This window comes from Rhodococcus tibetensis (assembly GCF_024438035.1).
GTDB lineage: Bacteria > Actinomycetota > Actinomycetes > Mycobacteriales > Mycobacteriaceae > Rhodococcus_F > Rhodococcus_F tibetensis.
This window is the reverse complement of the sequence record NZ_JANFQF010000005.1, coordinates 173,015-287,942: the sequence shown is the minus strand read 5'-3', so window position 1 is coordinate 287,942 and position 114,928 is coordinate 173,015. Positions and strand designations below refer to the sequence as shown.

115 protein-coding genes, 1 tRNA gene and 1 pseudogene (3 of these 117 running past the window's edge) are annotated in these 114,928 nt (G+C 66.1%); 39 read left to right on the top strand and 78 right to left on the bottom strand.

The window, feature by feature from the left end; genetic code table 11:
- The 14 genes from NOF53_RS08380 to infC all read right to left on the bottom strand — a co-directional run.
- Window positions 1–1,145, bottom strand: the 5' portion of a protein-coding gene (locus tag NOF53_RS08380; protein ID WP_109329432.1) for an argininosuccinate synthase. The gene continues 55 nt to the left of window position 1, outside the view; the window shows 1,145 of its 1,200 coding nt (coding positions 1–1,145); it begins with the start codon at window positions 1,143–1,145; the stop codon falls past the left edge of the window.
- Between the two features lie 47 nt (window positions 1,146–1,192).
- Window positions 1,193–1,687: an arginine repressor gene (locus NOF53_RS08375; RefSeq protein WP_255967188.1), complete on the bottom strand. Its 495-nt coding sequence runs from the start codon at window positions 1,685–1,687 to the stop codon at window positions 1,193–1,195.
- Between the two features lie 20 nt (window positions 1,688–1,707).
- Window positions 1,708–2,655 carry an ornithine carbamoyltransferase gene (gene argF / locus NOF53_RS08370; RefSeq protein WP_255967186.1) on the bottom strand — a complete coding sequence of 316 codons (948 nt, stop codon included), beginning with the start codon at window positions 2,653–2,655 and terminating at the stop codon, window positions 1,708–1,710.
- Complete coding sequence (locus NOF53_RS08365; protein WP_255967184.1) at window positions 2,652–3,851, bottom strand: acetylornithine transaminase; 1,200 nt, start codon at window positions 3,849–3,851, stop codon at window positions 2,652–2,654. The genes argF and NOF53_RS08365 overlap by 4 nt, the downstream gene beginning before the upstream one ends.
- Entirely contained in the window at window positions 3,848–4,774 is a 927-nt protein-coding gene (argB, locus tag NOF53_RS08360; RefSeq protein WP_255967182.1) for an acetylglutamate kinase, read from the bottom strand. Before argB ends, NOF53_RS08365 begins: the two co-directional genes overlap by 4 nt.
- Window positions 4,771–6,015: a bifunctional glutamate N-acetyltransferase/amino-acid acetyltransferase ArgJ gene (argJ, locus tag NOF53_RS08355; protein ID WP_255967180.1), complete on the bottom strand. Its 1,245-nt coding sequence runs from the start codon at window positions 6,013–6,015 to the stop codon at window positions 4,771–4,773. Before argJ ends, argB begins: the two co-directional genes overlap by 4 nt.
- Window positions 6,012–7,067 (bottom strand): N-acetyl-gamma-glutamyl-phosphate reductase, encoded by a 1,056-nt coding sequence (gene argC / locus NOF53_RS08350; RefSeq protein ID WP_255967178.1) that lies wholly within the window; start codon window positions 7,065–7,067, stop codon window positions 6,012–6,014. The genes argJ and argC overlap by 4 nt, the downstream gene beginning before the upstream one ends.
- A gap of 67 nt (window positions 7,068–7,134) precedes the next feature.
- A complete protein-coding gene (locus tag NOF53_RS08345; RefSeq protein WP_255967176.1) occupies window positions 7,135–7,533 on the bottom strand; it encodes a hypothetical protein in 399 nt (132 codons plus the stop codon).
- Window positions 7,534–7,578: 45 nt separating this feature from the next.
- Window positions 7,579–10,065, bottom strand: coding sequence for a phenylalanine--tRNA ligase subunit beta (gene pheT / locus NOF53_RS08340; protein ID WP_255967174.1), 2,487 nt, complete (start codon window positions 10,063–10,065; stop codon window positions 7,579–7,581).
- A gap of 62 nt (window positions 10,066–10,127) precedes the next feature.
- Window positions 10,128–11,198: a phenylalanine--tRNA ligase subunit alpha gene (gene pheS, locus NOF53_RS08335; protein WP_255967172.1), complete on the bottom strand. Its 1,071-nt coding sequence runs from the start codon at window positions 11,196–11,198 to the stop codon at window positions 10,128–10,130.
- A 93-nt stretch (window positions 11,199–11,291) separates the two neighbouring features.
- Window positions 11,292–12,101 (bottom strand): TrmH family RNA methyltransferase, encoded by an 810-nt coding sequence (locus tag NOF53_RS08330; RefSeq protein ID WP_255967170.1) that lies wholly within the window; start codon window positions 12,099–12,101, stop codon window positions 11,292–11,294.
- Between the two features lie 38 nt (window positions 12,102–12,139).
- Window positions 12,140–12,529: a 50S ribosomal protein L20 gene (rplT, locus tag NOF53_RS08325; RefSeq protein WP_005247385.1), complete on the bottom strand. Its 390-nt coding sequence runs from the start codon at window positions 12,527–12,529 to the stop codon at window positions 12,140–12,142.
- A 64-nt stretch (window positions 12,530–12,593) separates the two neighbouring features.
- Window positions 12,594–12,788, bottom strand: a complete 195-nt coding sequence (gene rpmI / locus NOF53_RS08320; protein WP_109329424.1) for a 50S ribosomal protein L35 — start codon at window positions 12,786–12,788, stop codon at window positions 12,594–12,596.
- Between the two features lie 59 nt (window positions 12,789–12,847).
- Window positions 12,848–13,498 carry a translation initiation factor IF-3 gene (infC, locus tag NOF53_RS08315; RefSeq protein WP_255967247.1) on the bottom strand — a complete coding sequence of 217 codons (651 nt, stop codon included), beginning with the start codon at window positions 13,496–13,498 and terminating at the stop codon, window positions 12,848–12,850.
- Window positions 13,499–13,873: 375 nt separating this feature from the next.
- Between infC and NOF53_RS08310 the strand changes: the two genes are divergently transcribed.
- A complete protein-coding gene (locus NOF53_RS08310; protein WP_255967158.1) occupies window positions 13,874–14,254 on the top strand; it encodes a DUF1844 domain-containing protein in 381 nt (126 codons plus the stop codon).
- Between the two features lie 285 nt (window positions 14,255–14,539).
- On the top strand, window positions 14,540–15,274 hold the full coding sequence (locus NOF53_RS08305; protein WP_255967156.1) for an alpha/beta fold hydrolase: 735 nt from the start codon (window positions 14,540–14,542) through the stop codon (window positions 15,272–15,274).
- Between the two features lie 6 nt (window positions 15,275–15,280).
- On the opposite strand, the gene uvrA is transcribed toward NOF53_RS08305, so the two are convergent.
- Complete coding sequence (gene uvrA, locus NOF53_RS08300) at window positions 15,281–18,292, bottom strand: excinuclease ABC subunit UvrA (RefSeq protein WP_255967154.1); 3,012 nt, start codon at window positions 18,290–18,292, stop codon at window positions 15,281–15,283.
- A 151-nt stretch (window positions 18,293–18,443) separates the two neighbouring features.
- Between uvrA and NOF53_RS08295 the strand changes: the two genes are divergently transcribed.
- From NOF53_RS08295 to NOF53_RS08280, 4 genes are all read left to right on the top strand, one after another.
- A complete protein-coding gene (locus NOF53_RS08295) occupies window positions 18,444–19,133 on the top strand; it encodes an MBL fold metallo-hydrolase (protein ID WP_255967152.1) in 690 nt (229 codons plus the stop codon).
- 125 nt (window positions 19,134–19,258) lie between these two features.
- Window positions 19,259–20,164 (top strand): DoxX family protein, encoded by a 906-nt coding sequence (locus tag NOF53_RS08290; RefSeq protein WP_255967150.1) that lies wholly within the window; start codon window positions 19,259–19,261, stop codon window positions 20,162–20,164.
- Between the two features lie 159 nt (window positions 20,165–20,323).
- Window positions 20,324–22,606 carry a HelD family protein gene (locus NOF53_RS08285; RefSeq protein ID WP_255967148.1) on the top strand — a complete coding sequence of 761 codons (2,283 nt, stop codon included), beginning with the start codon at window positions 20,324–20,326 and terminating at the stop codon, window positions 22,604–22,606.
- A 50-nt stretch (window positions 22,607–22,656) separates the two neighbouring features.
- Window positions 22,657–22,989 carry a DUF732 domain-containing protein gene (locus NOF53_RS08280; RefSeq protein WP_255967147.1) on the top strand — a complete coding sequence of 111 codons (333 nt, stop codon included), beginning with the start codon at window positions 22,657–22,659 and terminating at the stop codon, window positions 22,987–22,989.
- Between the two features lie 15 nt (window positions 22,990–23,004).
- Here the strand turns inward: NOF53_RS08280 and NOF53_RS08275 are convergent, their stop codons facing one another.
- From NOF53_RS08275 to uvrB, 3 genes are all read right to left on the bottom strand, one after another.
- Window positions 23,005–23,457: a universal stress protein gene (locus tag NOF53_RS08275; RefSeq protein ID WP_255967146.1), complete on the bottom strand. Its 453-nt coding sequence runs from the start codon at window positions 23,455–23,457 to the stop codon at window positions 23,005–23,007.
- 198 nt (window positions 23,458–23,655) lie between these two features.
- Entirely contained in the window at window positions 23,656–24,528 is an 873-nt protein-coding gene (locus NOF53_RS08270) for an SCO6745 family protein (protein ID WP_255967144.1), read from the bottom strand.
- 22 nt (window positions 24,529–24,550) lie between these two features.
- A complete protein-coding gene (gene uvrB / locus NOF53_RS08265; protein WP_255967142.1) occupies window positions 24,551–26,713 on the bottom strand; it encodes an excinuclease ABC subunit UvrB in 2,163 nt (720 codons plus the stop codon).
- Window positions 26,714–26,789: 76 nt separating this feature from the next.
- On the opposite strand from uvrB, the gene NOF53_RS08260 reads away from it, so the two are divergent.
- The gene (locus tag NOF53_RS08260; protein WP_255967140.1) at window positions 26,790–27,305 is read left to right on the top strand and encodes a ribonuclease FAU-1 family protein; all 516 of its coding nucleotides are present in this window, start codon (window positions 26,790–26,792) and stop codon (window positions 27,303–27,305) included.
- 2 nt (window positions 27,306–27,307) lie between these two features.
- Here NOF53_RS08260 and coaE read toward each other — a convergent pair whose 3' ends face one another.
- Entirely contained in the window at window positions 27,308–28,522 is a 1,215-nt protein-coding gene (gene coaE, locus NOF53_RS08255) for a dephospho-CoA kinase (RefSeq protein ID WP_255967244.1), read from the bottom strand.
- 168 nt (window positions 28,523–28,690) lie between these two features.
- Here coaE and NOF53_RS08250 point away from each other — a divergent pair, with 168 nt between their 5' ends.
- A complete protein-coding gene (locus tag NOF53_RS08250; protein ID WP_255967138.1) occupies window positions 28,691–28,909 on the top strand; it encodes a hypothetical protein in 219 nt (72 codons plus the stop codon).
- Between the two features lie 167 nt (window positions 28,910–29,076).
- On the opposite strand, the gene rpsA is transcribed toward NOF53_RS08250, so the two are convergent.
- A complete protein-coding gene (gene rpsA / locus NOF53_RS08245) occupies window positions 29,077–30,564 on the bottom strand; it encodes a 30S ribosomal protein S1 (RefSeq protein WP_109329412.1) in 1,488 nt (495 codons plus the stop codon).
- Between the two features lie 214 nt (window positions 30,565–30,778).
- Here rpsA and NOF53_RS08240 point away from each other — a divergent pair, with 214 nt between their 5' ends.
- Window positions 30,779–31,675, top strand: a complete 897-nt coding sequence (locus NOF53_RS08240; protein ID WP_255967134.1) for a class I SAM-dependent methyltransferase — start codon at window positions 30,779–30,781, stop codon at window positions 31,673–31,675.
- Between the two features lie 8 nt (window positions 31,676–31,683).
- Here the strand turns inward: NOF53_RS08240 and NOF53_RS08235 are convergent, their stop codons facing one another.
- From NOF53_RS08235 to NOF53_RS08200, 8 genes and pseudogenes are all read right to left on the bottom strand, one after another.
- Complete coding sequence (locus NOF53_RS08235) at window positions 31,684–31,827, bottom strand: hypothetical protein (protein WP_255967132.1); 144 nt, start codon at window positions 31,825–31,827, stop codon at window positions 31,684–31,686.
- Entirely contained in the window at window positions 31,797–32,060 is a 264-nt protein-coding gene (locus tag NOF53_RS08230; protein WP_255967131.1) for an ABC transporter permease, read from the bottom strand. Before NOF53_RS08230 ends, NOF53_RS08235 begins: the two co-directional genes overlap by 31 nt.
- A 14-nt stretch (window positions 32,061–32,074) precedes the next feature.
- Window positions 32,075–32,383: a P-loop NTPase family protein gene (locus NOF53_RS08225; protein WP_255967251.1), complete on the bottom strand. Its 309-nt coding sequence runs from the start codon at window positions 32,381–32,383 to the stop codon at window positions 32,075–32,077.
- 23 nt (window positions 32,384–32,406) lie between these two features.
- A pseudogene (locus NOF53_RS08220) lies at window positions 32,407–32,496 on the bottom strand (ABC transporter ATP-binding protein); the annotation flags it as partial.
- A 29-nt stretch (window positions 32,497–32,525) separates the two neighbouring features.
- Entirely contained in the window at window positions 32,526–33,287 is a 762-nt protein-coding gene (locus NOF53_RS08215; RefSeq protein WP_305086608.1) for an amino acid ABC transporter ATP-binding protein, read from the bottom strand.
- Window positions 33,284–34,267, bottom strand: coding sequence for an amino acid ABC transporter permease (locus tag NOF53_RS08210; RefSeq protein ID WP_255967241.1), 984 nt, complete (start codon window positions 34,265–34,267; stop codon window positions 33,284–33,286). Before NOF53_RS08210 ends, NOF53_RS08215 begins: the two co-directional genes overlap by 4 nt.
- Window positions 34,268–34,287: 20 nt before the next feature.
- Window positions 34,288–35,217, bottom strand: a complete 930-nt coding sequence (locus tag NOF53_RS08205) for an ABC transporter substrate-binding protein (protein WP_255967129.1) — start codon at window positions 35,215–35,217, stop codon at window positions 34,288–34,290.
- A 148-nt stretch (window positions 35,218–35,365) separates the two neighbouring features.
- Window positions 35,366–36,460: an isocitrate/isopropylmalate dehydrogenase family protein gene (locus NOF53_RS08200; protein WP_255967127.1), complete on the bottom strand. Its 1,095-nt coding sequence runs from the start codon at window positions 36,458–36,460 to the stop codon at window positions 35,366–35,368.
- Window positions 36,461–36,479: 19 nt separating this feature from the next.
- Here NOF53_RS08200 and NOF53_RS08195 point away from each other — a divergent pair, with 19 nt between their 5' ends.
- Window positions 36,480–37,001 carry a 2'-5' RNA ligase family protein gene (locus tag NOF53_RS08195; RefSeq protein ID WP_255967125.1) on the top strand — a complete coding sequence of 174 codons (522 nt, stop codon included), beginning with the start codon at window positions 36,480–36,482 and terminating at the stop codon, window positions 36,999–37,001.
- Here the strand turns inward: NOF53_RS08195 and NOF53_RS08190 are convergent, their stop codons facing one another.
- Window positions 37,002–37,907, bottom strand: coding sequence for a DMT family transporter (locus NOF53_RS08190; RefSeq protein ID WP_255967123.1), 906 nt, complete (start codon window positions 37,905–37,907; stop codon window positions 37,002–37,004).
- Between the two features lie 194 nt (window positions 37,908–38,101).
- Here NOF53_RS08190 and NOF53_RS08185 point away from each other — a divergent pair, with 194 nt between their 5' ends.
- Window positions 38,102–39,100 carry a helix-turn-helix domain-containing protein gene (locus tag NOF53_RS08185; protein ID WP_255967121.1) on the top strand — a complete coding sequence of 333 codons (999 nt, stop codon included), beginning with the start codon at window positions 38,102–38,104 and terminating at the stop codon, window positions 39,098–39,100.
- Between the two features lie 69 nt (window positions 39,101–39,169).
- Window positions 39,170–39,538: a thioredoxin gene (gene trxA / locus NOF53_RS08180; protein WP_255967119.1), complete on the top strand. Its 369-nt coding sequence runs from the start codon at window positions 39,170–39,172 to the stop codon at window positions 39,536–39,538.
- Window positions 39,539–39,573: 35 nt separating this feature from the next.
- On the opposite strand, the gene polA is transcribed toward trxA, so the two are convergent.
- Entirely contained in the window at window positions 39,574–42,318 is a 2,745-nt protein-coding gene (gene polA / locus NOF53_RS08175) for a DNA polymerase I (protein WP_255967117.1), read from the bottom strand.
- 223 nt (window positions 42,319–42,541) lie between these two features.
- On the opposite strand from polA, the gene NOF53_RS08170 reads away from it, so the two are divergent.
- Genes NOF53_RS08170 through NOF53_RS08155 form a run of 4 tightly spaced genes read left to right on the top strand, consistent with a single transcriptional unit; the run spans window position 42,542 to window position 46,706 of the window.
- On the top strand, window positions 42,542–43,912 hold the full coding sequence (locus NOF53_RS08170; protein WP_255967110.1) for a branched-chain amino acid ABC transporter permease: 1,371 nt from the start codon (window positions 42,542–42,544) through the stop codon (window positions 43,910–43,912).
- 4 nt (window positions 43,913–43,916) lie between these two features.
- A complete protein-coding gene (locus tag NOF53_RS08165; RefSeq protein WP_255967108.1) occupies window positions 43,917–44,906 on the top strand; it encodes a branched-chain amino acid ABC transporter permease in 990 nt (329 codons plus the stop codon).
- The gene (locus NOF53_RS08160; RefSeq protein ID WP_255967107.1) at window positions 44,899–45,918 is read left to right on the top strand and encodes an ABC transporter ATP-binding protein; all 1,020 of its coding nucleotides are present in this window, start codon (window positions 44,899–44,901) and stop codon (window positions 45,916–45,918) included. Before NOF53_RS08165 ends, NOF53_RS08160 begins: the two co-directional genes overlap by 8 nt.
- Window positions 45,915–46,706, top strand: a complete 792-nt coding sequence (locus NOF53_RS08155) for an ABC transporter ATP-binding protein (RefSeq protein ID WP_255967106.1) — start codon at window positions 45,915–45,917, stop codon at window positions 46,704–46,706. Before NOF53_RS08160 ends, NOF53_RS08155 begins: the two co-directional genes overlap by 4 nt.
- Before the next feature lie 62 nt (window positions 46,707–46,768).
- On the opposite strand, the gene NOF53_RS08150 is transcribed toward NOF53_RS08155, so the two are convergent.
- Window positions 46,769–48,094, bottom strand: a complete 1,326-nt coding sequence (locus NOF53_RS08150) for an ABC transporter substrate-binding protein (protein WP_255967105.1) — start codon at window positions 48,092–48,094, stop codon at window positions 46,769–46,771.
- 208 nt (window positions 48,095–48,302) lie between these two features.
- Window positions 48,303–48,929 carry an ANTAR domain-containing response regulator gene (locus tag NOF53_RS08145; RefSeq protein ID WP_255967104.1) on the bottom strand — a complete coding sequence of 209 codons (627 nt, stop codon included), beginning with the start codon at window positions 48,927–48,929 and terminating at the stop codon, window positions 48,303–48,305.
- A 100-nt stretch (window positions 48,930–49,029) separates the two neighbouring features.
- Here NOF53_RS08145 and NOF53_RS08140 point away from each other — a divergent pair.
- Window positions 49,030–49,103 (top strand) — tRNA-Leu (locus NOF53_RS08140).
- Here NOF53_RS08140 and NOF53_RS27920 read toward each other — a convergent pair.
- A complete protein-coding gene (locus NOF53_RS27920; RefSeq protein ID WP_374212586.1) occupies window positions 49,092–49,805 on the bottom strand; it encodes a DUF427 domain-containing protein in 714 nt (237 codons plus the stop codon). The two genes, NOF53_RS08140 and NOF53_RS27920, sit on opposite strands and share 12 nt — an antisense overlap.
- A gap of 37 nt (window positions 49,806–49,842) precedes the next feature.
- Between NOF53_RS27920 and NOF53_RS08135 the strand changes: the two genes are divergently transcribed.
- Window positions 49,843–50,346, top strand: a complete 504-nt coding sequence (locus tag NOF53_RS08135; protein WP_255967103.1) for an SRPBCC family protein — start codon at window positions 49,843–49,845, stop codon at window positions 50,344–50,346.
- A gap of 41 nt (window positions 50,347–50,387) precedes the next feature.
- On the opposite strand, the gene NOF53_RS08130 is transcribed toward NOF53_RS08135, so the two are convergent.
- The 13 genes from NOF53_RS08130 to NOF53_RS08070 form a co-directional block, all read right to left on the bottom strand.
- Complete coding sequence (locus NOF53_RS08130) at window positions 50,388–52,175, bottom strand: ABC transporter ATP-binding protein/permease (RefSeq protein WP_255967101.1); 1,788 nt, start codon at window positions 52,173–52,175, stop codon at window positions 50,388–50,390.
- 116 nt (window positions 52,176–52,291) lie between these two features.
- On the bottom strand, window positions 52,292–52,576 hold the full coding sequence (locus NOF53_RS08125) for a hypothetical protein (protein WP_255967099.1): 285 nt from the start codon (window positions 52,574–52,576) through the stop codon (window positions 52,292–52,294).
- A 52-nt stretch (window positions 52,577–52,628) separates the two neighbouring features.
- Window positions 52,629–53,507, bottom strand: coding sequence for an acyl-CoA thioesterase (locus NOF53_RS08120; RefSeq protein ID WP_255967097.1), 879 nt, complete (start codon window positions 53,505–53,507; stop codon window positions 52,629–52,631).
- Window positions 53,508–54,926, bottom strand: a complete 1,419-nt coding sequence (gene pyk / locus NOF53_RS08115) for a pyruvate kinase (RefSeq protein WP_255967095.1) — start codon at window positions 54,924–54,926, stop codon at window positions 53,508–53,510.
- A gap of 37 nt (window positions 54,927–54,963) precedes the next feature.
- Window positions 54,964–56,466: a glutamate synthase subunit beta gene (locus NOF53_RS08110; protein ID WP_255967093.1), complete on the bottom strand. Its 1,503-nt coding sequence runs from the start codon at window positions 56,464–56,466 to the stop codon at window positions 54,964–54,966.
- Entirely contained in the window at window positions 56,459–61,042 is a 4,584-nt protein-coding gene (gene gltB, locus NOF53_RS08105) for a glutamate synthase large subunit (RefSeq protein WP_255967091.1), read from the bottom strand. Before gltB ends, NOF53_RS08110 begins: the two co-directional genes overlap by 8 nt.
- Window positions 61,043–61,327: 285 nt before the next feature.
- Complete coding sequence (locus tag NOF53_RS08100) at window positions 61,328–62,224, bottom strand: TM2 domain-containing protein (RefSeq protein WP_255967089.1); 897 nt, start codon at window positions 62,222–62,224, stop codon at window positions 61,328–61,330.
- Entirely contained in the window at window positions 62,217–63,284 is a 1,068-nt protein-coding gene (gene lgt, locus NOF53_RS08095; RefSeq protein WP_255967083.1) for a prolipoprotein diacylglyceryl transferase, read from the bottom strand. Before lgt ends, NOF53_RS08100 begins: the two co-directional genes overlap by 8 nt.
- The gene (gene trpA, locus NOF53_RS08090; protein WP_255967081.1) at window positions 63,281–64,084 is read right to left on the bottom strand and encodes a tryptophan synthase subunit alpha; all 804 of its coding nucleotides are present in this window, start codon (window positions 64,082–64,084) and stop codon (window positions 63,281–63,283) included. Before trpA ends, lgt begins: the two co-directional genes overlap by 4 nt.
- Window positions 64,081–65,403 carry a tryptophan synthase subunit beta gene (trpB, locus tag NOF53_RS08085; RefSeq protein ID WP_255967079.1) on the bottom strand — a complete coding sequence of 441 codons (1,323 nt, stop codon included), beginning with the start codon at window positions 65,401–65,403 and terminating at the stop codon, window positions 64,081–64,083. The genes trpA and trpB overlap by 4 nt, the downstream gene beginning before the upstream one ends.
- A 62-nt stretch (window positions 65,404–65,465) precedes the next feature.
- The gene (trpC, locus tag NOF53_RS08080; protein ID WP_255967077.1) at window positions 65,466–66,275 is read right to left on the bottom strand and encodes an indole-3-glycerol phosphate synthase TrpC; all 810 of its coding nucleotides are present in this window, start codon (window positions 66,273–66,275) and stop codon (window positions 65,466–65,468) included.
- A gap of 86 nt (window positions 66,276–66,361) precedes the next feature.
- Window positions 66,362–67,072, bottom strand: coding sequence for a TIGR02234 family membrane protein (locus NOF53_RS08075; RefSeq protein WP_255967075.1), 711 nt, complete (start codon window positions 67,070–67,072; stop codon window positions 66,362–66,364).
- Window positions 67,069–68,655, bottom strand: a complete 1,587-nt coding sequence (locus tag NOF53_RS08070; RefSeq protein WP_255967073.1) for an anthranilate synthase component I — start codon at window positions 68,653–68,655, stop codon at window positions 67,069–67,071. Before NOF53_RS08070 ends, NOF53_RS08075 begins: the two co-directional genes overlap by 4 nt.
- A gap of 59 nt (window positions 68,656–68,714) precedes the next feature.
- On the opposite strand from NOF53_RS08070, the gene NOF53_RS08065 reads away from it, so the two are divergent.
- Window positions 68,715–69,179: a peroxiredoxin gene (locus NOF53_RS08065; protein WP_255967071.1), complete on the top strand. Its 465-nt coding sequence runs from the start codon at window positions 68,715–68,717 to the stop codon at window positions 69,177–69,179.
- Here NOF53_RS08065 and NOF53_RS08060 read toward each other — a convergent pair.
- On the bottom strand, window positions 69,167–69,946 hold the full coding sequence (locus tag NOF53_RS08060) for a dioxygenase family protein (protein ID WP_255967069.1): 780 nt from the start codon (window positions 69,944–69,946) through the stop codon (window positions 69,167–69,169). The genes NOF53_RS08065 and NOF53_RS08060 overlap by 13 nt on opposite strands.
- A 172-nt stretch (window positions 69,947–70,118) precedes the next feature.
- On the opposite strand from NOF53_RS08060, the gene NOF53_RS08055 reads away from it, so the two are divergent.
- The gene (locus NOF53_RS08055) at window positions 70,119–70,628 is read left to right on the top strand and encodes a MarR family winged helix-turn-helix transcriptional regulator (RefSeq protein ID WP_255967067.1); all 510 of its coding nucleotides are present in this window, start codon (window positions 70,119–70,121) and stop codon (window positions 70,626–70,628) included.
- 51 nt (window positions 70,629–70,679) lie between these two features.
- Here NOF53_RS08055 and NOF53_RS08050 read toward each other — a convergent pair whose 3' ends face one another.
- The 14 genes from NOF53_RS08050 to NOF53_RS07985 form a co-directional block, all read right to left on the bottom strand.
- Entirely contained in the window at window positions 70,680–70,859 is a 180-nt protein-coding gene (locus NOF53_RS08050; RefSeq protein ID WP_374212585.1) for a tautomerase family protein, read from the bottom strand.
- Window positions 70,860–70,890: 31 nt separating this feature from the next.
- On the bottom strand, window positions 70,891–71,235 hold the full coding sequence (hisI, locus tag NOF53_RS08045) for a phosphoribosyl-AMP cyclohydrolase (RefSeq protein ID WP_208961783.1): 345 nt from the start codon (window positions 71,233–71,235) through the stop codon (window positions 70,891–70,893).
- The gene (hisF, locus tag NOF53_RS08040) at window positions 71,232–72,005 is read right to left on the bottom strand and encodes an imidazole glycerol phosphate synthase subunit HisF (RefSeq protein ID WP_255967065.1); all 774 of its coding nucleotides are present in this window, start codon (window positions 72,003–72,005) and stop codon (window positions 71,232–71,234) included. Before hisF ends, hisI begins: the two co-directional genes overlap by 4 nt.
- Window positions 72,005–72,835, bottom strand: coding sequence for an inositol monophosphatase family protein (locus NOF53_RS08035; protein ID WP_255967063.1), 831 nt, complete (start codon window positions 72,833–72,835; stop codon window positions 72,005–72,007). Before NOF53_RS08035 ends, hisF begins: the two co-directional genes overlap by 1 nt.
- A gap of 8 nt (window positions 72,836–72,843) precedes the next feature.
- Window positions 72,844–73,578 carry a bifunctional 1-(5-phosphoribosyl)-5-((5-phosphoribosylamino)methylideneamino)imidazole-4-carboxamide isomerase/phosphoribosylanthranilate isomerase PriA gene (priA, locus tag NOF53_RS08030; protein WP_255967061.1) on the bottom strand — a complete coding sequence of 245 codons (735 nt, stop codon included), beginning with the start codon at window positions 73,576–73,578 and terminating at the stop codon, window positions 72,844–72,846.
- Window positions 73,579–73,597: 19 nt separating this feature from the next.
- Window positions 73,598–73,858 carry a hypothetical protein gene (locus NOF53_RS08025; protein ID WP_255967059.1) on the bottom strand — a complete coding sequence of 87 codons (261 nt, stop codon included), beginning with the start codon at window positions 73,856–73,858 and terminating at the stop codon, window positions 73,598–73,600.
- Window positions 73,855–74,490 (bottom strand): imidazole glycerol phosphate synthase subunit HisH, encoded by a 636-nt coding sequence (hisH, locus tag NOF53_RS08020; RefSeq protein WP_255967057.1) that lies wholly within the window; start codon window positions 74,488–74,490, stop codon window positions 73,855–73,857. Before hisH ends, NOF53_RS08025 begins: the two co-directional genes overlap by 4 nt.
- Complete coding sequence (locus tag NOF53_RS08015; protein WP_255967055.1) at window positions 74,487–75,680, bottom strand: MFS transporter; 1,194 nt, start codon at window positions 75,678–75,680, stop codon at window positions 74,487–74,489. The genes hisH and NOF53_RS08015 overlap by 4 nt, the downstream gene beginning before the upstream one ends.
- On the bottom strand, window positions 75,680–75,832 hold the full coding sequence (locus tag NOF53_RS08010) for a CG2302 family histidine operon protein (protein WP_255967054.1): 153 nt from the start codon (window positions 75,830–75,832) through the stop codon (window positions 75,680–75,682). Before NOF53_RS08010 ends, NOF53_RS08015 begins: the two co-directional genes overlap by 1 nt.
- A 13-nt stretch (window positions 75,833–75,845) precedes the next feature.
- Window positions 75,846–76,460, bottom strand: a complete 615-nt coding sequence (hisB, locus tag NOF53_RS08005; RefSeq protein WP_255967052.1) for an imidazoleglycerol-phosphate dehydratase HisB — start codon at window positions 76,458–76,460, stop codon at window positions 75,846–75,848.
- Entirely contained in the window at window positions 76,457–77,599 is a 1,143-nt protein-coding gene (locus NOF53_RS08000; RefSeq protein ID WP_255967045.1) for a histidinol-phosphate transaminase, read from the bottom strand. The genes hisB and NOF53_RS08000 overlap by 4 nt, the downstream gene beginning before the upstream one ends.
- On the bottom strand, window positions 77,596–78,918 hold the full coding sequence (gene hisD / locus NOF53_RS07995) for a histidinol dehydrogenase (RefSeq protein WP_255967043.1): 1,323 nt from the start codon (window positions 78,916–78,918) through the stop codon (window positions 77,596–77,598). The genes NOF53_RS08000 and hisD overlap by 4 nt, the downstream gene beginning before the upstream one ends.
- 140 nt (window positions 78,919–79,058) lie before the next feature.
- Window positions 79,059–80,135 carry a zinc-binding metallopeptidase family protein gene (locus NOF53_RS07990; protein WP_255967041.1) on the bottom strand — a complete coding sequence of 359 codons (1,077 nt, stop codon included), beginning with the start codon at window positions 80,133–80,135 and terminating at the stop codon, window positions 79,059–79,061.
- Window positions 80,136–80,289: 154 nt separating this feature from the next.
- Complete coding sequence (locus NOF53_RS07985; protein WP_255967039.1) at window positions 80,290–82,233, bottom strand: acyl-CoA dehydrogenase family protein; 1,944 nt, start codon at window positions 82,231–82,233, stop codon at window positions 80,290–80,292.
- Between the two features lie 88 nt (window positions 82,234–82,321).
- On the opposite strand from NOF53_RS07985, the gene NOF53_RS07980 reads away from it, so the two are divergent.
- Window positions 82,322–83,599 carry a glycoside hydrolase family 1 protein gene (locus NOF53_RS07980; RefSeq protein WP_255967037.1) on the top strand — a complete coding sequence of 426 codons (1,278 nt, stop codon included), beginning with the start codon at window positions 82,322–82,324 and terminating at the stop codon, window positions 83,597–83,599.
- 77 nt (window positions 83,600–83,676) lie between these two features.
- A complete protein-coding gene (locus NOF53_RS07975) occupies window positions 83,677–84,306 on the top strand; it encodes a LysE family transporter (protein ID WP_255967035.1) in 630 nt (209 codons plus the stop codon).
- A gap of 9 nt (window positions 84,307–84,315) precedes the next feature.
- Here NOF53_RS07975 and nadC read toward each other — a convergent pair whose 3' ends face one another.
- The 3 genes from nadC to nadA are packed head-to-tail and all read right to left on the bottom strand — an operon-like array spanning window position 84,316 to window position 87,787.
- Entirely contained in the window at window positions 84,316–85,185 is an 870-nt protein-coding gene (gene nadC, locus NOF53_RS07970) for a carboxylating nicotinate-nucleotide diphosphorylase (RefSeq protein WP_255967033.1), read from the bottom strand.
- The gene (locus NOF53_RS07965) at window positions 85,185–86,753 is read right to left on the bottom strand and encodes an L-aspartate oxidase (protein WP_255967031.1); all 1,569 of its coding nucleotides are present in this window, start codon (window positions 86,751–86,753) and stop codon (window positions 85,185–85,187) included. Before NOF53_RS07965 ends, nadC begins: the two co-directional genes overlap by 1 nt.
- A complete protein-coding gene (nadA, locus tag NOF53_RS07960; RefSeq protein WP_255967029.1) occupies window positions 86,750–87,787 on the bottom strand; it encodes a quinolinate synthase NadA in 1,038 nt (345 codons plus the stop codon). Before nadA ends, NOF53_RS07965 begins: the two co-directional genes overlap by 4 nt.
- A 76-nt stretch (window positions 87,788–87,863) precedes the next feature.
- On the opposite strand from nadA, the gene NOF53_RS07955 reads away from it, so the two are divergent.
- Complete coding sequence (locus tag NOF53_RS07955) at window positions 87,864–88,598, top strand: NUDIX hydrolase (RefSeq protein ID WP_255967027.1); 735 nt, start codon at window positions 87,864–87,866, stop codon at window positions 88,596–88,598.
- Between the two features lie 47 nt (window positions 88,599–88,645).
- Here the strand turns inward: NOF53_RS07955 and NOF53_RS07950 are convergent, their stop codons facing one another.
- On the bottom strand, window positions 88,646–89,245 hold the full coding sequence (locus NOF53_RS07950; RefSeq protein ID WP_255967026.1) for a TetR/AcrR family transcriptional regulator: 600 nt from the start codon (window positions 89,243–89,245) through the stop codon (window positions 88,646–88,648).
- Between the two features lie 83 nt (window positions 89,246–89,328).
- Between NOF53_RS07950 and NOF53_RS07945 the strand changes: the two genes are divergently transcribed.
- Window positions 89,329–90,141 (top strand): SDR family NAD(P)-dependent oxidoreductase, encoded by an 813-nt coding sequence (locus NOF53_RS07945; RefSeq protein ID WP_255967024.1) that lies wholly within the window; start codon window positions 89,329–89,331, stop codon window positions 90,139–90,141.
- On the opposite strand, the gene NOF53_RS07940 is transcribed toward NOF53_RS07945, so the two are convergent.
- From NOF53_RS07940 to bioB, 3 genes are read right to left on the bottom strand one after another with little or no spacing between them, the layout of a single operon-like run.
- Window positions 90,131–90,712, bottom strand: coding sequence for a DUF2567 domain-containing protein (locus NOF53_RS07940; protein ID WP_255967022.1), 582 nt, complete (start codon window positions 90,710–90,712; stop codon window positions 90,131–90,133). The genes NOF53_RS07945 and NOF53_RS07940 overlap by 11 nt on opposite strands.
- A 10-nt stretch (window positions 90,713–90,722) precedes the next feature.
- A complete protein-coding gene (gene bsaP / locus NOF53_RS07935; RefSeq protein WP_255967020.1) occupies window positions 90,723–90,980 on the bottom strand; it encodes a biotin synthase auxiliary protein BsaP in 258 nt (85 codons plus the stop codon).
- Window positions 90,980–91,993: a biotin synthase BioB gene (gene bioB / locus NOF53_RS07930; protein WP_255967018.1), complete on the bottom strand. Its 1,014-nt coding sequence runs from the start codon at window positions 91,991–91,993 to the stop codon at window positions 90,980–90,982. The genes bsaP and bioB overlap by 1 nt, the downstream gene beginning before the upstream one ends.
- Before the next feature lie 144 nt (window positions 91,994–92,137).
- Here bioB and NOF53_RS07925 point away from each other — a divergent pair, with 144 nt between their 5' ends.
- The 4 genes from NOF53_RS07925 (at window position 92,138) to NOF53_RS07910 (ending at window position 95,427) form a co-directional block, all read left to right on the top strand.
- Window positions 92,138–92,767: a TetR/AcrR family transcriptional regulator C-terminal domain-containing protein gene (locus NOF53_RS07925; RefSeq protein WP_255967016.1), complete on the top strand. Its 630-nt coding sequence runs from the start codon at window positions 92,138–92,140 to the stop codon at window positions 92,765–92,767.
- Window positions 92,768–92,840: 73 nt separating this feature from the next.
- A complete protein-coding gene (locus NOF53_RS07920; protein ID WP_255967014.1) occupies window positions 92,841–93,968 on the top strand; it encodes a lipase family protein in 1,128 nt (375 codons plus the stop codon).
- A gap of 59 nt (window positions 93,969–94,027) precedes the next feature.
- Entirely contained in the window at window positions 94,028–94,750 is a 723-nt protein-coding gene (locus NOF53_RS07915; protein ID WP_255967012.1) for a FadR/GntR family transcriptional regulator, read from the top strand.
- 5 nt (window positions 94,751–94,755) lie between these two features.
- Window positions 94,756–95,427 (top strand): sterol desaturase family protein, encoded by a 672-nt coding sequence (locus NOF53_RS07910; protein WP_255967010.1) that lies wholly within the window; start codon window positions 94,756–94,758, stop codon window positions 95,425–95,427.
- Between the two features lie 22 nt (window positions 95,428–95,449).
- On the opposite strand, the gene NOF53_RS07905 is transcribed toward NOF53_RS07910, so the two are convergent.
- The 4 genes from NOF53_RS07905 to NOF53_RS07890 are packed head-to-tail and all read right to left on the bottom strand — an operon-like array spanning window position 95,450 to window position 99,274.
- Entirely contained in the window at window positions 95,450–96,199 is a 750-nt protein-coding gene (locus NOF53_RS07905; protein ID WP_255967008.1) for a succinate dehydrogenase/fumarate reductase iron-sulfur subunit, read from the bottom strand.
- Between the two features lies 1 nt (window position 96,200).
- Window positions 96,201–98,132, bottom strand: coding sequence for a fumarate reductase/succinate dehydrogenase flavoprotein subunit (locus tag NOF53_RS07900; protein WP_255967006.1), 1,932 nt, complete (start codon window positions 98,130–98,132; stop codon window positions 96,201–96,203).
- 36 nt (window positions 98,133–98,168) lie between these two features.
- Window positions 98,169–98,993, bottom strand: coding sequence for a succinate dehydrogenase subunit SdhC (gene sdhC, locus NOF53_RS07895; protein WP_255967004.1), 825 nt, complete (start codon window positions 98,991–98,993; stop codon window positions 98,169–98,171).
- The gene (locus NOF53_RS07890) at window positions 98,990–99,274 is read right to left on the bottom strand and encodes an Rv0250c family protein (protein WP_255967002.1); all 285 of its coding nucleotides are present in this window, start codon (window positions 99,272–99,274) and stop codon (window positions 98,990–98,992) included. Before NOF53_RS07890 ends, sdhC begins: the two co-directional genes overlap by 4 nt.
- A gap of 172 nt (window positions 99,275–99,446) precedes the next feature.
- On the opposite strand from NOF53_RS07890, the gene NOF53_RS07885 reads away from it, so the two are divergent.
- Both NOF53_RS07885 and NOF53_RS07880 read left to right on the top strand, forming a co-directional pair.
- Window positions 99,447–99,833 (top strand): VOC family protein, encoded by a 387-nt coding sequence (locus tag NOF53_RS07885; RefSeq protein WP_255967000.1) that lies wholly within the window; start codon window positions 99,447–99,449, stop codon window positions 99,831–99,833.
- 29 nt (window positions 99,834–99,862) lie between these two features.
- The gene (locus NOF53_RS07880) at window positions 99,863–100,237 is read left to right on the top strand and encodes a VOC family protein (protein WP_255967237.1); all 375 of its coding nucleotides are present in this window, start codon (window positions 99,863–99,865) and stop codon (window positions 100,235–100,237) included.
- Between the two features lie 42 nt (window positions 100,238–100,279).
- On the opposite strand, the gene bioD is transcribed toward NOF53_RS07880, so the two are convergent.
- Window positions 100,280–100,975 carry a dethiobiotin synthase gene (bioD, locus tag NOF53_RS07875; RefSeq protein WP_255966998.1) on the bottom strand — a complete coding sequence of 232 codons (696 nt, stop codon included), beginning with the start codon at window positions 100,973–100,975 and terminating at the stop codon, window positions 100,280–100,282.
- A complete protein-coding gene (locus NOF53_RS07870) occupies window positions 100,972–102,114 on the bottom strand; it encodes an 8-amino-7-oxononanoate synthase (protein WP_255966996.1) in 1,143 nt (380 codons plus the stop codon). The genes bioD and NOF53_RS07870 overlap by 4 nt, the downstream gene beginning before the upstream one ends.
- 77 nt (window positions 102,115–102,191) lie before the next feature.
- Here NOF53_RS07870 and NOF53_RS07865 point away from each other — a divergent pair, with 77 nt between their 5' ends.
- Genes NOF53_RS07865 through NOF53_RS07850 form a run of 4 tightly spaced genes read left to right on the top strand, consistent with a single transcriptional unit; the run spans window position 102,192 to window position 109,152 of the window.
- Window positions 102,192–103,505, top strand: coding sequence for an adenosylmethionine--8-amino-7-oxononanoate transaminase (locus NOF53_RS07865; RefSeq protein ID WP_255966994.1), 1,314 nt, complete (start codon window positions 102,192–102,194; stop codon window positions 103,503–103,505).
- 32 nt (window positions 103,506–103,537) lie between these two features.
- Window positions 103,538–105,802 (top strand): glycogen debranching protein GlgX, encoded by a 2,265-nt coding sequence (gene glgX, locus NOF53_RS07860; protein ID WP_255966992.1) that lies wholly within the window; start codon window positions 103,538–103,540, stop codon window positions 105,800–105,802.
- Window positions 105,803–105,814: 12 nt separating this feature from the next.
- Complete coding sequence (treY, locus tag NOF53_RS07855; protein WP_255966990.1) at window positions 105,815–108,181, top strand: malto-oligosyltrehalose synthase; 2,367 nt, start codon at window positions 105,815–105,817, stop codon at window positions 108,179–108,181.
- A gap of 29 nt (window positions 108,182–108,210) precedes the next feature.
- Complete coding sequence (locus NOF53_RS07850) at window positions 108,211–109,152, top strand: NADP-dependent oxidoreductase (protein WP_255966988.1); 942 nt, start codon at window positions 108,211–108,213, stop codon at window positions 109,150–109,152.
- Window positions 109,153–109,165: 13 nt separating this feature from the next.
- Here NOF53_RS07850 and NOF53_RS07845 read toward each other — a convergent pair whose 3' ends face one another.
- The 3 genes from NOF53_RS07845 to NOF53_RS07835 all read right to left on the bottom strand — a co-directional run bounded on the left by NOF53_RS07845 (window position 109,166) and on the right by NOF53_RS07835 (window position 110,573).
- Entirely contained in the window at window positions 109,166–109,615 is a 450-nt protein-coding gene (locus tag NOF53_RS07845) for a PLDc N-terminal domain-containing protein (protein WP_374212584.1), read from the bottom strand.
- Between the two features lie 54 nt (window positions 109,616–109,669).
- On the bottom strand, window positions 109,670–110,305 hold the full coding sequence (locus tag NOF53_RS07840) for a TetR/AcrR family transcriptional regulator (RefSeq protein ID WP_255966986.1): 636 nt from the start codon (window positions 110,303–110,305) through the stop codon (window positions 109,670–109,672).
- A 79-nt stretch (window positions 110,306–110,384) separates the two neighbouring features.
- Window positions 110,385–110,573, bottom strand: a complete 189-nt coding sequence (locus tag NOF53_RS07835) for a DUF1918 domain-containing protein (RefSeq protein ID WP_255966984.1) — start codon at window positions 110,571–110,573, stop codon at window positions 110,385–110,387.
- A gap of 110 nt (window positions 110,574–110,683) precedes the next feature.
- Between NOF53_RS07835 and NOF53_RS07830 the strand changes: the two genes are divergently transcribed.
- From NOF53_RS07830 to treZ, 5 genes are all read left to right on the top strand, one after another.
- Window positions 110,684–110,827, top strand: coding sequence for a hypothetical protein (locus NOF53_RS07830; protein WP_255966982.1), 144 nt, complete (start codon window positions 110,684–110,686; stop codon window positions 110,825–110,827).
- Window positions 110,828–110,853: 26 nt separating this feature from the next.
- Window positions 110,854–111,294, top strand: coding sequence for an NYN domain-containing protein (locus tag NOF53_RS07825; protein ID WP_255966980.1), 441 nt, complete (start codon window positions 110,854–110,856; stop codon window positions 111,292–111,294).
- A gap of 103 nt (window positions 111,295–111,397) precedes the next feature.
- Window positions 111,398–111,760 (top strand): PadR family transcriptional regulator, encoded by a 363-nt coding sequence (locus NOF53_RS07820; protein ID WP_255966978.1) that lies wholly within the window; start codon window positions 111,398–111,400, stop codon window positions 111,758–111,760.
- A complete protein-coding gene (locus tag NOF53_RS07815) occupies window positions 111,760–113,106 on the top strand; it encodes a permease prefix domain 1-containing protein (RefSeq protein ID WP_255967233.1) in 1,347 nt (448 codons plus the stop codon). The genes NOF53_RS07820 and NOF53_RS07815 overlap by 1 nt, the downstream gene beginning before the upstream one ends.
- Window positions 113,107–113,217: 111 nt before the next feature.
- Window positions 113,218–114,928, top strand: partial view of a malto-oligosyltrehalose trehalohydrolase gene (gene treZ / locus NOF53_RS07810; RefSeq protein ID WP_255966971.1) — the 5' portion only. The gene runs 38 nt beyond the window's last position; the window shows 1,711 of its 1,749 coding nt (coding positions 1–1,711); the start codon lies at window positions 113,218–113,220; the stop codon falls past the right edge of the window.
- Window positions 114,918–114,928, bottom strand: partial view of an MFS transporter gene (locus tag NOF53_RS07805; protein ID WP_255966970.1) — the 3' portion only. It continues 1,570 nt past the right edge of the window; only the last 11 of its 1,581 coding nucleotides appear in the window; its start codon lies off the right edge, out of view — the gene reads right to left on this strand; its stop codon occupies window positions 114,918–114,920. The two genes, treZ and NOF53_RS07805, sit on opposite strands and share 49 nt — an antisense overlap.

The following is a 114,928-nucleotide window of genomic DNA, read 5'->3' as shown; positions in this document are numbered from 1 at the left end:
ACGAAACCCTTGGCGAACGACTGGTCGAAGGTGTCGCCCTCGTCGTAGGTGGCCAGGTTGAAGTCATAGAGCGACTGGTTGCTGCGACGCCCGTTGACGATGATCGCGCCGCCGTGCAGCACCAGACGGATGTCACCCGAGACACGTTCCTGCGTCTTCGCGATGAAAGTGTCCAGCGCCACCTTGAGCGGCGAGAACCACAGGCCGTCGTACACCAGCTCGCTCCAGCGCTGCTCGGTCTGCCGCTTGTAGCGGCCGAGCTCGCGTTCCTGCGTGACGTGCTCGAGTTCCTGGTGCGCGTTGATCAGCACCATGGCGCCCGGAGCCTCGTAGATCTCGCGACTCTTGATGCCGACCAGCCGATCTTCCACGACGTCGAGTCGCCCGACACCCTGAGCGCCTGCGCGACGGTTCAATTCCTGAATCGCCTCGAGGACCGACACCGGCTTGCCGTCGATTGCGACAGGGCGGCCTTCTTCGAAGCTGATGATCAGTTCGTCCGGGGCCTGCCAGTTGACGGTCGGGTCCTGGGTGTAGTCGTAGACGTCCTTGGTCGGCGCGTTCCACAGGTCCTCGAGGAAGCCGGTCTCGACGGCGCGACCCCACACGTTCTGGTCGATCGAGAACGGGGACTTCTTCGAGACGTTGATCGGGATCTCGTTTTCTTCCGCGAACGCGATGGCCTTCTCCCGGGTCCATGCGTAGTCGCGAACCGGAGCGATGACGTCGAGATCCGGAGCCAGCGAACCGAAACCGACCTCGAAACGGACCTGGTCGTTGCCCTTGCCGGTGCAACCGTGCGCGACGGTGGTGCCGCCGTAGGCGCGGGCTGCATCGACGAGGTGCTTGACGATCAACGGGCGGCTGATCGCCGACACCAGCGGGTAACGGTCCATGTACAGGGCGTTGGCCTGGATGGTCGGCAGGCAGTACTCGTCGGCGAACTCGTCACGTGCATCCACCACGACCGACTCGACCGCACCGCAGTCGAGCGCACGCTGGCGCACGACCTCCATGTCCTCGCCGCCCTGGCCGAGATCGATGGCGACAGCAACAACTTCCTTGCCGGTCTCCTTGCCGATCCAGCTGATGGCGACTGAGGTGTCCAGCCCGCCCGAGTAGGCGAGTACGACGCGATCGGCCATGGTCCTTGTGCTCCTTAGGTTGAAGATCTGTAGAGATGATTCAGTTGTCAGGCGAGGGATTCGATCCGGGCCGCGAGTTCTGCCCCGGTCAGCGGCTCGCGGGCCACCACGAGAAGCGTGTCGTCGCCGGCTACGGTTCCCACGACGTCAGGTAATGATGCCCGATCGAGTGCACTCGCCAGATAGTGCGCCGCCCCGGGGGGTGTTCGCAGCACCGCCAGGTTGCCACTCGAGTCCGTGGACACCAGCAACTCCCCCAGCAAGCGCGCCAATCTGTCCGTTCCGCCGGAGACTCCGCGTACCGGATTCCCGTCCTCCGGCACCACGTACACCCCGGCACCACCGTCGGCGGCGCGCAGCTTGACGGCCCCGAGTTCTTCGAGGTCACGGGAAAGCGTGGCCTGGGTCGCGTCGATCCCTTCAGCGGCCAGCAGGGACGCGAGTTCCGTCTGACTGCGGACGGGGTTGGTCGACAGAATCGCCACGATCCGCGCCTGACGCCCTGCCCGCGTCGGCGCGGTCGCCGCGTTGGCGGTACCCACTCGGTGTGGTGGAACCGGAGTCACGGACGGTTCCCGGATCGTTGGGCGAGAAGCCACACCAGGAGCGCCTTCTGCGCGTGCAGCCGGTTCTCGGCCTCGTCCCACACCACACTCTGCGGTCCGTCGAGCACCGCGTCGGTGATCTCCTCACCGCGGTGCGCGGGCAGGCAGTGCAGAACCACAGCTTCGGAATCGGCCCTCGCGAGCAGTGCGTCGTCGACCTGGAACGGACGGAACGGCCCGACGCGGTCGAGGCCGTCGTTCTCCTGTCCCATCGACGTCCACGTGTCGGTCACGAGTGCGTCCGCGCCTGCGACCGCCGAGTGCGCATCACCGGTCAGCGTGATCGTGGCACCGGTCTCGGCCGCGCGGGCTCGTGCCACCTCGACCACCCACGGCAACGGCGAAAACCCGTCCGGGCTGGCGATCGTGACGTCGACGCCTGCGGTGACTCCGCCCAGCATCAGGGAATGGGCCATGTTGTTGGCGCCGTCCCCGAGGTACGTCAGTTTCAGCCCCTTCAGCGATCCCTTGCGCTCGGCAAGTGTCTGGAGGTCGGCCAGGACCTGGCAGGGATGGAACTCGTCGGACAGGGCGTTGACGATCGGAACGCTCGCCCCGGAGGCCATGGATTCGAGGCGCTTCTGCCCGAACGTCCGCCAGACGACTGCGTCGACATACCTCGACAGCACCCGCCCAGTGTCCTGGAGCGTCTCCTCGCGGCCGAGCTGGGTGCTTCGTCCGTCGACCACCACGGCGTGGCCACCCAGTTGCGCGATGCCCATCTCGAACGAGAACCGTGTGCGGGTCGAGTTCTTCTCGAAGATGACGCCGACACCGCGCGGGCCTTCGAGCGGACGCTCCGCGAACGGATCCTTCTTGAGCCGGGCCGCGAGGTCGAGGACCTCGGCCTGCTGGGCAGGGGTCAGGTCGTCGTCACGCAGGAAATGTTTCACCACGATCGTCACTGCTTTCCCGGCTGAGCGGCCGATTGCGCGTTGTCGAGAATCGCGGGCAGCGCCGCGACGAAACCTTCGGCCTGGTCTTCGGTCAGAATCAGGGGTGGAGCCATCCGGATGACACCGGGCTGCGCCGCATTGAGCAGGTAACCGGCCTCGCGCGCCGCGTTCTCCACTGCGGGTGCGATGTCCTGGGTGAGGACGATACCGAGCAGCAACCCGGCGCCGCGGACGTGGTCGATCAAAGGATGTCCGAGCCCCTCGATACCCGCGGACAGCGACTTTCCGAGTGCGTCGGCGCGGGAGAGAAGATCTTCCTCGGCGATCGTGCGAAGCACGGCGAGCGCAGCCGACGCGCACACAGGGTTGCCGCCGAAGGTGGTGCCGTGTTTACCCGGCCCGAACAGATCGGCGGTCGCGCCCGTGGCGATGCAGGCGCCGATCGGCATTCCACCGCCGAGACCCTTTGCCAGCGTCATGACGTCGGGAACGATGCCGACGGCCTGATGGGCAAAGAACCACCCGGTCCGGCCGATCCCGGTCTGCACCTCGTCGAGCACCAGCAGCGCACCGCGATCCGCGGTGATCTTCCGTGCACCGACCAGGTATCCCTCTGGAGGAACGACGACGCCGCCCTCACCCATCATGGGTTCGAGGAACACCGCGGCGGTGTCGGTGTCGACTGCCCGGTCCAGCGCATCGAGATCGCCGTACGGCACGTGCTCGACACCGGGCGGCATCGGTTCGAACGGGGCACGCTTCGCTGCCTGTCCGGTGAGCGCGAGCGCGCCCATCGTGCGGCCATGGAAGGAGTTCTCCGCCGCGATGATCTTGGAGCGCCCCGTCGCGCGGGCGAGCTTGAATGCCGCCTCGTTCGCCTCGGTGCCCGAGTTGCACAGAAAGACCCGGCCGGGTGCGCCGAGATGGGACAGCAACTCTTCCGCCAGAGCAATCGCGGGTTCACTCGCATAGAGGTTGGACACATGTCCCAGCGTCGACAGCTGGTGGGTGACCGCCTCGATGATCGCCGGATGCCCGTGCCCGAGGATGTTGACGGCAATGCCGGCGAGAAGGTCCACATACTCTTTGCCGTCCGCGTCCGTCAGCACCGCGCCACGGCCACCCGTCAGCGCGACCCGTGGGACGCCGTACGTATTCATCAGCGCGCCCGACCACCGCTGCTGAAGTTCCGGAGTTCCGGTCATGAGACAACTCCCTCGGTAGATGTAGCCGGTGTCGGGGTCACCATGGTTCCGATGCCCTCACCGGTGAAGAGTTCGAGCAGCACAGAGTGCGGGACACGCCCGTCGATCACGTGGGCGGTGGGGACCCCGCCGCGGACGGCTCGCAAGCAGGCCTCCATCTTCGGCACCATGCCGGCGTCGAGACTCGGCAGAAGCTGCGCCAGTGCCGCGGTGTCGATCTCCGTCGCCAGCGAACCCCGATCCGGCCAGTTGGTGTACAGCCCCTCGACATCGGTCAGGACCACGAGCTTTTCGGCACCGATCGCCTCCGCGAGCGCCGCAGCCGCCGTGTCGGCGTTGATGTTGTGCACCACGCCGTCCGAGTCGGGCGCAATGGTAGAGACGACGGGTATCCGGCCAGCATGGATCAGGTCGAGCACGGCTTCCGGACTGACGGTCGTGACGTCGCCGACCAAACCGATATCGGTGGGACGCCCGTCGACCATCACGGTGCGCTTGGTGGCCGTGAACAGGTGGGCGTCCTCGCCGGAGATACCGACGGCATAGGGGCCGTGCGCATTGATCAGGCCCACGAGTTCGCGGCCGACCTGACCGAACAACACCATCCGCACCACGTCCATGACCTCGGGGGTGGTGACCCGAAATCCGCCCTTGAATTCGCCGGTCATCCCCAGTTTGGCGAGCATGGCATTGATCTGAGGTCCCCCGCCGTGCACCACTACCGGGTGTATCCCCACCGTGCGGAGGAACGCCATGTCGGCGGCGAACGCCGTCTTCAGTGCGTCGTCGATCATGGCGTTGCCGCCGTACTTCACGACCACGACCTTGCCCCGGAACTGCTGCAGCCACGGCAAAGCCTCGGCGAGCACGTGTGCCTTCTGGTGATCGGTGATACCGACCAGCGTTTCGCTGCCCGATGTCATGACGAGTACGCCGAGTTCTCTTCGACATAGGCGTGCGAGAGGTCGGTCGTCCGGATGGTGACGGCATGCTCGCCGACACCCAGATCGATGTCGAGGGCGATGTCGACGCCGCTCAGGTCCACCTCGCGGGCACCGGGCGCACCGATCCCGTCGATGCAGACGGGGGAACCGTTGAACGACACGGCGATCTTGTCCGGGTCCAGCTCTATCGGTGCGATTCCGATTGCCGCGAGCACGCGTCCCCAGTTGGGATCTGAACCGAAGATCGCAGTCTTGACCAGGCTGTCGCGTGCCACTGTCCGGGCACCGATCAAGGCGTCATTCTCACTCGCGGCACCACTGACAGTGACGCGCACCCGCTTGGTGACTCCCTCCGCGTCGGCCATCATCTGGTCGGCGAGGTCGTCACACACGGCGGTGACCGCAGCATCGAGTTCTGCCTGGCTGGGAGCGAAGTTACTGGCCCCGGACGCCAGAAGCAGCACGGTGTCGTTGGTCGACGTCGCACCGTCGACATCGAGGCGGTCGAAGGTCACGCGGGTGGCCGCACGCAGAGCCGCATCGAGCTGGGCGGCGGTGGCCACCGCATCGGTCGTAATGACGCAGAGCATGGTGGCCAGCGCGGGGGCAAGCATGCCGGCGCCCTTCGCCATCCCGCCGACGTTCCATTTGTCTGCGTGGTGCAGTGCGGACTGCTTCGGGACAGTGTCGGTGGTCATGATCGCGTAGGCGGCGTCGGTGCCTCCCGAGATACCACCGGCCAGTTCGTGCACGGCCTCGGTGACACCGGGGATGAGCTTGTCCATGGGCAGCCGATCACCGATCAGACCGGTCGAGCACACCGCGACTTCCACCGCGCCGGTCTCGGTCCCCCAGTTGCTCAGCGCCGACGCGACCTCCTCGGCCGTCCGGTGCGTGTCCTGGAATCCGCCCGCACCGGTACACGCGTTCGCCCCACCGGAATTGAGCACGACTGCGCGCAGCCGCCCCGTGCTCAGAACCTGCTGTGACCACAACACCGGAGCGGCCTTGACCTTGTTGGTGGTAAACACCCCCGCAGCTGCGAGCTCGGGGCCCTCGTTGAGCACGAGCGCCAGATCGGCATTTCCGTTGGCCTTGATGCCCGCCTTGATCCCGGACGCCCGGAACCCCGCCGGACCGGACACTCCCTGGGTGCGGACGAGCTTGCCGCCCGCGATATCGCGGGTGTAGGCGGTGTCGATTCTGCTGTCGTTGCTCACGGTGCGACTCCCACTGTCGAAAGCCCGGCGGTCTCTGGTAGCCCGAGCGCGAGATTCATAGATTGCACGGCCCCTCCGGCGGTGCCCTTGGTCAGATTGTCGATCACGGCGACGACGACGAGCTGACCGGCGTCCGCATCGACCGCGACAGCGATCTGAACGGCGTTGGACCCGGTGACCGCGCCCGTCTGCGGCAACGCTCCGGCCGGCAGCACGTGCACGAAAGGTTCTTCGGCGTACGCCTTTTCGTAGATCGCCCGAATCTCGCCCTCTGACGCGGTGGTCGCCGCGGTGCAGGTGGCGAGGATGCCCCGGGGCATTGGTGCCAAGACCGGGGTGAACGACACGGTGACCCGTTCACCGGCGAGTGCGGACAGGTTCTGAATGATTTCCGGGGTGTGCCGGTGTACGCCGCCGACTCCATAGGCGCGCACCGAACCCATTACCTCCGAGCCCAGCAGATCGGCCTTGGGCGCACGACCCGCGCCGGAAGCCCCGGTGACAGCGACGATGGTGACACGTGGTTCCACGACTCCGGCCGCGACGGCGGGAGCAAGCGCCAGGCTCGAGACCGTCGGGAAGCAGCCGGGCACGGCGATACGCGTCGCACCGGTGAGCTTCTCGCGCGCACCGGGTAGCTCGGGAAGTCCGTACGGCCAGCTACCGGCGTGTGGGCTCTTGTAGTAGCGCTCCCAGTCGTCGGCGTTGGAGAGCCGGAAGTCTGCGCCGCAGTCGATGATCACGGTGGAATCGGGCAGCGCCTTCGCGTACTGCGCCGAATTGCCGTGCGGCAGACCGAGGAACACCACATCGTGGCCACTGAGCGTCTCGACCGTGGTGTCCTCGAGAATGCGGTCGGCGAGCGGGAGGAGATGCGGGTGATGTGAGCCGAGACTCGATCCGGCGCTACCACCGGCGGTGAGCGCGCCGATGACGAGTGATCCGTCGGCGTAGGACGGGTGCCCCAGCAGCAGACGCAACACCTCGCCTCCGGCGTATCCACTCGCGCCGGCGACGGCAATCCTGATCGGTTTTCCCGCGTGCTCAGTCATACGATTTATTATGCATCATCATGCAAGCTAATTCACGCACGGGTGGCCGGAGCCACCGGATCGGCGGTCATTGCTTGCCGAGCGACCGCCGGATCTCATCCAGTTTGGCCTTGCCCGCCTTCTTCCGCGCTTCCCACTGTTCGTCCACCGATCGGCCGGACGAGCTCTCGTGCGCCAGTTCCGCCGACCCGATCGACGTGCCGAAACGCTCCTCGATCCGATCCCGCACACGATCGAACGTCGGGACGCCTCCCGTGGTGTAGTCGGGCTCGGGTATCCGCGCAGTGGCGTCCGGGACGATCTCCGCGGTAACCGGTTCCTCCGTCGGGACTGCGCTACCGACGTCGACGGCGGCGAGGAGTGCCCCGAGACCGGGACGACCGGCAGCAACTGCGCGCACCACCTCGAGGAACTCGGCGTCGGTCAGCTCACTCGCCGCCGATACGACGTCGCGCACTTCGGCCATCGTCCCGCTCCTCACGCTCCCCTGGTCTGCACCCCAGGCTACGGGTCAGCTGCGCAATTCGGCACCCACCGACGCAGCGGCGGCAGCGACCGCGGCGTCGCGGGCTGCACTCGCCTCGTCCTCGGTCAGTGTGCGGTCCACTCCGCGGAACCGGAGCGCGAACGCCAGCGACTTCCGGCCTGGTCCGACCTGCTCACCCTCGAAGACATCGAACAGACGGATATCCTCGAGAAGCTCACCACCGCCCGACCGCAGCGCCTCTTGCACGGTGCCGGCCGGCACAGTTGCGTCGACAACGACCGCGACGTCCTGCAGCACCGCCGGGAAGGGCGACACCTTCGGGGCGGGGAGGTTCTCCACAAGTGGAAGAGCGTCGAGGTCGATCTCGACAGCGCACGTCCGCGGCGGCAGACCTGCCCGCTCGAGGACAGCGGGATGGAGCTCACCGGCATGCCCGACGACCACGCCGTCCCGCAACAATTCCGCGCCACGGCCCGGGTGCCACGGCAGATGCTGCGTCGCCCGGAAGTCGAGTTCGACTCCTGCAGCAGAGGCGACTGCGCGGGCGGCCGAAAATGCATCGCTCGCCTCGGCGGCGCGACCAGGCCCCCAGGGGCCGCTCGGCTCGCGCATCCCCGTCAGCACGGCGGCCACGTGCACCGGCTGAGCCGGCAGCGACTGCAACAACTCGGCGATCTCGTCTTCGGTCGGCCGCCGGTCGACCGGGAGGGCGCCGACCGGCTTCGTGTCGGGACCGGGCAGCACGACCTGTGCGATGCCGAACAGCGACAGGTCGCGCTGACCGCGGGAGACGTTGCGAGCAAGCACCTCGAGCAGCCCCGGTAGCAGTGTCGTCGCCAACTCCGGGCGATCCGACTCGAGCGGATTGAGCACCTTGACGGTGTTCCTGCGCGGATCTTCCGGGTCCAGCCCCCAGGCGTCGAAGACGGCAGCGGGAAGGAACACCGGCGGAAGAACCTCGACGTATCCCGAGAAGGCGAGCGCCCGGCCGACAGCACGCTTGCGGCGCTGGGCAGGCGTCAGGCCACGGCCCGCAGGCGCCGCGGGAAGCACCGACGGAATCTGCTCGAGTCCCTCGAGACGCAGCACCTCCTCGACGAGATCGGCAGGCTGGACGAGATCGGGACGCCACGACGGCGGGGTGGCAACGAGCTGCCCGTGCCCACTGTCGCTGACGCCGACCTCGACGTCGCACCCGATCTGCGTCAACCGGCGGGCCGCCGTGCCGTTCGGGTAACACACCCCGGCCACGCGGTCCGGCAGGTCGATATCCATCCGAATGGGGGCGGGACCGGTGACCCCACCGACATCGGTGAGCACAGGCTCGATACGTCCACCGGCAATCTCGACCAGTAACGACGCCGCCCGGTCCAGGGCGGCGACGGCGATCTCCGGATCGACCACGCGCTCGAAACGCTTACTGGCCTCGCTCGACAACTTGTGTCGACGTGCCGTTCTGAACACCGCGAGCGGATTCCACGTCGCCGATTCGAGGAGGATGTCGGTGCTCGCGGCATTGACCTCGGTGGTTGCCCCACCCATGACGCCGGCCAGAGAGATGACGCCGGAGTCGTCGGCGATGACGACGTCCTCGGGGTCGAGGATCCGCTCCACCTCGTCGAGGGTGGTTAGTTTCTCGCCGTCCACTGCCCGGCGGACCACGAGGTCGCCACTGATCTTGGCCGCGTCGAACGCATGCAGGGGCTGACCCAACTCGAGCAACACGTAATTGGTGACGTCGACGGCCGGCGAGATCGGCCGGACACCCGACAACAACAGTCGCCGCTGCAGCCACCAGGGGCTGGCCGCCGTCGGATCGATACCCGTGACACGGCGTGCGGTGAAGCGGGTCGCCTGAGTGTCGGGGTCGACCCGCACAGGCCATGCCTCGCCCTCGGCGGGATGAGCCGGCACCACGGCCGGGTCGAGGTACTCGAGATCGAACCCACACGCGAGCTCGCGGGTCAGCCCGCGCACCGAGAAGCAGTAACCACGGTCCGGCGTGATATTCAGTTCGATGACGGTGTCGTCCAGACCCAGCAACACATTCGCGTCGGTACCGGGCGCCGCGGCCCCGGGCTCGAGCACCAGAATTCCGGAGTGATCCTTGCCGATACCGAGTTCGGCCACCGAACAGATCATCCCGTCCGAGACCTGGCCGTACGTCTTGCGGGACGCAATCGCGAAGCCTCCCGGAAGCACCGCGCCCGGGAGTGCCACGATCACCAGATCGCCTTCCGCGAAGTTGCGGGCACCGCACACGATGCCCTGCGGTTCCGGCGCGCCGACATCAACCTTGCAGAAGCGGATAGGCTTCTTGAACTCGGTGAGCTCGGTGATCTCGACGACCTTGCCGACGACGAGCGGACCGTCGACGGCCTCGAGGCGATCGACTTCCTCCACTTCGAGCCCCACGCGGACGAAGCCCGCGTCCAACTCCTCCGCGGTGACGCCCCACTCCGGGGTGGCACGCTGCAGGATCTCGGTCAGCCAGGATTGCGCTACTCGCACGTCTGCTCAGCTCTCTCGTTCGTGAAATGTCGTGACTGTGGACGGATGCGGGAGTATCGCGCTCAGCCCTGGACACCGAAGGGCAGCGTGAACCGCACGTCACCCTCGATGATGTCGCGCATGTCCGGGATGCCGTTCCGGAATTGCAGCGTGCGCTCGAGACCCATACCGAACGCGAAGCCGCTGTACACCTCGGGGTCGATTCCGCAGGCACGCAGCACGTTCGGGTTGACCATCCCGCAGCCACCCCACTCGACCCAACCGGCGCCGCCCTTCTTGTTCGGGAACCAGACGTCCACCTCCGCGGAGGGCTCCGTGAAGGGAAAATAGTTGGGACGCATCCGCGTTCGGGTGTCCGCACCGAACAACGCTCTAGCGAAGGCATCGAGCGTGCCCCTCAGATGCGCCATCGTGAGGCCTTTGTCCACGGCGAGACCTTCCACCTGATTGAAGACAGGTGTGTGGGTGGCGTCGAGTTCATCGGTGCGGAAAGTGCGCCCGGGGCACACCACGTAGATCGGGAGTTCCCGTGAGAGCATCGTGCGCACCTGAACCGGCGACGTGTGGGTGCGCAGCACCTGACGCGAACCCTCGGGAGCGATGTGGAACGTGTCCTGCATCGTCCGCGCGGGGTGGTCGGGCAGGAAGTTGAGCGCGTCGAAGTTGAAGTGCTCGGTCTCGACTTCCGGACCTTCGGCGACCTCCCAGCCCATGCCCACGAACACATCTGCGACCTGCTCCGAGATGATGCTGATCGGGTGCCTGGCCCCGACCGGCTGGCGCTGCGGCGGCAGTGTGACATCGATCGCTTCGGCGACCAGCACGGCGGCATCGCGTTCGGCAAGCAGAACAGCTCGCCGATCGTCGAATGCCGCGCTGATCCGGGTTCGCGCGACGTTGACGCGCTTACCCGCGTCGGCCTTCTCCTTGCCCGGGAGGGCTCCGAGTCCACGGCGAGCGAGGGCGATGGGCGACCTGTCACCCATGTGGTCGACTTTCGCTTTGGCGAGGTCGTCCAGGTTCGCCACCGCGGAGAAAGCCTTCTCGGCGTCCTCCGCCGCCGCCGTCAAGGCCTCTTCGGTGAGCGCACTCGCATCGACCTCTGGTGACGCAGCGCCCTCTTTTTTAGCCACGACCGGTGCCACTCCTTCAGTTCTTCTCGGGCAAACTCGAGACGAGACGAAACGCTCGTCGAAAGAATCCTATGCGATCGGAATATCTCGATTTCAGCTGTCGGTGCGCGTGTGGTTCTGGATCCGCGCGCTCGAGTACAGGCAGATGGCCGCCGCGGTCGCCAGATTCAGGCTCTCGGCACGGCCGTGAATCGGGATCCGTACCCGATGATCCGCCCTCGCGGCCACGGACGCATCGAGCCCGTGGGCCTCGTTCCCGAACAACCACGCCGTCGGACGCGACAGCATGTCGTCGGCGTCGTCGAGGTCTACTTCACCGTCCGCTGCGGTGGCGAGCAATTGGATTCCCGCCGCGCTGATGCTGTCGAGTACCGCGGCGGTGTCCCGCTCACGCACCACCGGTAGGTGGAAGAGGCTTCCCGCGGACGCCCGGACGCACTTCCCGTTGTGCGGGTCGACGCTGTCGCCCGCCAGAATGGCAGCGTCTGCACCCACTGCGTCCGCCACCCGGATGACGGTTCCTGCGTTGCCGGGTTCGGACACCGACACCGGGACCGCGAGAAGCCTGGTACCTGGTCCCACCGCGTCCGACAGCGGCACGTCCAGGAGGTCACACACGGCGACCAGGCCGGGTGGGGTGACTGTGTCGCTGAGACCACGCACCGCCCGGTCCGTCACCAGCGACGTTCGAACGCCGACAGCCTCCGCCCGCCCGATCAACTCGGCGTACCGCTGCCGCGCATCTTCCGTGTAGAAGAGATCGTGCACGGCGCGGGTGGCCAACGCCTCCCCGACCGAGTTCTCCCCCTCCACGAGGAACCGCCCTGCCTTGCGACGTTCCGCCGTACGCAGGAGCTTCACAGCAGAAACGACCCGCGGGGTGCGCTCGGTGAGCGGGTCCACGGGTCGTTTCCGGACTTCGGAACTGCGGGGTGCGAGACTCAGGCTGCTTCCCCGGCAGGAGCGTTCACATCAGCCGGGAGCGCCGCCTTGGCGAGAGCCACGAGGCCGGCGAACGCCGCGGCGTCCGACACGGCGAGCTCGGCCAGGTTCTTGCGGTCCACCTCGATCTCCGCGAGACGCAGGCCCTGGATCAGACGGTTGTACGTGATGTCGTTCGCACGTGCTGCAGCGTTGATACGCGTGATCCACAGCTTGCGGAAATCACCCTTGCGCGCACGGCGGTCACGGTAGGCGTAGGTCAGCGAGTGGAGCTGCTGTTCCTTGGCCTTGCGGTACAGACGCGAGCGCTGTCCGCGGTAGCCGCTGGAGGCTTCGAGAATCGAACGACGCTTCTTCTGGGCGTTTACCGCCCTCTTTACGCGTGCCACTGAAAAATCCTGTCAATCTTGGGGCGGGTAAACGCCCCGGGTGGTCAGTAAAAGGAGTGTCGACTCAGATGTCGAGCAGGCGCTTGATGCGCGGGGTGTCAGCCTTGCTGACGACAGCCGTGCCATCGAGGCGACGCGTCACCTTGGTGGGCTTGTGCTCGAGCAAGTGGCGGCGACCGGCCTTCTGGCGCAGGATCTTTCCGGTGCCGGACACCTTGAATCGCTTCGCAGTGCCGCTATGGGTCTTCGACTTGGGCATGGAGTCCTCAGTTCTGTGTTTCCGGATCTGAACATCCGGGTCGTGCTGGTGGAGTCGGACTAGCTGGTGGGCGCTTCGCCGGGCGCACTGCCGCCCGCCGGCTCCGAAGGCGCCGCGGGAGCCTGTTCGGCCGGCGCCGGAACTGCACGCTGAGCCGGAGGCGCTGCCGCGCTTTCCTGCGCCTTGACGCGCGTCTTCGCACCCTTGTGCGGAGCGAGCACCATCGTCATGTTCCGGCCGTCCTGCTTGGCGGACGTCTCGACGAAGCCGAGGTCGGCAACATCAGCACCGAGGCGCTGCAGCAACCTGAAGCCGAGTTCCGGCCGCGACTGCTCACGCCCGCGGAACATGATGGTGACCTTGACCTTGGACCCGGCCTCGAGGAAGCGAACAACATTCCGCTTCTTGGTCTCGTAGTCGTGATCGTCGATCTTCGGACGGAGCTTCTGCTCCTTGATGACCGTGAGCTGCTGGTTCTTACGCGACTCACGCGCCTTCTGCGCTGCCTCGTACTTGAACTTGCCGTAGTCCATGATCTTGCAGACCGGCGGGCGAGCGTCGGGGGCCACCTCGACCAGGTCGAGATCGGCCTCGAGGGCCAAGCGGAGTGCATCTTCAACACGCACGATGCCAACCTGTTCACCTCCGGGTCCGACGAGGCGGACCTCGGGAACTCGGATGCGATCGTTGATGCGGGTCTCAGTGCTGATGGGGCCTCCTAGGTTGAACGGTCTGGTCTCGAGACCGCCGGCAGCCCGTACGCCCGGATTCCCAACAAAAAAGCCCCGCTGCGGTGAAAACTCACCATGCGGGGCCCGATGTCGACCGATCAGACAATCTCACGGCTTACGCCATTCCACCATCTCCTCGCTTGAGGAACCCGACTCGAGGCAAGCCTCAAACCAGGTGACCGGACCACTGAACTGCAGTCTTACCTGCCGCGCAGAGGTGGGAGCCGGACTCCACTTGCTGCCCCCGACAAGATTCGAAGGCGGTCGTTGCGTCAAGGGTAACATTTGCGCACCTCGTCGGCTAATCGATACCGGCGCGTGGCGGGCGAGCGTCGAGATGGAAAGCTCTTCGGCATGACGCAGAACTCTGACGACGCCCTCACCGGAGGCACCGACAACGGTGACCAGAATACCGAAGTGCGAGAGCTGGCCGAAGTGCCCGCAGTCGAGGTGATCAGCCGCGCGGCGGTCATGCTGATGAGTTCGGCGGCCGAGAAGCTCGGCCTGTCGGATCCGGACCCCGAGTCCAGTCCGCACCTCGACCTCGACGAGGCGCGGCGCGTCATTACCGCACTCGCCGGCCTGGTCACTGCCTCGGTGGAATACCTCGGGCCGCACGCCGGACCCATTCGGGAGGGCCTGCAGGCATTACAGCGCGCGTTCCGTGAGGCATCGTCGCATCCCGACGAACCCGGCAAGGGACCTGGAGAGAAGTACACCGGCCCGGTCTACTGACGTTCGGCGAGCAGAACAAGACCGAACGAAACTCCGCCGAGGTCGGCAGCTTCCTTGCCGCGTCGCCGATCCCGTTCAGCGCGCAGACAGTGAGCACGAAGCCGAACTCGACGCTCTGGGCAAGCACAAGCGGGGTAAGGCTGCCTGTACGTTCTACGGTCCATGCACGACCGGCGCAGTCTGCCGAATAACGCGACCAGCAATTCCGGCAGTTCGGTGGATCCGTTACCCGACTGTGACAGAGATGGCGCCACGGGCTGCCACCGATGCAGGTTCACTCCGACCATGACACACACAGCCACCACACAGACCCATATCGTCTTGGTTCCCGGCTTCTGGCTCGGGGCGTGGGCCTGGGAGTCGGTCGCGGCCGACTTGCGAGGCCGCGGCCATCACGTCACGGCCGTGACGCTGCCGGGACTGGACTCGATCGATACGGATCGCAGCAGCGTCAGCCTCGACGATCACATCTCCGCGGTGGTGACCGCGGTCGCAGCCACACCGGTTTCGGAGCGTGCGGTGCTCGTCGGCCACAGCGGTGCGGGGCCGGTGGCGTACGCCGCGAGCGATCGCATCCCGGACGCGCTGGCGCGGGTGATCTATGTCGACTCGGGCCCTCTGCAAGACGGCGTAGCTCTGCGAGACGATCTCGGCGCGTCGGTCACTGAACTTCCGCTGCCCAGTTGGTCGGAGCTGGAAGCCGAAGGCAACAGCCTCGAGGGATTGGACGAGGTGATGCTCGAGACGTTCCGCAGCCGAGCAGTCCCCGAACCTGCAGGGCCGGCCCGAGACACATTCGCGCTCAGCGACACCCGCCGCCTGGAGGTGCCGACCACCGTGGTCTGCACCAGCTTCCCGTCCGAGGCTATCCGGCAACTAGCAGGCGTCGGCCACCCGATGGCCGTCGAACTGGGCCGGATCGCGAAGGTCGACTACGTCGATCTGCCTACCGGCCACTGGCCGATGTGGTCGCGGCCGGCCGACCTCGCCGAAGAAATCGACGCGGCCGCTGCTCGATAACCGAACTCAGCCCACTGCTGCGGTGTTCTTCGGGGCCCGCTTGCGCGAGGCCACCGACTTCACCGCAGTAGTGGCTTTCGCGGTTCCCGACTTCGGGGATGCCGGGGACTTTCCCGAACTGGATTTCGCCGATCTGGCCGACTTGGTCTTGCGGGCGGGTGCCGCTTCGAGAACGCTGTCGAGGAACTTTCCGGTGTAACTCTCGGGCACCTTGGCCACTTCTTCGGGGGTGCCCTGCGCCACCACGGTGCCACCGCCGGATCCACCTTCCGGCCCCATGTCGACCACCCAGTCCGAGGTCTTGATCACGTCGAGATTGTGCTCGATGACGATGACGGTGTTGCCCTTGTCGACCAACCCGTTGACGACCCCCAGCAGCTTGCGGATGTCCTCGAAGTGCAGACCCGTCGTGGGCTCGTCGAGGATGTACACCGTGCGCCCCGTCGACCGCTTCTGAAGTTCCGCAGCGAGCTTCACCCGCTGTGCCTCACCACCGGACAACGTCGGTGCCGGCTGGCCGAGGCGCACATATCCGAGGCCGACCTCCACCAGCGTCTTCAGGTAGCGGTGAATCGAGGTGATCGGCTGGAAGAACTCTGCAGCCTCCTCGATGGGCATGTCGAGTACCTCGGCGATGGTCTTGCCCTTGTAGTGCACTTCGAGGGTCTCCCGGTTGTACCGCGCGCCGTGGCATACCTCGCACGGGACGTAGACGTCGGGCAGGAAGTTCATCTCGATCTTCAGGGTGCCGTCACCGGAGCAGGCCTCGCACCGACCGCCCTTGACGTTGAACGAGAATCGGCCGGGTTGGTATCCGCGCACCTTCGCCTCCGTCGTGGACGCGAAGAGGGTGCGGATCTTGTCGAACACACCGGTATACGTGGCGGCGTTGGATCGCGGGGTGCGTCCGATCGGCGACTGGTCGACCTGCACCAGCTTGTCGAGTTGGTCGAGCCCGTTGATACGTGTGTGACGACCGGGCACCTGCCGCGCACCGTTGAGTTTGTTCGCCATGACGGTGGCAAGGATGTCGTTGACGAGCGTCGACTTGCCGGAGCCGGATACTCCGGTAACCGCCGTGAGCACACCCAGCGGGAAGCTCACATCGATGCCGCCCAGGTTGTGTTCGCGCGCGCCGACGACAGTGACCTGCCGCTTGCGGTCCACAGGACGCCGAATGGCGGGAACCTCGATGTGGCTGCGGCCCGACAGGTAGGCGCCGGTCAGCGACTCCGCACACTCGAGCAGCTCCTCGTAGGGACCACTGTGGACGACCTTTCCCCCGTGTTCACCGGCGAGCGGGCCGATGTCGACGACCCAGTCCGACGTGCGGATGGTGTCCTCGTCGTGCTCCACCACGATGAGAGTGTTTCCGAGGTCGCGCAGACGCGTGAGGGTCTCGATCAGACGCCGATTGTCGCGCTGATGCAAGCCGATGGACGGCTCGTCGAGTACGTACAGCACACCCACCAGGCCGGAGCCGATCTGGGTGGCGAGCCGGATGCGCTGCGCTTCCCCACCGGACAGCGTGCCGGCGGCACGCGCGAGGGAAAGGTATTCGAGCCCGACGTCGAGGAGGAATCCGAGACGAGCCTGAACTTCCTTCAGCACCTGACCGGCGATCGCTTCCTCACGGCTGCCCAGCGTGAGGCTGTTGAGGAAATCGGCACAATCGGAGATCGACAGCTCGCACACTTCGGCGATCGACTTCTGGCCGAACTTCTCGCTCGCGATCGTGACGGACAGAATTTCCGGACGCAAGCGTGCGCCGGCACACGCGGGACACGGTGTGTCGCGCATGTAGCCGTCGTACCGCTCCTTCATCTGATCCGACTCCGTCTGGTCGAGGCGCCGGTGCAGGAACGGCATGACGCCTTCGAACTCGGCGTAGTAGGAACGGGTACGCCCGTACCGGTTCTTGTACCGGACGTGCACCTGCTCCTCACTTCCCTCGAGGATGGCTCGCCGCGCTTTCGCCGGAAGCTTGTTCCACGGGGTCTTCATGTCGAAACCGAGGATGTCGCCCAAGCCGGACAGCAGCCGCCCGAAGTACTCGGAACTCTGCCCCATCGACCAGGGTGCGATGGCACCGTCCTGGAGCGACAACTCGGGATCCGGCACCACCAGGTCGGGATCGACTTCCTTGCGGATGCCGAGACCCGTGCATTCCGGGCAGGCACCGTACGGGGAATTGAACGAGAAGGAACGCGGCTCGAGGTCGTCGATGGACAGGGCATGTCCGTTGGGGCACGCGAGTTTCTCCGAGAAACGGCGTTCGCGGTCGGCGGCATTCTCTTCGCGATCGACGAAGTCGAGCACGACGATGCCCTCGGCAAGTCGCAGTGCCGTCTCAACGGAATCCGTGAGGCGCTGCTTGGAGCTGGCCTTGACGGTGAGACGGTCGACGACCACCTCGATGTCGTGCTTTTCCTGCTTCTTCAACTTGGGGGGATCCGTGAGCGGATACACCACGCCGTCCACCCGGACACGCGAGTAGCCCTGCACGTTCAGCTGGTCGAAGAGGTCGACGAACTCACCCTTGCGGGTGCGGATCACCGGAGCGAGTACCTGGAAGCGGATGCCCTCTTCCATGTCGAGCACCTGGTCCACGATCTGCTGCGGCGTCTGCCGGGCGATCTGCTCACCACACACCGGGCAGTGGGCCGTGCCTGCCCGCGCGTAGAGGAGGCGGAGGTAGTCGTAGACCTCGGTGATCGTGCCCACGGTGGAACGCGGGTTCCGGTTGGTCGACTTCTGGTCGATGGACACGGCGGGCGACAAGCCTTCGATGAAGTCGACATCCGGCTTGTCCATCTGACCGAGGAACTGGCGTGCGTACGCCGACAGCGACTCGACGTAGCGTCGCTGGCCCTCGGCGAAGATCGTGTCGAACGCCAAACTCGACTTACCCGAGCCCGACAATCCGGTGAACACGATCAGGCTGTCGCGGGGTAGATCGAGATCGACCCCTCGCAGATTGTGCTCACGGGCACCCCGCACGATAAGGCGATCCGCCACTCCAATTCCCTTCATTGTTCGACAGCCGAGGACGCTGCGCGTTCGTCGGGTCCTCCAGCCGTGCCATGGTAAGGCGGCCCACCGACACGTTCTGCCGGATGGATGGCCGCCTGCCACTCACCTGCCTCTATTCGACGGTAGCCTCCCCACCATGACCGAGCAGCCCATGGTGATAGAAGACTCGTATACCGGCCACGTCTCCCCCGGCTCGGCGCCTCGGCGCCGCACCGTTCCCGGCGCCACGATCACGAAAATGTCCGTCGGCCCCATGGACAACAACGTGTACCTCGTCGTCTGTTCCACAACGGGGAAGTCAGTCCTGATCGACGCCGCCAACGAGGCCGAACGCGTCGAGCAGTTGATCCGCGAACACGCACCGTCCCTGGAACTCATCGTGACGACTCACCAGCACGGCGACCATTGGCTCGCCCTCGACGCGGTCACTGCCGCGACCGGAGTGCCCACGGCCGCCCACCCCCTCGATGCGGAGGCACTTCCGGTCCCGCCCGATCGCCTCCTCGAGGACGGCGACACGGTGTCCGTCGGTGACGTCACCTTCGAAGTGATCCACCTGGCCGGCCACACCCCCGGTTCCATCGCACTGGCATTTGCCGAGGCCGGTGACGGACGCACCCACCTGTTCACCGGCGACTCCCTCTTTCCTGGCGGAGTGGGCAAAACCGCTGACGCGGACATGTTCGCGTCGTTGCTGAGCGATGTCGAGGAGAAGTTGTTCGCCCGCTACCCGGACGACACCGTCGTCTACCCCGGGCACGGCGACGACACCACGCTCGGCGCCGAGCGTCCGCACCTCGGCGAGTGGCGCGAACGCGGTTGGTGAGCCCCTCGACTGGGTACTGGGGAAGAGGCAGCCGGTCGGAACGACAAGACCGTCGTACCCAGTACGGCTGCCTCGAACTCTCGTTAGTGTGAAGCGGGAGAAACTCGATGATTGGGAGGCTAGGAATGCTTGTCCGTCGTATCGCTCGCCCACTGCTGTCGGCCGTGTTCATCAGCGGAGGGATCGATGCACTTCGAAATCCGGCACCTAGGGCCGAGGCCGCAGGACCGCTGATCGACAAGTCAACCGAAACCCTTCCTGAGTCCGTCACTCAGAAGATCCCATCCGATCCGGAGACGTTGATCAAGATCAACGCCGCCGTGCAGATCGGCGGTGGTGTTCTGCTCGCCACGGGCAAGGCGCCTCGTCTCGCATCGCTGGCGCTGGCCGGATCCCTGGTTCCCACGACGTTGGCGGGACACGCCTTCTGGAACGAAACCGACCCGGCGGCCAAGGCTGCCCAGCGCACCCAGTTCGTGAAGAACGTCAGTTTGCTCGGTGGTCTGCTGATCGCAGCCGTCGACACCGAGGGCAAGCCGTCGCTGGGGTGGCGTGGACGCCGCGCCGCGCGGGCCGCCCAGGCCAGTGTGGCGGCTGCGCTTCCACTCGGGTCGAGCGACGACCATCACGGACCTGAGATCGCCGAGGCTCTGTCCGCCGCGGCCGAGCGAGCCCGGGTGCTCTCCGAGGAAGCCGCAGAGCGTGGTTCCGGTCTGTTGGAGATCGCCAAGGAAAGAGTGACCCCCCTCGCGAAGGTCGCAGCCGAACGCGGCTCGGAGTGGGTCGACGTCGCGAAGGACCGCGGTTCGGAGTGGGTGGACGTCGCGAAAGACCGCGGCCCCGTCCTGGCCGAACTCGCTCGCGAAAAGGGTGCCGACTGGGCGACGGTGGCCGCGGAGCGCGGCGAGGTTGCCGGCAAGGCTGCCCGCAAGCAGGCAGAAATCGCGCGTAAGCAGGCGGAAATCGCCCGCGAGAAAGCGGAGATCGCTTTGGAGAAGGCGCGCGCCAAGAAGATCGACCTGGCGCACTGACTCACGCTGCGGCGTCGAAAGCCGTCGCAGACGATCGTGATCGGCCCCGGAGATTGCCCTGACCTGCGACATCGGCGGGAGCACTCCGGGGCCGACTAGACTGTCCAGGCACTTTTGCAGCCGCACAAAATCTGCAGCCGAACCAGTCAAGGAGACCTCTTGCCCGACGAGGACACGTCACACGACGAGCGCGAGCTCGAGCAGCAGTACGTGACGATGCTCTACCACCGACTGGACGCGCTTCGCGACTACGCGGCCACCCGGTTGAGCCGCGTTCTGCTCGAGACCGGCGGCACGCCGCAGGCGCGTAGTGAGCGGGAGTCGTTCAACCAGCTCTACACCGAGGACCTCGCCAAGTACGACGCCGCCGAAAACGGTCTCTGTTTCGGGAAAATCGACCTGGAGGATGAGCACCGATACATCGGACGTCTCGGCATCCTCGACGAGGAGAACGACTACGAGACCATGCTGCTCGACTGGCGTGCGCCGCTGGCGCGCCCGTTCTATCTCGCGACCCCCGCCGCACCTGATGGTGTGACGCGACGCCGCCACATCCGTACCCGAAGCCGCCGAGTGACGGCCGTCAACGACGAGTACCTGGACCTCGCGGCCGCGGAGGCCGCCGGGACCGTCACCGGTTCCGACGGGGTCGCAGGCGAGAGCGCCCTGCTCGCGGCGTTGAACGCGGCCCGCACCGGACAGATGAACGACATCGTCGAGACGATCCAGGGTGAGCAGGACGCCATCATCAGGTCCGAGCACAAGAGCGTGCTCGTGGTGCAGGGTGGTCCGGGTACAGGAAAGACCGCTGTGGCCCTGCACCGCGCCGCCTACCTCCTGTACACGTACCGTCAGCAGCTCGCAAAAGCCGGCGTCCTCATCATCGGCCCGAACGCCACGTTCCTGGACTACATCGGTCAGGTCCTGCCGTCGCTGGGTGAGACGGGTGTGCTGCTCTCCACTATCGGCGACCTCTATCCCGGTGTCCGCGCCACGCGCGAGGACAGCCTGGAGGCCGGCGCGATCAAGGGTTCCCTCGACATCCTCGACGTGTTGAAGAAGGCTGTACGCGACAGGCAAGAAGTGCCGGCGCGGCCGATCGAACTGAGCTTCGACAGCTATCGGATCACGTTGGATCGCAAGGTGGTGACGCGTGCCCGTGGCCGGGCGCGGTCGTCACGGCGTCCCCACAACCTGGCCAGGCCAATTTTCGTCGCGGCCGTGATCGAGGCCCTCGCCCAGCAACTCGCGGATACGCTCGGCGCCAACGTCGTCGACGGTGGCAACCTCCTCAGTCGGGAGGATATCGCCGACATGCGCGACGAGATGCGTGAAGACCCCGACATACTGGGGGCGATCGGCGCATTGTGGCCGGAGCTGACTCCGCAGCGGGTACTGGCCGAACTGTTCGCGTCGTCGAAACGCCTGGCCGACGCCGCGCCCCAGCTGACAGAGGGTCAACGAGCAGCGCTGCACCGCCCGGACGCCCGTGGATTCAGCGCCACCGACGCACCGCTGCTCGACGAACTCGCCGAACTCCTCGGAGTGGACGACGCCGCCGAACGTGAACGGGCACGCCGGCAGTGGCGGGCTCAGATCGCCGACGCGCAAGGAGCACTCGACATTCTCACCGGTTCGGCGCCGCAGGATCTCGAGGACGAGTTGGATCCCGAAATTCTGATGGCCTACGACCTGATCGATGCAAGCCAGCTCGCCGAGAGGCACGACGTGGGTGCCCATCAGACGACGGCCGAGCGTGCGGCCGGCGACCGTACCTGGACCTACGGGCATGTGATCGTCGACGAAGCACAGGAGCTCTCGGAGATGGCCTGGCGCATGCTGATGCGTCGTATCCCGAATCGATGGATGACCCTGGTCGGTGACACTGCCCAAACGGGTGACCCGGCCGGCACGTCGTCCTGGCAGCGGATATTGGAACCGTACGTGGCCCAACGCTGGAAGCTGACGGAGCTGACCGTCAACTACCGCACCCCGGCCGAGATCATGACAACGGCGCGGCGTGTGCTCGCCGAGATCGACGCCGAGCAGACGGTGCCGCGCTCCGTCCGGGAATCTGGATTCATGCCGTGGTCGATGAATGTTGCCGCCTCGGACGTGGCCGACACGGTCCGTGCCTGTGTTTCAGAGGAAACCGGTCCGGGCACCACCGCCGTGATCGGGAACCATGAGCTCGTGGCGGCCCTCGCGGATCTTCACTCCGACTCCGTCAGCGTCCTTACCGTGAAGGACGCCAAGGGACTGGAGTTCGACTCGGTACTGATCGTCGAGCCACAGAGCATCGTCGACGAGTCGCCGCGGGGTATGAACGACCTCTATGTCGCCCTCACCCGCGCCACTCAGCGTCTCGGGGTCGTCCACGCGCAGCCCCTGCCGGTGGCGCTGTCCGATCTGGCACCGGCAGTGGTGGCGAATCCGTCGTGATGTCGATCGGGCGCGCTCTGCTGATGGGGTGCGCACTCACCCTCGGATCGATGACACTCAGCGCGTGCTCGCAGGCCACCGCCGCCGACGACGCGTCGGCGAGCGCGGCAGCGACGACAGCCACGCCCAGCCACCTCGACGCCCGCGGATTGCGGTATCAGCAGACATTGATCGATGCCGGAATCCCAGCGATGCCGGCGGATACCGTCATTGCCATCGCCAACGGCATCTGTGGGCAACTGTCCCGAGGAACCGATGAGGCGACCATCATGACGCACTTGATGCCGATGGCGCAGTTCGCCTCGGCCGCAGCCGATACGCATTTGACCACCGAACAGGTGGCGCGGGTGTATCTCGGAGCAGCCGAGGCGAACTACTGCTGACTGATCAGGTGCCGCTCAGCGGACCGTGTGGACGATCAGAACGTCGGACGTGGACTTGCGGGCTGCATCCGAGGGAACGGAGCCGAGCAGTCGTCCGGTCAAAGTGTTGAGGCCACGGTTTCCGATCACGAGAAGACCGCCGTCGACCTCGTCGACCAACGCCAGCAGGGACTCCACGGGCGCACCCACGACTGCGCGTTCCACGACATCTTTGGCCCCGCCGGCGTGGGCGCGCTCCTTGGCGGTACGGAGAATGTCATATGTCGGCGCAGAGCCGGTGATCTGGTAGGCCTCGTCGCCCAGTGCGTCGGCCGCATGGCCGACTTCCTTGGGATCAGCCGGATAGTACGCACACGCGATGATCAGCTTGGCGCCGGCGTCGCCCGCAATGGCTGCGGCCTTCTCGACGGCCCGAAACGACGACTCGGAGCCATCGGTTCCGACGACAACGGTCCGGTAGGCGCTCATTCAATCCTCCATGTCTGCGGTGGTCATTTGGCCGGGGCCCGCACACTTCGTGTCCAGACCCAGCGGCCACTGCGCTGACCCTAGCGGTATCGGTGCTCGCATAGGGGTATTTGCAGCACAAGCCACAGCGCACCGACCCCATACATGATCAGTCACACTGCTCCGATCTCCACGTCTGTGACCTCCCCCGACGAGAAATCAGTTCGCGGTGCGGACTTTCGGTCCGAACACGCCCGGCGGAAACACTCCCGCCGCCACGACGGTGTCGCGCCACGGCGTCGCCAGCTCGACCACGCGTGCTGCACCGTCCTCACCGAGCGCCGCCCACGGGGCGAGCGCAACATCATCGGTGAGATCCTCGATCAGATTCCGCAAGTCTTCGCCGTTCGCGGTGAGTTCGCCACGGGCATCGAGGATTTCGCGATCACGCAGGCTGTCGCAGGCAGTGTTCCATTGCTCCTCGCTCCAGCCCCGACGGGTCAACGCGAACTTCTTCTGGAACCCGAAGCCCGTCGCGGTGTGGGTAATCAGTGACTCGAGTCCACTCAGAGCAGCAGTCTGCAACGCCGCGATGTGCCCGTCGCCGCGGTACTCACGCAGCAACGTCAGTGCGTGCCAGAAAATGAGATGAGGCGACGACGGCCAGTCCAGCGACGCATAGCCGGCGTACAGCGGCCTTCCCTCAACGCCTGGGATGCCCCGGGCCGCGGTCGAGAGCAGGTCGGCCGCCTCTGCCATCTCGGGTGATGTGATGACGGACTCGCCCAACAGACGAACGTACGCCTCGCCGACCCCACAGTATCGAGCCTCGATGATGGCCGACGGCGCAGCCATTGCCCACGCCCTCGGGATAGTCGCACCGACCGCGTCCGGGCTGAAATTGAAGAACGTGGCGGTGACGACACCGGCATTCACCGCACCCATGGGAGCCGCACGACCGGCGAAGTAGCCCATCCGGCCTCGCTCCAGACCCACCTCAACCAGTCGTTCTCCAACCTCGGGAACGAAGTAGCTCAGAGAATGAAGCGACTCCAAGGATCGAGCCGCTCGACCAGCGCTGTGTGCATCCATGGGTCAGACGGTACTGCCTCGACTACTTCAGGCCTGCGGCGTCCATCCCGCGCAGCTCCTTCTTCAAGTCGGCAATCTCGTCGCGTAATCGCCCTGCCAGCTCGAACTGGAGGTCGCGTGCCGCGTTCATCATTTGATCCGTCAATTCCTTGACGAGGTCGGCCAGCTCGGCCCTCGGCATCGACTTGGTGTCCCGGCCTTCGTAGACGCCCGCACTGACCGCGCGGCCGGCTTCACCCTGCGCGCGGCGACCACGCGAGGCGTTGCGGCCGGAACCACCGACGTCGACACCGGCAGCCGTGTCCTCGGCCTCCTCGTACACCTGATCGAGGATGTCTGCGATCTTCTTGCGCAGAGGTTGCGGGTCGACCCCCATCTTCTTGTTGTATGCGATCTGCTTTTCGCGGCGCCGCTCCGTCTCCTCGATCGCGTGCTGCATCGAGTCGGTGATCTTGTCGGCATACATGTGAACCTGGCCGGACACGTTACGAGCTGCGCGACCGATCGTCTGGATGAGACTCGTCGAGCTGCGCAGGAAGCCTTCCTTGTCGGCGTCGAGGATCGCTACCAAGGACACTTCCGGCAGGTCGAGCCCCTCACGGAGGAGGTTGATGCCTACGAGCACGTCGTACTCGCCGAGTCGCAACTGACGGAGCAGTTCGACACGACGCAGCGTGTCGATGTCCGAGTGCAGGTACCGGACACGGATGCCGAGTTCGAGAAGGTAGTCGGTGAGGTCCTCCGACATCTTCTTCGTCAACGTCGTGACGAGTACCCGCTCGTCCCGGTCGGCTCGCTCGCGGATCTCGTGGACCAGGTCGTCGATCTGCCCCTTGGTCGGCTTGACCACAACCTGCGGGTCGACCAGGCCGGTCGGACGGATCACCTGCTCGACGAACTCACCGCCCGCCTGGCCCAGCTCGTACTTGCCGGGTGTGGCCGACAGATACACCGTCTGCCCGATGCGCTGGGTGAATTCTTCCCAGGTGAGCGGTCTGTTGTCGGTGGCCGACGGTAGCCGGAATCCGAACTCGACGAGATTCCTCTTTCGGGACATGTCGCCCTCGTACATCGCACCGATCTGAGGCACGGTGACGTGCGACTCGTCGATGACGAGCAGGAAGTCCTCGGGGAAGTAATCGATGAGAGTGGCGGGTGCGGTACCCGCGCCGCGACCGTCGATGTGCCGCGAGTAGTTCTCGATACCGGAGCAGAAACCCACCTGCTTGATCATCTCGAGGTCGTACTGGGTGCGCATTCGCAGCCGCTGCGCCTCGAGCAGCTTTCCCCGATTCTCGAGGTCGGCGAGTCGTTCCTCGAGTTCGGCTTCGATGTCCTTGACCGCCCGCTCCATCCGCTCGGGACCCGCAACGTAGTGGGTGGCCGGGAAGATGCGCACCGAGTCGACCTGACGGACGACGTCGCCGGTGAGGGGATGCAGGTAGTACAGCGCCTCGATCTCGTCACCGAAGAACTCGATGCGGACGGCCAGTTCCTCGTACGAGGGAATGATCTCGACGGTGTCTCCCCTCACCCGGAAGGAACCGCGGGTGAAGGCCAGGTCGTTGCGCGTGTACTGGACATCGACGAGAAGTCGGAGGAGTGCGTCGCGCGGAACCTCGACACCGACTTCGAGTTGCACCGACCGGTCGAGATACGACTGGGGAGTTCCCAGGCCATAGATACAGGACACCGAGGCCACGACCACTACGTCACGGCGGGAGAGCAGGCTGGACGTCGCGGAATGGCGAAGCCGCTCGACGTCGTCGTTGACCGACGAGTCCTTCTCGATATAGGTGTCGGTCTGCGCGATGTACGCTTCGGGCTGGTAATAGTCGTAGTACGAAACGAAGTACTCGACAGCATTGTGGGGCAGCATGTCGCGCAGTTCGTTGGCGAGCTGAGCTGCGAGAGTCTTGTTGGGCGCCATGACCAGTGTGGGGCGCTGCACTTTCTCGATGAGCCACGCCGTGGTGGCGGACTTACCGGTACCGGTGGCGCCGAGCAGGACCACGTCCTTCTCGCCCGCGTTGATCCGCTTCTCGAGTTCTGCGATGGCCGCCGGCTGGTCACCCGCCGGTTTGTGATCGCTGACGACCTCGAACCGCGCCTCCGACCGTTCGATCTCACCGATGGGACGGAACTCGGAATGTGCTACCACCGGGTGCTCGGATGCAAACGCCATGTCACCAGGGTAAGCGCAGGGACCGACACGGTCCCGACGTGCTCCGGCGGCATCGAAGTGCCGTAGGTTTCCCCTCATGGAAGGCGCTGCTCACCCGCACCCACCCAAGATCGAGTATTTCGATCTTCGCAATCGCACCAACACCGACCCGAAAGGGTTCGTCCGTCCGGTCGAGCACTTCCGCGTCGAGCCGTGGGGGCTGTACATGGCGAGGACCGCCGACCACCGGCAGTTCGACTACCTCGAGTCCTGGCTCCTTCCCGACCTGGGACTCCGGGCGTCCATATTCCATTTCCGACCGGAGCATCGGCGGGACCAAGACCACTACGTCGACATCGGCGTGTTCACCCGCGGCGACGACGTCTGGACGTCGGAGGACCACTACCTCGATCTCGTGGTGCGCACCGGGCGCGACGCCGAACTACTCGATGTGGACGAGTTGATGGAGGCGCACAGCGCCGGCCTGCTCGACACGGCCACGGCCGAGGCGGCGATCAACACCGCCGTCGCCGCCATCGAGGGTTTGGCCACGCATGGATACGACCTCGGGCGGTGGCTGGCGTCGCTCGGAATGCCGATCGGCTGGCGGTGATCTCACGCCTTCCAGTCCGAACGCTCGGCCCACTGCCATGCCCGGGGGTAGGCCGTGTCGAACCACGGTGACTTGGCGTCGATGTAGGCGGTGATGGCGTCTGCGTAAGAGCTGTGGCCGGCAGCCTTGCCTGCCGCGCCCTCCTTGATTTCGGCGTACTCGGCGCGAACACCGGGCTCGGCTCGGAGCCAGTCCCGGAACACCAGCGCGAACTGCTGTCCGGGCCATCCGTCGACCCGAAGGTGAATGTTGACAGGCCGGCCCGGATCGGCACCGCCGTGAATCCGCTTGTCCCACAAGGCTGGATCCGTCTCGCCTCCGAGAGAGGACGGCTTGGGGTCGTCCGACGTGATGTGCTCGATCCGAGGGAATCCCGCCTCGGCAAGCGGCTCGGCGAGGTCGTCCGCCGTCGCGAGATCGGCAACGGTGACCTGCAGGTCGATGACGTCTTCCGCCGGCATACCGTCGACCGCCGTTGAACCGATGTGATCGATGCGCACGGCGCGCTCCCCGCACACCAGTCGCAGTCGGGCGATCAACCGGTCGGCCTCCCCCGCCCACCGCGGATTCGGTGCCACGAGTTCAGGCAATGGCCGCACCACCGTGCGGGTACGAATGTTGGCCGCGAAGGGGACGAGCCGCTCCGACCACAGGTCCCTGACCTCGGGTTCGAGCGCGCCTGGCTCCCCACTGTTGTCGAGCCACACATCCGCGGCCGCCCGCCGCTGCTCGTCGGTCGCCTGCGCCGCGATCCGCGCTCGTGCGTCGGCCTCCGGCATTCCCCGGGACCCCACGAGTCTCCGTACCCGTTCCTCCGCGTCGACGAACACGATGACGACCAGGTGGAATGCCGCTCCCATACCGCCCTCGACCAGCAGCGGAATGTCCTGCACCAGCACGGCGTCTTCAGCTGCCGCATCGATGAGTTCCGCGGTGCGCGCTCCGACGAGTGGATGCACGATGGAGTTCAGGGCCAACCTGGACTCCTCGTCGGCGAAAGCGCGTGCCGCCAGCGCGGGGCGGTCGAGCGCCCCGGCATCCGTGAGGATGTCGTTCCCGAAACGCTCCACCAGAGCAGCCAGGCCAGGCGTTCCCGGCTCGACGACCTCACGGGCAATCAGATCTGCATCGACGATTACTGCGCCCAGGTCCGCCATAATCTTCGACACGGTGGACTTGCCGGCTCCAATGCCTCCGGTGAGGCCGATTCTCAACACGTCCCCCAGTGTGGCATCCACCGTGCACTCATTTCACCGACCCCACAGACATCATCGCTCCCAGCGTCAACCCCAGACTCACCGAGCCCAAATACCACAGGACGGCGACGAGGTCGGTTATGTTCAAGCGGACGCCCGACCTGCACCTTCTCGAAGAAGAGGAACGCCATGCGCGAGCAACGCCTTCAGCCCGGTCGGCACCGCCTCGGTATTCCGGGTGGCGTGCATTGCCTCGAGATACCCGAGGTCGCGTTTGCACTCGCTGAGCATCGGCGAACCTGGCTCACCGCATTGATCAGCCAGGGCAAGCACAGCTTCGCGTCGATGCGTAAGCGCTCCGAGGCGCAGGCGACGTCGGGTTACTGGATTCCCGTCACCGCGAACTGAACGAAACAGCCGGCACAGCACGGCTTCCCCTCCACGGCACTGTGGCCCGGCCTTCCGAGAAGGCCGGGCCACAGTCGTATCCGCGGCAGGCACCAACGACGAAGACCCCGCTCCTGCGATCGCAGGAGCGGGGTCTCGTTCTGTGCCTGACGGGTCAGGCGGACCTACTAGGCGTTGCCCGACAGCTTCTCGCGCAGGGCGGCGAGCTGTGCATCGCTGGCGAGCGATCCACCAGCCGACTCGGATGCCGGAGCAGAAGCGGACGACGAAGCGGTGTCGGCGTCGCCTGCACCCGACTCCGAGGAGTAGCCGGCAGCAGCAGTGGCAGCCTCGGCGGCCTCGTCTGCAGCGGTCTTCTCCATCTGAGCTGTGTGCATCTTGTGGCGACGCTCAGCCTCGGCGTAGCGGTTCTCCCACTCTTCACGCTGCTTGTCGAAGCCCTCGAGCCATTCGTTGGTCTCGGGATCGAAGCCCTCGGGGAAGATGTAGTTGCCCTGCTCGTCGTAGCTGTCCGCCATGCCGTACTTCGACGGATCGAACTCGGCGTTGTAGTCCTCGTTGGCCTGCTTCAGCGACAGCGAGATACGACGACGCTCGAGGTCGATGTCGATGACCTTGACGAGCGCATCGTCGCCGACACCGACAACCTGGTCCGGGACCTCGACGTGGCGCTCGGCCAGCTCCGAGATGTGGACGAGGCCTTCGATTCCCTCTTCGACGCGCACGAAGGCACCGAACGGAACCAGCTTGGTGACCTTACCGGGCACGATCTGGCCGATGGCGTGCGTGCGGGCGAACTGACGCCACGGATCTTCCTGGGTGGCCTTGAGCGACAGGGAGACACGCTCGCGGTCGAGATCGACGTCGAGAACCTCGACGGTGACCTCGGTGCCGACCTCGACAACCTCGGAGGGGTGGTCGATGTGCTTCCAGGACAGCTCGGACACGTGCACGAGACCGTCGACGCCGCCCAGGTCCACGAAGGCACCGAAGTTGACGATGGAGGACACGACGCCCTTGCGGACCTGGCCCTTCTGGAGCTGGTGCAGGAACTCGCTGCGAACCTCGGACTGCGTCTGCTCGAGCCATGCGCGGCGCGAGAGGACGACGTTGTTGCGGTTCTTGTCGAGCTCGATGATCTTGGCCTCGATCTCCTTGCCGACGTACGGCTGGAGGTCGCGGACACGGCGCATCTCGACGAGCGAAGCGGGAAGGAAGCCACGCAGGCCGATGTCGAGGATCAAGCCGCCCTTGACGACCTCGATGACGGTGCCCTTGACGGCCTCGTCCTTCTCCTTGAGCTCCTCGATGGTGCCCCAGGCACGCTCGTACTGAGCGCGCTTCTTCGACAGGATCAGTCGGCCTTCCTTGTCCTCCTTGGTGAGGACGAGAGCTTCGACCTCATCGCCCACGGAGACGACCTCGTTGGGGTCGACATCGTGCTTGATGGAGAGCTCACGGGAAGGGATGACGCCTTCGGTCTTGTAACCGATGTCGAGCAGAACCTCGTCGCGGTCGACCTTGACGATGGTGCCTTCGACGATGTCGCCATCGTTGAAGTACTTGATCGTTGCGTCGATGGCGGCGAGGAAGTCCTCGGCGGAGCCGATATCGTTGACGGCTACCTGCGGCGAGGTGACGGTGGTGGAGGGCATATGTTGAGTTGCTCCGGACGGGTTGTGGTCGGTTGATGGTGTTCTGTCGGACAAAGCACGAGAACAGTGAAACGACACCTGACCGGAACCGAACAGAAACTCGAACCGTACCCAATCGGATGTCGCGCACGTAGACACTCGCGTGCAATAGGCTACGCGCCCCTGGGCAAGCTGGGCAAACCCGGGTCCGTTCCCACGCTCTAGTCTGTTGCGCATGCCCGAATCTCGTCCGACACATACCACCCACCCCCCCGAAGACGACCGCCACGGCACCGCCAACAGTGTCCTCGGAACCGCCGGGGTCAGCCGCGTCCGCGTCGATTCCGAGTCGAGCGAACGCGCAAGCCGGGCTTGGTGGGACGCCGACGCCGACGACTATCACCGCACCCACGGCGAGTTCCTCGGAGTGGACGCGACGGACGGTGAATTCGTGTGGTGTCCGGAGGGTCTGCACGAGGGCGATCACCGCCTGCTGGGCGACGTCGAGGGGAAGGACGTCCTCGAGGTCGGCTGCGGCTCGGCGCCCTGCGCGCGGTGGCTGGCCGGCCAAGGGGCGCGGGCCGTGGGGCTGGACATCTCCAGGGCGATGCTCGACCGCGGCGTCGAGGCCATGCGGGCGGGAGGACCGGTGGTGCCGCTGATTCATGCAGGTGCCGAACATCTCCCCTTTGCGGACTCGAGCTTCGACCTGGCATGTTCGGCTTTTGGTGCAGTTCCGTTCGTGGCCGATTCTGCAGCAGTGATGCGCGAGGTGGCCAGGATCCTCAGACCGGGCGGGCTGTGGGTGTTTGCCGTCAACCACCCGATTCGCTGGATATTCCCCGACGATCCGGGGCCGCGCGGTCTCACCGCGACGCTCCCCTACTTCGACCGCACGCCCTACGTGGAGGTGGACTCGGCGGGCGTGCCGACCTACGTGGAACACCACCGCACCATTGGTGACCGGGTTCGCGAGATCGTCGCGGCCGGGCTCGAGGTGCGCGACATCATCGAACCCGAATGGCCCGAGTGGCTCGACCGGGAGTGGGGCCAATGGAGCCCGCTGCGTGGCCAGCTCTTCCCTGGCACCGCCATCTTCAGTTGCCGTAAGCCTCTTGTCGACACGCGATAGTCGACAAGTCAGAGGGCGCGGGCAACCGGAACCACACGTTGATCGGCCGTGGTCAGCCGCCGCAGCGTGCCGAGACCCGTCACCACGACGGCGATCACGACGCCGGCCAGGATGACGTACATCAGGGCGAGCTGAGCGAACACCGCCTCCATGGGGTGTCCACGCCCGCAAGGATCAGACCGGTCATCGCACCGGGCAGGAACACGATGCCCAGAGCTGCCGTCTGCTCCACCTGGGAGGAAATCGCGGTTCGCGGCGCCGACCTCAGCTGCCGGTCGAACGCGCGCCGGGGCGTCATCCCGAGGGCAAGTCCGGCTTCGATCTCCGCCCGGTGGTCGGCCACCGCGATCACATCAACCCCGAGACCGCCAGGGCCCACCGACACGACGATCGGCGTTGTCAGCGAAAGACGTTGCTGCGCAGACAGTCCGATAGCGACGGCGACTCCGAGTAGTCGCCGGGAGCGCCGGCACAGTGGATCCTCCCCCGCTCGAGAGCCACGAGGTGACCGGCTAGGCGCCGCATCTGCGCGAGATCATGGGTGACCCAGAGAATCGGCATCCTGTCCTTCGCCAGTCGCAGCACCAGCGACTCGAGTTGCGCCGAAGACTCCGCGTCGAGGGCGGCCGTCGGTTCGTCCGCGAGCAGGGGGCGACTGTCCGCGAAACCGAGACCCCCGTATCTGGGGACTCCAGAATGTTGCAGCATCGCAGCAGCGTCGACTTCCCCGCTCCCGACCGCCCCACCACCACGGTGATTCCCGCATCCGGAATTGTCACGTCGATGTCGTGAAGCACTCGGGTACCGCCCCTGCTCGACATCGACACGAACTCGAAGAGGGCCCGCTCGCTCACAGCAACTTCGACAAGAACGCCTTGGTGCGGTCGTGCTGCGGATTGGCCAGCAGTTCGCGCGGCTCCCCCGACTCGACCACGACGCCGGCGTCCATGAACACCAGTTGATCGGCCACCTCACGGGCGAAACCCATCTCGTGGGTGACCACGACCATGGTCATGCCCCCTGCCGCAAGGTCTTTCATGACGGTGAGGACTTCACCGACCAGTTCCGGGTCGAGCGCCGACGTGGGCTCGTCGAACAACATCAGCTTCGGATCCATCGCGAGAGCCCGGGCGATGGCGACGCGTTGTTGCTGACCACCTGACAGTTGGGCGGGGTATGCGTCAGCCTTCTCGCTCAGCCCGACCTGGGCGAGCAGTTCACGTCCGCGCTCGACGGCCTTCTTCTTGTTCAGCCGCTTGACCTGCGTAGGCGCTTCGATGATGTTTTCGAGCGCTGTCCGGTGCGGGAAGAGATTGAAGTGCTGGAAGACCATGCCGATGTCGCGCCGCTGCCTCGCCGCCGCACGGGGATGCAGTTCGTACAGCTTGCCACCCCGCTCCGAGTATCCGACGAGTTCGCCGTCGACGTAGAGCCGCCCGGCGTTGACCTGCTCGAGGTGGTTGATGCAGCGCAGAAACGTCGACTTCCCGGACCCCGACGGACCGACCAGGCACAGCACCTGCCCGCGGCCGATCTCGAGTGAGATGCCCTTGAGTACTTTCAGCGCACCGAAGTTCTTGCAGACCTGATCCGCCTTGACCATCGGCGTCATTTTCGTTCCCCTCCGGGTGTATCGGGCAGCGTCTCGGGGGCGGGCTCGATCACCAGCGGCTTTCCCTGCGCGTCGGCGAGGGCCTGCAACTGCCGGGCGGTGAGCTTACGCGTGGCGCCCTTCGAGTAGTACCGCTCGAGATAGAACTGCCCGATCATCAGGAGACTCGTGATCGCGAGATACCAGGTGGCCGCAACCATCAGCAGCGGAATCGGCTGAAAGTTGGCACCCGAGATGTCTCTGGCACGGCCGTACAGTTCGAGGCTGTACGGGACCGCGGTGACCAGCGAAGTGGTTTTCAGCATGCTGATCAGTTCGTTGCCCGTGGGCGGGATGATGACCCGCATGGCCTGCGGCAGCACTGTCCGTCGCATCGTCTGCGACCACGTCATGCCCAGCGCCACCGACGCCTCGGTCTGCCCCTCGGCGACCGAGTTGACACCGGCCCGGACGATCTCGGCCATGTATGCGGCCTCGTTGAGGCCCAGGCCGATCACCGCGAACAGGAACGCCGCATTGATCCCCTGTAGGTCGATGTGCACGAACTGGTGCACGAAGGGGATGCCCAGGTCGAGTTGCTTGTAGATGGACGGGAACAGGCCCCAGAACACCAACTGGACGTACACCGGGGTGCCGCGGAATATCCACAGGTAACCCCACGACGACGCTTTGAGTACCGGGTTCGGCGACAACCTCATGACGGCGAGCAGGACGCCCAGGACGATGGCGATGGTCATCGACAGAATTGTCAGCTGAATCGTGTTCCACGCCGCGGCGGAAATCCGCGCGTCGAACAGGTAGCGAACATAGATGTCCCAGCGGTACGCCTCGTTGGTGCGGGCACCGTTGACGAACAGCGCGAGCAGCAATCCGACGACGAGCGCGGCAATCCAGCGCCCGGGACGTCGCAGCGGAATCGCTTTGATCGGCTCGGGGTCCGAACCCGTCGCGGTCGTGGATCCGCCCGGCACCTTTTCCAGATCAGACACTCGTCAACCGCTCAGCTCGTGGCGCCGTTGATCTGCGACGTCGTGATGACGCCTGCCTCGACACCCCAGTTCTCCGCGATCTTCTGATATGTGCCGTCGTCGATCAGGTGCTGCATCGCCTTCTGGAGCACCGGTCCGAGGGGTGATCCCTTGGCGACGGGCCAGCCGTAGGGCGCAGCGTCGAAGACCTCGCCTGCCGCCTCGATCTTGCCGTCGCTCTGCTTGATCGCGTAGGCGGTGACGGGCGAGTCCGCGGACATGGCGTCGACCTTGCCGAGGGCAACCGCGTTGGCGGCGTCGTCCTGACTGTCGAACTTCACGATCTCGATTGCCGGCTTACCGGCCGCTACGCACGCTGCACTCTTTGCGGGTACTTCCTCGAGATCTTCGATGGTGGTGGTTTGCACCCCGACCCGCAGACCGCACGCATTGTTGGGGTCGACACTCTTGCCGACTGGCTGCGCCCACTGCACACCCGCGCTGAAGTAGGTGACGAAATCAACGGACTGCTCGCGTTCCTTGGTGTCCGTGAACGACGACATGCCCATGTCGTAGCTGCCGGCCTGGATCGACGGAATGATCTTGTCGAAGTCTGCCTCGGTGTATTCCGGGGTGACCCCGAGCACCTTGCCGACGGCGTCGACCAGGTCGACGTCGAAGCCGACGATCTTGCCGCTCGGGTCCTTGAACTCGTTGGGCGAGTACGGAATGTTGACGCCGACGACGATCTTGCCCGACGACGCGATCTTCTCCGGCACCTCGGCCGCAATGGCATCCACCTTCTCGACTTCCACAGTGGTCGCAGCGGCGCCCGAAGGGGAACCGCCACCTTCTGTGTTGCTGGCACAGCCGGCGAGGAGCAGCGCGCTGCTTCCCGCCAGTGCACAGATGGTTCGGGCCACGCGCCGACGCGTGAAGACGGATCGACCAGACACTGGCATGTCCTCCAAGAAAATCGTATTGCACCGAGCGAGCTACGGCGACGGAGAACTCGCGAACTCCGAATAGTCGAACGGTAGGTTACGGCACCCGCATCTGCAGGCGTCGTTACCGAACATTAACGGCCCGCCCCCTGCCGTGACGGCGCTTTCACCGACGCAAGGTGCGGGCGAGGACGGTCTCCGTGAATTCGCTGGTCGACGCGAGTCCACCCAGGTCAGCGGTGGCGACTCCGGACGCGATCGTCGATCGGACCGCTTCCCGGAGCCGGGTCGCGGCACCGATGAGGTGCCGGTCCGCTCGGCGCTCACCGAGTAGGTCGAGCATCATCGCGGCCGACAGCATCAGCGCGGTGGGATTCGCCCGGTTGCGGCCTGCGATGTCGGGCGCCGCACCGTGGGCGGCCTGCGCCATGACCTGCGTGTCGGAACTGTTGATCGACGGCGCGGTGCCGAGCGAGCCGGACAGCTCGCCCGTGAGATCCGACAGGATGTCCCCGAACATGTTCTCCGCCACCACGACATCGAAGTCACGCCCCCGGCGCACCAGGTGGGCGGTCATCGCGTCCACGTGCTCGTCGTCGATCTGCACGTCCGGATAGTGACGCACACCCACGTCCCGGCAGACGTCGCGGAAAAGCCCCGTCGTCATCGACAGCACGTTGGCCTTGTGCACGATCGTCACGTGCCGTCGCCGGGTCCGCGCGAGCGTGAACGCGGTGTGCGCGATGCGTTCGCAGGCCCTTCTGGTGACGACACCGACCGCGAGTGCCACATCAGGTGTGGGCATGAACTCGCCGCTGCCGGCGAACATGTTCCGATCCGCGTACAACCCCTCGGTGTTCTCCCGGACGATCACCAGATCCATGTCCGGCACCATCGAGGCGACGCCTTCCAGCGAACGGGCCGGGCGGATGTTGGCGAACAAGTCGAACTTCTTGCGGATGACACCGCCCGGAGTCAGCTGTCCCCGGAACGGTTCCGGATACGACGCGCTGTCGTGCGGGCCGAGGATCCACGCGTCGAGCTCCGTCAAGGCTGCCAGGGTGGAGTCCGGCATCGGCGTGCCATGGGATTCGATCGCGCCGAGCCCGAGTGGCAGCGTGACCCAGTCGACATCGGCCCCAGCGGCGGTGACGGCCGCGGTCACCACACGCTGTGTTGCGGGAACGATCTCGTGACCGATGCCGTCACCGAGAACTACTCCGATGCGTTTGTCCGAGTTGTTTGCCGTTGGACCACCCATGAGGCCATCATTGCCTACCATGGTCCAGTCGGTGGAGCTGCTGTTCGACGAGGCGACCGACAACGCCGTGCGCGCCGAGTGGAAGCTTCTCTGGGACGCCGGCCTGCCCAGCCGCACACGCGTTCGCGCACTGTCGAATCGGCCGCACGTGACATTGTTCGTCGCACGCCACATCCCGCCCGAGATCGACGAGCTTCTAGGGCGCCAGCTCCCCACCCCGTCGTTCCACGTCCGGCTGGGCGGACTCGTCATGTTCGGCGGCAGGCACGTCACGTTGTCGCGTCTGGTCGTGCCGTCCAAGGCTCTGTTGTCGCTACACCGGTCCGTGTTCGATCTCGCAGAGCACGCCACCGAGGTGACTCCACACATCCGTCCGGGTGAATGGACTCCCCACGTGACTCTTGCACGGCGCCTGCCCGCGGATCAGATCGCCGACGCGGTCCGACTACTCGACGGCGGTGACATCATCGGCCGCGCCTCGGTGGTCCGCCGATGGGACGGAGATGCCAAGCGGGAGTGGACCGTGACGGCTCCGCCCTGATCACGGCGGAGCCGCCGCCACACCCTTGTCCGCTCCGCGCGTCGACCGCTGTGTGACGACGATTCCAGCGACCACGGCCAGGGCGCCGAGCGGCTGGTTCCACGCGATGTGCTCCTCGAGTGCCACGGCACCGAGGACGACTCCGACGACCGGGGTCAGATAGGTGACGGTCGAGGCCGCGGTGGGCCCCCACCCACGCACGACGTTGGTGTTCCACACGAACGCCAGCCCCGTCCCGACTGCGCCGAGCCCCACCATGGACAGAACAATGGCGGGTGTCAGATGCATCGGCGTACTCGCCACCCAGGGCGTCGCGACGAGTAGGGCCACCGCGGCGATCGAGACCTGCATGAACGCGATGGTGGATGTGCCGACTCCACGCGGCAGCACGAAGCGTCGGAGATAGACCAGGGCGACGCCGTAGGACGCGGTCGCCCCGAGGCAGGCGAGCTGCGCGGGCACGCTGCCCACGATCCCCGACTGCCACGGCGCCAGAACCACGACCACACCGGAGAACCCGAGAAGCAGCCCGAACAGTTTCGCGTCGGTCAATCTCTCACCTGGCAGGAACGCGAGGGCTACCAACATCGTCATCAACGGCGTCGTCGCGTTGTAGATGCTCGCCAGCCCGGAGCCGATGCTCAGCTCGGCCCAGCTGAACAGCAACCACGGCAGCAGGCACTGCGTCACTGCCAGGACGGACAGGTGCGCCCAGGTCGCGAGTTCCCGCGGCAACCGCGTGCGCGTGATGCCCAGTACCGCACCCAGTGTCACTGCACCGAAGATCAACCGCCACAGCACGACCTGGGTGAACGAGAGGCCTTCCAGCCCGATTTTGATGAACAGGAAGCTGGCACCCCAGGCGAGTGCCGCGCCCGCGTACTGAACCGCCAGATTCGCCCTCAAAACCGGAAGTCCCCGTGCTGGGTGACTTCGTTGTGCGTATCAGGTGTGCGGTCGGCGAGCGCCAAGGCGGTCAGTGCCAGGAACACGAGGAGAACCACGACCAGGATTGTCATACCTCCAGCCTTGCGCCGGCAGGTTCCGAGGAATAGTGGCAGAAACGTCATAGTTCGACATATTTCTGCCATACTGGTTCGGTGTTGAAAAAGGTCGTGGTACCGCTCATGCCGCTTACCGAAGCCTTCGAACTCGGCGTCGCCTGTGAGGTGTTCGGATTCGACAGATCCGACGACGGACTACCCACCTACGACTTCTCCCTCGTGGCCGGCGTTCCCCAGCCGATCCGCACACGATTCGGCTATGGCATCGACGTCCCGTACGAACTCGATCGGCTCGACGACGCGGATCTCATCATCGTTCCCGCCGGCGGAACCTACGCGGAATCGGACGGATCGTACGTCTGCGCGAAGGAGCCAGACCCGTGCATGGACCCGCTGCTCCACAAACTTCGCCGCGCCGTCGATCGCGGCGCGAAAGTCGCCAGTTTGTGCAACGGCGCTTTCGTTCTCGGTGCCGCGGGCCTTCTCGACGGCCGCCGCTGCACCACACACTGGCGCCACGCCCAGCGCCTCGCCGAACAGCATCCTGGTGCCACCGTCGATCCGAATGTCCTCTATGTCGACGACGACCCCGTGCTGACGAGCGCGGGAACCGCGGCCGGCATCGATTTGTGCCTGCACATCGTGCGTAAGGAACAGGGCAGCAGTGTGGCCAACGGTATCGCCCGGCGCATGGTGGTCCCGCCGCACCGCGACGGCGGTCAGGCACAGTACGTCGCGATGCCGTTGCCGTCGACGTCGATCGACACCCTCGGGCCGGTGCTGGACTGGATGACCGAACACCTCGCCCTCGACCTCTCCGTAACGGCCGTCGCAGCGAAGGCCAACATGTCGCCGCGCACGTTCGCGCGGCGATTTCAGGCCGAGACCGGCACCACTCCGGCGCGGTGGCTCAGCGATCAGCGCGTGCTCGCAGCGCAACACCTACTCGAAGATTCTGATCTGTCGGTCGACGTCATCGCCGAGCGCGTCGGCTTCGGCGGCGGTGCAGTGTTGCGCCAGCACTTCCTCCGCCTGCGCCACACCACCCCACAGGCCTACCGGCGCACGTTCCGGGACACCGAGCGCGTCGGTTGAGGCGCAGGGAAGAATCGGTGCCGCTCCCGCGTTGTAGAGGCACGACAGTTCCCGAACGAAAGGACCCTCGTGGCCACCACGACCCTGACACAACAAAATTTCGATGAGACCGTGACCGGCAACGATGTGGTGCTCGTCGACTTCTGGGCGTCCTGGTGCGGCCCGTGCCGCAGCTTCGCGCCCACGTTCGAGAAGTCCTCGGAGCAGCACCCCGACGTGGTGCACGCGAAGGTCGACACCGAGGCCGAACAGGGAATCGCGGCGGCCGCGAACATCCGCTCGATCCCGACCATCATGGCGTTCCGGGAGGGCGTCCTCGTCTTCAATCAGCCCGGTGCTCTTCCGCCGGCGGCACTCGAAGATCTGGTTACGCAGGTCAAGGCCCTCGACATGGACGAGGTGCGTAAGCAGATCGCCGAGCAGACGCCGGCCGAATAACGCGAAGGACGCCGTCGCCGCGAGCCCGGTGATGCTCAGTGGGCGGCGGCATCCCAGCTGCGTCCGGTGCCGACCGACACGTCGAGCGGCACCGACAGCGCGATGGCCGAGGACATCTTGTCGCGGACCAGCTGCTCCACCCGCTCCCGCTCCGCCTCGACCACCTCGAGTACCAGTTCGTCGTGGACTTGCAGCAGCATCCGCGACTTCAGCCCTGCCTCGCGCAATGACCGCTGGACGTTGATCATCGCGACCTTGATGATGTCGGCTGCCGTCCCCTGAATCGGTGCGTTGAGCGCGGCCCGTTCCGCCACCTCACGCCGTTGACGGTTGTCGCTGGTGAGGTCGGGCAAGTAACGCCGACGGCCGTACAGCGTCGACGTGAACCCATCCTTGCGCGCCTGCTCGACCACTGCGTGCAGGTAGTCGCGGACCCCGCCGAATCGCGCGAAGTACGCCTCCATCTGCGACTTCGCCTCTTCGGTCGAAATCTTCAGCTGAGCGGCGAGACCGAAAGCGCTCAGCCCGTACGCCAGGCCGTACGACATCGCCTTGACGCGCCGGCGCAATTCCGGGGTGACCTCCTCGATCGGCACGCCGAAGGCTCGCGCGCCGACGAAGCTGTGCAGGTCTTCGCCCGTGTTGAAAGCCTCGATCAGACCTTCGTCGCCCGAGACGTGGGCCATGATCCGCATTTCGATCTGGCTGTAGTCGGCCGTGAGAAGCGTGTCGAAACCCTCGCCGACCACGAACCCGTCGCGGATCTGCCGGCCGGCGTCGTTGCGGACGGGGATGTTCTGCAGGTTCGGCTCGGTGGACGACAATCGGCCGGTGGCCGCCACGGTCTGGTTGAACGTGGTGTGAATGCGCCCGTCCTCGGCCACCGTCTTGAGCAGCCCGTCGACCGTGACCTTCAGCCGCGTAGCGTCGCGATGAGCCAGCAGATGCTCGAGGAAGGGGTGCGACGTCTTCTCGAAGAGATTCTGCAGTGCCTCGGCGTCGGTGGTGTATCCCGTCTTGGTCTTCTTCGTTTTAGGCATCTCCAACTCATCGAACAGCACCACCTGCAGCTGCTTCGGCGATCCGAGATTGATCTGCTTGCCGATGACGCCGTACGCCGCCTCCGCCGCCTCCGACACCTCGGCTGCGAAACGGCTCTGCAGGTCGTTGAGGTGGTCACAGTCGACGGCGATGCCGGCGGCTTCGGTGTCGGCCAGTACTTCGAGCAGTGGTAGTTCCATCTCGGACAGCAGGGCCGTCGATTCGATGTCCTCGAGTTCGGTGTCGAGTGCTGCGGCCAGATCCAATACGGCCCTGGCACTGAGAATTTCCGCCTCAGCAGCCTCCGCATCTACCTGGTCGACGTCGTCGAGCAACGAAAGCTGTTCCTGTCCGGTCTCTTCCACGCGCAGTTCACGGCGCAGGTACCGCAGCGACAGGTCGTCCAGGTTGAAGGTGCGCTGACCGGGCCGGACCAGGTAGGCCGCCAAGGCGGTGTCGCTGGTGAGCCCGCCGAGCACCCAGCCGCGTCCGCGCAGGGCATGCATCGCCCATTTCGCCTCGTGCAAGGCTTTCGGCTGCTCCGCGTCGGCGAGCCAGGTGCCGAGCGCCTTCTCGTCCTCCGGGGTTGCGGCGACCGTCGTGATGTACGCGCCTTCCCCGTCCGGGGCGGCGATCGCGATGGCAGTCACATCTCCCCCGTACGGGGTGCGGGTGCCGACCACGGACACACCCGACCGTTCACCGCTCGATGCGTGAGCAGCCAGCCAGTCTGCGACCGCGCCTGGCTCCAGCGCCCCACCGCGAACCTCGAAGCCTTCATCTGCCTCGGCTTCCACGGGCGCCAGCGTGGCGAACAGCCGATCCCGCAGAACCTTGAACTCGAGGTCGTCGAACAGCGCGTGGATCTTCTCGCGGTCCCACTGCGCCAGAATCAGCTGGTCGGGGGTGTACGGAAGGGGGACGTCCCGCACCATCTCGGTGAGTTCGCGGTTGAGCAGGACGTTGGGAAGATTGGCACGCAGCGCGTCACCGACCTTGCCGCGCACCTGGTCGACGTTGTCGACCAGGCCCACCAGATCCCCGTACTCGCGGATCCATTTGGTAGCCGTCTTCTCGCCCACCCCGGGGATGCCGGGCAGGTTGTCGCTCGGGTCGCCGCGCAGGGCGGCGAAGTCGGGGTACTGCGCCGGAGTCAGCCCGTACTTCTCCTCCACCGCGGCCGGTGTGAACCGGGTCAGATCCGACACGCCCTTCTTCGGGTAGAGCACGGTGACCCCGTCGCTGACCAACTGGAGAGAGTCGCGGTCGCCCGTCACCACAAGGACCCGGTAGCCGAGCGCCTCGGCCTGGGTGGTGAGCGTGGCGATGATGTCGTCTGCCTCGAACCCCTCTTCGGCCATCACCGGGATACCGAGAGCACCCAGGACGTCCTTGGTGATCTCGACCTGCCCCTTGAACTCGTCGGGAGCCTTGCTGCGGTTCGCTTTGTATTCGGGGAACTTCTCGGCCCGAAATGTCTGCCGCGACACATCGAAGGCGGCGCCCACATGGGTGGGCTGTTCGTCCCGCAGCAGATTGATCAGCATCGACGTGAACCCGTAGACCGCGTTGGTGACCTGCCCGCTGTGAGTCTTGAAGTTCTCGGCGGGCAGGGCGTAGAACGCACGGAAGGCCAGCGAATGGCCGTCGAGCAGCATCAGGGTAGGGCGAGTCTCGTCCGGCGCGGCCGTGACGGACGCAAGGGACGTAGTGGACCGGGGTGTGGTTGCGGGGCTCACGGTTGCCCAGTCTAGGGAGCGGATCCGACACCGATCAGCCGGACGGTTCGAAACTCAACCGAAACGCGCCGGAAATCGTAGAACCCGATTTCGCGCGACTGGACCCGTTAGAGTCCGGAAATCGCAGCCCGGGCGGAAAGACGGGCCCGACGCTGCACGACCTGACCGAACTACACGTCCTCGGAGGACCTGCGTGGCCCCAACCGTGAGGAAGCGACTCCCAGTGAGTGCGCGACCGATGTCCGTGAGGGAACGCACGCGAGGGGGGCCGGTCACCCGGCAACTGCGCCGTGCGTTCGTCCTCCTCCTGCTCGGCTTCGTCGCGGCGATCGCGTTCGGCGGTTCCGCGGCAGCACAGGAACCCACCCCGACACCGGCGCCACCGCCCGCCACCAGCGGGCCGGTGCCCCCGGAGAATGCCGTCCCGGTCAGCGGCAATCTCAACAACGCGGGAGATCGGCTCGGGGGCGTGACGGTGCGGGCGCTGGACGCCGGCGGAACGGAGGTCGCCTCGACGGAGTCCGCGGCAACCGGACGCTGGGAACTCCGGGTGGCACCGGGCAAGTACACCTTCGAGATCGTCCCCGAGTCGCTGCCCGAGGGGGTGAGCGTGCAGGGAACCGTGGACCGTGAGGTAGTGGCCGGTCGCGCGAACACGGTCATCTTCTCCTTCGGTGAAACCCGGACGGGTTCCGCGGTTCCGTTCTACGAGAAGCTGATCCGCCAGCTCATCGACGGTCTGAGGTTCGGTCTCGTCATTGCCATCGCCGGGGTCGGCCTGAGCTTGATCTACGGAACCACCGGCCTGACCAACTTCGCGCACGGCGAACTTGTCACGCTCGGCGCTGTCGCGGCCTGGGTCATCAACGTGTCGTTCGGAGTGCAACTGATCCCGGCGACGATCCTCGCCATCATCGTCGGAGTCCTGATCGGCGTTGCCAACGACGCCGGGATCTGGAGACCTCTACGCAAACGCAAGACAGGTCTGATCCCCCAACTCGTGGTGTCGATCGGCCTCGCGATCTCGCTGCGATACCTGATACTCATCTTCTTCTCCGACCGCGCGGAACCCTTCGTCGACTATCAGGCCCAGGTGGAGCGGCATTGGGGTCCGATCGCCATCACCGATGCCAATCTCGTGTCCATCGGGATCAGCCTCGTCGTCCTGGTCGGCGTTGCCCTCCTGCTCCAGAAGACCCGCATCGGCAAGGCGATGCGGGCCGTCGCCGACAACCGCGACCTGGCGGCGTCCTCCGGCATCGACGTCGAACGAGTCATCCGATTCGTCTGGGGTCTCGGCGGCGGACTTGCCGCGCTCGGTGGCGTCCTGTTCGGCATCTCGGAACTCGGTGGACGCGTGCAGTGGGAGATGGGTTTCAAACTCCTGTTGCTGATGTTCGCAGGTATCACCCTCGGCGGACTCGGCACTGCCTACGGCGCACTGCTCGGTTGCGTGATCGTCGGCATGCTGGTGCAGCTGTCGACCCTGGTGATCAACCCCGACCTCAAGTACATCGGAGGACTGCTCGTCTTGATCGTCATCCTCGTCGTCCGGCCTCAGGGCATTCTCGGCAGTCGCCAAAGGATCGGGTGATCGTATGGACATTCCCGGAGCACTCCAGGTCTCACTCGCCCAGCTGATCGGCCCCTCGGCGATCTTCTACGCGTTGCTGGCAATCGGTCTCAACCTCCACTTCGGCTATGCCGGCCTTCTGAACTTCGGCCAGATCGGTTTCGCCCTCCTCGGCGGGTACGGCGTGGGCATCATGACCGTCACCTACGAGCAGCCGCTGTGGCTCGGCATCCTGGTCGGTCTCGCCGCCGCCGGGCTCCTCGCTCTCGTACTCGGTATCCCGACACTGCGCTTGCGGGCCGACTATCTCGCCATCGTCACCATCGCGGCCTCCGAGATTCTGCGCTTGATCTTCCGTTCCACCGCATCAGATTCCATCACCGGTTCGACCAACGGACTTTTCGGCTTCGCCGACCCGTTCACTTCACTGAGCCCGTTCGACTCCGGGAAGCAGTACAACTTCCTCGGCGTCAAGTTCTACGGCGACGACCTATGGTCCATGGTGGTCGGCTGGACACTCGTGCTCGTTCTGTGTGGGTTCGTGTACCTCCTCACCCACAGCCCGTGGGGCCGAGTACTCAAGGCAGTTCGCGAGGACGAGGACGCAGCCCGTTCGCTCGGCAAGAACGTCTTCGTCTACAAGATGCAGGCGCTGGTCCTCGGCGGCATGATCGGCGGACTCGGCGGTGTGTTCAACGCATTGCAGACGAAATCGATCAACCCGGACTTCTATTCCACCGCCCAGACCTTCTTCGCTTTCGGCGCCCTCATTCTCGGTGGCGCAGCCACCGTCTTCGGGCCCGTGATCGGCGCGATGTTCTTCTGGTTCCTGCTGGCCATCCCCGACGCCCTGTTGCGGCAGGCCATCTCCGGCCCCGATCCCCTGTTACCGCTGACGGAACAGCAGGTCGGAGCCATGCGGTTCGTCCTGCTGGGCATCATGATTGCGGTACTGATGGTATTCCGCCCACAGGGCATACTGGGCAACAAGCGGGAGGTGCAGCTCAATGCCTGACCACAGACTGCCCGACGATCAGCAGACCGCTACCACGCTCACCCCCGAGGAGCGGGCGGCGATCTTCACCGACGTCCCCCAGGCCCCCGGTGCGTCCAAGCCCGACCCGATTCTGGTGGTGGACAATGTCTCGCGCACCTTCGGTGGACTCAAGGCCGTCGATGTGGCGCACCTCGAAATCCAGCGTGGATGCATCACCGGGCTGATCGGCCCCAACGGTGCGGGCAAGACCACCCTGTTCAACCTCCTCACCGGTTTCGACCGGCCCGACACCGGCACCTGGTCGATGGACGGCCAGTCCCTCGGCCGGATGTATCCGCATCAGGTGGCACGCAAGGGCGTCGTCCGCACCTTCCAGCTCACCAAGGCGCTGTCCAAGCTGACGGTGCTGGACAACGTTCGCCTCGGCGCAACCGGGCAGCGCGGTGAGCGAATGCTCACCAGCCTGTTGCCGTGGATGTGGAAGGCGCAGGAGAAGGCCGTCACGGAGCGTGCCAACGAGTTGCTCGCGCGATTCAAGCTCGACACCAAGGCCGACGACCTCGCCGGCTCACTGTCGGGTGGCCAGCGCAAGCTGCTGGAAATGGCTCGCGCGCTGATGACCGAACCGACCGTGGTGATGCTCGACGAACCCATGGCGGGGGTGAATCCGGCTCTCACCCAGAGTTTGCTCGGACACATCAAATCGCTGCGAGACGAAGGCATGACCGTCGTTTTCGTCGAACACGACATGGACGTGATTCGCGACATCAGCGATTGGGTGGTGGTGATGGCACAGGGCAGTGTCATCGCCGAATCCACGCCGGGTCACCTCTCGTCCAACAACGCCGTGGTCGACGCCTATCTGGGCAGCCACCACGATCAGGCACTCGAATTCGACGACGAGGGAAATCCTGTCGGCGAGACGGCGGCGCTCGCCGAGGCTCTCGAAACAGCGGAGGCACAGACCCTCGAGACCGGCGGCGACCTCTCCGAATCCGACATCACCGAGCTGAGGCGTGAGCACCCATGACCGAATCGACTCCAGCAGAATTTGCGGCGACACCCGAGGAGCACGCACGGCTCGCGGAAGGCGCTCTCGTCCGGGCCGACGGCGTGGTCGCGGGATACATCCCGGGCGTCAACATCCTGCGTGAATGTAACTTCTTCCTTCGAGAAGGGGAGATCGTCGGCATCATCGGCCCCAACGGAGCCGGTAAGTCGACTCTGCTCAAGTCATTGTTCGGGCTCATTCCGGTCCGGCAAGGCTCGGTGACCCTGCGCGGCGAGAACATCACGTCGAAGCCTGCACACATCCTCGTCCAGAAGGGCGTGGGTTACGTGCCGCAGACACAGAACGTCTTTCCCTCCCTCACCATCGAGGAAAACCTCGAGATGGGAATGTATCTGCGGCCGAAAGCATTCGATGAGCGATTCGCCTTCGTGGGCGACCTCTTCCCACTGCTCGTCGAACGCAGAAAAGTGAAGGCCGGTGCCCTCTCCGGCGGTGAGCGGCAGATGGTCGCGATGGGCCGGGCACTGATGATGGACCCGTCCGTACTGCTCCTCGACGAACCGTCCGCCGGTCTCTCCCCGATGTTTCAGGACGAGGTGTTCATCCGCTGCAAGAAGATCAACGCAGCGGGCGTCTCGGTGATCATGGTGGAGCAGAACGCCCGTCGGTGCCTCCAGATCTGCGACCGCGGTTACGTTCTGGACCAGGGCCGCAATGCCTACACCGACTCGGGACCCAACCTCATGCACGACCCCAAGGTGATCGAGTTGTATCTCGGGACCCTCGCGGGCAGTCAGGAGAAATAGAAGTCCGGACATGACTGTGGGCCAGGTTTCCCTGGCCCACAGTCCGTTCTACTCCGGAACGATCACTCCCCCACGACGATGTATCCGTTCGTCGTCAACTTGTTGTCGGCGCCGAACTTCAGCTTGCCGTACGAACCGATGGAAGGTTCGCCCGCATCGGTGAAGTCGAGCTTGCCGGTGACGCCGTTGTAGTCGACGTCCGTTCCGGCCTGCACGAGCGGCAGGCACTCCTGGTACGACGTGCAGGGCGTGCCACCCTCGGTGACCTTGTTGATGTTCGCGGCGATGTCGCGGCCCGCCGTCGACTTCGCCGCCTCCGCGGCCAGCGCAGAGACCACGACGGCGTCGTAAGACTCACCGGCGTAGTTGAAGTCGATCAACGCTCCGTTGATGCCCTTGAGGCGATCCTGGAAGGCCGGGCCGACGTCGGTGAGCGGCGTGGTGCCCTGCATCCCGTCGAGCAGCGGCGGCGCCACCGACTCACCGAGCGCGTTACCCATGTTGCCGTCCACGCCGTAAACCTTCATGCCGTCGGACGGGCCGATGCCCACCTCGTGCATACGAGTGATGATCTTGGCCGACTCCTCGAATCCCACTACCGCCACAGCATCCGGGGCGAAGTCCTTGACCTGGTCTATCTCGGAGTTGAACGACTGCGCGTTGGGGTCGTAGATGATCTTCTGGATCTGGTCTTCGGGAATGCCGGCATCCGCAAGGTTCTGCGCGATGTTGTCGGCGAGCCCGGTGCCGTAGGGATCGTTCAGCGCCAGGACGGACACACGCTGGCCGCCGTCGTCCGAGATGAGCTGCGACACAGCCTGAGCCTGCAGCACGTCTGTGGGCGCCGTGCGGAAATACTGGCCCTTGTCGGCGTAGCAGACGAACTGGTCGGACGTGTTGGCCGGCGAGAACATCACGACACCCGCACTGGTTACCTTGTCGATGACCTTGAGCGACACCGAGGACGACGCCGCACCGACGATTACCTGTGTGCCCGCAGCCAATTCGCGGTCGACCGTGGAGTTGGCCGTATCCGTGGTCGTGTCGCCCGAGTCGCCCGGAATCAACTGCACGGGCTGGCCGAGCACTCCGCCGGCCGCATTGACATCGTTGACACCCAGCTGGGTGCCCGCCACCATCGGGGGGCCGAGGAAGGAGAGGCTGCCGGTGTCGGGCAGCAGGGTGCCGATCTTCAGTGGTGCCGTGGACGGGGTCGTTCCGGCCGTCGCCTCTTCGGGGGTGCAGTCGGTGGTCACCGTGGTGGCCGAGGCGGCGGCACCGTCGCTTCCGCTCGCGGACTCGTCGCCACTGTCCGAACTACAACCTGCGAGTGCAAGGCTCGCCGCGCCGAGAACCGCGGCCGCCCGCACGAGGGTCCGTTTAGCCATCCAATGTCTCCTTAGATCACCTGAGTACGGGCGCCACCCGAGTTGGCGTCCGCTGTGGGATCAGACGCTAGCTGTCCGGCGGCGTTCGCGACCCCTGGCGAAAGGCTCGTGACCTTACTGTGACCTGAATGCGGTCAGTGTTTACGCGGCCGTAGCGTGACGTCGCGGAACAACAGGCCACAACGCCTGCCGCGGGCACCCCGCCCAATTACTGGGGCGTCTCGCCGCCGAGGGTCTCCAGGACGACCTGGGCCACCGCTTTCATGGTCGAACGGCGGTCCATCGCGGCCCGCTGAATCCACCGGAACGCTTCGGGTTCCGTCAAAGACTGCTTGTCCATCAGCACACCCTTGGCGCGCTCGACGACCTTTCGGGTCTCCAGCCGTTCGGACAGGTCGGAAATTTCGCGCTCCAACGCGGTTACTTCCTTGAACCGGCTGGCTGCCAACTCCACGGCGGGCACCAAGTCGGCAACGGAGAACGGCTTGACCAGATACGCCATGGCGCCGGCGTCACGCGCCCGCTCGACCAAGTCTCGCTGACTGAATGCGGTGAGAATGACAACCGGGGCAATACGTTTCGCGGCGATCTCCGACGCCGCATCGATGCCGTCGCGCCGCGGCATCTTCACATCCATGATCACGAGGTCGGGCTTCAGTTCGACCGCCAAATCGACGGCGGTCTGCCCGTCACCGGCCTCACCGACCACGTCGTAACCCTCTTCACGCAGCATCTCGACCAGATCCAGCCTGATCAGTGCCTCGTCTTCGGCCACCACGACCCGTCGCGGCGGGGTCGGCACACCTTGCGGCTGCGGAGCGTTCATGGTCCCCATTCTCCTCTGCTCGGACGACCCCGGAGCGGGGAGCGAACGGTTAGAGGGTACCGGTGGTTGACTCCCGACGACGATCTTCTACAGTGGTACAGCGCAACACGCCCTCGTATCCCAATTGGCAGAGGAAACGGATTCAAAACCCGTCCAGTGTGAGTTCGAGTCTCACCGAGGGCACTGTCGAGACATTCGCGCGAATCGCAGGTGAGGAATATTTCCGACCTGCGATTCGCGCGCAAGGCCTCCTTTCGCGCCCACTTCACCACCGCCGCCGGCCACGTCTCGCCGAGGACCGCTTCGACCAGGGTGTGACAGGTCTGGTCTGTGCCTCGTCGTCGACGACATCGACACGTTCCTGATACAAGCAGACCATTCCGGCGATCTGAGCAAGTTCGATCGGGGGTTGTTCGTAATCCATGCGGTGTCGACGCCCTTGTCACCCGCTCCCGGGAGCGACCAGTGCGAGGCGTGACCTTTGTAGGCGCACACAGTCGCGGTCACACTCGGCTCGAGCGTCGCGATCACGTCGGCACGCGGCAAGTCGTAGCGAGCTGGGAGCACGAATTCGAACAGCATCAGCGGCCGGTTGGATTCGGCGAAGTCGAGAGTGATCGATTCGAAATCCGACGGCCGAAATGCGTGACCACTGACAGAACCGGCAGTGACGGTTATCGGCGTGCCGGCGGTGGTGTGAAACCCGAAGCCCGTCCGCGGGTCGATGACGGCTCGTGTCCGGCGTGCATCAAGTGGTCGGTCATTCTCGCGGCCATCCGTTGTACCTCCTTGTCGACCCGCGTGACCATCGAGAACTGAGCCCCAGGTAGTGGCGGCTTTTTTGTGCTCGAACCCTGTGGCTCTGCGGTCGCCTGCCAGTACCATGGTGGCACGGTTCCGCCCTCGAGCACGGAGGTCACCCATGGATCTCGGCACCGTCAACTTCACGTACGACGGGCGCGTAGCTCTTCGCTTCCAGCAAGCGTTGTCGCATTCTCCGGAGAAGGTGTGGCGGGTACTGACCGACCCCCAGTATCTGAAGGCCTGGTTCCCCGCCGACGTCGACTTCGACCTCACCCCCGGGGCGGAACTGGTGTTCCGCGTGACACCGGAGCAGGTCCGCCGATTCGGCCTACCCGAAGACCACACGACCACTGGAACGGTCATCTCGGTGCATCCCGCCCACATTCTGGAGTACCTGTGGGACGCGGAGACGCTGCATTGGGAGCTGAGTCCCGACGGAAGCGGTGGTTGCTGGTTGACGCTGACGCACACGGTGGAAGAAGAAGACTCCGCCTATGCGCACGCGGCGGGATGGCACGCCGGTCTCGAGGTGGTGGAGGCGCAACTCGACGGCCGCGAAGTGAACTGGTCACCGTGGGATCGCGCCGACGAACTCGCATCCTCCTACCGCAAGGCCAACTGACAGTCCACCGGGGTGCCGACGAGGCACCCCGGCGGAGACCGTCAACCCACCAATGAAGATTCCGCCCACCGGCCCTCGCCTTCCAGTTCCACTCCGAGCGAGTGGAACTGGTCCAGCGTGCTGCGGTGCCCGACGCTGACCACGATGCTGTCCGGCAGTTCGGACCGCAGGAGGGTGTAGAGCGTGTGCTCGAGCCCCTCGTCGATCGCCGAGGTGGCCTCGTCGAGGAAGACGACCGCCGGCTGCGCGGTCAACACTCGCGCGAAGGCCAGCCGCTGCTGCTCGCCCGGTGACAGGATCCGGGTCCAGTCGGCCGTCTCATCGAGTCGGTCGGCGAGATTGCCCAGCGCCACCTTCGACAGCGCCTCGCGGAGCGTCCCGTCGTCCGCCGTCGGTTCGCTGGGGTACGCCAGCGCTGTCCGTAGCGAACCGAGCGGCAGATACGGCCGCTGGGACAGGAAAATAGCTTCCCCGGACGGCCGCGACACGGTGCCGTCCGCGTAGGGCCACAGATCTGCGAGAGTGCGGAGCAGGGTTGTCTTACCGGAACCGGACGGGCCCTTGACCAGGAGGGATTGACCGGGACCGACGGTGAGATCGAGAGCCTCGATCAGGATCGATCCGGACGGAGTGCGCACGTCGAGCTTCTCGACGTCGAGGTCATTCCCGGCCTTGCCCGTTTTCAGGATCGGGAGTGCGGCGGCGTGCATGTTGTCGTTGGCCAGCCCGTTGAGTCGGATGAGGGTGGCGCGGAAACTCGCGAAGTCGTCGTACGACTCGCGGAAGAAGGACAGCGAGTCGTGCACCTGTGAGAACGCCGTCGACGTCTGCATGACGTCACCGAGCGACACCTGACCACTGAACAGCCGCGGCCCCTGAATCAGAAAGGGGAAGATGACCGCAGTCTGGTTCACCGAGAGGTTCCAGCCATTGAATTTGAGGGTCCGGAACACGATGTGCCACATGTTGCGGATGACGGCGGCGAACCTCCCTGCCAGAGTTCGCCGCTCGACGTTCTCGCCTCGATAGAACGCAATGCTCTCGCCGTACTCACGGACCCGGATCAGTGCGTAGCGGAAGTTCGCCCCGAGTTTCTCGTTGAGGAAGTTCAGCTTGATGAGCGGCTTACCGATCCAGAACGCCACCAGTGTGGTGACCAGAACGTAGACGAAGACCAGGAAGATCATCGCCCGCGGGATCTCGGTGCCGAAGACCGTCATCGGACCGGACAGGTCCCACAGGATCCCGGTGAACGACACGATCGAGAGCACCGCGGTGACGGCCCCCATGGACAGTACGCGGGCCGTGGTCACGAAGTTGGTGATGTCGGCCTGAATCCGCTGATCGGGGTTGTCGATCGCGTCGTCGAGGAACCGGTCACGGTAGTAGGCGCGACTGTCGAGCCAATCGTCGGTGAGGTGGTGGGTGAGCCAGACACGCCAATCGATGTCGAGGGTTTGGCCGATAAGAAAGTCGATCAGGGCACGTACGACATGGACGGCGGCGAGAATCGCGAACACCCGCAGGAAGTGCCAGAACGCGGTCTCGTCGAGATTCTGGATCGAGTCGTAGAAATCGTTGGACCAGTAGGAGAACAGCACGTTCATCCGCACCGCGAACACCGTGAACAACAGCAGGAACGCGAGAATCGCCAGCGGCTTGGGGCTACGCCTCGGATCGAAATACGGCGCCGCGAAACGCCAGAACTGTCTACCCCACTTGGTGAATCGAGCGAGTAGCACGATCACGACGACAAACACGACGGCAGTCATCACGTAGGCCTTCAACAGCCACGCCGCGCTGTCCCATACCACGTTGTTCCAGTCCACGACCCAGGTCCCCGATCACGAGATGAAGCTCAGGAGAAAAGATGGCGAAGTCTAACCCTGGTTCGGCGTGATCGGCGACAAAAACGTGGACGCCACGTTTCCGATCGCCCGGAAAGCTACCGGTCGTCGGCTGTGTCCTGCTTGTTTTCGGCACTCGGTTCCCGGTCGCGATATTCTTCCTTGAGGTTGCCCTCGTCATCGACGTAGTCGTCGAATGCGGTGCCGGAGACCGTGCCGCCGGAGCCGGGGAGCACGACCGTTTCCCGGGCCCCCGGATCATACCGGGCGTCGATTTCTTCGGCCTTCTTCTTGGCCTTCTCGATCGCCTCGTCGTCGGGACGGGGCACTTCGCCCTCGGTCTGCTCGCCGGTGTTCTTCTGCTCGGTGTCGTCTGCGCTCATGATGCACGTCCGTTCCGTCGGAGATCCGAAACCGACGATACGCCCCGGACCGTCACTTCCTGGGCGGGAAATGACGAATCAATCCTTCTTGGACGACGGTGGCGAGCAGTTCACCCTCGAGGGAAAAGAAGCGGCCTGTCGCAAGCCCCCGCGAACCGGCGGCCACCGGCGACTCGGTGGCATAGAGCGTCCAGTCGTCGAACCGGAACGGCCGGTGAAACCACATGGAATGGTTGACCGTGGCCGCCACGATCCGGTCCAACCCCCACGACAACCCGTGCGTGGTGATGATGGAATCCAGAACCGTGGTGTCCGACGAGTAACCCATGACAGCAACGTGGATCAGCGGATCGTCCGGAAGGTCGCCGTCTGCCTTCATCCACACCCGGTTGTGGGTGAGCTTCTCCCCCGTACCCTTCATGATCCACGACGGGTCGTTCGCGTAACGCATGTCGATCGGCTTCAGAGCGTCGACGAACATCTTCAGCCGATCCTCGTAACCGACGAAATGATCACCCAAGGGCGGAAGTGTCTCCGGGAAAGGGACATCCGGAACGGCGACCGCGTGCTCGAGTCCCTTGCCCCAATCCTGGAACGCCGCGAGCATGACGAACAGTTCCTGGCCGTTCTGCAGGGCGGTGACCTGTCGGTTGGCGAAGGCCCGGCCGTCGCGGTGACGGTCGACGCGATACTCGATCGGTTCCTTCACGTCTCCGCCGCGGATGAAGTGAGCATTGACCGCGTGCACCGCCCGTTCACCGGAGACGGTGCGGCCGGCGGCGACCAGAGCCTGGGAGATCAACTGGCCGCCGAACGTCCGGCTGCCCACCTGCGCGGGATGCCGACCTCGATAGGTGTCCTCCCCGGTCTTCTCCAAATCGAGAAGATGGAGAAGTGTCTCGAGATCGGACTTCGCCGCGACTTCGCTCACCTAGTGGTCCTCTTCACCGATTCTGTGGACGTGGATCAAGTTGGTCGATCCTACGGTGCCAGGCGGCGAACCGGCCACGATGATGACCAGTTCACCCTTCTGGTAGCGGCCGAGCCCCAGCAGGGCGTGGTCGACCTGACGGACCATCGCGTCGGTGCTGTCGACAGGGTCGACGAGGAACGTCTCGGTTCCCCAAGTCAGGGAGAGCTGGCTCCGCACCTCGGGAAGCGGGGTGAACGCGAGCAACGGCAACGGAGTGTGCAGGCGAGCGAGTCGCCGCACCGTGTCACCGGATTGGGTGAAGGCTACGAGCGCCTTGGCGTCGAGTCGCTCGCCGATGTCGCGGGCGGCGTAGGAGATGACGCCCCGCTTGGTGCGCGGAACGTGCGTCAGCGGGGGCACCCGGGTCGATTCACCCTCCACGGCCTCGACGATGCGGGCCATGGTGCGCACGGTCTCCATCACGTACTTGCCCACCGAGGTTTCCCCGGAGAGCATGACCGCGTCGGCACCGTCGAGGACTGCGTTGGCAACGTCGGACGCCTCGGCGCGGGTGGGGCGCGAGTTCTCGATCATTGATTCGAGCATCTGCGTGGCGACGATGACCGGCTTGGCGTTCTCGCGGGCGATCTGAATTGCCCGCTTCTGCACCAGCGGCACCTGCTCGAGCGGAAGCTCGACGCCCAGGTCACCGCGAGCGACCATGACCGCGTCGAAGGCGAGGACTACGGCCTCGAGGTTGTCGATGGCCTCGGGCTTCTCGAGCTTCGCGATGACGGGGATGCGGCGTCCGACCCGGTCCATGACCGCGTGCACCAGCTCGACGTCGGCGGGCGAACGCACGAACGAGAGGGCGATGAAATCGACACCGAGGTTGAGCGCGAACTCGAGGTCGGCGATGTCCTTCTCCGACAGGGCGGGCACCGACACATTCATCCCCGGCAGGGACACACCCTTGTTGTTGCTGACCGGGCCACCCTCGGTGACGCGGCAGACCACGTCGTTGCCCTCGACGCCGGTGACGACGAGACCGACCTTGCCGTCGTCGACGAGAAGCCTGTCACCCGCCTTGGCGTCCTCCGCAAGCTGCTTGTAGGTGGTCGACACCCGGTCGTGAGTGCCGACGACGTCGTCCACGGTGATACGGACGACTTCGCCGTTGGCCCAGGTGGTGCGGTCGTCGGCGAACCGGCCGAGCCGGATCTTGGGTCCCTGGAGGTCGGCGAGCACACCAACCGCCTTACCCGTAGCGTCCGATGCGGCTCGCACGCGGTTGTAGTTTTCCTCGTGGTCGGAATGTTCCCCGTGGCTGAAGTTCAGCCGGGCCACATCCATACCGCTTTCGACGAGTTCGCGAATACGGTCACCGGTGGCAGTAGCAGGTCCAAGAGTGCATACGATCTTCGTGCGTCGGTTCACGGCCTCGAGCCTAGTCGTCCCGCCCGCCCATCTCCATTTAGACGACTGCCAGCGGCAGCGCCGTCGGGTGCACCGGCGACGGGAGGGCGGAAGCCCCTGTCAGGTACACGTCGACGGCGTGCGCGGCGGACCTGCCCTCGGCGATCGCCCACACGAGGAGCGACGCACCGCGATGCGCGTCACCGCACACGAACACTCCCGGCGCGGTGGTCTGCCAGTCGGGACCACAGGAGAGTGCGCCACGCCGGGTGGGGCTCAATCCGTAGTCGTCGAGCAGCGGGCCGAGGTCGACTCCCTCGAAGCCGATCGCGAAAAGTGCCAACTCGCAAGGCAGTTCGATTTCTTCTCCCACGGGGGTGATGGTGCGTTTGCCGTCCTCCCTCGACACCCGGACCTCCGCAAGTACCATGGCCCTGACGTTTCCGTTTTCGTCACCGAGGAACCGCTGCACCGCAACCTGATATCGGCGGACGCCGCCTTCCGCATGAGCGGGCGAGGTGCGCAGCACCATCGGCGACGCCGGCCACGGAGTCACCGATTCGTCCCGTTCGCTCGGCAACTCCGGGTGGTAGTCCAATTGAGTCACCGACAACGCCCCCTGCCGGTGCGCCGTTCCGAGGCAATCCGCGCCAGTGTCGCCACCACCGATGATGACGACGTGCTTGCCTTTTGCGGTGATCGACGCGGGACCGTCACCCTCGCACTCCCTGTTGGACGTGACCAGATGTTCCATCGCGAGATGAATGCCAGTCAACTCCCGGCCCTCAACGGACGTGTTGTCGCGGGCTCGCAAGGCGCCGATGGCGAGTACCACCGCATCGACATTCTCCCGCAGCTGCTCCACGGTGAGATCGACACCCACCTCGCAGTCGGTCACGAAATGTGTTCCCTCCGCACGCATCTGCATCAGCCGCTGATCGAGAACCGACTTCTCCATCTTGAACTCGGGGATGCCGTAACGAAGTAGCCCGCCGAGCCGGTCGTCTCGCTCGTAGACGGTGACGTCGTGCCCGGCCCGGGTGAGCTGTTGGGCCGCCGCGAGACCGGCCGGCCCGGATCCGACCACCGCAACCTTCCGGCCCGTGACAATCATCGGGGGTTTAGGCTCCACCGTTCCCGACTCCCAGGCGACGTCGGCGATCGTCTGCTCTATCCGCTTGATGGTGACACTGCCCGTCGTGTGGGTATCGGCGAGCGAGAGCACACACGCCGATTCACACGGCGCCGGGCACAACCTGCCCGTGAACTCCGGGAAGTTGTTGGTCGCATGCAGACGTTCGCTCGCCGCGGACCAGCGGCCGCGGCGCACGAGATCGTTCCACTCCGGGATCAGATTACCCAGCGGGCAGCCCGCACTTCCCGAGTGGCAGAACGGGATACCGCAGTCCATGCAGCGGGTGGCTTGCTCGGCCACCTCGGCGTTCCGCTCGTCGGGAGTGAGCGGCAGGGTGACCTCGTGCCAGTCGTGCACCCTCTCCGCGATGGGGCGCTTGGGTGCTTCCTTCTTGGGGATGTGCAGGAAACCGTGCGGATCAGCCACGAGCCGCCTCCATGATTGCAGTGTCCACGTCGAGCCCCTCGGCGCGGGCCAGCCGGGTGGCTTCGAGAACCCGTTGATAGTCCACCGGCATCACCTTGGTGAACAGCGCGGACCGCCGAGGCCAATCGGCGAGCATCGACGCCGCCACCGTGGAACCGGTCCAGTGCAGATGGTCGCTCACGGCTCGGCACAGCCAGTCGAGATCCTCGGGGTCCGGCGAAAGGAGTGTCACCATGGCCGGATTGACGTCGGCGGGATCGAGATCGAGCACGTAAGCGATACCACCGGACATTCCGGCCGCCAGGTTCCGTCCGGTTGGCCCGAGGATGACGACACGTCCGCCCGTCATGTACTCGCACCCGTGATCACCCACTCCCTCGACCACGGCCGTCGCTCCGGAGTTCCGCACCGAGAAACGTTCACCGACCCGCCCACGGAGGAACAGCTCGCCGGACGTCGCACCGTAGAGCAGGGTGTTCCCGGCGATCACCTGAGTTTCCGGGACGAACAGGACGTCGGCGGCCGGCCGAATCACAATTCGCCCACCCGACAACCCTTTCCCGACGTAGTCGTTGGCATCACCGGTGAGATCGATGGTGACACCCGGCGGCAGGAACGCTCCGAGTGATTGACCCGCCGAGCCGGTGAAGGTGAGCCGGATCGTGTCGTCGGGAAGTCCACCCGCGCCGTAACGGCGGGTGACCTCGGCGCCGAGCAGCGTGCCCACCGTCCTGTTCACATTGCGCACGGGCATCTCGATCTCGACGAAATGCGCATCTTCGAGGGCGCCCTCGGCCAGCTGGATGAGCGTGCGGTCGAGCGCCCGGTCCAGGGCATGATATTGGTCGCTGACCTTGCGTCGCTGGCTCAGCGGCGTCCCGTCTGAGCCTTTCGGTACCGCGAAGATCGGCGAGAGGTCGAGTCCGCGGCTCTTCCAGTGCGCCACGCCCTCAGCTGTCTCGAGCATGTCCGCGTGCCCGACAGCTTCATCGATGCTCCGGAAGCCGAGACGCGCCAGATACTGCCGAACGTCTTCGGCGATGAAGCGGAAGAACTCCTCGACGAATTCCGGCTTACCGGTGTACCGCCTCCGCAGTTCAGGATTCTGAGTGGCCACACCCACCGGGCAGGTGTCGAGGTGGCACACGCGCATCATGATGCACCCGGCCACGATCAACGGTGCTGTCGAGAAGCCGAACTCCTCCGCTCCGAGCAGCGCAGCGACCACGACATCCTTGGCGGTGCGCATGCCGCCGTCGCACTGGACGGTGATCCGATCGCGGAGTCCGTTGAGCACGAGCGTCTGCTGTGCATCGGCCAGTCCGATCTCCCATGGCGTGCCCGCGTGCTTCATCGACGTGAGGGGCGTCGCACCGGTGCCGCCGTCGTTCCCCGAGATGAGGACCACGTCCGCGTGCGCCTTGCTGACCCCGGCTGCCACCGTCCCCACACCCACCGAACTGACCAACTTCACGTGCACCCGGGCCTGGTCGTTAGCGTTCTTGAGGTCGTGGATCAGCTGCGCGAGATCCTCGATCGAGTAGATGTCGTGGTGTGGCGGCGGTGAGATCAACCCGACACCCGGAGTCGAGTGCCGGGTCTCCGCCACCCACGGATACACCTTGTACGCGGGCAACTGCCCGCCCTCTCCGGGTTTGGCTCCCTGCGCCATCTTGATTTGGATATCGGTCGCGTTGACGAGGTAGTCACTGGTCACCCCGAATCTTCCGCTCGCCACCTGCTTCACAGCGCTGCGACGGGACAGGTCGTAGAGGCGGTCGACGTTCTCCCCGCCCTCTCCGGAGTTGGACCGCCCTCCGAGATTGTTCATGGCCACAGCCATGGTCTCGTGTGCCTCGGCGGAGATGGAACCGTAGCTCATCGCGCCCGTGTTGAATCGGGTGACGATCCGCTCCGCGGACTCCACCTCGTCGAGCGGCACCGGAGGCCGGAGTCCTTCCCGGAAGGTGAAAAGGCCGCGCAGTGCACCGCCCTCGGCGGCGAGCCTGTTCACCTCGTCGCTGTACTGGGTGAACACCTCGTGCCTGCCGGTGCGGGTGGCGTGCTGGAGGAGGAAGACGGTTTCAGGTGTGAACAGGTGGAGTTCGCCGTCGCGGCGGAACTGATACTCGCCGCCGTGGGCGAGCCGGCGGTGCGCATACTCGGTGGGATTGTCGGGGTAGGCCTGCCGGTGCCGGAGCAGCACTTCCCGCGCGATCTCGTCGAGTCCGATGCCGCCGAGTTTGCTGGTGGTGCCCCTGAAATATTCGTCGACGAGGCCGCGGTCGAGACCGACCGCCTCGAAAGCCTGGGCCGCGGTGTACGAACCGACAGTCGAGATGCCCATCTTCGACATCACCTTCAGCACACCCTTGCCGAGTGCCGTCAGATAGTTGCGCACCGCGATCGTGTGATCGACTCCCGTCAGCTCACCCTCCGACACCAGGTCTTCGATCGACTCCATCGCGAGGTACGGGTTGACCGCGGCTGCTCCGTAGCCGATGAGCAGCGCCAGATGATGCACTTCCCGCGCGTCACCGGACTCGACGACCAGCGCGACCTTGGTGCGTTCCTTGGTGCGGATCAGGTGGTGATGCACTGCGCCCACAGCCAGCAACGACGGGATGGGTGCGCGCACGTGGTCGGAGTCGCGGTCCGAGATCACCAGTGTCCGATATCCCTGGGCGATCGCAGCGCTCGCCTGTCCGCGCAACTCTTCCAGCGCATCGGCCATGCCCGCACCGCCGCGTTCCACCTCGTAGAGACCTCGCAGAACGGTTGCCGCCAGACCTGGGTGGTTGCCGTCTGCGTCGACGTTGATGATCTTGTTCAGGTCGTCGTTGTCCAGGACGGGCCACGGCAGGACGATCTGACGGCACGACGCCGCACCGGGCTCGAGCAAATTTTGTTCCGGACCCATGACCCGGGACAGCGACGTCACGATCTCTTCGCGGATCGCGTCGAGGGGCGGATTGGTCACCTGCGCGAACAGTTCGACGAAATAGTCGTAAAGCAACCGTGACCGGGCGGACAGAACAGCGATCGGGGTGTCGGTTCCCATCGAGCCCAGCGGCTCGATGGCGGACGCCGCCATCGGCGACAGCAGGATCCGCAAGTCCTCCTCGGTGTAGCCGAACGCCACCTGGCGCCGGACCACCGACTCGTGGTTGTTCTGGGCGTGGGGTCGCTCGGGCAGGGTCTTCAGGTCGAGCAACCCTGCATAGAGCCACTCGGCGTACGGTTTCTCGGCTGCCAGCCGCGACTTGAGCTCGTCGTCGGGGACGATTCGACCCTCCGACGTGTCGACCAGAAACATCCGCCCCGGCTCGAGGCGGCCCTTCGCCACGACCTCGTCCTGTGGTACGTCGAGGACACCGCTCTCACTCGCCAGGATCACCCGGCCGTCGACGGTCTGCCACCAGCGGCCGGGCCGCAGTCCGTTACGGTCCAGCACCGCTCCCACGACGGTTCCGTCGGTGAACGTCACACACGCCGGCCCGTCCCACGCCTCCATCAGCGAAGCGTGGAACTTGTAGAAGGCCCGCCGATCGGGGCACATCGTCGTGTCGTTCTCCCACGCCTCGGGCACCATCATCATCACCGCATGGGGCACACTGCGCCCCGCGAGATGCAGGAGCTCGAGCACCTCGTCGAACGAGGCGGAATCCGAGGCGTCGGGCGTGCAGATGGGATACAACCGTCGGAGGTCACCGGGGATGGCCGCACTCGACAGCATGGCCTCCCGCGCCCGCATTCGGTTCCGGTTGCCTCGGACGGTGTTGATCTCCCCGTTGTGCGCCACGAAGCGGAAGGGGTGCGCAAGCGGCCAGGAGGGGAACGTGTTGGTCGAGAACCGGCTGTGCACCACCGCCAGCGCACTCATCATGCGCGGGTCTCGCAAGTCCACGTAGTAGAGCGGCAGCTGGGGAACGGTCAGCATTCCCTTGTAGACGATGGTGCGGCTCGACAGCGACGGAAAGTACACGCCCGACCCGCTCGACTCGACCGCCGGGGTGATCTGCTCGGCACGCTTGCGCAGCGGATAGACGAGGCGATCGAGGTCGAGACCACCGGGCCGCCGACCGCCCGCTGGCGGCGCAGCGACGAAAAGCTGGCTCATGTAGGGCTCGCACCCCCGTGCCGTCGCCCCGATGTCGGCGCACTCGTGATCGATCGGCACATCCCGCCACCCGAGGACCTCGAGTCCCTCCTCGTCGGCCAGGTCCTGGACCCTCTGCTGGGCGACTGATCGTGCCTCCGGGTCGCGAGGGAGGAAGCAGAAACCTGCGGCGTAGGTACTGCTGCCGTCCGGGGCGGGAGAAGGAAGGTCGAACTCGACGACCTCCTCGAACAGCTCCGTGGGCAACTGCACGAGGATTCCGGCGCCGTCCCCGCTGTTCCTCTCTGCCCCGGCAGCACCGCGATGCTCGAGGTTGTCGAGAGCGATAAGACCGTCCGTGACGATGGAATGCGAACGGCGGCCATGCACGTCCACCACCATGGCGACGCCGCACGAATCGACTTCACGAGCCGGGTCGTAGAGACCTTGCGGACCGGGCGACTGAGAGAACAGCACCGATATACCTCCACATCGGCCGGGGAGAGCACCAGTGGCGCTTGCGCGTCGCTGTCGGCGGCCTCCGCTAGCGGGGTCGCCACGACGGGCGCTAACTGCTTTTCGGGGGTCTACCGGGACAGCCTCGGCCCGTGAAGGTTGTTACCGGACATACATCCGGCGCGCTCAGCTTATCAGCACCGATACTGCTCGGATATGCCGATTTCGGCACGGGAAAGCACTGTGGCCCCCATCGCAGAAGCAACAGGGGCCACAGGGAGGAACTGCGCGGCGAGAGCTACGTCGTCACTGCTCCCGGAGGGGTCGACCGTACTTGTCCTTCACGCTCCCCGTCAGCATCATGATGCCGTCGATGAGTGGCCAGAGTCCGCCGAGACCGCACGTGAGCCACGTGACGGCGATCTGCGCGACCGCGATGCCGGGCTGGTTCAGGTAGAACCGTCCGACACCGAACCCACCCAGGAAAATTTGCAGGAGCCCCGCGGTGAGCTTCGACTTGTCGGAGTACGGCTCCCCACTGACCGGGTGCCGACCGAACGGTGCCGACGGATCGGCATAGGCGTTGTACCCGGCCGGGGCGTATCCGGGCTGCGGGTATCCCTGCTGGCCATACCCCTGCTGACCGAAATTCTGCTGACCGTAGTCCTGTTGACCGTAATTCTGCGGACCGGCACCCTGCTGACCGTAACCGGCCTGCGGGTAGCCGGGCTGCTGATAGTCCTGATCGGACTGCGGCGAAGTCCCGTACTGCGCGTTGTAGTGAGGATCGGGCGCGCCGTACGTCGGGCCGTCCGCAGGCTGCTGCGGCCTGTCGTACCCGGTGTACGGCGCGGTCGGCGGCGGGTTCTCGCCCACATTCGGGAATGCCGTAGTGGGTTCGGTCCCGCTCGGCGACGGGTACGTGGGTGTCGAACCCCAGCCGGGACCGTTGCCGACTCCCGAGTAGGTGTCCCATCCGGGTCCGGTACCCGACGACGCCGGAGAGGGCGTCGCGTCCGAGGTGGCGGGCGGCTGCGACAGTGATGCCTCTGCGGTGGCGTCGTAGTCGAACGGCGAACCGAACTCGGGCGGAAGGCTCGACTGGCCGCTCTCGCCCTTCTTGCCCAGATCCACCCGGTGGGTGTCGTCGCCGGAGGTTCCGGCCTTGTCGGAATCGTCGGATGCTTTCCCCGGATCAGTCATTCGCGTCATCCTTCTTGCTGTCGGTGGTCTTCGTGCCCACGTCGGTGCCGGCACTCGCAGTACTCGAAGCCTTGTCTTCGCACGCAGCCTTGGTGTCCGGTTCGGACGCGGACGCAGGCTCGTCCTTCGCCCCGTCGTCCTGCTCGGGCGTTTCATGCTCGGATGTTCGCTGTTCCGCCTGTACATCGTGATGCGGTTGCAGCTCCGCCGGATCCTCCCGCCCCTTGGTGGCGGCGAAGACGTACACCACCGCCGCGACGAACACGATCGCCGAGGTGAACGAGTTGACGCGGACACCCGCGATGAGGCTGGCGTGATCGCTACGCATCAGCTCGATCCAGAATCGGCCGGCACAGTACCCGGCAACGTACAGGGCGAAGAGGCGGCCGTGCCCGATGCGGAAACGGCGGTCCACCCACACCAGCAGGAGCACGATCAGCACGTTCCACAGCGCTTCGTACAGGAAGGTCGGGTGCACGACGAAGGCGACCTGCCCCGTGGAGACACCGTCGATCAACTCGGGGTGCACCTGCCCGGCGTCGTTACGGCGCTCGAAGATCTCGAGACCCCACGGCACGTCGGTTTCCCGGCCGTAGAGCTCCTGGTTGAAGTAGTTGCCGATTCGGCCGATCGCCTGGGCCAGCAGGATAGGGGGCGCTACCGCGTCGCCGAGCGCCGGCAGCGGAATCCCGCGACGCCGACACCCGATCCACGCACCGACGCCACCGAGCGCCACCGCGCCCCAGATACCGAGCCCGCCCTGCCAGATCTTCAGGGCGTCGACCGGGTCGCCTCCCTCCCCGAAGTATGTGGGCCAGTCGGTCAGGACGTGGTACAGCCGGCCGCCGATCAGCCCGAACGGCACCGCCCAGATGGCGATGTCGAGCACGGTGCCCTTTTCGCCGCCCCGAGCCACCCAGCGGCGGTCGCCCCAGAAGATGGCGACGACGATGCCGACGATGATGAACAGCGCGTACGCGCGCAGGGCCAGTGGGCCGACGTACCAGACGCCCTGAGGCGGACTCGGAATGTACGCCAACACATCCACAGTGGAAGTCACGACGCCACGGTAGCGGAGCGGACGCCCTCGGCGAGTTCCCTCGTCAGCGAGCGCACCGCGTCGAGTCCGGCTTCCACCGCGGTGACCAGGGCTGATCCGACGATGACCGCATCAGCGTAGGCGGCGATCTCAGCGGCCTGGGCCCCCGAACGGACACCGAGCCCGACACCCACCGGAATGTCGGAATGGGCGCGGATGCGGGCGGTCAGCTCGGGTGCCATCGACGACACCGCATCACGCGCGCCGGTCACACCCATCGTCGAGGACGCGTACACGAACCCGCTGCTCGCCTCCAGCGTCATCGACAGCCGTTCCTCGGTCGACGACGGGGCCACGAGGAAGATCCGGTCGAGGTCGTGATCCTTGGACGCCGCGATCCACTCCCCGGCCTCCTCGGGAATGAGGTTCGGCGTGATGAGTCCGAGGCCGCCGGCGTTCGCGAGGTCACGCGCGAACCGGTCGACGCCGTACTGCAGGACCGGGTTCCAGTACGTCATCACCACGGCCTTGCCTCCCACCGACGCGATCTGCTCGATGACCGTGAACACGTCACGCACCTTGACGCCGTTGCTCAGTGCCTTCTCGGCGGCCGCCTGAATGGTGGGACCGTCCATCACCGGGTCCGAGTACGCGATGCCGACCTCGACGATGTCGCAGCCGGAGTCGACCATCGCCTTGAACACGTCGATGGATTCCGGGACGGTCGGGTACCCCGCCGGGAGGTATCCGATCAGAGCGGCACGCTTCTCCGCACGGCACTGCGCGAACGTCGGGGCGAGGCGCGAGAGTCGTTCGCTCACTTGGCGGAACCTTCCTTGTCGGTGGTCGTGGGGGTTTCGGTGGCGGCGTCGGGGTCGAAGAGTCCGAACCACTTGGCCGCCGTATCCATGTCCTTGTCACCGCGCCCGGAGAGGCTGACGACAATGATCGCGCCCTCCCCCAGCTCGCGGCCGAGTCGCAACGATCCGGCTACGGCGTGCGCGGACTCGATGGCCGGAATGATTCCCTCACGCTCGGACAGCAGACGCAGCGCATCCATGGCTTCCGTGTCCGTGACGGGCTCGTAGGTGGCGCGTCCGATGTCTTTGAGGAGGGCGTGCTCCGGTCCGACGCCGGGATAGTCGAGGCCCGCCGAGATGGAGTGCGATTCGATGGTCTGCCCGTCTTCGTCCTGCAGCAGATAGGAGTACGCACCCTGGAAGGCGCCCGGGGTGCCGGCCGCGAAGGTGGCCGCGTGGCGGCCCGTCTCCACTCCGTCACCGGCAGCCTCGTAACCGACCAACCGGACCGCGGGGTCGTCGAGGAAGGCATGGAAGATTCCGATGGCATTGGACCCACCGCCGACGCACGCGGTGACTGCGTCGGGCAGCCTGCCGGTCAGCGCCTGTACCTGCGCCCGCGCCTCGAGACCGACGACGCGCTGGAAGTCGCGGACGATGGTCGGAAAAGGGTGCGGGCCCGCCGCCGTGCCGAAGCAGTAGTACGTGTTGTGGGCGTTGGTCACCCAGTCGCGCAGCGCCTCGTTGATGGCGTCCTTGAGCGTCCGGGAGCCGGACTCCACCGCGACCACCGACGAACCGAGCAACCGCATGCGGGCCACGTTCAGCGCCTGCCGCTCGGTGTCGACCGCCCCCATGTAGATGACGCACTCGAGACCGAACAGTGCGCACGCCGTCGCCGTGGCCACCCCGTGCTGACCGGCGCCGGTTTCCGCGATGATGCGGGTCTTTCCCATCTGCTTCGCGAGCAGCACCTGCCCCAGCACGTTGTTGATCTTGTGCGAGCCGGTGTGATTGAGATCTTCACGCTTGAGGATCAGCCGGGCACCACCGGCGAACTCGCTCATCCGGGTGGCCTCGAAGATCGGCGACGGGCGACCCGTGTAGTCGCGCTGCAGGCGATCGAGCTCGGCCAGGAAGGTGTCGTCCGACCGGGCCTTGTCGTACGCGGCCGTGACCTCCTCGATCACCGCCATCAGCGCCTCGGGCACGTGGCGTCCTCCGTATACGCCGAAGTGTCCTCCGGAGTCGGGGTCGTGCGACGTGCGTTCGGCGATTCCGGCGCTGGCAGTCGGCAGATCGCCGCCCTTGAAGACGGTGTCCTGATTACGTGAAGTCACAGGTCCAGTCTGCCCCAACGCCGGGCGCTGCCGCCGTCCGGGTCAGTTCGGCCGCAGTCGGTTCAGCGCGACGGCTTGGGGCAGGAGGGATGCGCCCCGGCGTTGACCAGATCGGCCACGGCCTTGCGCGGATCTCCGCTGGTGACGAGGCCTTCACCGACGAGTACGGCATCCGCGCCGGCGCCGGCGTAGGCGAGAAGGTCGGCGGTACCGCGGACACCGGATTCGGCGATCTTGATGGTCTCGGTGGGCAGTCCCGGAGCGATCTCGCCGAAGGTGTTCTTGTCGACTTCGAGTGTCTTGAGGTTGCGGGCGTTGACGCCGATCACCCGGGCGCCTGCCTCGAGTGCCCGGTTGGCTTCCTCTTCGGTGTGGACCTCGACCAGCGCGGTCATTCCCAGCGACTCGGTGCGGTCGATCAACGACGCCAGCGCATGCTGCTCGAGCGCGGCGACGATGAGCAGGACGACATCGGCGCCGTGGGCGCGGGCCTCGTGGATCTGGTACGGCCCGACGATGAAGTCTTTACGCAGGACCGGGATGCTGACCGCACGCCGGACGGCGTCGAGGTCGGCGAGGGACCCCTGAAAACGTCGTTCCTCGGTGAGCACACTGATGACCCGGGCGCCACCGGCCTGATACGCCTTGGCGAGTTCTGCGGGATCGGTGATCTCGGCGAGCGGGCCCTTCGACGGGCTTGCGCGCTTGACCTCGGCGATGACTCCGATGCCCGGCTCGAGCAGGGCAGCTGCAGCGTCGAGCGCAGGCGGTGCGGCAGCGGCCGCAGCCTTGACAGCGGCGAAGTCAAGGACGGCTTCGCGGGCGGCGACATCGGCGCGCACTCCGTCGAGAATCGAGTCGAGAACGGTCATCGTGGCCCGAGTCCTTTCTGGGCAGGAACCCGATGTGAGGAACATCATCAGGGGTGAAGCCAGCCTAGATGGCACTCTGATTCTGTTTACGATCGGGTACCCGGGTCTTTGCTGTCGCCGTCAAGGCGGTCGACATCATCGGCATTCTTGTCTGCGCGGGCGCCGTCGACCGTGGGATCTTCGCCCGCGTCGAGCGCGTCCCACAGCATCCGTTGAGTGAGGGGCTCGTCGGCAGAATCGACGCTGGTCTCCTTGGCCGCCGCTCGCCGCGCGGCGGGGCTGTCGTACTTCGAGGAGAGCCCGGCTCCTACCCGTGGCCGGCGCGCCAGCTCGACCGCTGCGGCGAGAGCCGCGAAAACGCCGACGAGCGCCAGCACTGCGGGCCCTCGGTGCACCGACACGGCTTCGACCACCGCACGTCCCGGCAATTCCGCCAGTCGTCCCGCCTGCTCGTCCGACGCGCCGGAGAGGAGCACACTCGCCGCCGGAACGGCGGCCGCAACGGCAACGACTGCCACGAGTACGCCGAGAATCCTGAGTGCCCAGCCCTTGACGGCGAAGGACGCTGCGATGGCGGCAACGAGGGTCAACGCCAGCGGCGTGAGCGCCGCCGCCCAGGTGGCCCCGTCGAGCGCCGCGGTGCGCTGCTCACCGAGTCCGTCCGAGGAGATGACCTCCACCCACGTCATCCGGGACGCTCCCCACAGGCACACTGCCGCGACGGCGAGAAGGAGCACGGCGAGGATCGACCGGCGGCGTCCGGCAGTATCGGGTCCCGGTCCGGTCGCTTCGGTCACTGCGTGCCGCCTCCCAGAGTCTTCAACGTGTGCGCCGCGGCGATAGCGCTGAGCACCGCCATGGCCTTGTTGCGCGCCTCGGTGTCCTCGTATTCGGGATTCGAATCGGCGACCACACCGGCGCCGGCCTGGACGTACCCGATGCCGTCCTTGATCAACGCCGTACGGATGGAGATCGCGGTGTCCGCGTCGCCGGCGAAGTCGAGGTACCCGACGATGCCTCCGTAGATGCCGCGCCTCGTCGGTTCGAGTTCCTCGATCAGCTGCATGGCCCGTACCTTCGGCGCACCCGACAACGTGCCGGCCGGGAAGCAGGCTGTGACGGCATCGAGTGCCTGCTTGCCGGCAGCAAGGTGGCCCGTCACCGTGGAGACGAGGTGCATCACATGGCTGTACCGCTCGATGTGCCGGTAGTCGTGCACCTTCACCGTGCCGGGTTCGCACACGCGGCCGAGATCGTTACGGCCGAGATCGACGAGCATGAGGTGCTCGGCGTTCTCCTTCTCGTCGGCGAGGAGATCCTTCTCCAGGAGGATGTCGTCCTCCTCCGTCGCACCGCGCCACCGGGTACCTGCAATCGGGTGGGTAGTGGCGACACCCTCCTTGACCGTCACCAGCGCCTCCGGACTGGAACCGACGATCGAGAAGGCGGTCTCGCCGTCACCACCGGGGACGTTGAGGAGGTACATGTACGGACTGGGATTGGACGCACGCAGCATGCGATAGACATCGATAGGTGCTGCAGCGCAATCGATTTCGAAACGCTGCGACAGCACCACCTGAAACGCCTCGCCCGCCTCGATCTCTCCCACCAGGCGCTGCACGTCTGCGCCGAAGCCTTCGGTGGTGCGCTGCCGGCGGTAGTCCGGGGTCGGTTTGGCGAACGTGGACACGGTGGACGGCGCGGGCGCCGACAGGGAGGACGTCATCCGGTCGAGGCGTTCGACGGCATCGTCGTACGCCTCGTCTACCCGCTCGTCCGTACCATCCCAATTGACGGCATTGGCGATGAGGGTGATGGCTCCCTCGTGGTGATCGACGGCCGCCAGATCCGTGGCGAGCAGCATGACCATTTCGGGGATCTGCAAGTCGTCCACAGCGTGCTCACCGATGCGTTCGATGCGCCGCACGGCGTCGTAGCCGAGAAATCCGACCATTCCCCCGGTCAGCGGCGGAAGCTCGGGCAGCCGTTCACTCCTGAGGAGTTCGAGAGTCTGACCGAGCGCCGCGATGGGATCCCCGCCGGACGGCGCGCCCGCCGGAACGTTGCCGTACCAGGCTGCCTCACCGTCGATGACGGTCAGCGCCGCGGGACTTCCGGCGCCGATGAACGACCAGCGCGACCACGACCGGCCGTTCTCTGCCGATTCCAGCAGGAAGGTACCGGGCCTGTTTCCCGCCAGCTTCTTGTACGCCGACAGCGGAGTTTCCGCGTCCGCCAACACCTTACGGATCACCGGGACGACCCGGTGCTCGGCAGCGAGAGCGTGGAACTGCTCGCGCGTCGTGGTCGAGTCGGATCCGCCGCCGGACCGGGCGGCGGATGACGTGGGCGCGGACATCGTGGTGGGCTCACCGTGCATGTCGACCATCATCCCAGGCGCGCAAGACACGTCTGCGTGCGCGGGTAGCCTCGGCTGTCATGAAGCCAGGTCAGCTCGCACCGGAATTCACCCTGCCCGACCAGGACGGCACCGCCCGTTCGCTGTCGAGCCTTCTCGAGGACGGTCCCCTGGTGCTGTTCTTCTATCCAGCGGCGTCCACGCCGGTCTGCACCGCGGAGGCGTGCCATTTCCGCGACCTCGCGGACGAGTTCGCGGCGGTCGGCGCATCCTGCGCGGGGATCAGCACCGACGCGGTGGAGAAGCAGGCGTCGTTCGCGCAGGCACAGTCGTTCGACTACCCGCTTCTGTCGGACCGGGACGGCGCAGTCGCCGAGAAATTCGGTGTCCGGCGCGGACTGCTCGGCAAACTCGCCCCCGTCAAGCGGTCCACCTTCGTCATCGACACCGACCGCACCGTGCTCGAGGTCATCTCGAGCGAGTTCCGCGCCAACACGCACGGCGATCAGGCTCTCGCCTTCCTCCGGACGCGTCAGTCCACCTGAATCGACCGTTTGGCCAGCCCCATCCAGAAACCGTCGATCACCTGCCGGGGAATCTGCTCGGGATCGCTCGCGGCGCCCAGCGTGACGAACAGCGGCGCGAAGTGCTCGATCGTCGGGTGGGCGTACGGCATGCCCGGCGCGAGCGAGCGGAAGTCGATGAGCGAGTCCACATCGCCTGCGGCCAGGCGCTCGTTCGCCCACGCGTCGAATTCCGCCGACCAGCCCGGGGCCGTCGCCTCGGGCGACGGGTCGCGCAGGAACGGCAGCCCGTGGGTGGTGAAGCCCGACCCCACGATCAGCACGCCCTGCTCGCGCAGCGGACGCAGCCGCGCACCGAGGTGAAGCAGCCGCTCGGGGTCGAGTGTCGGCAACGAGATTTGCAGCACGGGGATATCGGCGTCCGGATACATCACCGTCAGCGGCACGTAGGCGCCGTGATCGAGCCCGCGAGCGGGTTGTTGCGCCACCGTCTCGTTGTCGGGCATGAGCGCCGCAACCAGCGCGGCCAGCTCCGGCGCACCCGGTGAGGCGTACGTGGTCCGGTAGAAGCGCTCGGGAAAACCGCCGAAGTCGTAGACGAGGGGCGTCCCGGTGGTCGTCGATCCGATGGTGAGCGGAGCGGATTCCCAGTGCGCCGAGACCACGAGAATGGCTTTCGGCCGAGGCAGGTCGCCGGCCCACGTCGCCAGCTGCGACACCCACAGGTCACTGTCCACCAACGGCGGCGCTCCGTGGCTCAGAAACAAGGCGGGCATGACGTTCGTCATCGTGACTCCTCGGGTCCCACTCGGAAGGTTCTCTAAGTTGAACCTTCAAGTGACTATAGGAGTCAACACGCGAACGCGCCAACTATTCCCCGGGTACCGTCCACAGGCGGCGTGCTGCATATGGTGAACAGGTTGCACAGCGGTACGGCGCACGAAATGGAGGACACCACTCATGGGTGGGTACGACGAGGACAGTTCGACGCAGACCGAGACCCGCTGGCTCGATGCCGATCAGCAGGAGGCGTGGCTCACCCTCATCGCACTCGTCACCCGGCTCCCGGCGGCCCTCGACACCCAGCTGCAACGCGACTCGGCTCTCACCCACTTCGAGTACTTCGTCCTCGCCTCGCTGTCCGGCGAGGACAACCGACGACTCCAACTCTCCCTGCTCGCGCAGCGGGCGAACGCGTCACTGTCCAGGCTGTCCCACGTCGTCACCAAGATGGAAAAAGCCGGATGGGTACGACGCGAGAGCATCAAAGGAAGCCGCGGCTCCGACGCCGTCCTGACCGAGGCAGGGATGGCCAAAGTGGTCGAGGCAGCACCGCCGCACGTCGAATCCGTACGCGCACTCGTCTTCGACGGCCTCTCCACCGAACAGGTACGGCAGCTCGACGAACTCGGCACCGCCATGCTCACCCAACTCGACAAGGGAATCGCCGCCGGCACCGGAAGAGCCTGACGCCCGTCACACCAAAGCAACAATCACCCCAGCGGCGACCCGGCAACTCTCTCAACCGAGCGGCGACCCGCCGACACCCCAGTTCTCGGCCGGCACGTCGGTGATCGTCACCCAGACCTTCGCCGGATCCTTGCCCGTCGCCTCGGCGTACGCCTTGGTGACCGCCTCGATGGTGGCGCGCTTCTGCTCGGTGGTGAGCCCGGTTGTCTGACTGATCTGGATCAACGGCATGCGGCACATTCTGCCCGAGCGCCGGATTTCGCTACTGCGCGGCAAGCAGAACGTCGGTGTCGAAGCACGTGTGCGTGCCCGTGTGGCATGCGGCGCCCTCCTGATCGACGATCAGGAGGACCGTGTCACCGTCGCAATCGAGCCGCACCTCGTGGACGTACTGAGTGTGCCCGGACGTCTCGCCCTTCACCCAATACTGCTGGCGGGAGCGCGAGTAGTAGGTGCCTTTACGGGTGTCGAGAGTACGCGCGAGCGCTTCGTCGTCCATCCATGCCACCATCAGCACGTCACCCGTAGAACGTTCCTGCGCGACAGCGCTGAACAGGCCTGCGTCGTTGCGCTTGAGTCGCGACGCGATAGCGGGGTCGAGACTCATCGGACGGTGATCCCTTCTTCACGCATGGACTTCTTCACTTCGGCGATCGTCATGTCACCGAAGTGGAAGACACTTGCGGCCAGCACGGCATCGGCGCCCGCGTCGACGGCGGGTGCGAAATGCTCGACAGCACCCGCTCCCCCGCTCGCGATCACCGGCACATGCACGGCCGCTCGTACGGCTCGGATCATCGGGAGATCGAAGCCAACTTTCGTCCCGTCGGCGTCCATCGAATTGAGCAGGATCTCCCCCACACCCAGTTCGGCGCCGCGCGCCGCCCACTCGACCGCATCGATCCCGGTTCCGCGCTTGCCGCCGTGGGTCGTGACTTCCCATCCGGACGCGGTGTCCGGCTGACCCTGCGGGACCGTGCGCGCATCCACCGACAGCACGATGCACTGGGATCCGAAACGCTCACTCAATTCACGAAGCAGTTCCGGGCGGGCGATGGCCGCGGTGTTGACGCTCACCTTGTCGGCACCCGCGCGCAGCAACCGGTCGACGTCCTCGACGGTACGGACACCGCCACCGACGGTGAGCGGAATGAACACCTGTTCCGCCGTCCGGCTCACGACATCGAGCATGGTGCCACGGGCCGCGGTCGACGCGGTGACGTCGAGGAAGGTGAGCTCGTCGGCCCCCTGCGCGTCGTACGCGGCCGCCAACTCCACCGGGTCACCCGCATCACGCAGGTTCTCGAAGTTGACGCCCTTGACGACGCGTCCGGCATCGACGTCGAGGCAAGGGATTACCCGCACTGCCAGAGTCATTACGTACGCCCTTCCGATAGCTCGGCGCGGGGGTCACCCAGCGATCCGAGAATGCCGAGAATCTCACCGTGCACTCCGGGGGCACCGGCCAACACAGAACCCGAGGCGATCGTCCACGGCTCACCGGCGAGATCCGTGACCACCCCACCCGCAGCCCGCACCAGTGCCACGCCGGCGGCGTTGTCCCACGCATTGTGGCCGAACACCACCGTGCCGCCGAGTATTCCCGCCGCGGTGAAGGCGAGGTCGACGCCCGTCGAGCCGTGGATCCGAATCCGCGACGACACCCGGCTCAGCTGAGCGAGGACCTGCAATCGATAAGGCCCGGGGATGCGTCCGCGGCTGTCGATGTTCAGTGCGCCCATCCCCACGATCGACGACGCCAGCGAGGTCTCGGCGAGACGCGGCAACGGCTGACCGCCCTCGAGGAGCGGCCCGTCCGCCACAGCCGCGTACCGACGTCCGACCAGCGGCAGCCACGTGAGACCGAGAACCGGGACACCGTCGTCGAGGAGCGCGAGCAGTGTGCCCGCCGTGGGCAATCCCGCCGAGTAGTTGAAGGTGCCGTCGATGGGATCGAGGACCCACACCAGTCCCGCGTCCAGATCGGGGCCGCCGAACTCTTCGCCGTGAACCGCGATGCCGGTCCGATCCTGGAGTTCTCCCGTCAACCGCTTCTCGAGCTCGAGGTCGAGAGCAGTCGCGAAGTCGTCGGGACCCTTGTGCACGGCACTCGGCGACCCCACCCCGGCAACGAAGCGGTCGTGGACGCCGTCGAGCAGCTCCCCGGCAACGGAAAGCAGTTCCTGCGGATCGCGGTCCGGGCTCATGACCGGAATCAGCCCGACACCGCGGCGAGCGCCTCAGGGAGTGTGAAACGTCCCGCGTAGAGCGCCTTGCCGATGATGGCCCCCTCGACGCCCTGATCGACGAGCCCGGCGATCGCCGTCAGGTCGTCGATGGTCGACACACCACCCGAGGCCACGACCGGCGCGTCGGTGGACGCGCACACCTGCGCGAGGAGTTCGAGATTGGGACCGGTCAGGGTGCCGTCCTTGCTGACGTCGGTGACGACGTAGCGCGAGCAGCCGTCCCGGTCGAGCCGCGTCAAGGTCTCCCACAGGTTTCCGCCTTCGGTGACCCAGCCGCGGCCCCGGAGTTGATATTCACCTTCGACCAGCCGCACATCGAGGCCGACGGCGATCTTGTCGCCGTACTTCGCGATCGCGCGGGCACACCAGTCGGGGTTCTCGATGGCGGCGGTACCGAGGTTCACGCGGCCACACCCGGTGGCCAGAGCGGCCTCCAGAGACTCGTCGTCGCGGATTCCCCCGGACAGTTCGACCTGAATGTCGAGTTCACCCACCACGTCGGAGAGGAGTTCCCGATTCGAACCGCGACCGAACGCGGCGTCGAGGTCGACGATGTGCACCCACTCGGCACCGTCGTTCTGCCACGCGAGGGCGGCATCGCGGGGCGAGCCGTACCCGGTCTCGCTCCCCGCCTCCCCCTGGACGAGGCGAACAGCTTCACCGTTGACGACATCTACAGCAGGCAAAAGGACCAGGCTCACGTGCGACAACCCTAGTCGCTCAGCGGTCGGAACCCGGCTCGGGGTCCGGCGGATCGTCACCGTAGGCGTTGCGGGTCATGCGCTTCGACACGTACCCCATGGATGCGATCGCTCCCGCGACTCCCAGCAGGCCGACCACCAGGCCCAGGACTGGCCCCGGCTTCACGACGAGGATGACGGTGGTCGCGATGACCAATACCACCGTGGCCGCACCCAATGCGGACACGGCGAGCAGGCCGATCGACAGGTCACGGCGTCCCTCACCGGGTGGCTCCGTCACAAGCTGCGCACCCAGTTCCGGAGAAGTTCCGCTCCTGCGTCACCGGATTTCTCCGGGTGGAACTGGGTGGCCGACAGTGCACCGTTCTCCACGGCTGCGAGGAACTTCCCGCCGTGATCCGCCCACGTCAGCGCAGGTGGTGCCAGGCGCTCCGGCGTCGGCATCTCCCACTTCTGCACCGCATAGGAGTGCACGAAATAGAACCGGGTGTCGGGATCGATTCCCTTGAAGAGGGTGCTCTCGTCGGGGGCCTCGACGGTGTTCCAGCCCATGTGCGGCAGGACAGCGGCCTGGAGCCGTTCGACGGTGCCGGGCCATTCGCCGCAGCCCTCCGCCTCGACACCGAACTCGACGCCGCGTTCGAACATGATCTGCATACCTACGCAGATGCCGAGGACCGGTCTGCCACCGGCGAGGCGCTGACCGATGAGCCGCTCGCCGCGCACCGCCCGGAGCCCTTCCATGCAGGCGGCGAAAGCGCCGACCCCGGGAACCACCAGGCCATCGGCCGCGAGGGCCACCTTGTGGTCTGCCGTCACCTCGACCTGCGCACCCGTTCGGGCCAGCGCGCGGGTAGCCGAATGCAGGTTGCCGGAGCCGTAATCGAGGACTGCAATGGTGGGGACGGTCATGACTCGATTCTATCCGGCCGTCTCCAGCCCCCCAGGGCGCGGCCGACCAGCCCTCCCGTCGCGGGGACGACGGCCACCGCTGCCGCCGCCACCGCGAAGACCCACGAATACCCCGCCACCGAAGCGACGGCCCCGAGAGTGAGAGACCCAAATCCCGTTCCGGCGTCGAATCCGATGTTCCATCCGGCGCTCGCGGCACCGAACCGGGAAGGTCCGGCGGCGGTGAAGATCATGACCAGCGATTCGTTCTGGACTGCGCCGAACCCGAATCCGAAGATCACAGCGGCGCAGAGCAGGATGATCACGGTCCCGTCCTGGGCCGCCGCGACCGCGAACAACGCCAGACCGCCGCAGGTGAACGCGAGCGCGGGCATCAACGCCCGGCCGACTCCGACCCGGTCGGAGAACGAACCGGCCACGTACCGCCCACACACTGCCGCGCCGCTGACCACCGCGAGGACTCCGCCGGCGAGAGACGCCCGCTCGGCGATGGCGATCGGCAGGAGACTCGACACACCACCGAATGCTGCGGCCGCCATGGCAATAGCCAGCCAGGGCACGAGAAGGACCGACAGCGGTATACGTCCCCGCAGGGCACCGGCCGGGCGTGGATACAGGGATGGCAGCCGCATGACTGCACCCACCGCCAGCACGGGAATCAGCGCACCGAGCACGAAGACCGGGGTGGCGGACCAGTGCTGCATGATCGCGAGCCCTGCGGGCAGGCCCACCATCTGCGCGGCTGCCACCGCGATCCCCTGCGCGCCCGTGGCCCGGCCGAGCATCTCGCGCGGAACCAGTTCGGCGACGAGGGCGCTGCCCGCCACGGTGAGCATCCCGAAGCCCGTACCCCGGACCGCGGATACCGCGAGAACCGGGATCGCCTCGGTGGATACCAGGAAAAGCAACGACGGCGGCCCCAGGAGCAGGCATCCGGCCGCGAGGACCCACCGGTGCCCCCAACTGCGCAGGAGCCGGGGAACGCCGAGCTGGGTCAGCACCGTGGCGGCCATGAAGACAGCAGTCACACTGCCCGCGAGGGTGTCCGACCCTCCCGAGAGAGACACGATCAACGGGACCACAGGCAGCAGTACCGCCCAACCACCGAACGCCGCCGCCCCCATCACCATCGCGGCGAGCAGACCGGGAGTACGCAGCAAGCGGGGTCCCGTCTCGGCGGCGACAGGCACTACAGCAGCCTGACGACGCCCGCCACCGCTGCCAGCACCGCCAATGCCAGCAGCACACCCGAGGCCAGCTTGTTGAACTTCCACATCGAATATGCGCCCCCCGCCGCGATTCCGGCGGCAATGAACAGTGCGTAGACGAGGACGACGCTCACGAAGGCGACCCGATCACAGGCTGCCCTTGGTGGACGGCACACCCTTGACGCGGGGATCCGGTTCGACGGCCTCACGCAGGGCGCGGGCGACGGCCTTGAACTCCGCCTCGGTGATGTGATGCTGATCGCGGCCGTAGAGCACCCGCACGTGCAGGGCGATCCGCGCGTTGAGCGCGATCGACTCGAACACGTGACGATTGATCACGGTGGCGTACGGAACTCCGGGGTAGCCGCCGATGACGGCATGCAGCAGGTGTTCCGGTTCGCCGGTGTGGACGCAGTACGGACGCCCGGACACGTCGACCGACGCGTGCGCGAGCGTCTCGTCCATGGGGATGAATGCGTCACCGAACCGGCGGATGCCCTTCTTGTCGCCGAGCGCCTGACCGAGGGCCTGGCCGAGCACGATCGAGGTGTCCTCCACCGTGTGGTGCGCCTCGATCTCGATGTCGCCTTGCGCCTGAACGCTGAGGTCGAAGCTGGCGTGCGATCCGAGCGCGGTCAGCATGTGATCGAAAAACGGCACCCCGGTCGAGATGTCCACGATGCCGGTTCCGTCGAGGTTGAGCTCGACGACGATGCTGGATTCCTTGGTGGTGCGCTCCACCTTGGCAATGCGGTCGGTCATCCTCGGTCTCCTGAGCTGGTGAGTTCGGTGCGGGCGAGGTCGTCGCAGGCCGCGATGAAGGCGTCGTTCTCGGCGGGCAATCCGACGGTGACGCGGAGGTGGCCGGAAATTCCGACGTCCCGGATGAGCACACCGCGGTCGAGGTAGGCCTGCCACGCGTGCGCGCTGTCGGTGAATTCGCCGAACAAGATGAAGTTGGCGTCACTGGGGATCACCCGGAAACCGGCGTCCTCCAACGCTTTCGACACCCGGACCCGCTCGGCCGCGAGCGCGTGCACGCTGGCGAGGGTCTCGTCCGCGTGCCGCAGAGCGGCGCGGGCAGCAGCCTGCGTGACGACGGACAGGTGATATGGCAGACGCACCAGCAGCAGCGCCTCGATAAATGCCGGAGCAGCGGCAAGGTACCCGAGCCGGCCACCGGCGAAGGCGAATGCCTTGCTCATCGTGCGCGACACCACCAGCTTCGACGGGTAGTCCTCGATCAGCGTCATCGCGCTCGGCGCATCGGAGAATTCGGCATACGCCTCGTCCACGATGACGATGCCCGTCGCCGCGTCGAGAATGCGGCGCAATTCCGGAATACCGATGCTGTGCCCGGTGGGATTGTTCGGACTGGTGACGAACAGGACGTCGGGCCGACGCGCCCGGATCGCCTCGACAGCAGCGTCCACGTCGAGGGCGAAGTCGGCGCGGCGGAAGATCGGCAACCAGTCCGTCTGGGTTCCGTCCGCGATAATCGGGTGCATCGAGTACGACGGCACGAATCCCATTGCGCTACGCCCGGGACCACCGAAGGCCTGCAGCAGCTGCTGCAGGATCTCGTTGGAACCGTTGGCCGCCCAGACGTTGTCGACCGTGACCGGCACGCCGGTCTGGCCGGCGAGGTAGGCGGCCAGATCGGTCCGCAGGGCCACCGCGTCCCGATCCGGGTAGCGGTGCAACTCTCTGGCGGCCTCGCGCACGGACTCGGCGACGTCGTCGACGAGTGCCGTGGTCGGCGGGTGGGGGTTCTCGTTGGTATTCAGCTGTACCGGGACACTCAATTGGGGAGCGCCGTATGCCGACTTGCCGCGAAGACTCTCCCGGATCGGCAGCGCATCCACCCCGATCGACGAACCCGGCACGTTCGCCGCGGTCACCGCAATGCCTCGAACCGCAGCCGCACGGCCTCACCGTGTGCGGGCAGGTCCTCGGCGTTCGCGAGGGTGATGACGTGGCCGGAGACCTCCTTCAGCGCAGATTCGGAGTAGTCGACCACGTGGATGCCGCGCAGGAACGTCTGCACGCTCAGGCCCGAGGAGTGCCGGGCGCAGCCCGCGGTGGGCAGGACGTGGTTGGAACCGGCGCAGTAGTCGCCGAGGCTGACCGGCGCCCACGGGCCGACGAACACCGCACCCGCACTGGTCACCTTCGCGGCGACGGCGGTGGCGTTCTCGGTCTGGATCTCGAGGTGCTCGGCCGCGTACGCGTTGACCACCCGCAGTCCGGCCTCGACGTCCGAGACCAGGACGGTGCCCGACTGCGTGCCGGACAGCGCGGCGGTGACCCGCTCCTTGTGCTTGGTGATCTCGAGCTGCGCGACCAGCGCCGTGTCGACGGCCTCTGCGAGCTCGGCGCTGGACGTGACGAGCACGCTCGCGGCCATCACGTCGTGCTCGGCCTGGCTGATCATGTCGGCGGCGACGTGCACCGGGTCGGCCGTGTGGTCGGCGAGGATCGCGATCTCGGTGGGGCCCGCCTCGGCATCGATACCGACGAGGCCGCGGCAGAGTCGCTTGGCGGCAGTGACGTAGATGTTGCCGGGGCCGGTGATGAGGTCGACGGGGGTGAGTTCGGCGCCAGTCGTGTCGGTGCCGCCGTAGGTGAGCAGCGCGACCGCCTGCCCGCCGCCGACGGCCCACACCTCGTCGACGCCCAGCAGTGCTGCTGCCGCGAGAATAGTCGGGTGCGGGAGCCCGCCGAACCCCGCCTGAGGCGGCGAGGCAACCACGAGGGACCGCACACCGGCAGCCTGCGCGGGCACGACGTTCATGACGACACTGGATGGATAGACCGCGTTGCCGCCAGGCACGTAAAGGCCGACCCGGTCGACGGGTACCCATCGCTCGGTGACGGTGCCGCCGGGAACCACCTCGGTAGTGGTGTCGGTGCGACGCTGATCGGCGTGGACCTTGCGGGTGCGTTCGATGGCGACCTCGAGCGCAGCGCGGACGGCGGGATCGAGTTCGGCGAGCGCACGGTCGAGTTCGGCCTGCGGGACGCGTACCTGTGCGGGCCGGACGCCGTCGAACTTTTCGCTGAAGTCGAGGGCGGCAGCGGCGCCGCGCTCGCGCACGGCGTCGACGACGGGGCGAACCTGATGCAGCACCGCGTCCACATCCACTCCACCCCGTGGAAGTGCGGCACGAAGTTCGGCCGTGGAAGGGGTACGACCACGAAGGTCGGTGCGGGCGAGCATGAGAGGTCCTCTCTGCGACTGGCGGGACACGGTGTCACTGACGTGCAGGTCACGGACGAGCTGGCAAGTCACTGACGAGCGCGCTGTCCTACGGAGAACAGGGCTCTACACCGATTATCCAGGATAGGCGCACCCCGTTTTCACCGGTCGGTGACTGCCGTCGTTTCCCGGGCCGGAAGATTCCGGTCGTCCCACACGGGGGCCGGCTGGATCAGGGAGTGGATGAACCGCATTTTCCGCAGGACCGCGGCGGGCAGGACGAACGGATACAGGTCGTGGTGACCCATCGATCTGTTCATCTGGTTGAGCGCCCACGACAGCGGAAGCCACCAGTCGATGATTTGATCGAAGCCGACGTCCCCGGCGAGTTCACTGCTCGTCGTCGCTCCCGCGGGAGCCATCGCGTATGCCGCCGCCGTGTCCAGGGCGTCGCGGATGTGCAGATAGTGGGCGAACGTCTCGGCCCAGTCCTCGGCCGGGTGCATCGTCGCGTACGAGGACACATACAGCCGGCCCCAGTCCTTCGGGGCGCCCTCGTCGTAGTGACGCTTCAGAGCCGCCCCGTAGTCCTGATCCGGGTCGCCGAACAGTTCCTCGAATCGGCGTCGCTCCTCACCTTCCCCGACCAACAGCATCTGGTAGTAGTGCCCCACCTCGTGCCGGAAATGACCGACGAGTGTGCGGTACGGCTCGTCCATCGCGACCCGTAACTGCTCGCGGTGCACGTCGTCGCCCTCCGCAAGATCGAGGGTGATCACCCCGGCTGCGTGTCCGGTGATCACATTCGTCTTCGCGCTCGAGAGCAGATCGAACGCCAGACCACCGTCCGGGTCCTCGGATTTCGGCACCAAGGGGAGGCCCAGCTCGTCGAGTTCGAGGACCACCCGCCGCTTGTTGGTTTCGGCAACCGCGAACGCTGCCATTCCTTCCTCGTCCGAATCCCGGGGACGCGTCCGCGTCAACCGGCACGAGGCGCACAGTTGTTGGGCGTCATCGAGTCGGTCGTCATCGCGCCGGACGAGCCAATTGCACCGTGCGATCGCGCGATTGGGGCACCGGACCCAGACTTCGCCATCGATCTCCGCGTGCTCGTCACTGTCGAGGACGAAGATGGAACGACTGGGCAAATGAAAGCCGAGAGCGCTCTTACATTTGAGGCACAACGAGTTTTCGAACGACAGTCGTTGCCCGCACTTACGACAAATGAAGCTGCGCACTGATATTCCCTCGGCTCATACGCCGGCGTCGTACTCCCGGTGAGTGCCACGCACTCGCGTGCGCCTCGGACTGTACCGGCGACGCGAGGTCGTGACACTCACTGGGCTGATCGTCGTGGCACCCCCTGGGCCCGGAGACGTGGCACCCTCCGTGTCAGAGACGGGTGGATTCGACGAACCTCCTGGCCAGATTCTCTTCGGTGGATGCGCCGGGCGACCATTCGGTGATCCACGGACCGGTGCCCTCGCTGGGGTCGACCACTCCCCGTTCGAGCCACGCATAACGTCCTTCGAGTACCGATTGCGCGATCTGGCGGTCGGCGTCGTCGGTGTTGTGCCACAGCCCGTCGAACAGTTTCTCGACCCTCAGTGCCGCCTGCCTGCAGAAGACGTCGGCGAGTTCGTACGCCGCGGCACCTTCGGCCTCGTTCTCCTCGCGCTGCATCTCCGCCTTCACGCAGCTGGCGGACATCGCGAACAGTTCTGCGCCGATGTCCACGACCCGCCCGAGGAACCCCTGCTGCTTCTCGAGCGCCGCCTGCCAGCGGGCCATGCCGTAGAACGTGGAGCGGGCCAATTTGCGGGAGTGCCGTTCGACGAAACGCAGGTGCTTGGCCAGGACCCCGAATTCACCGTACGACATCGGCATCTGCCCCTTGCCGGCCACGAGCTGCGGCAGCCACTTGGCGTAGAAACCGCTCGCCTTGGCAGCCGCCCGGGCCTTCGCGCCGGTGTCGGCGTGGGGGTCCGCGAGATCACCTGCAGCCGTGAGATGGGCGTCGACGGCCTCCCGGGCGACGAGGAGCCGCATGATCTCGCTCGAACCCTCGAAGATCCTGTTGATGCGCAAGTCGCGGTCCAGTTGCTCCGCGGGAACCGCTCGCTCGCCGCGCGCCGCCAGCGACGCCGCCGTCTCGTATCCGCGACCGCCGCGCACCTGAATGAGCTCGTCGGACAGGACACAGGCCATTTCGGAGGACCACAGCTTGGCGAGCGCCGCCTCGATCCGGATGTCGTTACGACCCTCGTCGTTCATCTGCGCTGAGAGGTCCACCACGGCTTCGAGGGCGTAGGTGGTGGCGGCCATGAATGACAGTTTGTTGGCAACCGCCGCGTGTTCGCCGACCGGCTTGCCCCACTGCACCCGGACACCGGACCATTCCCGGGCGATCTTCAGAGACCACTTGCCGGCCCCGGCACACATCGCCGGTATCGCGAGTCGACCGGCATTGAGCGTGGTGAGCGCAATCTTGAGTCCGTCGCCTTCCCGCCCGATCAGGTTCTCCTTGGGAACGCGCACCTTGTACATGCGGGTCACCCCGTTCTCGATTCCCCGCAGTCCCATGAAGGCATTGCGCCGTTCCACGGTGATGCCCGGGGTGTCCGCCTCGACGACGAAAGCCGAGATTCCGCCGCGGTGACCCTCGCTCTTGGGCACTCGTGCCATGACGACGAGCAGTTCCGCCACGACGCCGTTGGTCGTCCACAGCTTGACGCCGTCCAGCTCGTAGGCCGCACCGCCTTCGATGGGAGTAGCCGATGACGCCAGCCGGGCGGGGTCGGAACCGACGTCCGGTTCGGTGAGGAGGAAGGCGGAGATGGCGCCGCGGGCGCACCGCGGCAGGAATTCGGCTTTCTGCTCGGGAGTGCCGGCAAGCTTGAGCGGTTCCGGCACTCCGATCGACTGGTGCGCCGACAGGAGTGCGCCGAGGCTCGGATGCACCGAAGCGACCAACATCAGGGCCCGGTTGTACGCGACCTGGGAAAGCCCGAGCCCGCCGTACTCCTCCGCGATCTTGAGCCCGAAACATCCCAGGTCGGCGAGTCCGCGCACGTACTCGTCGGGAATGCGTGACTGGGATTCGATGACACTGCCGTCCATCTCCTCGCAGTAGGCGCGGAGACGCGTCAGGAACTCCTCGGCTTTGGCAGCGCCCTCAACTGCAGGCCGGGGAAACGGGTGAACCAGATTCAGCCGGAACCGTCCCAGAAACAGTTCCTTCGCGAATGAGGGTTTGTCCCAGCCGGACTCCCTCGCCTCCTCCGCGACCGCTCGTGCTTCTGCCTCGGTGACCTTCGGAGCTGATGTGTCGACCATGACGCGCCTCCTACTGGCGGGTAGTCCTACCGACGAGTATCCCCCAAATCGACGGTCTCGACACAGCATTTCGGCTACTCTTCGGCCGATGCGGACTCCCTCGATTCTCTTGGGCGCCGGCGCGATCCTTTCGAGCTTGCTGACGTCCTCGGCTACGGCGGCCGCTGCGCCGCTACCGGACGAATTCCTGTGGGGTGTCTCTACTTCCGGGTTCCAGTCCGAGGGTTCCCCGCCGGACAGCAACTGGGCGCGTTACTCGGCGTCGGGCAGGACGCAGGATGCGATCGGCGACTCGGTCGACTTCCGCCACCGCTACCGCGAGGACATCGCCCGCGCGGCAAACCTCGGTGTCGACGTGTTCCGATTCGGTATCGAATGGGCGCGAGTACAGCCGTCGCGGGGCACCTGGGACGACACCGAACTCCGCTACTACGACGACATCGTCCGTGAGATCACCCGCCACGGGATGACGCCGATGATCACCCTCGACCACTGGGTGTACCCGGGCTGGGTCGCGGACCAGGGTGGGTGGACGAATTCGAGAACGGTCGAAGACTGGCTCGCCAACGCCCGCAGGGTAGTTCCCCGCTACTCCGGTTCGGGCGCTCTCTGGATCACCATCAACGAGCCGACCGTGTACCTGCAGAAGGAACTGACGTTCGGTGGCATCACCGCCGCTCAGGCTCCGTACATGCTCGACCGGCTCGTCGAGGTTCACCGCCGCGCCTACGACCTGATTCACGAGAACGACCCGGGTGCTCGCGTGAGCAGCAATCTCTCCTACATCCCTGGCGCCACCGACGCCGTGGACGCGATGTTCGTGGACCGGGTGCGCGAGCGACTCGACTTTCTCGGAGTCGACTATTACTACGGACTCGCTCTCGACAACGTCACCGCGGTCAACGCGATCACCGACGACTTCTACGACATAGACCCGCAACCGGACGGCATCTACTCCGCGCTCATGCGCTACACGCGCAAGTTCCCGGGACTGCCGCTGTACGTCGTGGAGAACGGCATGCCCACCGACGACGGACAACCGCGTCCGGACGGATACACCAGATCGGACCACCTCCGCGACCACGTCTACTGGATGGAACGAGCGCGACAGGACGGCGCGCCGGTCATCGGTTACAACTACTGGTCGATCACCGACAATTACGAGTGGGGAACGTACCGGCCCCGCTTCGGCCTCTACACCGTCGACGCGCTCACCGATCCGACTCTCACCCGCCACCCCACGGATGCAGTCGTGACGTACCGCGACATCATCGGAAGTGGGCTGCCGGACAGCTACGTACCAGCGCGGAAGCTGGGATTCTGTTCGCTGGTAGATCTGCCCACCAGTTGCATCGACCCGCCGTAGTGGAATCGTCGCCCACCCTTCTCGCGGCCGACCACCCTTGCACAGAGAACGGCCGCACCGCGCCGTAACATGACGTCGTGTCGTGGCAGATGTGGTGTGCAGTGCTGGGCGCATCGTGCGTGATCAGTGTGTCGCCCGGTGCAGGCGCGATCGCGTCGATGGCCACCGGGATGCGGCACGGACTTCGTCGCGGATACTGGAACATTGCCGGCTTGCAGATCGGCCTGCTGCTGCAGATCGCTGTGGTCGCCGCAGGTCTGGGCGCGCTGCTCGCCAATTCGACGCTCGCCTTCACCGCTGTCAAATGGTTCGGGGTCGCCTACCTGGTGTATCTGGGTGTGCGACAGTGGCGAGCGAGCGCGACCGACCTCTCCGAGGTGGGCGGCGACGCCCTCGCGGCGAGCGGTCCTGCCATGACGCTGCGCGGGTTTCTCGTGAACGCGAGCAACCCGAAGGCCGTCGTGTTCATGCTGGCGGTACTACCCCAGTTCGTCACGCCGTCGGAGCCGCTTCTCCCTCAGTACCTGATCATCGCCGCCACCATGGTCGCGGTCGATGTCGTCGTCATGACCGGATACACCGGCCTGGCCGCGAAGGTCCTGCGGCTGATGCGCTCACCGCGACAGCAGCGCGCCACCAACCGGACGTTCGCGGGGCTGTTCTTCGTGGCCGCGACATTCCTCGCCACAGTCCACCGCGCCGTCTGAACCGTGACGTCACATGTCGAGGCCGAGATCCAGCACGGTCACGGAGTGAGTGAGCGCACCGACAGCGAGATAGTCGACGCCTGTAGCGGCATACTCCGCCGCCACGCCGAGTGTGAGACCGCCGGACGACTCCAGCTTGGTGCCGGGTGCATTCGCGTCGCGGCGCTGCACGGCGATCTGTGTCTGCCACAGCGGGAAGTTGTCGAGAAGAACGAGTTCGACATTCTCGGCAAGCACCTCGTCGAGCTGCTCGAGGCTGTCGACCTCGACCTCGCACTCGATGTCCGGAGCCGCCCCGCGCACGGCGCGCAATGCCGCCACCACCGATCCTGCTGCGGCGACGTGATTGTCCTTGATCAAAGCCGCATCCCCGAGTCCCATCCGGTGATTGACGCCACCACCGATGCGGACCGCGTATTTCTGCAGCGAACGCAAGCCGGGAAGCGTCTTGCGACTGTCCCGGATCTTCGCGCCGGTGCCCTCGACCGCGTCCACCCAGGCGGACGTCGCCGTGGCGATGCCGGACAGGTGGCACACCAGGTTGAGCATGGTCCGCTCCGCGGTGAGCAGCCCCTGTGTGGGCGCGGCGACCGTCAGCACGGCCTGGCCGGGCACGACCCGGGTGCCGTCTGCGACCCGGTCGAGAACCTGGTAGCGGCCCGCCCCGATCACCTCGTCGAGCACCAGAAGTCCCACGTCGAGGCCGGCGACGGTGCCGTACGCGCGGGAGACCACGGACGCCTTGGCCACCGCGTCGGCCGGGACCGTGGACGACGACGTCACGTCCGGTCCGTACCGCAGGTCCTCGTCCAGCGCGAGACGCACGAGCGCACGCACCTCGTCCGCGTCCAGACCGTCGGGTAGGACATGGTCGGACATCACAGCACTCCTGCCAGTTGGGGTTCGAGAAGCTCGAGTTCGCCGTCGCGCAGGCGCACGTGCGTGCTGCGGCGCCACTCGTCGGACGTCTGCGGGTAGTCGCTGCGGGTGTGGCATCCACGACTTTCGGTCCGCGCGGCGGCGGCGAGTACCAGTGCGGACGCCGTCAGGGTCAGCGCGGCGTCTTCGAGCGCGGTCTCACCCTCGGGCACCGTGCGCGGTGAACCGGCCAGGGCGGCGGCCACCGCATCGAGGCCGGCACCGTCCCGGACGACGGAGGCGCTGGCGGTCATCAACTGCTGCACCAGTTCCCGCGGTGCGGACGGCAGGGCACGCTGCTCGGGGTCGGTTGCCTCGACGCGGAGGCCGGCGCGTTCGACGGCCGCGACGCCGACCCGCTCGCCGACCACCAGGCCTTCGAGGAGACTGTTGGAGGCCAGCCGGTTCGCTCCGTGCAACCCGGTGCGAGCCACCTCTCCCGCGGTGTAGAGGCCGGGGACGGCGGTGCGTCCGTCGACGTCGGTGACCACTCCCCCGCACGAGTAGTGCGCGGCGGGCGCGACCGGGATCAGCTCTTCACGCGGATCGATCCCGGCTTCCAGGCACGAGGCCGTCACGGTCGGGAACCGCTGCACGAAGCCGGACAGGTGACGCGCGTCGAGGTAGACGTGGTCGTGGCCCAGTGCCCGCAGTCGGGAGGCGATCGCCCGCGACACGACGTCGCGGGGGGCGAGGTCGCCGCGCGGATGCACACCCGCGGTCACCGATTCGCCGTTGGCGTCGACGAGGATCGCACCCTCGCCGCGGACGGCCTCGCTGATCAGCGGACGCCGTCCGAGACCGCCGGGGGTGAACAGGACGGTCGGGTGGAACTGCACGAACTCGAGATCGGCGACGGCGGCACCTGCATCCAGGGCAAGCGCGATGCCGTCCGCGGTCGCGCCCGGCGGGTTGGTACTGCAGGCGTACAGCTGCCCGAGTCCGCCGGTGGCCAGGAGGACGGCCGGTGTGTGGACGACGCCGAGTCCGCGCGGCGAATCCACGAGCACGCCGGTGACGCCACGCGCATCGGTGAGTACGCGTACGGCGCAACTGTCGAACAGGACGGGAAGCCCGGCGGCACCCAGGGCGCGCTGCACCTCGGCGCCCGTGGCGTCCCCGCCGGCGTGGATTATCCGGCGGGTGCTGTGCCCGCCCTCACGGGTACGGGAGACGGCGCCGTCACGACCACGGTCGAACACCGCGCCCAGGTCGGTGAGGGCGGCGACCGCATCGCGGCCTCCGGCCACGATCGATCGCACCGCGTCTTCGTCGCAGAGGCCGACTCCGGCTTCGCAGGTGTCGGCTACGTGCGAGTCCACCGAATCGGTGAGTGCATCGCCGACCACCGCGATCCCGCCCTGCGCATACTGCGTCGCGGTGTCGGTCGGACCGCCCTTGCTGACGGTGAGGACCCTCAGCCCCCGCAGGGAGGCGGTACGGGCGGCCGTCAGTCCGGCTACCCCACCGCCCACCACGACGAGGTCGGCCTGCTCTTCCCAGGAAATTCCCCGGGCGGGGCTGCTCACTCGCCGCCGCCAGGGTTTCCGATCTCGATCATGCGCTGCACCGACTTACGGGCCCGCTCGGCGGTCTCGAGATCGACGTGCACCTCGTCTTTGCCCTCGAGCAGGCATCGGAGGAGCGCGGCGGGGGTGATCATCTTCATGTACGGGCAGGATGCGCGGTCGTTGACAGCCTGGAAGTCGACCTCCGGCGCCGCCTTGCGCAGCTGGTGCAGCATCCCGACCTCGGTGGCGACGAGAACCTGCTTGGCACCGGTGGCGCGCGCGGCGTCGAGCATGCCTCCCGTCGACAGGATCTTCACCTTGTCCGCCGGCACGAACCCTTCCCCGGCCAGGTACAGAGCCGAGGTGGCGCAGCCGCACTCGGGGTGGACGAACAGTTCGGCGTCGGGATGCGCCTTGGCCTGCGCGGTCAGTTCGTCACCGTTGATGCCGGCGTGGACGTGGCACTCGCCCGCCCAGATCTGCATGTTCTTGCGTCCGGTGACGCGCTTGACGTGGGCACCGAGGAACTGGTCGGGCAGGAAGAGTACCTCGCGGTCCGGGTCGATCGACGCGACCACGTCGACGGCGTTGGACGACGTGCAGCAGATGTCCGTCAGACCCTTCACCTCGGCGGTGGTGTTGACGTACGACACGACGACGGCGTCGGGGAACTCCGCCTTCCATTCCCGCAGCTGATCGGCGTTGATCGAGTCGGCCAGCGAGCAGCCCGCGCGCTCGTCCGGGATCAGCACGGTCTTGGCGGGGCTGAGGATCTTCGCGGTCTCGGCCATGAAGTGCACGCCGCAGAACACGATGGTGTCCTCGGGTGCTTCGGCCGCGATACGCGAGAGCGCGAGGGAGTCACCGACGTGGTCGGCGACATCTTGGATGGCGGGCAACTGGTAGTTGTGCGCCAGCAGGGTTGCCCCCCGCTCGCGCGCCAGCCGTTTGATTTCGGCAGCCCACTCTTCGCTCGCCTCGACACCCCCGTATCCGCCGGGACCGTCCTGAATCTGCGGGTGCGTTCCCGCCCACAACGTGCTGGTCGTCATGGCTGCTCCTTCACCGTGGACTCGGGCGGGCTGGCCCGAATTCCTAAATCGAGGTTTTCGACTTAGGATCGAAAACATGCTCCATAGTAGCACCAGGCACGAAGTGCTCACCGCGGTGTTCCAGGTTCGCCATTTCGCCGATCGCGTTTACCCAGGTCGGGCCGGTGATGTGCGTCACGCGACCGGCACCGGGGAACTCGCCGTGCTGTTGTGGCAACGCGCGCTCGACCCGCAGGCGGGCGCGTGGTCACTTCCCGGCGGCCTGCTCGGCGAAGACGAAGACCTCACCACCTCCGCCCGGCGGCAACTCGCCGAGAAGGTGGACGTGCGGGAGGTGTCACACCTCGAGCAGCTGTCCGTCTTCAGCGACCCATATCGCATCCCGGGGCCGCGCACCATCGCCTCGACCTTCCTCGGGCTCGTTCCACTCCCCGCCGATCCGAAGCTCCCGCCGGACACCGCGTGGCATCCGGTCTCGGAATTGCCCGACATGGCATTCGACCACGGCACGGTCGTGCAGCACGCGCGTACCCGCCTGGCCGCCAAGCTGTCGTATACCAACCTCGCATTCGGCCTGGCGCCGGCCGAATTCTCCATGTCGACGTTGCGCGAAATCTACTGCGCAGCACTCGGTTACCAGGTGGACGCCACCAATCTGCAGCGTGTCCTCGGACGGCGCGGGGTGCTGACTCCCACCGGGAACACGGCGCCGTCGGGGCGCACCGGCGGACGCCCCGCCGCGCTCTACCGTTTCACCGACTCCACACTCCGGGTCACCGACGAATTCGCCGCTCTCCGACCGCCGAGCTGACCCCGCACGTCAGGCCGCCTCTACACATCCGGGTGGCGGAGCCGCCCTCACGGTTGGGCGAGACCCCGCCAGAACGTGTCCGATGCGGCGGTGACGACTTCGTCCACCGGCACGCCGTCGAGCATCCCGCCGGCGGCGAGGGTCGCGATCCCGTGGAACGTCGCGAACGCGACGAGGGCGATGCGCGACGGGTCCCCCGGGCCGATGCCACCCGTGGCCTGCGCTTCGGTGACGATCCGGACCGTCAGGTCCATCGAGGCGTGGCCCGCCTCCACGACCTGAGAGGTGGCTCCGGGTGCGTGCTTGTTGCCGTACATCAGGACCAGCAACTCCCGATGTGCGAGGGCGAAGCTCACGTAGGCGTCTGCGAGCGCGGCGAAGCGAGCCCGGGCGTGGGGCTCGGCCACCTCGACGGCGCGCTCGAGGGCGGCGGTGAGGCGCTGGAAGCCGGACTCCGCGAGTGCGTCGAGCAGCGCCTGACGGTCCCGGAAGTGCTTGCTGGGTGCGGCGTGGCTGACCCCGGCCTCGCGGGCGAGTTGCCGTAGGGAAAGTCCGTCGACGCCGTCCCTCTCGAGAGCGCTCTCGGCGCGCGCGAGCAGCACCTGGCGAAGACTCCCGTGATGGTAGGGCTGTTCGGCGACGGGCATGGCACAACCCTAGCAAGATGTTGTCATTGACTACATAGATGACACTGACTACATTCAAGACCACCCCATCGCTAGGAGAAGACATGCCTTTCGACGTATCGGGAACCACCGTCCTCATCACCGGCGCGAGCGCCGGCCTCGGTGCCGAATTCGCGCGCCGATTCGCCGGGCGGGGTGCAGATCTCGTTCTCGTCGCCCGCCGCGCCGACCGGCTCGAACAACTCGCGGCCGAACTCCGCGCCGCGCACCACGTGTCGGTCACCGTGCTCCCGTTCGACCTCGCGACGCCCGGTGTCGGGGAGCGACTGCGCGGCGAACTCACCGCCCGCGACATCCGCGTCGGCTCGCTGATCAACAACGCGGGATTCGGGACGCACGGGGATTTCGCGTCCGCGGATCTGGAGCGCCTCACCTCCGAGATCCAGCTCAACGTCACCACCCTCGTCGAGCTGTCGCACACGTTCCTGCCCGACCTGATCCGGGGACGCGGCGCACTCGTGAACGTGGCGAGCACCGCCGCGTTCCAGCCCACTCCCGGCATGGCCGTCTACGGGGCGACGAAGGCGTTCGTCCTCAATTTCACCGAGGCGTTGTGGGCCGAGGCGCGAGGCACCGGTCTCACCGTGCTCGCCGTGTGCCCGGGCCCCACCCGGACCGAATTCTTCGACGTCGTCGGTTCCGAGGACGCCGCCGTCGGCCGAATGCAGACCGCGGATCAGGTGGTGACCACAGCGCTGCGCGCCCTGGACCGGCGCAGCACCCCGCCGAGCGTCGTGTCCGGGCTGATGAACTGGGTGTCGTCGGTCAGCACCCGGTTCGCAACTCGCCGCATCGGCGCTCTCGCCAGCGGGCGCCTCCTCGGAGACGTGCGGATGCGGACCTCGCTCACGAAGTAAGGGTCGCGTCGCGCTCTTCCGGCTCGTCGAGCTCGACCGGGGGATCCTCGTCGAGCTCGACCGGGGGATCACTGACACCGAGGTCGTCGTACGGGTTGAGCGCGGCGAGGACGAGCGTGACGACGCAGGCAGCCAGCGGCTGGAAGAGCAGTACGAGCAGCGTCCCGATCCCCGGTCCCACCGCAACGATCGTGCCGGGGGTCGACACATCGGCGTCCGGAAACCGCAATGCGGCGACGCCGAGACCACCGAGCGCCATGACGCCTGCCCCGACGGCGTTGCCGGCCACGACGGCCGCGAGAGCCACCGGGCCGCGACTTCGCCGCGCCGCCCACGCCGCAACCGCGGCGACGATGCCGACCACAAGTCCCGCACACGCGAACATCCCGATCGCATCGAACCGGTGCACGCTCTCCCCCGTCAGCGACACTCCCCGGTCCGGGGCAACCACCAGCAGGTGCTCCGCCGGCGCGAGCACTCCCCACATCGCCCCCACGAGCGCACTTGCCACTAGCGTTCCACAGACGATTCCGGCGGCAGATCGAAGCCTGATGCGCGGGAGAGTGGTCACACCGACGACGCTACCGTCGGGCGAGCCCGATCGAGTCGAACACACCGTGGCGGGAACATTTTGCCCACCAGCCGTCGGGGCTGATCTGTACCACCATGCGCCGACCGCACGACTCGCAGAAGCGCGGGGGTTCGAGCCCGAGCTGAGCCGCAGTCGGGACATTGTCCTCGACTCCGGCCACCACTCGGCGGCCCGTGTACGGGTTGTATCGCTCCAAGGCAGTTTGCTCTTGTGCGACGCCGCCCGGTGGACTGTCGGTGCCGGTCATCACAAGGTGTCGTTCAGTGCCTTGATCGGCATCTGCAGGTCGACGAGCAGGTCGAGGTCCTGTTCGGCAGGCCGTCCCAGCGTGGTCAGGTAGTTGCCGACGATCACGGCGTTGATACCGCCGAGAATGCCCTGCTTCGCGCCGAGGTCGCCGAGGGTGATCTCCCGTCCGCCGGCGAAGCGGAGGATGGTGCGCGGCAGCGCGAGGCGGAAGGCCGCCACCGACTTGAGCGCCTCGCTCGCCGGCAGCACTTCGAGGTCGCCGAACGGTGTGCCGGGACGGGGGTTGAGGAAGTTGAGCGGAACCTCGTCGGGTTCGAGTTCGGCCAGATTCGCAGCGAATTCCGCGCGCTGTTCGAGACTCTCGCCCATACCGAGGATGCCGCCACAGCACACCTCCATGCCCGCCTCGCGAACCATCCGCAGCGTGTTCCACCGCTCCTCCCAGGAGTGGGTGGTCACGACATTCGGGAAGTGCGACTTCGCCGTCTCCAGATTGTGGTTGTACCGGTGCACACCCATGGCGGCCAGCTGGTCCACCTGCTCCTGGGTGAGCATGCCGAGCGAGCACGCAATCTGGATGTCGACCTCGTTGCGGATGGCCTCGATACCGGCCGCGACCTGAGCGAGAAGGCGCTCGTCGGGTCCGCGAACCGCAGCGACGATGCAGAACTCGGTAGCGCCGGACTTTGCAGTCTGCTTGGCGGCCTCCACGAGCGACGGAATGTCGAGCCAGGCGGCTCGCACCGGCGACTGGAACAGTCCGGACTGCGAGCAGAAGTGGCAGTCCTCTGGGCATCCACCGGTCTTGAGGCTGATGATGCCCTCGACCTCGACCTCGGGACCGCACCACTTCATGCGCACGTCGTGAGCCAGCGCGAGCAGCTCCTCGAGTCGCGCGTCGGGCAGTTGCAGGACTTCGAGCACCTGGCTCTGGTCGAGCGCTTCCCCGCGCTCGAGAACCTGGTCACGCGCAAGGGCGAGAATATCTGTCTGTACCGGGGCCGACGTCACACGTATCTCCTGGAGAGCGGGCCGATCACGTGCAGTGGATCGACATGAGCAAGAATTGAACACCGTACAAGTTGAACGGCGTTCACGTTAGATCCGTGATGGAATACTGTCAAAGCAAGGCCCGAAACCCTGAGGAGATCAGCAGTGCAATTGCGACGCGGCGACGTACTCGACGGCGCAATGGCCATCCTCGACGAGTTCGGTCTCGCCGACCTCACGATGCGGCGGCTCGCGACGGCTCTCGGCGTCCAACCGGGCGCCCTGTACTGGCACTTTCCCAACAAGCAGACCCTTCTCGGCGCCCTCGCGGACAAGATCCTCGAAGACGTCGACGCGCCGATCACGGCAGCCGACTGGGACGAAGAGTTCACCGAGCTGGCCCACCGCCTGCGCAGCGCCCTGTTGTCGCACCGCGACGGCGCCGAGCTCGTGTCCGCGACATACGCCTCCCGGATGACCAACTCACGTGTCCGGGAAACGTTCGTCGCCGTCGGGCTGCGATCCGGACTCTCCCGCGAGCACGCCGAACTCGCGTCGTACTCCCTCCTGTACTACGTGCTCGGACACACGGTCGATGAGCAATCCCGCGCGCAGATGGAATCCGTCGGCGCCCTCACCCGCGCGGCCCTCTCTCCCGACGCCCCCGCATCGGAGATCGCCGCCTACGACGACGACCTCCTCGACGGTGATCCCGCGGTTCGGTTCGACTTCGGCCTCTCGTTGTTCGTCGACGGCATCCGCGCAAAACTGAAAGACCCCGCGCACCTCCCCTGAACGCGCACAATGAGTGGAATACCACTCGCCACCGGAGACCGGGTGGCTACCCGGACAGTCCAGGGGCGTGACGATGAGGTCAACACTCGGCCGCCGCGCGGGAATCGTCGTCGCGACGGCACTAGCCCTCTCCCTTCTCGCCGGCCCCGCTCCGGCCCCGTCGCAACCTGCCCGCGCCCCGGGTGACGTGGTGGCGTCGTCGCCGATCCCGCCGGAGAAGTGGCCGACGAGTGCCGCAACGGGCTCGTTGCTCACCTACTGGACCACCGGGCCGTTGGACCAGGCGGCGCTCAGCACCGGGGCGATATTTCTGCCGCCCGGGGCCCCACCCCCTGGAGGGTGGCCCGTGGTGTCCTGGGCGCACGGAACGGTCGGGCTCGCCGACGCCTGCGCTCCCACCGCCACCGGGAACTTCGGCGGGCAGTATGTCGCACACTGGCTCGGCGAGGGATATGCCGTTGTCGCAACCGATTACGTAGGTCTCGGCACACCCGGCGTCCATCCGTATCTGGACGGTCCGACGGAAGCGCACAGCATGATCGACATGGTGCGCGCAGCCCGCAGCGTCACACCCTCGTTGTCGAACCGCTGGCTTGCGCTCGGACAGTCTCAGGGCGGGCACGCCGCACTGGTCGCCGCGTCGATGGCCACCAGGTACGCGCCCGAACTCGACTTCCGCGGCACCGTCGCGACCGGGGCACCGTCGAATCTCGAACAGCTGGCACCCCTCGTCGGTCCGAACTTCCCGCCGCTCCCCCTCACCGGAAGCACCGTGTTCGTCGCGTACGCCCTCGCCGGGCTACGGGCATCCCGGCCCGACCTCGACGTCAACAGTTACCTCACTCCCCTCGGCATCTCCGCGCTCGACCGACTCGAGGCGCTCTGTTACCAAGACGCAGCCCCGCAACTCCAAGGCGTCACCATCGGACAACTGATGTCCCGGAATCTCGACGACCCGGCCATCCTCGACGCAATCCGAGGCGCGCTCGGCGTACCCGTCCGCGGTTACGATCGGCCGCTCTTCATCGGCCAGGGACTGCTCGACGACATCGTCCCCGCAGCGTTCAGCTGGAAGTTCACCGCCGACCTGGCCGCCAACGGCCAGAACTTTCTCTACCGCACCTACCCGACCGGGCATCTGCAGACCATGCCGGCTTCCCTGCCCGACACCACCCCGTTCGTCCGGCAAGCCTTCGGGTGAAACACGACCACTGGTCTTACCACTTGACCTCTTACCTATAACCGCTCTACAGTCACGGCATGATGTTCGAGCCGATCGCGCGGAAGTCCGCATCCACCGAGGTTTTCGACCAGATCACTGCACGAGTGCTCGGAGGGGATCTCGCCGCGGGAGAGTCGCTGCCCAGCGAACGACGACTGGCAGAGGCGTTCGGTGTGTCCCGGCCCGCCGTGCGGGAAGCGATCCAGAAACTGGCGCAGGCCGGCCTCGTCGAGGTGCGGCAGGGCGATGCGACATCGGTCCGCGACTTCCGTCGGCACGGCGGGCCGGAATTGCTGTCCCAGCTGCTGCTCCGTGACGGACAACCCGACTGGTCGGTGGTGCGGAGCGTGCTCGAGGCGCGCCGGATGATCGGCACCCAAGTTGCCCGACTCGCCGCAGGCAGGGCGAACACCGACGCGGCGACAGCCGTACAGGATGCGGCCGAGGCCCTGGCGGCCGCGACCGATCCCGTCGAACAGCAGGTTCACGCCCTGACGTTCTGGGAGCGGGTGGTCGATGCGGCCGATTCGATCGCCTTCCGGCTCATCTTCAACAGCCTGCGCAACGCGTACGAACCGACCATGACGGCCATGGCCGGCGTCATGGTCGCCGAGGTCGGGAGATCCGATCTGTATCACGCACTGGCCGAGGCAATCGCAGCGCACGACGAGGACGCGGCCAGCGGTGTCGCCGCCGCCCTTCTCGACCTCGGGACCGCGGCGGTAACCACCATCATCGACCAACTGCAACAACAGGAGTAGCACTCGTGACTACGAAATCTCCCGAAGACCGCCGCCGACGTCGGTCGGTCACCCTGCGCGATGCTGCCGATCAGTTCCGACGCCACCCGTCCCCGTGGATGGTCGGCGGCATGCTGGTCGTCGCGGTCGCCGCGCGACTGGTAGTGGGCGACTGGCAGGTGACCGATGTGGTCCTGCCGATGATGATGCTGGCGTTGTTCCCCTTCGCCGAATGGGTCATCCACGTCTGCATCCTGCACTGGAAGCCCCGCACAATCCTGGGCCTGACCGTCGACTCGCTGCTCGCCCGCAAGCACCGCGAGCACCACGTCGATCCTCGGGACGTGCCCTTGGTCTTCATCCCCTGGCAAACCCTGATGTGGCTCGTTCCCGCACTTGCCGCACTGTCCGTGCTGGCTTTCCCCCGTGTGGGCCTGGGCCTGACCTTCCTCGTCGCGCTGAGCGCTCTGGGCGTTCTGTACGAGTGGACGCACTACCTCATCCACAGCGACTACAAGCCGAAATCCCGCCTCTACCGTGCAATCTGGCGAAATCACCGCCATCATCACTACAAGAACGAGCACTACTGGTTCACCGTCACGACCACGGGAACGGCGGACCGCCTGCTGGGCACCGCGCCGGACCCCGAGTCGGTCGAGAAGTCGCCGACAGCCCGCAACCTCCACGCCGTGCGCTAGCGCGTTACGGGTGCCGGCTGCTCTAACCGCGACGAAAGAGCTTGTTGCCCAACCACACCAGCGGATCGTACCGGTGATCTACCACCCGCTCCTTCATCGGGATGATCGCGTTGTCCGTGATCTTGATCCCCTCGGGACACACCTCCGTACAACACTTGGTGATGTTGCACAGGCCGAGTCCGAATTCGTCCTGCGACGCATTCCGGCGGTCAGCAGTGTCGAGAGGGTGCATTTCGAGTTCCGCGACACGAATGAAATATCGCGGGCCCGAAAACGCGGCCTTGTTGTCCTCGTGATCGCGCACGACGTGGCAAGTGTTCTGGCACAGAAAGCACTCGATGCACTTGCGAAATTCCTGAGAGCGTTCCACGTCGATCTGCTTCATCCGGTAGTCACCCGGTGCCAGGTCGGGGGGAGGCGTGAACGACGGGATTTCGCGCGCCTTCAGGTAGTTGTACGACACGTCGGTGACGAGGTCGCGTATTACCGGGAACGCCCGCAGTGGCGTCACCGTCACCACCTCGTCCTCGGTGAAGGTGGACATCCGTGTCATGCACAACAGCCGGGGACGACCGTTGATTTCGGCCGAGCACGACCCGCATTTACCTGCCTTGCAGTTCCACCGGACAGCCAGGTCGGGTGCCTGCGTGGCCTGGAGGCGGTGGATGATGTCGAGGACCACTTCGCCTTCGTTGACGGGTATCGAATAGTCCTGCAGAGCACCCCCGTCGACGCCACCGCGCCAGACTCGGAACTGTGCGTCGTACCCCATGTCAGGCCTTTCTCCCGGGATGCCCGGCGAGCTCCGCGTCGGTGTAGTACTTGGCGAGTTCGTCGGCTTCGAACAGCTCCAGCAGGTCTGCTCGCATCGGCTCCTGTTGCTCCCGGGTTACTACGACGTCGGGGATCACGGCGTCGGGATGGGACGCCATATCGCCGTCCACGCTGCACACGAGCAGGGTATTGCGCCATTCCGCATCCATGCTGGGATGATCGTCTCGGGTGTGCCCACCGCGGCTTTCGGTGCGGGTCAACGCCGCCCGGGCCACGCACTCGCTGACGAGCACCATGTTGCGCAGGTCGACTGCGAGGTGCCATCCAGGATTGAACTGACGGTGCCCTTCCACTGCGACGGCACCGATCCTGCCCTTGATGTCTGCGAGCTTGTCGAGCGCGCGTTCGATCTCGTCGGCCTTGCGAATGATGCCCACGAGGTCGTTCATGTTCTGTTGCAGCTCGGTGTGCAGGGTGTACGGGTTCTCGACCGCGTGCCCGTCCTGCCCGGAGTCGAACGGCGACAGCAGCATTCGTGCGGCCGCATCGACGGCCTCGGCCGATACGGACGGCCGGTCCGTCAGCGAAGACACGTACGTCGCGGCACCGAGCCCGGCGCGACGCCCGAAGACGAGGAGGTCGGAGAGCGAGTTGCCGCCGAGCCGATTCGACCCGTGCATCCCGCCCGAGCACTCCCCTGCCGCGAAGAGCCCCGGAACACTGGCCGCGCCGCTGTCGGGGTCGACTTCGATGCCACCCATCACGTAATGGCAGGTGGGGCCGACTTCCATCTGTTCCTTGGTGATGTCGACGTCCGCGAGTTCCTTGAATTGGTGGTACATCGACGGCAGCCGGCGGACGATCTCGTCGGCGGGCATGCGGGAGGCGATGTCGAGGTACACGCCGCCGTGCGGTGTCTGACGCCCGGCTTTGACTTCGGAGTTGATGGCTCGCGCGACCTCGTCGCGGGGCAGCAGATCGGGGGTGCGGCGATTGTTGTCGGAGTCCTTGTACCAGCCGTCGGCCTCCTCCTCCGTCTCCGCGTATTGGCCCTTGAAGACGGGGGGAATGTAGCTGAACATGAACCGTTCGCCCTCGGAGTTCTTGAGGACTCCGCCGTCGCCGCGCACACCCTCGGTGACGAGGATGCCTTTGACACTCGGCGGCCACACCATGCCGGTCGGGTGGAATTGGACGAATTCCATGTTGATGAGGTTGGCCCCCGCGCGCAGAGCGAGAGCGTGTCCGTCGCCCGTGTACTCCCACGAGTTGGAGGTGACCTTGAACGATTTACCGATCCCGCCTGTCGCCATCACCACGGCGGGAGCCTCGAAGAGGATGAATCGGCCACTCTCACGCCAATACCCGAACGCCCCCGAGATACGGTCGCCCTCCTTGACCAGTTCCGAGATGGTGCATTCGGCGAAGATCTTCACCCGCGCCTCGTAGTCGCCGGTGGCGGCGAAATCTTCCTGCTGCAGCGACACGATCTTCTGCTGCATGGTCCGGATCAGTTCGAGACCGGTGCGGTCGCCGACGTGCGCGAGCCGCGGATATGTGTGCCCACCGAAGTTCCGCTGGCTGATCCTCCCGTCGGGGGTCCGGTCGAACAGTGCGCCGTAGGTTTCGAGTTCCCAGACCCGATCCGGCGCCTCGCGCGCATGCAGTTCGGCCATCCGCCAGTTGTTGAGGAACTTGCCCCCACGCATCGTGTCCTGAAAGTGGGTCTGCCACGTGTCTTTGTCGTTGGCGTTCCCCATCGCGGCGGCGCAGCCCCCCTCCGCCATCACCGTGTGTGCCTTGCCGAACAGCGATTTACAGACGACGGCGACGGACAGGCCTTGCTCGCGCGCCTCGATGACCGCTCGCAGTCCGGCGCCACCCGCACCGATCACCACGACGTCGTACCTGTGCCGTTCGACTTCCGTCATTCCGCTCCCCTCGTGTTTGCCGGCTTCGATGTGCGGTCAGTTGACGAGCCGTAGGTCGGACAGCGTTCCACTGGACACGAGCATCACGTAGAAATCGGTGATCATCAGCGTGGCGAGAGTGGTCCAGGCCAGCTGCATGTGGCGCGCGTTGAGCTTGCTCACCTGCGTCCACAACCAGTACCGGACGGGGTGCTTCGAGAAGTGGGTGAGCCGGCCGCCGACGACGTGCCGGCACGAATGACACGACACCGTGTACGCCCAGAGCAGGATGACGTTGCCGACGAGGATGAGTGTGCCCAGCCCGATTCCGAAACCCCCGTCCGCGCCGTGGAACGCGCGGATGGCGTCGTAGGTGTTGATCAGCGAGACGACCACCGCGACGTAGAAGAAGTATCGGTGGACGTTCTGGACGATCAAGGGAAGGCGCGTCTCACCGGAGTAGGTGCGGTGCGGTTCGGCCACCGCACACGCCGGGGGCGAGAGCCAGATCGAGCGGTAGTACGCCTTGCGGTAGTAGTAGCACGTGAGCCGGAACCCGAGCAGGAAGGGCAATACGAGGAACCCGAGCGGAATGATCATCGGCAATTCCCCGAGGGGAGTTCCGAAGTCACTCGACCCGGGCACGCACGAATCACTCAGGCAGGGTGAGTAGAACGGCGTCAGGTAGTGGTATTCCTCGGCGAAGTAGGCGGTCCTCACCCACGAACGAATCGACGCGTAGATCACGAACGCCGCGAGACCCAGCACGGTCAGCAGCGGGGCCTGCCACCACCGGTCGGTGCGTAGTGTGCGTTCGGCAATCCGGGCACGCCTCGGGGACGCGACGCCCCTGTTTTCGGACTTCGTCGGTGGCGCGCTCATCCGCGCTCGTAGTGGCAGCCGCCGAGACCTTCGTCGTCGACACCCGCCCACATCGAGGCGTCGTAGGGGGCGTCGGGGATCTTGATCCGCTCGACGGGTTCGCGTTGCGCAACACGGGGCGGCGAGGTGTCGAGTTCCTGGGCGTCGATCTCGAGCCGCTCGAGATCGTTGCTGAGCCGCCGCACCTGTGCGGCGTCGCCATACATCGAACGCAACGATCCGACGCACCGCCGGAGGTGGTTGATCGTGCGATTCAATTCGAGCATTTCGGAGGTCGACATTGGACCCCTCCCAACCCAGACGGATGAACCCGTGACGCGTATCACACTACCGACATCCCGCCGGATGCGGCGGCTTTTCGGCCCGGCCGGCCCCCGGCGATGAGTTTCACCGATCGCGGAAGTCCATACCTTCGGAAGGCAGAAGAACTCTCGATCACCCTGGAGGAAAATCATGGCCGACGCAGCCATCGGCAGCATCTTGCTCGCCAGCACACATCCGGACCGTCTGCGGGACTGGTACACCGCCGCCTTCTCGCCGAAGGTCGATCGCACACCCGGCGATCCGGGGTACGACGTCCTCGACTTCGACGGTTTTTACATCATGATCGACCGCCGTGACGATGTCGGCGACACGAACCCCGAACCCGGTCGCATCCTGCTCAACGTGGAGGTCACCGACGCGCGCGCCGCCGCCGGGCGTCTCGACGACCTGGGTGCCACATGGTTGTCGCCGCTCGAAGACCGTGACGGCAGCTGGTTCGGCACCGCCATCGACCCCGATGGGAACTACGTCCAAATCATCCAACTCAGCGCGCAGGCGCGGGCCGAGATGTCATGACCACACGGCAGGAAAGCGAGAAGACCGACATGTTGGCACAGTCACGAGGATTCAGCGGTTTCGCCGTCGACGACATCGCCGCGGCAAAATCCTTCTACACCGACACCCTGGGCCTCGAGGTGACCGAGGAGGAGATGGGGTTGCTGGGGCTGCACCTGCCGAACGGACCGGTGGTGCTCATCTACCCGAAACCCGACCACACGCCCGTGACGTACACCATCGCGAACTTCGCCGTAAACGACGTCGAGAAGACCGTCGATGCCCTCGCCGAACGGGGGGTGCGCTTCGTGCGCTACGACGGTTTCGAGCAGGACGACAAGGGAATCATGCGCGGGAACGGCCCCGACATCGCCTGGTTCACCGACCCCGCCGGCAACATACTTTCGGTGCTGTCCGAGTCCTGACCCACCACCACGGTGCCACGCTTCGCCGTCATCGCTGCCCGTTCAGGCCCCCGTCAGTATCGACTTTCGCCAACCGCTGTCGAACCAGCCCGGCGCTGCAGCGGAGAACGTCTCCGCGTCGAGGCTGCCGCTGCCTGCGGGCACGCTGCCCACCACGCCGATTCCCGTTACTGCGGGCAGATCGGCGAGGTTGCAGCGCTCGGCGAGGCCCGGTTCGTCGGGCCACGACCCGAGGATCGTTCCGGCGCAGGACAGCCCGGCGCCGGTGAGAGCCCGGATCGTCAACTCGGTGTGATTGAGGGTGCCCAGCCCGGCTGCCGCAACCACGACGACCGGCGCATCGAGCGCACGTGCCACGTCGACGAGCGTGAACCCCGCGGCCCCCAACCGGACCAGCACGCCGCCGGCACCTTCGACGAGGACGAGATCGTGCTCGGCATCGAGCGCACGGACCGCCTCCACGACATCGGCACAGCGGATCAACGGCAGACCACTGCGCCGGGCCGCGGTGTCGGGGGCGAGCGGCTCCGGATAGCGGGCGAGTTCCCTCACCGCTGTGACACCGGACAGCCTGGTCACCTCGGCGAGATCACCCGGCTCCCCCGGGGCGACGCCCGTTTGTGCCGGTTTGCACACGGCGACAGCTCGCCCCGCGGCACGAGCTGTCGCAGCGAGCGCGGCGGTGACGACAGTTTTCCCCACATCGGTCGACGTTCCCGTCACCACGAGCACGCTCACGCGGAGGCTCCCGCCACAACGCTCGCCAGTACGGTCTCGATCTCCGCCATTTCCACTGGGCTCAAGGTCGCTCGCGCGGTGAGCCGCAGTCGCGATGTGCCCTCCGGCACCGACGGCGGCCGGAAGCACCCGACATGCACACCCAGCTCGCGGCACGCGGCCGCGGCGTCGACGGCACGCTGGGGATCACCGAGGATCACGGACACCACCGCGGATTCCGGAGTCGCGGCGCCCGTGAAACGCGCGAGGTCCCGCGCACGGTCGAGCACGGCGTCCGCGCGTTGCGGTTCGCGTACGAGCACCGACAGCGCGGCCCTCGCAGCGCCCACCGCGGCGGGGGCCAGGCCGGTGTCGAAGATGAAGGTGCGCGCGGCGTCGATCAGATGAGCGCGCACTTTCTCGGATGCCAGGACTGCACCGCCCTGACTGGCTAGGGACTTCGACAGCGTCGCGGTGACCACGATGTCGGGTTCACCTGCGAGTCCGACCTCGTGGACCAGTCCGCGCCCACCCACGCCGCGCACACCGACACCGTGGGCCTCGTCGACCACGAGGAAGGCGCCGGTGTCACGGCACACCCGGTGCATCGCGACGAGCGGCGCCAGATCACCGTCGGCGCTGAAGACCGAATCGGTGACGACGAGTGCGCGTTCCTCGGTTCGGGTTGCCAGCGCGTTGCGGAGGAACTCGACGTCCGAGTGCGGCGCGACGACGACGCGGGCGCGGGAGAGTCGGCAGGCGTCGACGAGGGAGGCGTGGCTTCCCGCGTCGCTGACGATCAACGACCCGGCACCCGACAGCGCCGTCACGGCCCCGAGGTTGGCGGTGTAGCCGGAGGAGAACACCAGACCGGCCTCAGTGCCCACGAAGGCCGCGAGTTCCGACTCCAGCAGTTCGTGTTCGGTGGTCGATCCCGTGACCAGACGAGACCCCGTCGCTCCCGCGCCCCATCTGCGCAGTGCCGTCATCGCCCCGTGGAGGACCTCCGGATGGCGGACCAGACCCAGATAATCGTTGGACGCAAGGTCGATGAGTGGGCTTCCCGCGGTCCGCGGCCGCAGCTCGCGGCGCAGTCCGGCGGCGCGACGTCGATGCTCGACGTCGTCGAGCCACGTGGAAAAGGTGCGATCGGTGCTCACCTCGGGGACGATACGCGACTTGAACGCTGTTCAACCCGGGTGGCCCCTCTTTCTGCCCAGTGGTTAGGGTCACGGGCGTGACCCTTCCCAGCCTGTCCGCCGAAGACATCACGTCCCTCGACGCCTCGCTGCTGTGGCATCCCTACGGGGCTTTCCCCTCCTCCACCACCCCTTTGGTCGTTACCGAGGCCAAGGGGACCCGCCTCGTCCTGGCCGACGGACGCGAACTGGTGGACGGGATGAGTTCCTGGTGGGCAGCAGTCCACGGCTATCGCCACCCGGTTCTCGATGCCGCTGCCACGGAGCAGCTGGGCCGGATGAGTCACGTCATGTTCGGTGGCCTCACCCACGAGCCGGCGGCGCGGCTGGCGCAGTTGCTGGTCGACATCACTCCGAGCGGGCTCGACAAGGTCTTTCTCGCCGACTCCGGTTCCGTGTCGGTCGAGGTGGCCGTCAAGATGTGCCTGCAGTACTGGCGCAGTCGGGGAAGGCCGCAGAAGCACCGGCTCCTGACGTGGCGCGGCGGTTATCACGGTGACACGTTCGCCCCGATGAGCGTCTGCGATCCGGACGGCGGGATGCACTCGTTGTGGACCGACGTGCTGGCCCGGCAAGTGTTCGCGGGACCGCCGCCACGGGACTTCGACCCGCGGTACGTCGAGGAGTTCGAGCGCCTCGCGCGCTCGCACGCGGACGAGCTGGCGGCGGTCATCGTCGAGCCGGTGGTCCAGGGCGCCGGCGGTATGCGCTTTCACGATCCCCGCTATCTGGCGGAGTTGCGCAGGATCTGCGACGAGCAGGGACTCCTCCTCGTCTTCGACGAGATCGCCACAGGCTTCGGCCGGACCGGCGAACTGTTCGCCGCAGAACATGCGGGTGTCAGCCCGGACGTCATGTGTATCGGCAAGGCACTCACCGGCGGGTACCTCACCCTCGCGGCCACGCTCTGCGGCACCGAGGTGGCCGAGACCATAAGCGCCGGGGAGGCGGGGGGACTGATGCACGGTCCCACCTTCATGGCCAACCCTCTCGCCTGCGCCGTCGCCGTCGCGTCGGTGGAACTACTCCTCTCACGCGACTGGCGGGGTGAGGTGGCGGCGCTGCACCGCGGGCTCGAGTCCGGCCTCGCCCCTGCTCGCGACCTGCCCGGCGTGCGGGACGTGCGGGTACTCGGCGGTATCGGTGTCATCGAACTCACCGAGCCCGTCGACATGCAGGCGGCAACCGATGCCGCGGTGGCCGCCGGGGTCTGGCTACGCCCCTTCCGCAACCTGATCTATGCCATGCCCCCGTACGTGTGCACGGCGGACGACGTGCGGAACATCACGGTCGGAATGCTTGCCGCCGCAGGCAGCTCCCCGGGCGCCCGGAGCGTCCTCGCCTCGAGCTGAGCACGCGGTCGCCGCGGGCTAATGTTCTTCTCATGACTGCGAGCGACTCGATCGGCACCGCACACATCCCCGTGTGGCCAGGAACGGCTTACCCACTGGGCGCCACCTACGACGGCGCAGGGACGAACTTCGCGCTCTTCTCCGAGGTCGCGGAGGCGGTCGATCTCTGCCTCATCGCACGGGACGGAACCGAGACCCGGGTTCGGCTCGACGAGGTGGACGGTTACGTCTGGCACGCCTATTTGCCGACCGTCGAACCCGGGCAGCGGTACGGATATCGCATCCACGGGCCGTGGGATCCCGCGGCGGGACATCGTTGCGACCCCAGCAAGTTGCTCCTCGACCCGTACGGCAAGGCGTTCGACGGAGAGTTCGACGGGGACCGGTCGTTGTTCTCGTACGACATCGATCTGCCCGCGCCGGCCGAGGGCATGGCCGAGGACGCCGACGCCGACGCCGACGAAAGCGTTCCGGTGGTCGAGCGCGACCAGGACGCAGACGCACAGGACGCCGCCCGGCAGAACGAGGAGGACTCCGATTCTCCCCTCCCCGGGCACGACTCGCTGGGTCACACCATGACGACTGTGGTGATCAACCCATTCTTCGACTGGGCCACCGACCGGGCACCCAAACGCCCCTATCACGAGACGGTCATCTATGAAGCCCACGTCAAGGGTATGACCGCAACCCACCCCGATGTGCCCGAGGAGCTCCGCGGAACGTACGCCGGTCTCGCGCATCCCGCGATCATCGACCACTTGGTCGATCTCGGCGTCACGGCGATCGAACTGATGCCGGTACACCAGTTCATGCACGATCAGACGCTGCTCGATCGCGGCCTGCGGAACTACTGGGGGTACAACACCTTTGGCTTCCTCGCTCCCCATACAGGCTATTCGTCCGCCGAGAAGCCCGGCGGAGCGGTGTCCGAGTTCAAAGCGATGGTGCGCGCGTTCCACGAGGCCGACATCGAGGTGATCCTCGACGTCGTCTACAACCATACGGCGGAGGGAAACCATCTCGGCCCCACGATCAGCTTCCGCGGTATCGACAATGCCGCGTACTACCGGCTTGTGGACGGCGACCTCGAGCACTACATGGACTACACGGGAACGGGCAACAGCCTCAACGCCCGCCATCCCCACACGCTGCAACTGATCATGGATTCGCTGCGCTACTGGGTCACCGAGATGCATGTCGACGGTTTCCGTTTCGACCTGGCCTCCACGCTGGCCCGGGAACTGCACGACGTCGATCGCCTGTCCGCCTTCTTCGACCTGGTGCAGCAGGATCCGATCGTCAGCCAGGTGAAGCTCATCGCCGAGCCATGGGATGTCGGCGAGGGCGGCTATCAGGTGGGTAATTTTCCCGGCCTGTGGACCGAGTGGAACGGCAAATACCGCGACACGGTTCGGGACTACTGGCGCGGTGAGCCTGCCACGCTCGGCGAGTTCGCCTCCCGCCTGACCGGTTCCTCCGACCTCTATGAGGCGACGGGCCGCCGTCCCGGCGCGAGCATCAACTTCGTCATCGCCCACGACGGATTCACCTTGCGCGACCTCGTGTCGTACAACGAGAAGCACAATGAGGCCAACGGCGAGAACAACAACGACGGCGAAAGCCACAACCGTTCGTGGAACTGTGGCGTCGAAGGTCCGACGGACGATCCGGACGTCCTCGACCTCCGTGGCCGTCAGAGCCGCAACATCCTGGCAACCCTGATGCTCAGCCAAGGCACCCCGATGATCGCGCACGGCGACGAGATGGGCCGCACGCAGCAGGGAAACAACAATGTGTACTGCCAGGATTCGGAACTGTCCTGGATGGACTGGTCGCTTGCCGACACCAACGCCGACCTCGTCGAGTTCACCAGACGAGTGATCGACCTCCGCGCCAAGAACCCGGTGTTCCGGAGACGCCGGTTCTTCGACGGCACCCCGATCCGCAGCGGGGACCAAACTCGGGACATCGCCTGGCTCACCCCCTCCGGTGAGGAGATGACGCCCGCGGACTGGGACAGTGGATTCGGGAAGTCGCTGGCCGTCTTCCTCAACGGCGAAGGGATCCCCGAGCCCAATCATCGCGGTGAGCGGGTCGTCGGTGATTCGTTCTTGATGTGTTTCAACGCCCACGACGACGCCATCGAGTTCTCGACACCGAACTCGGAATACGCGAACGAGTGGACGGTGGTGCTCGACACCGCTGTGTCGACAGGATCGAACGAGGCGGTGATCGAGGCCGGTAAACCGCTCGAGCTCGCGGCGCGCTCGCTGGTCGTGCTGCGACGGACAGCCTGAGGCCGGGCGAGCATGGGAAATCCGACGATCACCGCAACCTATCGGCTCCAGCTGCGCGGGGACGCCTTCACGCTGACGGACGCCCTGGCGGTGGCCGATTACCTCGACGACCTCGGAGTCTCGCACGTCTACCTTTCGCCGATCCTCACCGCCAGCGAGGGTTCGACCCACGGGTACGACGTCACCGATGTGACGACCGTGTCCCCGGCACTCGGTGGTCGTGACGGCCTGAAGGCGCTCTCCGGAGAGCTACGACGGCGCGGCATGGGACTCGTCGTCGATCTCGTCCCGAACCACGTCGGCGTTGCCAACCCGCGCGAAAATGCGTGGTGGTGGGACGTTCTCACCCACGGACAGCGGTCCGAATACGCCGACTTCTTCGATATCGACTGGCGGGCCGACAACGGTGCCGGCGGAAAGCTGGCCCTTCCCGTCCTCGGATCGGAAACCGACCTCGACTCGCTCACGGTCGACCGCACCGGCGACGAACCTCTCCTCGCGTTCTACGAGCACCGTTTTCCGATCGCCCCGGGTACCGACTCGGAAGACGCGCGTTCCGTGCACGAAGCGCAGTCGTACCGCCTGGTTCCGTGGAACTCGGGACTTATCGGCTACCGCCGGTTCTTCGCGGTCAGCGATCTCGCCGGGATCCGGCAAGAAGACCCACGCGTGTTCGACGCCTCGCACCGCGAACTACAGAGCTGGATCACGGACGACCTCGTCGACGGAGTGCGCATCGACCATCCCGACGGATTGGCCGACCCGGCGGGTTACCTCGACCGGCTTCGCACCATGATCGGCCCGGACCGATGGCTCGTGATCGAGAAGATTCTGGGACACGAGGAACCGCTGGACGATCACCTGCCGATCGACGGCACCACCGGATACGACGCGCTGGCCGAACTGGGCGGCGTGTTCCTCGATCCCTCCGGCGCGCCCGCGTTGACCGCGCTGTCGGTGGCCCGGACCGGTGATCGTGGCGACAGCACCTGGTTGCACCAGCGCGAACCCGAAATCAAGCGAGAAGTCGCGAGCACGATGCTCGCTCCGGAGGTCCTACGGCTCGTGCGGGCGATCCTTCGGGAAGCCGACGGAGACTACGCCTTCGAGGACGTTCGAGAAGCCGTCATTGCGGTGATCGCGGCCATGCCCGTGTACCGGTCCGACTACAGTCCCCTCGCAGGCCTTGCCCACCGTGTAATCGGTGATGTGGTGGCCCACGAGCCGAAGCGGGCGGAGCCGTTGGCGGCACTGGCGTCTGCCCTGATTCGAGGCGGTGAAGCGGCGACGCGGTTCCACCAGGTGTGTGGTGCGGTCATGGCGAAATCCGTCGAGGACTGCCTGTTCTATCGCACCGCTCGCCTCGTCTCCCTGCAGGAAGTGGGTGGTGATCCGGCGACGGTGGGCATGTCCCCAGCGGAATTCCATCTGGCCTTCGCAGGGCGGGCGACGCGGTGGCCGAAGGCGATGACTACCCTGTCCACCCACGACACGAAGCGCGGGGAGGACGTCCGCGCACGCATCGGCGTCTTGTCCCAGGTGCCCGGCCTGTGGGCGGAGTGCGTCGATCAATGGGAGCACATCGCCCCCAGTCCGGACCCTGTCCTCGGACTGTTCTTGTGGCAGAACCTGTTCGGGGTCTGGCCTGTGGACGGCCCGGCAGCCGCCGAGGTCCCGGACTTTCGCGATCGCATCCACGCCTATGCCGAGAAGGCGGTCCGCGAGGCTGGAACCCGCACATCCTGGAACGACGTCGACGAAGAGTTCGAACGCGACCTCCATCGCTGGCTGGATACGGTGATCGACGGTGCCGTCGGCAAGGCTCTCGGTTCGATCTGCACGCAGCTGGCACCCCACGGTTGGTCGGACGCTCTGGGCCAGAAGCTGCTCCAACTCTGTGGACCTGGAATACCGGACGTCTACCAGGGAACGGAGTTGTGGGAAGACTCGCTCGTCGACCCCGACAACCGGCGCCTCGTGGACTACGACATTCGCCGACGCGCGCTCGACGGACTCGCCCTTCCCCCTGTCGACGCCACCGGTGCGGCCAAGTTCCATGTTGTGCGTACCGCTCTCCGGCTGCGCCGCACCCGTCCCGAGAGCTTCGGCACGTACACCCCGGTGTTCGCATCCGGGAGTGCGGCCGCCCACCTCGTCGGCTTCGCGCGGGGACGATCCGATGCGGCCCCTGATGTCATCGCCCTCGCGACCCGGCACAGCGTCGGACTCGACGAACAGGGCTGGGGTGACACCGGATTCAGGTTGCCGGAGGGGACCTGGACCAACCTACTGACGACGGAAGACTTCGACGCCGGCCTCATTCCGGTGTCCAGCCTGTTCGATCGCTACCCGGTGGCCCTTCTCAGCCGTAGGGAATAGCGAACTCCGGCGGCCGAGTTGGGAGAGTCATGACACGACGCGTCATTGCGCGAGGTTACGGAGGCCCCGAGGTCCTCGCCGTTGTGGAGGTCGCTCCAGTTCCCCCTGCGCGTAGGGAGGTTGCGATCGAGGTCCGGGCGATCGGTGTCAATCCCATCGACTACAAGCGGTACAGCGGCGCCTTCGGTACCGATCCCGCTTCCCTGCCCCTGAGTCTCGGCGCCGAGGCGGCCGGAGTGGTAGTGGAGGTCGGCGAGGATGCCAGCGGTCCGGACGGGCCCCTTTCCCCCGGCGACGAGGTGATCGTGTACCCGGCCGAGGGGGCATACGCGGATCGACTCGTCGTCGCCGCCGATTCCGTTGTGCGCAAACCGCCGTCGCTGCCGTGGAACGAAGCCGCGGGGCTACTGGTGGCCGGCACGACCGCGGTCGAGACCGTCGACGCCGCGAAGATCGGAGCGGGAGATCTGCTACTCGTCCACGGAGCGGCCGGCGCGGTCGGGTCGTGCGTGGTCCAGGTGGCCTGCAGCCGGGGCGCGACAGTGATCGGTACAGCGAGACCGGAAAATCACGACTACCTCCGATCGCTCGGCGCCACCCCGATGTCCTATGGCGCCGGCCTCGCAGGACGTGTCCGCGTCCTCGCGCCGGAAGGTGTGGACGCCGTCATCGACACGGTCGGTGGCGAGGAGGCGGTCGACGTGTCCGTCGAGTTGGTGCGCGACCCGCCTCGGATGGTCACGACCGTGGCAGTACCGCGTGCGGTCGAGGCCGGATTTCTCGGAGTGGGCGGTACGAATCCGGCCAGCCGAGAGGTGCGACGCCGCCTTCGATCCCCGGTCGTCGACCTCGCGGACCGCGGCGACCTGAGGGTTCGCGTGGCACGGACGTACTGGTTGTCGGAGGTTGCACGCGCCCACACCGAACTCGCCAGATCCCACCCTGCCGGGAAGTTCGTCCTGCTTCCGTAACTACTGGGCGGCCTCAGTCGTCGCCGGGTTCTTCCCTGCGACGCCGCGCGATGCGACGTTGCTCTTCGGCGCGCTCGCGGCATCTGCGGAGAAACGCTTCGTCGTCGTCCGGGTTCTGCGCGATGTGACGGCCCGGGCGCTCGTACTCGCCGAATCCACGTGTCGCACCAGTTCGGCGGACTCCCGCGCCGCGGCCGACGAACAACCAGACGAGTGATCCGATGGTCGGCAGGACGAGCACGATCAGCAGCCATAGCACTTTGGGTAGATGCCGAACGTCGGACTCGTCCCGCGTGATCACGTCGACGAGGCAATAGACCCACAGCAGCAGAGTGACGAGACCGAGAACAAAGTACGGCACCGAGAATTCCCCTCCGAAGCGCCCCGGCTGCGCCGAGCGCAGTGTCCCCCGCGGAACACTGTGCCCATGGAACCACTGTGCCCATGGAACCACTGTGCCCATGGAACGACAGTGCCCATGGAAGCACCGAGCCATCGAACCACAGAGCCTTCCGGGTCAATGGAGCAGGCTTGCCCTGATCATCGCCTTGACCCAGTTGCGGTACTCGTCGATGTCCCACCCGCAGCGGTGCCGCAGCATGGAGTGGACCTGGGGAGAGACGACGGTGAACAGCACATCCGCCGCTCGCTGCACAGAGATCTCCGGTCGCAGCAGATCGTGCGCGGCAAGCCCTTCCGCGAGCGTCATCGCGTTATCGGCAGACGCCCGCGCACCCTCCTCGGCGAACCGCCTCATGTCCTCATCGGCGCCCGAGCTCTGGATCGACGTCAGCATGAGGGTTCCGGCCCGTTCGAGGACATCGGCGCCGTACCCCACCACTTCGTCGAGGATGCGTTCAACAGGGTCGCCGTCGCGCGATGCGGACGCATACACCTTCGGCGCGGTCTCGTCGCCGCCCTCGATGGCGGCGGCGAGCGCGTCGTGGAACAACTCGGCCTTGCCACCGGGGAACGCCGTGAACACCGTCCTCGTCGCGACACCTGCCGCGTCGGCGACGTTGCGCACTGTGGTGCTGACGTACCCCCGGTCGCCGAACAGGCGGGCCGCCGCATCCCGGACGAGGACACGGGTGCGGCGCGCCGATTCTGCCCGCAGCGGCGAACTGTAGGACCTTCTGACCGGCTCCGGCATGAACTCATGCTAGCCGCATTGGAAGCAGCGCCCCTGCAACGAATGCGGTGCGTCCTTGGTCCCCCGGGTGTCCGGAGCCCTACGTCTGTGGATGTTCCACCCAGACGTCGGGTCCAGGAAACACCAGCGCCTCGTGACCGTCGTCGTACCGGACCAAGTAGGGCGGTTCGCCGTTCTCCCCATGTACTTCCACGACTTCGGCGGTGTGCGCGTGCGCTCCCACAACCCTGCCCTGGACGTGCAACCGGTCTCCCACTGCTACGTGCATGACTGCTCCTCGCGATGCTGGACTCGTCAACTCAAGCTTGCTACTTCGCGACCGCAGGCGAAAGGGCTGACTCACCGGCGTGTGCCGAGGCGATGTGCCATCGTGGGGGCATGGCTACCTACCGATACCTCGACAAGGATCGCAACGTACTCGAAGAACAGGATTTCGGCACCGTGCAGGACGCCGAGGAACACCGGCTGTCCGTACTCGGCGCCGAGATCATCGAAGAGGTCGACGACTCCGAGCAGGACTGAGCACACTGCGTGCCGACCTTCGATTCATGCTGGAATCGCTCCCCGTGACGAATGACCGGGGGCAGCTGATCGTGGTGGACGCCGCGAATGTCGTCGGCGCGAGGCCCGATGGTTGGTGGCGCGATCGCGCCGGCGCCGCCCGGCGATTGCTCGCGCAGCTGATCAAGCTCGATGAGAGCCTGGACCGACCCACCGAGGTGATCGTCGTACTCGAAGGCGCGGCGAGGACCGCAGTCGCCGATGAGACGGATCCGACTTCGGTACACCTGCGTGTGGTGCGGGCGGACGGTTCGGGAGACGACGCGATCGTGGCCGAAGTTGCCGATGCGGCCGGCGCGGACAGCAATCGGCCGATCATTGTCGTGACGGCAGATCGCGGACTCCGCGAGCGGGTCGAGGCGCTCGGGGCCGGCACAGTCGGACCTCGGTGGCTTCTCGAGCGCATCGAGGTACCCGGGACACAGTGACCTCTACGACGATCAGCTCCCGGGGTAGACATAGCCGACCTCCGCCATACCTAGATCTGCTATGGTAAGGCCGAACCCTAGGGGAACTAGGTATTGGAGCCTGATGTTCATCGACAAGGACCTGGTAGCAGCCTCGGCAACGCCGCTGGTGCTCGGGATTCTCGCCGACGGCGAGTCCTATGGTTACGCCATCATCAAACGCGTCAACGAGTTGTCGGGCGGGCGGATGCAATGGACGGACGGGATGCTGTACCCGTTGCTGCACCGTCTCGAGCGGTCGGGTTACGTCTCGGCGACCTGGCGAACCGCCGACAACGGTCGGCGTCGTAAGCATTACGCAATTACCGATTCCGGCAAGGAGATGCTCGCAGACCGGCGCATGCAGTGGTCCGTCGTTGCGGAAGCCCTGCACCAGGTATGGCAAGCCGCTCAGCTGCCACCCGCCGTCGCCGAGGGGCGCTCGTGATGAATACCGACGCCGAGTTGGAGTCGCAGATCGACCAGTGGCGCGGCTACGTCCGGTGCCACCGCGTGATTTCGAGTGTCGACATCGACGAAATGGAAGGTCATCTTCGTGACCAGGTCTCTGACCTGTCCGCAGTCGGGCTGACCGCGGCCGAAGCGTTTCTCGTCGCCGTCAAACGCATGGGCAATCTCGATGCGATCTCGCGTGAGTTCGCAGTCGAGCATTCCGACCGGTTGTGGAAGCAACTCATGCTGATGCCGGCCACCTCGGAGCCCGAAACCGCCCCACCGAAACGCGAACTGAGCGTGGTCCTGGCTCTCGCCGTCAGTGCGGGACTGGCTGTCAAGGCCGGGCTGGAGTGGCTCCCGGAACTGGCCTTGGCGCGAAACATCAGCCTGTTCGTGCTGCCTTTCCTGACTGGATACTTCGCATGGAAACGGAAGATGACAGTGCGCGGCGCCGCAGCACTCGTTGCTCCCTTCGCGGTGGCAGCACTGCTACTGAATCTCTTTCCCTTCGTCGATAACGGGTCGACGGAGGTCATCGCCGCGATTCACGCGCCGATTGCGCTGTGGTTCGTCGTCGGTCTGGCCTATGTCGGTGGCGACTGGCGATCCCACCGACGACGCATGGATTTTGTCCGGTTCACCGGTGAATGGGTTGTCTACATGACCTTGCTCGCCCTCGGTGGCGGCGTGCTGATCGGCCTGACGGTCGGCGCATTCGCATCCCTGGACCTGGATGTCGAGTGGGTCGTCGAGCAGTGGATACTGCCGTTCGGCGCGGCAGGTGCACTTCTCGTGGCCGCCTGGCTGGTCGAGGCGAAGCAGAACGTCATCGAGAACATCGCTCCCGTGCTCACTCGCGTGTTCACGCCACTCACGACCCTCATGCTGCTCGCCCTGCTGGCGGCGTTCGCGGCGGCCCGCAGCGTCGTCGGCGTCGACCGAGATCTGCTCATCCTGATGGATCTGATTCTCGTGATCGTCCTGGGTCTGCTGCTGTACGCGATCTCCGCGCGTGACCCGCTCGCACCTCCTGATCTCTTCGACAAGCTGCAACTCGTCCTCGTTGTCAGTGCACTCGCCGTCGACGTGCTGATGCTGACCGCCATGGCCAGTCGCATTGCAGAGTTCGGTTTCACACCGAACAAGGTGACCGCGCTCGGCCTGAACTTGGTGTTGTTGGTGAATCTGGTCTGGTCGGTTCGACTCGGCCTCAGTTTCGTCCGCGGTCGGTGCGGGTTCGGCGCCGTCGAGCGCTGGCAGACCAGCTACCTGCCCGTGTACGGCGGCTGGGCTGCTCTTGCAGTGATTGCACTGCCCCCCGCTTTCAATTTCGTGTGAACGTGCGGGTGATGCAACTGATCCGAGGGCATCGAGCTGTAGCAGCTCGTCATCAGGCCGGCCCGAGCAGACAACCCTGCACGGCGCACGAGGGCAAGGCATGCTTATCGGGTGCACACTTTCGAGGTATGGGCCCCGATTCGGACAGCTGTTCGCGTGGAGGTCGACGGCCGACGTCACGACATGACACGGTCGCCCGACGGCTGGTGGCGAGCGGATGTCGAGGCGTCTGCCGACTCCCGGTACGCGTTCCTTCTCGACGAGGACGACACCGCCCTCCCCGACCCCCGTTCGCCGCGCCAACCCGACGGTGTGCACGCACCGTCTCAGCTGCACACCCTCGACCGGGACGCGTGGACGGACTCGCGGTGGAACGGTCGCCAGCTCGCCGGGGCCGCCATCTACGAACTGCACATCGGAACCTTCACGCCGGAAGGGACCTTCGCCGCTGCGGTCGACAAGCTCGACCACCTCGTCGAGCTCGGTGTCGATTTCGTGGAAGTGATGCCGGTCAATGGTTTCAACGGAACCCATAACTGGGGATACGACGGCGTCCTCTGGTACACCGTGCACGAGGCATACGGAGGTCCCGACGGCTTGCAGGCCCTGGTCGACGCCTGCCATGCCCGCGGGCTCGGGGTGGTACTCGATGTGGTCTACAACCATCTGGGACCGTCCGGAAATTACCTCGACCGCTACGGCCCTTACCTGGCGCAGGGCGCGAACACGTGGGGTCGCAGCATCAATCTGGACGGTCCTTCCAGCGACCACGTACGGCGCTACATCATCGACAATGCGCTCCGCTGGTTCGAAGAGTTCCATATCGACGCACTGCGTCTCGACGCGGTCCACGCGCTCGTCGAGCACACCGCGACCCACCTTCTCGAACAACTGGCTGTCGAGACCCGCCGCCTTTCTGCCCATCTGGGTCGGCCGCTGACCCTCATTGCGGAAAGTGATCTGAACGATCCGAAATTGATCACGCCGCGCTCTGCCGGTGGATACGGCCTCGACGCGCAGTGGGACGACGACTTGCATCACGCCGTCCATGCCGCGGTGTCGGGCGAGCGGCAAGGCTATTACGGTGACTTCGGATCGCTCGCGTGCCTGTCGGAAACACTGCGCCAGGGCTGGTTTCACGCCGGAACATACTCGACATTCCGAGGGCGCATCCACGGACGCCGTCTGGACACCCGGCAGATTCCGGCCAGCGCACTGGTCACCTACACCTGCACACACGACCAGGTGGGCAATCGGGCGACCGGCGACCGCCCGGGCGCCTATCTCGACTCCGGGCAGCTGGCCGTGAAGGCGGCGCTCGTGTTGTGCTCGCCGTTCACGCCCATGCTGTTCATGGGTGAGGAGTGGGGGGCGAGCACACCGTTCCAGTTCTTCACCTCGCATCCCGAGCCCGAGCTGGCACGGGCCACGGCGGAGGGTCGCAAGGCCGAGTTCGCCGAGCACGGCTGGAGCACCGAGGATGTCCCGGACCCGCAGGACCCGCAGACCTTCGAGCGCTCGAAACTCGACTGGGAAGAACGGGGGCGTGCACCACACTCCCGGATACTCGACTGCTATCGCGCGTTGCTTCGTCTGCGACGTGAACGCATCGAGCTGACCGACCCGTGGCTCGACGACCTGTCCGTCGACTACGACGAGGACGACCGCTGGATCGTAGTGCACCGCGGTGCGCTGCGTCTCGCGTGCAATCTCGGGTCGGACCCGGTGACCGTGCCGGTCGGCGGCTCCCCCGTGTTGTGGTGGGAGCCGCCGAAGCAGGACGAGACCGCGTCAGCGACGGTAGTGCCGGGTCACTCGTTCG

Bases quoted from the DNA above. Each gene is read 5' to 3' on its own strand.
- NOF53_RS08365 (WP_255967184.1), bottom strand. From the start codon at position 3,851: ATGACCGGAACTCCGGAACTTCAGCAGCGGTGGTCGGGCGCGCTGATG.
- argB (WP_255967182.1), bottom strand. From the start codon at position 4,774: ATGACATCGGGCAGCGAAACGCTGGTCGGTATCACCGATCACCAGAAG.
- argC (WP_255967178.1), bottom strand. From the start codon at position 7,067: ATGACTGAGCACGCGGGAAAACCGATCAGGATTGCCGTCGCCGGCGCG.
- NOF53_RS08345 (WP_255967176.1), bottom strand. From the start codon at position 7,533: ATGGCCGAAGTGCGCGACGTCGTATCGGCGGCGAGTGAGCTGACCGAC.
- rpmI (WP_109329424.1), bottom strand. From the start codon at position 12,788: ATGCCCAAGTCGAAGACCCATAGCGGCACTGCGAAGCGATTCAAGGTG.
- NOF53_RS08310 (WP_255967158.1), top strand. From the start codon at position 13,874: ATGACGCAGAACTCTGACGACGCCCTCACCGGAGGCACCGACAACGGT.
- NOF53_RS08305 (WP_255967156.1), top strand. From the start codon at position 14,540: ATGACACACACAGCCACCACACAGACCCATATCGTCTTGGTTCCCGGC.
- NOF53_RS08295 (WP_255967152.1), top strand. From the start codon at position 18,444: ATGACCGAGCAGCCCATGGTGATAGAAGACTCGTATACCGGCCACGTC.
- NOF53_RS08290 (WP_255967150.1), top strand. From the start codon at position 19,259: ATGCTTGTCCGTCGTATCGCTCGCCCACTGCTGTCGGCCGTGTTCATC.
- NOF53_RS08280 (WP_255967147.1), top strand. From the start codon at position 22,657: ATGACACTCAGCGCGTGCTCGCAGGCCACCGCCGCCGACGACGCGTCG.
- NOF53_RS08275 (WP_255967146.1), bottom strand. From the start codon at position 23,457: ATGAGCGCCTACCGGACCGTTGTCGTCGGAACCGATGGCTCCGAGTCG.
- NOF53_RS08270 (WP_255967144.1), bottom strand. From the start codon at position 24,528: ATGGATGCACACAGCGCTGGTCGAGCGGCTCGATCCTTGGAGTCGCTT.
- uvrB (WP_255967142.1), bottom strand. From the start codon at position 26,713: ATGGCGTTTGCATCCGAGCACCCGGTGGTAGCACATTCCGAGTTCCGT.
- NOF53_RS08260 (WP_255967140.1), top strand. From the start codon at position 26,790: ATGGAAGGCGCTGCTCACCCGCACCCACCCAAGATCGAGTATTTCGAT.
- NOF53_RS08250 (WP_255967138.1), top strand. From the start codon at position 28,691: ATGCGCGAGCAACGCCTTCAGCCCGGTCGGCACCGCCTCGGTATTCCG.
- rpsA (WP_109329412.1), bottom strand. From the start codon at position 30,564: ATGCCCTCCACCACCGTCACCTCGCCGCAGGTAGCCGTCAACGATATC.
- NOF53_RS08240 (WP_255967134.1), top strand. From the start codon at position 30,779: ATGCCCGAATCTCGTCCGACACATACCACCCACCCCCCCGAAGACGAC.
- NOF53_RS08235 (WP_255967132.1), bottom strand. From the start codon at position 31,827: ATGGAGGCGGTGTTCGCTCAGCTCGCCCTGATGTACGTCATCCTGGCC.
- NOF53_RS08225 (WP_255967251.1), bottom strand. From the start codon at position 32,383: ATGCTGCAACATTCTGGAGTCCCCAGATACGGGGGTCTCGGTTTCGCG.
- NOF53_RS08215 (WP_305086608.1), bottom strand. From the start codon at position 33,287: ATGACGCCGATGGTCAAGGCGGATCAGGTCTGCAAGAACTTCGGTGCG.
- NOF53_RS08205 (WP_255967129.1), bottom strand. From the start codon at position 35,217: ATGCCAGTGTCTGGTCGATCCGTCTTCACGCGTCGGCGCGTGGCCCGA.
- NOF53_RS08200 (WP_255967127.1), bottom strand. From the start codon at position 36,460: ATGGGTGGTCCAACGGCAAACAACTCGGACAAACGCATCGGAGTAGTT.
- NOF53_RS08195 (WP_255967125.1), top strand. From the start codon at position 36,480: ATGGTCCAGTCGGTGGAGCTGCTGTTCGACGAGGCGACCGACAACGCC.
- NOF53_RS08165 (WP_255967108.1), top strand. From the start codon at position 43,917: ATGGACATTCCCGGAGCACTCCAGGTCTCACTCGCCCAGCTGATCGGC.
- NOF53_RS08160 (WP_255967107.1), top strand. From the start codon at position 44,899: ATGCCTGACCACAGACTGCCCGACGATCAGCAGACCGCTACCACGCTC.
- NOF53_RS08155 (WP_255967106.1), top strand. From the start codon at position 45,915: ATGACCGAATCGACTCCAGCAGAATTTGCGGCGACACCCGAGGAGCAC.
- NOF53_RS08150 (WP_255967105.1), bottom strand. From the start codon at position 48,094: ATGGCTAAACGGACCCTCGTGCGGGCGGCCGCGGTTCTCGGCGCGGCG.
- NOF53_RS08145 (WP_255967104.1), bottom strand. From the start codon at position 48,929: ATGGGGACCATGAACGCTCCGCAGCCGCAAGGTGTGCCGACCCCGCCG.
- NOF53_RS27920 (WP_374212586.1), bottom strand. From the start codon at position 49,805: ATGGTACTGGCAGGCGACCGCAGAGCCACAGGGTTCGAGCACAAAAAA.
- NOF53_RS08135 (WP_255967103.1), top strand. From the start codon at position 49,843: ATGGATCTCGGCACCGTCAACTTCACGTACGACGGGCGCGTAGCTCTT.
- NOF53_RS08125 (WP_255967099.1), bottom strand. From the start codon at position 52,576: ATGAGCGCAGACGACACCGAGCAGAAGAACACCGGCGAGCAGACCGAG.
- NOF53_RS08100 (WP_255967089.1), bottom strand. From the start codon at position 62,224: ATGACTGATCCGGGGAAAGCATCCGACGATTCCGACAAGGCCGGAACC.
- trpC (WP_255967077.1), bottom strand. From the start codon at position 66,275: ATGACCGTTCTCGACTCGATTCTCGACGGAGTGCGCGCCGATGTCGCC.
- NOF53_RS08070 (WP_255967073.1), bottom strand. From the start codon at position 68,655: ATGCACGGTGAGCCCACCACGATGTCCGCGCCCACGTCATCCGCCGCC.
- NOF53_RS08065 (WP_255967071.1), top strand. From the start codon at position 68,715: ATGAAGCCAGGTCAGCTCGCACCGGAATTCACCCTGCCCGACCAGGAC.
- NOF53_RS08060 (WP_255967069.1), bottom strand. From the start codon at position 69,946: ATGACGAACGTCATGCCCGCCTTGTTTCTGAGCCACGGAGCGCCGCCG.
- NOF53_RS08055 (WP_255967067.1), top strand. From the start codon at position 70,119: ATGGGTGGGTACGACGAGGACAGTTCGACGCAGACCGAGACCCGCTGG.
- NOF53_RS08050 (WP_374212585.1), bottom strand. From the start codon at position 70,859: ATGCCGTTGATCCAGATCAGTCAGACAACCGGGCTCACCACCGAGCAG.
- hisI (WP_208961783.1), bottom strand. From the start codon at position 71,235: ATGAGTCTCGACCCCGCTATCGCGTCGCGACTCAAGCGCAACGACGCA.
- hisF (WP_255967065.1), bottom strand. From the start codon at position 72,005: ATGACTCTGGCAGTGCGGGTAATCCCTTGCCTCGACGTCGATGCCGGA.
- NOF53_RS08035 (WP_255967063.1), bottom strand. From the start codon at position 72,835: ATGAGCCCGGACCGCGATCCGCAGGAACTGCTTTCCGTTGCCGGGGAG.
- hisH (WP_255967057.1), bottom strand. From the start codon at position 74,490: ATGACCGTCCCCACCATTGCAGTCCTCGATTACGGCTCCGGCAACCTG.
- hisB (WP_255967052.1), bottom strand. From the start codon at position 76,460: ATGACCGACCGCATTGCCAAGGTGGAGCGCACCACCAAGGAATCCAGC.
- hisD (WP_255967043.1), bottom strand. From the start codon at position 78,918: ATGCTCGCCCGCACCGACCTTCGTGGTCGTACCCCTTCCACGGCCGAA.
- NOF53_RS07985 (WP_255967039.1), bottom strand. From the start codon at position 82,233: ATGGTCGACACATCAGCTCCGAAGGTCACCGAGGCAGAAGCACGAGCG.
- NOF53_RS07980 (WP_255967037.1), top strand. From the start codon at position 82,322: ATGCGGACTCCCTCGATTCTCTTGGGCGCCGGCGCGATCCTTTCGAGC.
- nadC (WP_255967033.1), bottom strand. From the start codon at position 85,185: ATGTCCGACCATGTCCTACCCGACGGTCTGGACGCGGACGAGGTGCGT.
- nadA (WP_255967029.1), bottom strand. From the start codon at position 87,787: ATGACGACCAGCACGTTGTGGGCGGGAACGCACCCGCAGATTCAGGAC.
- NOF53_RS07955 (WP_255967027.1), top strand. From the start codon at position 87,864: ATGCTCCATAGTAGCACCAGGCACGAAGTGCTCACCGCGGTGTTCCAG.
- NOF53_RS07950 (WP_255967026.1), bottom strand. From the start codon at position 89,245: ATGCCCGTCGCCGAACAGCCCTACCATCACGGGAGTCTTCGCCAGGTG.
- NOF53_RS07945 (WP_255967024.1), top strand. From the start codon at position 89,329: ATGCCTTTCGACGTATCGGGAACCACCGTCCTCATCACCGGCGCGAGC.
- bsaP (WP_255967020.1), bottom strand. From the start codon at position 90,980: ATGACCGGCACCGACAGTCCACCGGGCGGCGTCGCACAAGAGCAAACT.
- NOF53_RS07920 (WP_255967014.1), top strand. From the start codon at position 92,841: ATGAGGTCAACACTCGGCCGCCGCGCGGGAATCGTCGTCGCGACGGCA.
- NOF53_RS07915 (WP_255967012.1), top strand. From the start codon at position 94,028: ATGATGTTCGAGCCGATCGCGCGGAAGTCCGCATCCACCGAGGTTTTC.
- NOF53_RS07905 (WP_255967008.1), bottom strand. From the start codon at position 96,199: ATGGGGTACGACGCACAGTTCCGAGTCTGGCGCGGTGGCGTCGACGGG.
- NOF53_RS07900 (WP_255967006.1), bottom strand. From the start codon at position 98,132: ATGACGGAAGTCGAACGGCACAGGTACGACGTCGTGGTGATCGGTGCG.
- sdhC (WP_255967004.1), bottom strand. From the start codon at position 98,993: ATGAGCGCGCCACCGACGAAGTCCGAAAACAGGGGCGTCGCGTCCCCG.
- NOF53_RS07890 (WP_255967002.1), bottom strand. From the start codon at position 99,274: ATGTCGACCTCCGAAATGCTCGAATTGAATCGCACGATCAACCACCTC.
- NOF53_RS07885 (WP_255967000.1), top strand. From the start codon at position 99,447: ATGGCCGACGCAGCCATCGGCAGCATCTTGCTCGCCAGCACACATCCG.
- NOF53_RS07880 (WP_255967237.1), top strand. From the start codon at position 99,863: ATGTTGGCACAGTCACGAGGATTCAGCGGTTTCGCCGTCGACGACATC.
- glgX (WP_255966992.1), top strand. From the start codon at position 103,538: ATGACTGCGAGCGACTCGATCGGCACCGCACACATCCCCGTGTGGCCA.
- treY (WP_255966990.1), top strand. From the start codon at position 105,815: ATGGGAAATCCGACGATCACCGCAACCTATCGGCTCCAGCTGCGCGGG.
- NOF53_RS07850 (WP_255966988.1), top strand. From the start codon at position 108,211: ATGACACGACGCGTCATTGCGCGAGGTTACGGAGGCCCCGAGGTCCTC.
- NOF53_RS07845 (WP_374212584.1), bottom strand. From the start codon at position 109,615: ATGGGCACAGTGGTTCCATGGGCACAGTGGTTCCATGGGCACAGTGTT.
- NOF53_RS07840 (WP_255966986.1), bottom strand. From the start codon at position 110,305: ATGCCGGAGCCGGTCAGAAGGTCCTACAGTTCGCCGCTGCGGGCAGAA.
- NOF53_RS07835 (WP_255966984.1), bottom strand. From the start codon at position 110,573: ATGCACGTAGCAGTGGGAGACCGGTTGCACGTCCAGGGCAGGGTTGTG.
- NOF53_RS07830 (WP_255966982.1), top strand. From the start codon at position 110,684: ATGGCTACCTACCGATACCTCGACAAGGATCGCAACGTACTCGAAGAA.
- NOF53_RS07825 (WP_255966980.1), top strand. From the start codon at position 110,854: ATGCTGGAATCGCTCCCCGTGACGAATGACCGGGGGCAGCTGATCGTG.
- NOF53_RS07820 (WP_255966978.1), top strand. From the start codon at position 111,398: ATGTTCATCGACAAGGACCTGGTAGCAGCCTCGGCAACGCCGCTGGTG.
- NOF53_RS07815 (WP_255967233.1), top strand. From the start codon at position 111,760: ATGAATACCGACGCCGAGTTGGAGTCGCAGATCGACCAGTGGCGCGGC.